The sequence below is a fragment of the Okeania sp. SIO2B3 genome (genome assembly GCF_010672525.1).
In the GTDB taxonomy this organism is placed as follows: domain Bacteria; phylum Cyanobacteriota; class Cyanobacteriia; order Cyanobacteriales; family Microcoleaceae; genus Okeania.
The window spans coordinates 327,102-442,444 of the sequence record NZ_JAAHGH010000008.1 but is presented as its reverse complement, the minus strand read 5'-3'; the positions used below and the strand labels follow the sequence as shown (position 1 = coordinate 442,444).

Below are 115,343 nucleotides of genomic sequence, written 5' to 3'. Positions count from 1 at the left end.
CAATATTTTAAGATGAAACAGTCCACTACTGTTTTTCTATCCATTCTAATTAAATCAAAATTTAAAAGTCAAAAGTTATATAAGAAGACTCCTAAAACTTTTTTTAATAGCTTTTTCTCTGGGCGATCGCTCCATGTTTTTTGTATTACTTATGTAGTGCAAAGTGGATATTCTTGCCAGAAAGATGTCGAGTGGCTGTTGTGATAGTGCAATGTTCTACTGTTGCGTATATCAAAATAGTAATGAATAGATTTTTTATTTCTGATTTATAATAAATAGAGTGATTTTTGTTGACTGACTGCTCAGAGTAGTTTGATGGGAGCGCAAGTAACTCCAAGTTCAGAATTCATAGAGGTTTGAGTTTACTATTGCGTATGTCACAATAGTAATGAATAGATTTTTTATTTCTGATTTATAATTTTTAATAAGGGGCGGGTTTACTCAGTCGTGGGTGACACCATTAACTTAACGCGGAACCCGCCCCTATCCGCAGAACCCGCCCCTACCCGATGCACCATTTTAGGCGTGTCAGTCCACTACTTTAAATTGCGCTTTTTCTTTAAATGATTTTTTGTCAATACTGCATAAAACGGGTAAAACTTGCCTTTGATAGATGGTTTAAGGCAGACAAAAATGGAACTAGATTAGGAAAACCAAGGTTTAATGGAATTGGACGTTATCGAAGCTTTTGTTATCCTCAAATCAANACGAATTGCGGAAACTCGTGCGCGGACGTGGAGGGAAGCGTTAGACTACCGCCAAGGAAGCAGCACCCTGTGAAACGTCAACCCGCCGAGGAGCTATGGCTTAGTAGGAATCCCCGCGCCTTTAGGCTTGGGAGGATGCCAAAATGACGTGACATACTCCCACACTAACCTGACGGTATAGTGTAAGCTCTCTCGTTTCACAGTCCCGGTATTCCGTCGGACAAGCGCGTGCTTTAAGAACGGGATGCCCCACCGCCCTGTGTTTTACATTCCTGGCTGCATCTTGATCGCGACACATCACAATGCCACAATGGGGACAGGAATGAATTCTCTCTGATAATTTTTTCTGAACTCTTTGTCCACAATTTGAGCAATCTTGACTTGTACCATTAGGATTCACAGCTATTGTTTTCTGTCCAGCATTTGCCTCTTTCAGAGGAGCTGCGCTAACGGCTTTGACAGCAAGAATAGACAGGAATTGACCCCCAAATCGCATCATTGATTGATTTACTCAACGGCAAATTTCCCAGGTTATCAAACATAATAACACAAGTTTTTTTCAAGACCAAAACTTGGGGATAATATTTGTAAATTAATGGGACATCTCCTCCCATTAATTTACCGCCAATTCATCTCACACCAAATCGAAGATTATGGTGTGAGGCTTCTCGACGATTTAGCTAATTACAACTGATAACTGAAATGACCCGAGGTCCTAACTATAGTGACAATTTTATAAACCCAAAAGAAAAAGACAAACCTAAAAAAACTTTTCCCTATTTATCCTTTCTTCAAGTCTAGCAAAGTTAAAAATAAAACAGCCTGCATCTAACTACAGACTGTTAAAACTTTCCTCAAAATCTTCTCTCAATTTCAGAGATAAATTTATCTAATTTTTTGCTTCATTAGTGATAGTTATAACAAGCAAAATATATAAACCAAGCATGACAAAATTATTCAACTCAGAACTAAGTAAGATTTTATCTTTTGCTATCTACATTTATATATTTTGCCATAACCTATAACTATTTAACTGTCACCTTAGCTCCTGCTTCTTCTAATTGCTTCTTAATATCTTCAGCAGCTTCCTTAGGAATACCTTCTTTAATTGGCTTAGGTGCAGATTCTACCAACTCTTTTGCTTCTTTCAGACCCAAACCTGTCAGGGCACGAACAACTTTAAGAATAGCAATTTTCTTATCTGAAGGAAACTCTTCAAGAATTGCATCAAATTCTGTCTGCTCTTCAGCTTCTTCTGCGGGAGCAGCAGGTCCTCCAACACCAGGCATACCCATAGGCATCATCATGCCACCAGCAGGAGCAGCAGCACTAACACCAAAAGCTTCCTCTATTTGTGAAACTAATTCAGATGCTTCGAGCAAAGAAAGAGACTTAAGTTGTTCTAGAATTTCGTCGGTTTTTGCAGACATTAGTAATCTCCTATTTTTTGTGAGTTTGCAGTTATTTTTTTGCTAGAACTTTGACTTTGTTATTACCTTTAATATAGTTAAATTACTGGAATTATTCTCATAATAAAACTGATAGGATATTGTCAAAAATTCATCTTGTTTGTCTTAGGCACCATCGCCTTGTTGTTCTTTTTCTGAGATTGCTTTAATAGCTCTGTTTACAGAAGCTGGAACCTCATTAATACCAGTGGCAAGCTGAGTAGGTACAGCATTGAGACCAACAGCCAACTTAGTAGCTATACTGTTGAGAGCACCAGCCACTTTAGCAAGTAACTCTTCCTTGGAAGGTAGATCGGCGATCGCTTTAACCTGGTCTTGGTCCAGCAGTCGCCCTTCCATGACACCACCCTTAAATTCTGTCTTTTTGGTGGCTTTTTGGAATTCTTGGTACGCTTTGATAGCACCGCCAATATCATCTTTCAGGAATAGGAAAGCATTAGACCCAGCCAACAACTGTTCCATAGGTTGCCAGTTGGCATCTTCTTTAACTGCTATTCCTATCAGAGTATTTTTAGCTACAGTGCAAGAGCTACCAGTAGGCAGTAGTCGTCTACGCAGGTCTGTAATTTCTGCCACGGATAGTCCGTGATAATCAATTACAAGTGCAAGCTGACTTTCACTCAAATTTTGCTTGATGTCTGCCAACATCTCTTGTTTTTGTTCTTTCGTTTTGCCCATATTTATCAGCTCCTTGACAAACCAAAAACCCTGGCGGACTATACTATCTGCCAGGGCAAAGAATTATGAATCCAAAACAAATAATTTAGTAGAGATTTTTACAAAAATCCCTTATATTTGTTTTTGAATAATTAATTCTTGAACCTCGGCAGGAAATTAAGCTATTAGCACCTGCTGTCTTCAGCTCTTTGATTTTGATTATTTTAGCTTGAATTTTATTTAATTAGCTATCAGCTTTTAGCAGCTTTTGCTTTTGGTAAAAATAGCCTGTTTCCAATCTACCGATAGCCCTGGGAGGAGTTAAAATCTACTTTCCCTTCTGGAATGCTCCGCAAACAAAGCCATCTCAAAAAAATCTGCTGAAAGCTGTTTGCGCAACATTCTGCAGGAAACGCTGACCGCTGACTGCTTCTTTAATTTTAGACTAAGCTTCTGCTTCTAATTTTAGATCCCGCAGGGCGCTAACTTCAATTTGAATTGATGGTCCCATTGTTGCTGATACAAATATACTACGCCAATAGCGACCTTTTGCGCCAGAAGGACGGTTGCGGTCAATACAATCTTGTAAAGCCTTTAAATTGATCAGTAAATCTTCTGCAGAAAAAGAAGCTTTACCAAACATAACATGAACTATACCTGTCCTGTCAGCTCTAAATTCTAACTTACCTGCCTTAAATTCGTCAATAGCTTGTGCCAGATCGACAGTTACAGTACCGCCTTTAGGGGATGGCATCAAACCTCTCGGTCCTAGTAAACGTCCTAGTTTAGCTACTTGAGGCATCACATCAGGTGTAGCGATTAACGTATCAAAATCCATCATCCCTTTGCTAATTTCTTCAATTAGCTCCTCTGAGCCAGCTAAGTCCGCTCCTGCGGCCAGAGCTTCGTTAACTTTTTCACCTTTGGCAATGACTGCAATTCGGATTGTTTGACCAGTTCCTTTAGGTAAGGCTACTGTAGTTCGTAGCTGTTGATCTGTATACTTAGGATCGATCCCTAAGCGAATATGAGCTTCTGCTGCTTCTGAAAATTTTGCTGTAGCTGTTTCTTTTAAAAGTTGAAGCGCCTCTTGAGGTTCATAAGGTCGCTCTTCTACTTTTTTTCTTAATTCTTGTAATCTACGAGAGACTTTTTTTGGCATTTTATTCTCCTGGGGTATTTAACGAAGCTCTGCTTCTCCCCCTAAATATCAATTTACTTTTGCTTCTCTTTCTACTTGAGAATGCAGATATTTTGGGACTGGATTAATTAATCAAATCAATCCGCAATAGTAATACCCATATTTCTAGCTGTGCCTGCTACAATTTTCATCGCAGCTTCAATGTCATTGGCATTGAGGTCCGGCATTTTTGTTTGGGCTATTTCTTGCAATTGAGCTTGTGTAATTGAGCCTACCTTTGTACGATTTGGTTCACTTGAACCACGTTCTACACCTGCTGCTTTTTTAATTAAGACTGCAGCAGGAGGAGTTTTCAGAACAAAAGTAAAACTACGGTCTTCATAAACCGAGATTTCTACTGGAACTACTGTACCAGCTTGGTCTGCAGTTTTGGCGTTATACTCTTTACAAAACGCCATAATATTCACACCATGCTGACCTAAAGCAGGACCTATAGGCGGAGAAGGGTTAGCCTTTCCCGCCGTAATAGCCAACTTGATCAGCGCCACGACTTTTTTTGCCATTATTTATGCTTTTCTACCTGATTAAACTCTAGTTCTACTGGCGTATCTCGTCCAAAAATGGATAATAGCGCTTTCAATTTACTTCTTTCTGGACTTACCTCAATTACATCACCCTCAAAGTCTTTGAATGGCCCTGAGAGTACTGTAATATGATCTCCTTCTGCCACTGTTACTTTGAGCATTGGCTCTTGCTCTTGAGCTCGTTTAAAGACCCTTTCTACTTCTGAAGGACTTAGTGGTAAAGGTTTAACATGACCACGACCCCTTCCGTAGCGACGCTTTTGTTCAGCCCCTACAAAGTTAATCACATGTGGGGTACTTTTGACAACCTGCCATGCTTCGTCATCAATTGTCCATTTTTTTTGTTCCTCTATCCAATTTAGCCTCATTTGTACCAATACATAGCCAGGAAAAACTTTTTCATCACTATGTTGGCGACTGCCATCTTTACGAAGCTTAATTGCGGGTGTATGAGGTATTTCTATTTTAAATATTTTATCTGCAACATCAAGAGTTTGAATACGCTGGGTTAAATTAGCCTTAACTCGTTTTTCGCAACCAGAGGCAACTTGTACTGCATACCACCGTAATTCTCCTTTTTTGAAAAACTCTCTGGAGTTTTCTTCTTCTTGGTTTGATTGCGTTGTATCTTGTGTTTCTTCTGGATATAATGTCATCCAAACACCACCCCAGCTGCCCAACTAAAGAACTCATCTACTAGATAAATGATTGTTGCCGAGAGAATAACCATTAACAATACAGCAACAGACTCACTGATGAGCTGCTCTCTACTTGGCCATACTACTTTATCTAGTTCTTCTTTTGTTTCTTTGAAAAAAGCTAGAAGCTGGAAACTTTCCTTGTTTTCTTGTACTCTAACTTCCTCTTTTTTGGCCACTATAAATTATCTCCCTAAGTTGTGACGTTCTCCCTAGTTAAGCTAGCGCTATAACGAGGGCTTCCCTCCCTCACGGAAAAGGGCTTCCTGCTTTGCTGACGCAACGCTGCGCGAACAAAAGTTCAGCTTCCTCTTCACCTGCGCAGGCTGCAACGATGAGACCCACCGCCGTTTTGTACTGTCCAGTTCTGTACTCACCTAGCTACCTTCAAGATTTTACCTTTTCACGGAAATTACTAGGACTTCACCAGTTGACCCCCAGGGTTTGAGTTATCTAGATTCTGAAGTCAGGCGCGTATTAACGCTACTCCTGATGATATTAATTATAGCATAATTGAAGTTACTTTACTGTACAGATGAGTTTTTTTGCAGGTCGCGCCCTCCCCTCTCGTTAAATCGGAGATGATAACGGCAGACCCCTCGCAACATTTAGTTGGATTTTAAATTTATTTACTTAATTTTTGGGATTTTTTACTTGATAAACTGGATTTTCAGTAATTTTTACTATTGTCGCACAAATATTGTCTGCAATTTCAGGATAATTTTGATGTCAGACACAGGAGTAACATTTGCATAGTGCATAGCAATAATTAGGAAAGCTTTGCCTCAGCAATAATTCCCTATACAAAACAAAAATATTATTGTTTGTTTGGATTGTAAGTATTAAGCGCGCCCTGGAGGACTCGAACCCCCGACATCAGGTTTTGGAGACCTGCGTTCTACCAACTGAACTAAGAGCGCATAGTTGAGGTCTTAGATTAAATCTTAATGACCTCTACTTAATCTACTATAACATAACTTTTCATCAAGTTCCAAATAATTTCTTAAACCATCTTGGAGACTATAAAGGCCGATCGAATCTTTGCTTCACACGAGTGGCCTTACCAACACGATCTCTCAAGTAGTAGAGTTTAGCTCTACGGACTTTACCTCGACGGACTAATTTTATATTAGCAATCCTAGGAGAATGAAGCAAAAATACCCTTTCTACCCCTACACCTTGGAAAACACGGCGAACTGTAATAGTTTTATTTATACCTCCATTCTGCATGGAGATTACAGTACCTTCATAGGGCTGGACCCTTTCTTTTCCTCCTTCTATAATTTTGACTCCGACTCTGACAGTGTCACCTACATAAATTTGAGGCAATTTCTTTTTCGAGCCTTGTTTGAGGTTTTCTATTTCCTCAGCTTCAATTGAGCGAATAATTTCTTGGGCTGTCATAATACTCTTTAAAACTCACAATCTATAATTATATATCAATGATTATGAGCAACGCAAGCAGCAAAAATAATTAGGGTTTGCTGAGAAAGTCTGATGAGTGAGGGTAGGAGTCAGGAGTCAGGAGAAATAGAAATTATAGAGGAAGTAGTCGGATATATTTGTCCCTTAATTTTTCTGTGCTTGTCTGCCCAAAATGCTAAAATGAATCAGCTTTTTAGACGGAAAAGTCGGCACTTTTTTTGAAAAAAAATGCTTTAGCCTTTAAATGTCAATGGTTTGATAGTTAATCAGCAAGCCCTAATTATCAAAGACTGCCCATTGCCAGTTGAATATTACTTTTGCTAGTTTGATGATTATGCTTTGGACATCTTATTCAGTATTTGAGCCCACATTCCGCACCACAAAATGTAGCAACCGAATCAGGAGTCAGGAGACAACCCACCCCTCGCCCCTCCCCCTCCCAGAAGGGGGAGACAGGAGACAGAATTTTAGAAGAAAATCATAGCTGCCGTGATTGAGTAATTAATCAAGCAAGTATTTATGCGTAAATTTTTTACTCGGAATTTGATGAACGAAAAAAGTAATTTAGATGATTTGCATAGTATAAATATCTACCAAGCTACAGATTTATATACTACTTTTAATCATACGCTCTTGAAGTTCCGAATGTGGGTTTGAATCAGGACTTACACATAACCACCACACACAGTAGGGGTTAACCGCCGTTAACCCGTACAAATGGTGTATAATTTTATTTTTTGTGTAAGTCCTGTGAGTAAAGAAAAAGCTAGCCCCGCTGGCGTAATGGTAGATAATTCTTGGTACGGGAGCAAGATTTTCCCACTGCGGTGTCTCGTGACAAAAATAATTACAATGCACAACCAATAGGAAAATTATCTCCGTTAAAAAATAAACTTTCCCCATTAAAGCTTAATCATCTTAATATTAATGTGTAGATATTGTGGAGGTAATATGTCCCAAATTTTATAGAACCCATTTGGTATCTTGATTTGAGCCATGGAGTCGTCCATGGGATAGAGGCAATAGGAGACAAAGGTGGAAAAATATTCCCAATATTTATTCATTCCCCCCCAATCCCAACGTACCTTATGGAGTGGGACTTTTCGCGGTATCAGTTAAAAGAGCTATAGGGAAAATGAATAATCAACCCCCAAATTATGGAGCTGAAACTCCCAAATCACCAGAAGAAGTCCTGAAATTAGTGATTCAAGACTTGGATAGCTTTCGTCAAAATCTGGCAAATCAGTTAAGCCAAGATATAGACAGATTGAGAATTGAGAAAGAACAGCTTAGTGAGGATGTAAGTAAATTACGAAAGCAATATGAACAGTTACAATCTCAACAGCTCGAATCTCTATCTCAGCGACAAATAGCCCAGCAACAATTATGGCTTAAACAATTAGCCCAGGTTTTGGCCAATAACTTACAAAAACAGTTAGGCCAAAAAATTAGAGATTTAACGGAGAGTGTAGATCCGGGACTACAACAAGCTGGCATTCCTGGGGGAGAGTTACCAATGACTAATCCTTCAAATAACTATTATGGGACTGCTAATGAATTTGGAGATTCTTTATCTAGTGTTCTGAGTGGAACATTTGAGGCATTAAAACAGGAGTTGGATAGTTATCAAAGTGACCTTTCTGTACAGTTAAATAGTATGCGTAGTATGGAACAGCAAGGAGAGGTCATTCTAGAAGCTTTGGTCAGTCGTCTTCAGGCACAACTGGAAAATAATAGTGTAGTTTCATCTGGAAGTTATCAAACTTCTCGATCTGAGTCTAAGAACTCAGTAAATACTGCTTCTTTAGGAAAATCAATGTTGACTACACCTCCTGTGGAGTCCCCAGAAGTATCGCCTAAGTCCAAAACTGAGTCTACTGCCAAACCTAAAAAATCTGCTTCTCAAGTTCAGGTAGGTTTGATTTTAGCTTTACTTTCAGCAGCATTGTTATCTTTATTTAATGTTTTTATTAAAGTTATCCTCAATACGCCTCCACAACCCAGTACAATTTTAGGCTTATTTCCGGTAGAAGGATCGATCGCTCCTAATGTGGGTAATTCTTTATTAATTTTATTACTACGACTAATTGTAGTTATGTTATTGATGCCCATAATTGCAACATTTCTCTATCCTGCAGTTTGGAGCGATATTGAGCGGTTGATCAAATCAAAAGATTTTTCTTTATGGTGGAAGGTGATTGGTAGTGCTTTCTTTTTGTTTTTATCTCAGGTATTGATATATATTTCTATAGGTAATATACCTACTGCTATTGCTATTACAATTTTCTTTATTTATCCAATTATTACTGTTTTAGTATCTTGGGGATTATTTGGCGATCGCCCTTCTATGGTAAGAATTTTTGCTATGGTTCTGATTGTTATAGGAGGGTTTTTAGTTCTTCCTAGTGGAGAGGGTAATTATCAACAAGGAATTTTGGCTGCTGTGGGTGCTGGAATTACTTTTTCTGGGTATGTTGTTCTCACACAAATGTCAGCAGGAAAACTTCATCCCATTCCTTTTAGTTTAGTGAACTTTGCCGGAATTTTTGTATTTTCTGCTTTAGGTTTGATGATGCCTTTACCTACAGAATGGTCGGTTAATATTAATATAGACCCTAGTGTGAATGTGTGGTCTAGTTTAATTGTTGGCGGTATTATTCTGGGGATTTTAACACTTTCTAGCTACGTATTAAATAGTTTTGCTATTAGATTTGCTGGAGCTGCAAGAGCATCTATAATTGGTACTTCTGGTCCGGCTTTAACTGCTTTATTTGCTCTTTCGGTTATTGGAGAAGTTTTATTATTCAAACAAATTTTGGGAATGTTATTGGTGATTTTTGGTGTTGCTGCGATGAGCTTTGAAAGAATGTTTGCAGCAAGGCAAAAGACAAGTTAATTTTGTAATTTTGTTTCAAAAATTCTGAAAATTACATCAGAACCAAGATAGTATTTAGGTGTTGCTGTAATGGTAATAATATTTAGGGTTTGCTGAAAAAATTTTTTGGTAAGGGTAGGAGTCACAACTTAGAACTCAGAACTCAGGAGAAATGGGAATTAATTAGAGTTTGCTGAATAAAGCTTTTTGGTAGGGTTAGAAGACAGGAGACAGGAGATAAGAATTGTTCCTCAATTTTTCTGTCCGAAGGTTTGCCTTTTATGCTAACATGCATGAGGGTTTTAGACTAAAACCAGCGCGCCCCTTGGGAATTAAATAAGGCTCAAGCCTTTACCTATCAATGGTTTTAGGATTAATCAGCAAACCCTAATTAGGAGGTAGTCGGATATATTTGTCCTTAGATTTTTCTACCCTTGTCTACCCAAAATACTAACTTTTTGAGCTGTTTAGACCGAAAAGCTGGCAATTTTTTCTACCGATAAAGGTACTTACCTTTATCTGTCAATGCATTGACAGATAAAGGTAAGTCCTATTGGGACTTATATCATGTCCGGTTAAATACTTATAAATAAATGATGGAGGAGTCAGGAGTCGTAGGGTTTGTAACTGTTGGCTAAAATCTGGTATTATCTATAAAAATCTGGGATGATCTGTTTTATGTTACTAGGACATCATACTGAACTGCACCCAAATAAACAGCAAAAAACATTACTGGCTAAACACGCAGGTGTAGCCCGTCACGCTTGGAATTGGGGATTATGGTTAACACGAAATATATTGAATCATAACCACCATAATCCAGACAGCAAACTTAAGTTTCCTACTGCCATTGACTTACATAAGCTTTTGGTAGCAATGGTTAAACCAAAAAACTGCTGGTATTATGAAGTATCTAAGTGCGCTCTTCAATATGCTTTGAGATATTTATCTGTTGCTTGGAAACGTTGCTTTAACAAAGTGTCAGCTCAACCTAAATTCAAGAAAAAAGCCAGGGATAATAGTTTTACTCTAGACGGTTCAATCACAGTAGGCTTTAATCGTATCAAACTACCTCGAATTGGATGGATTAAAACCTATGAAATACTGCCAAGCAATGTTATTCTGTCGTCTGTAACTATTAGCAAAACAGCAGATAAATGGTTTGTTAGTTTCAAGATAGAAGCCATACCTCAAATTACGGAAAAGTCTGTAGATGTAGTTGGTGTTGATTTAGGAGTAAAAACTTTAGCAACACTCTCAACAGGGGAAGTATTCGATGGTGCTAAACCTTACAAAAATTTAGAATCCAAACTATCACGATTACAATACCTAAACAGACATAAAACTAAGTTCTCCAATAACTGGAAAAAAGCGCAGCTAAAAATAGCGACGTTGCATAATAGAATAGCTAATATCAGGAAAGATACATTGCATAAACTAACAACCTATTTGGCTCTTAACCACAACCCACCCCCATCCCCTCCTGGGAGGGGAGCAAGAGGGGTGGGTGAAGACCTTAATGTATCAGGGATGATGGCAAATCACAAGCTAGCGGCAGCTATTGCTGATATGGGTTTTTATGAGTTTCGTAGGCAGTTAGAGTACAAGTGTGAGTTATTAGGTTGCTAAGTTAATCATCGTTGATAGATGGTTTCCTAGTTCTAAAACTTGCAGTAGGTGTGGAACTGTTAAAGAGTCTCTGTTTTTATCAGAGCGTGTTTTCAATTGCGAACATTGTGGTTTTAATTGCGATCGAGATTTGAATGCTAGTTTAAATCTAGCTCAGGCGGTCAGTTTGCTCCGCAACGCTAGCGCGAACGACCGTGGCAGCTTGCGGACTGGATAACGCCGACGTTCAGTCAGTTGGTTTTCCCTTCCTGGCGTTGGCAATTAATTCTGTAATCAACTGGTCAGTGTGTTGGCCGACACGAGTGGCCAAAATCAATCCAGGTTCTGGATGCTTGAGTCATCCCAATCCCACAATCAGCTCATCTGGCAACAGGCAACAGAAAGAAATAATTGATAATTTATGGATAATAATTGATTTGATTTTTGATTTTTACCGAATAATTAATAATTAATAATTAAATAATTCGCGCCTTGAAGCCTCTCCTTTTAAGGGGAAAAAAGCGGTCGTTTGCTTTTGCTTCGCAAAACTGGCGTAACGCAACGCTGACGCGTTTCGCGTCAGCGGAACGGAGTTATCTCTTCGGAGCTTCCCGTAGGGTGGGATGGCGCAATTCGGAGCGGCTCTGATAAGAGCGGGTCTCCTCGCTGTCTGACCATCGACCAAGAGAAGAAATAATATTTCCTGATATTCAATTCCGTAACGGTTAAAACCCGAGGTAATTATCAATTATCCATTATCAATTATCAATTAATGAACAGATGTCTATTTCTATCCAAAAAAATTCGGGTGGTGGTGCATAGTAATGGTAAAGGAAGCATTGGGAGTGTGGGGAGATGGGGAGATGGGGAGATGGGGAGATGGGGAGATGGGGAGATGGGGAGTGTGAGGAAATCTCGTATCCAACCGAGCAAGAGAAAGTAAACTTCAGTATTTTCTTGCCTCTGACTTGATCAGTCGGTATTGATAACACAGCCTCAGAGTAATCTCAAGCTATTATATAAAAGAATTATTATCATCATTAACTCTAGAGCAATGACCGTCAAACTACCAGGATATCAAATCAAACAAAAGCTATACGAAGGAACTCGTACCTTAGTTTATCGAGGCATTCGAGCAACAGACTCTCAAACAGTCGTGCTCAAATTTATGCGCAACGAATATCCTACTTTTAACGAACTGTTACACTTCCGCAACCAATATACTATTACCAAAAACCTCAACTTACCAGGAGTAGTCAAATCCTTAAGTTTAGAAAACTATGGCAATGGTTATGCTTTAGTCATGGAAGACAATGGGGCCATATCTCTAGACAAATATGAATCATTAGACTTAACAACTTGTTTAAAAATAGCCATTCAATTAGCAGATATATTACACAAACTATATCAAAATCGAGTTATTCATCAAGATCTTAAACCAGCAAATATATTAATTCATCCCCAGACTCAACAAGTAAAATTAATCGATTTTAGTATTGCTTCAGTGCTACCTTTTGAAACTACTGAAATTCAAAATCCCAATGTATTAGAAGGAACTCTGGCTTATATTTCCCCAGAACAAACTGGACGAATGAATAGAGCAATAGACTATCGCAGCGACTTTTATTCACTAGGTGTCACTTTTTTTGAGATGGTCAACGGAAAATTACCATTTGATACCACTGACCCCATGGAATTAATACATTGTCATTTGACGAAAACTCCTCAAATGATTGATTCCCAAATCCCGACTCCCTTAGCTAATATTATTCACAAATTGATGGCAAAAAATGCCGAAAACCGCTATCAGAATGCTTTGGGTTTAAAATATGACCTAGAAAAATGTTTGTTTCAATGGGAAAAGGAGGGAAAAATTGAGACTTTTAAGTTAGGAGAGCGGGATCTAAGCGATCGCTTCCTGATTCCTGAAAAACTGTATGGCAGGGAAAAAGAAGTTCAAACTTTACTTGATACTTTTGAGCGTGTCGCCAATCCCCCCCATACTCCTCTTAGTAAGGGAGAACAATCCCCCCCTACCCCCCTTAGTAAGGGGGGAGAAGGAAGGGTAGAAATGATGCTAGTGGCGGGATTTTCTGGGATTGGGAAAACTGCAGTGGTGAATGAAGTTCACAAACCTATTGTCAGGCAGCGCGGGTATTTTATCAAAGGAAAATTTGACCAGTTTCAGCGCAATATTCCTTTTAGTGCTTTTGTGCAAGCTTTCCGAGACTTGATGAAGCAACTTTTGAGTGAAAGTGATGCACAACTAGAGCAGTGGAAAGCTAAAATACTCAATGCTCTAGGGGAGAATGGGCAAGTTATTATCGACGTTATTCCAGAGTTAGAGAAGATTATTGGCGAACAACCAACCGTTCCTGAGTTGTCGGGAAGTGCAGCCCAAAATCGCTTTAATATGTTGTTTCAAAAATTTCTTCTGGTGTTCGCGCTCCCTAGTCATCCTTTAGTTATCTTTATTGATGACTTGCAGTGGGCAGATACGGCATCGCTGAAATTGATGCAACTATTGATGGAGGGTGGAGAAACTGGTTATTTGCTCTTGTTGGGAGCTTATCGGGACAATGAGGTATTTGCGGCTCACCCATTGATGCTCACTTTAGATGAAATTGAAAAATCAGGCGTTACTATCAATAGTATAACTCTGAGTCCTTTAAGCACAGCAGATCTCAATTGCTTGGTAGCAGATACTCTCTGTTGTCAGCTAGAAATAGCTTTGCCTTTGACTGAATTGGTGGCTCAAAAAACTAAAGGAAATCCGTTTTTTGCTACTCAGTTTCTCAAGGGATTATACGAGGATGGTTGGATTAGTTTTAATTTTGATGTGGGTTACTGGCAATGCGACATGACGCGAGTGCGGGAGTTGACTCTGACAGATGATGTGGTGGAGTTTATGGCAACTCGTCTGCACAAGTTACCAGAAAAAACTCAGTCGATTTTGAAGTTAGCCGCTTGTATTGGTAATCAGTTCGATTTGAATACATTGGCAATAATATGCGAGCAATCTTCTATGGCAGCAGCTACAACAATATGGGGAGCCTTGAAGGAGGGACTTGTATTGCCAGTCAGCGACAGTTATAAATTTTTCCAAGAGATTAACTATCAGGAGCAAGAGCAGTCTGAGAATGTATGGGTTAGCTACAAATTTTTACATGACCGCGTTCAACAGGCGGCTTATTCTCTGATTGATGGGAATCTCAAACCAGAAACACACCTCAAGATAGGTCGCCTGCTATTAAGAAATCTATCAGTATTAGAGATCGAGGAAAGAACTTTTGATGTGACAAATCAATTAAATATGGGGCGTTTTTTGATCAGCGATCGCCAGGAAAAAGATGAATTAGCTCGTTTGAATCTCATGGCTGGTCGCAAAGCAAAATCTTCAACGGCATATTTGGCTGCAATTGATTATTTGAACTTAGGAATAAAACTTCTAGAAGATGGCTGGGAACGAAAGTACGATCTGATGCTATCTCTATATCTGGAGGTTATTGAATCGGAATATATAAGTACACACTTTGAGAATTCTAAAGCCTTAGCCGATCTAGCATTAAAACAAGCAAATTCTCTTTTAGATAGATTAAGAATTCACGAATTGCAAATTCAATATTATATCGCTAAAAACGAAAGAAAGCAAGCTGTAGATTTAGGGATTTATGCGTTAAAGCTCCTCAAGATAGAACTCGACGGCATGATTCCAGAGATTGCTAATATTGAAGCCTTGGGAGATTTACCAGAGATAACAGAACCAAATCAAATCGCTGCTTTACGGATTCTGATTGCCACCGTTTCTGCAGCTGTTATTGCATCTCCAGATTTGTTAGTTCCGATTGCTTTTAAAATGGTCAATATTTGTATTCGCTTCGGTAATTCTAAACTAGCGGCTTATGCTTATGGCTTTCACGCTTGGATGCTGTGCAGTTCTTTAGGAGAAATTGAAACTGGATATCGCTTTGGGAAATTGGCAATTCACTTATTGGAAAAGTTTAATGCCAAAGAGATTAAATGTAAAGTTTATCAGCAATTCAATGTATTTGTTCGTCACCGAAAAGAACCTCTCAAGAATATGAAAGAATTAGTTGAAGCCGTTCAAAGTGGTATTGAAGTAGGTGATATAGAGTATGCTTGTTATGCAGCACAAGACTATTGTATTTTACAGTTTTTTCTTGGTCAAGAGTTAGATTTATCCCTACAAGAACAGAAAAAGTATTTAGGATTAATTCGTTACAATCAACAAGAATTTTCTTTGAATTTTACAAGTCCTTGGGTGCAGCTTGTCTCAAATTTATTAAGCCAATCTGTAGATATATGTTCTCTCATCGGCAATTTCTTTGACGAGACATTGAAAATACCTGTTTTGCAGGAAACAAACGATCATATTTCACTTTTTCCTCTTCTATTTATTAAAACTTATCTTAACTATTTATTTGGCTGTTATGAACTGGCAGTTGACAATGCTATCAGTGCCGAAAAAGTTCAAACGGGTTCTAATGGTTTTATCTATTATCCAGCTTATTTATTTTACTTTTCTTTAGCGTTATTAGCTTGTGAATCGCTGTCTACCTCCGAAAAACAACAGCTCTCGCTCGAACGCGTCAATTGCAATCAAAAACAACTGGAATGTTGGATGAATGACGCACCATTTACCTATCAGCATAAATACGACCTTGTTCAAGCCGAATATCATCGTGTTTTAGGGGAAAAACTAGAAGCAATAGAACTATACGATCGCGCCATAGCTGGAGCTAAAGCAAACGAATACATACAAGAAGAAGCCCTCGCCAACGAACTCGCAGCCAAATTTTACCTTGACTGGGGTAAAGAAAAAGTTGCTGCTGGCTATATGCAAGAAGCTTACTACTGCTATGCTAAGTGGGGAGCAAAAGCTAAAACTGATGACTTAGAAAAACGCTATCCTCAGTTGCTTCAACCCATTCTCCAGTCTACAGTTTCATCTAATAATTGGTTGGAGACCTTGTCAAATATTGCTCCTGCCAGAATATCAGTTCATTCCACTGGGACTGCCAGTTACACTTCAGGCACAAATATTAATGCTGCCCTTGATTTTGCTTCGGTGTTGAAATCTTCCCAAGCAATTTCAGATATCATTCAACTGGATGAGTTACTACGGCAGTTGACCCGGATTCTCCTGCAAACATCTGGAGGCGACCGCTGTGTTATTGTCTTACCTGATGACAATGGCAACTGGCAGGTGAGCACAATTGCAACTCTTGACACCATCGAATTATGTACCGAACCGTTAGCAGATAGCCCTAACGCACCGATCCAACTGATTAACTACGTCAAAAACACTCAAGAGGTGGTGGCGATCGATAACCTCACAACAGAACTGCCCATTATTGATGCCTATCTCACTCAACACCATCCCCAGAGTCTGGTGTGTTTACCGATTTTGCATCACGATACCATTGTCGGTGTGCTGTATCTCCAGAATCAATTCACCTGTGGAGCATTTACAAGCGACCGCATTCTTGTCCTCAATTTCCTCTGTACTCAAGCGGCTATTTCTATACAGAACTCTTCTCTTTATCAAGAATTGGAGCGTTCGCTCCAAGATGCTCAACAAAAGTCTCAGGACTTAGCAGAGATGGTAGCGCTATCTAATGGACAACAGCGGATTTTGGCATTGATTGCCCAGGGAGTTCCCTTAAATACTATTTTGGAGCAGACTGCATGGCATATTGAAAGCCAAAGTCGCCATCCAGCTTATTGTTCTTTTTTGCAACTTGATGGCGAAGGACGATTGCGTCATCTAGCAGCTCCCAGTTTACCAGAAGCTTACAATACCTTAGTCGATGGCATTAAAATTGGTCCTGAGGTCGGTTCTTGTGGTACAGCAGCTTATAGGAAGGCATCTGTCACAGTTGAAGAGATCGCCAACGATCCCCTCTGGGCTAATTTTCAGATTGCATTAAAGTATGGTTTGGGTGCTTGTACTTCTACCCCGATTTTAGGGTCTGAAGGTGAGGTACTTGCTACACTAGCTATGTATCAACCTAAGCCTGGTAAATTTACCCTCCACGACCGCAAACTGATGGAAGTTGCCACCTATCTTGCGCGCATTGCAATTGAACGCCATCAAGCAGATATAGAGCTTCAAAAACTCAATTTTCAAATTATCCAAGGGGAAAAACTGGCATCTCTAGGGAACATGATCGCCGGAGTTGCCCACGAAATTAATAACCCTCTTGGTTTCATCAGTGGCAGCATAGGCAACGGCAAAGATTATGTGCAAGATTTACTAGGACATTTAACCCTCTATCAACAGCACTATCCTGAGCCAGTTGATGCTATTCAAGACAATGCCAAAGATATCGACTTGGAATTTATAGTAGAAGATTTACCCAACTTAATGAATTCTATGCAAAGTGCAACCGTTCGGATCAAAGATATCAGCACCAGTTTACGTATCTTCTGCCGTGGTGACAAAGAACACAAAGTTAGCGCCAACCTCCATGAAAATCTTGATAGCACGCTATTGATTTTGAAATATCGCCTCAAAGCTAATGGAAATCGCCCTGAGATTAAAGTGATTCAAGATTATGGGAAATTACCTGAAATTTACTGCTTCCCAGGACAACTCAACCAAGTCTTTATGAATATCCTGGCTAATGCCATTGATGCTTTTGAGGAAGTGGATCGAATGAAAGACAAGCCTCAAACTATCACTATTCAAACGGCACTCACTCAACAAAACACAATTGAAATCCGGATTCGTGACAATGGGAAAGGGATATCATCAGATGTCAAAGAGCGAATTTTTGACCATTTGTTTACGACTAAAGGAGTAGGTAAAGGTACGGGTTTAGGTTTATCAATTTCCCGACAAATAGTAGAAGAAAAACATGGCGGAAAACTTACTTGTAATTCAGTATTAGGGGCAGGTACAGAGTTTGTAATTGCTTTACCCAGGCAATAAAATCAATCATTTTTTGTAATCAGGTGATTTGTATCTAATTTATAAGCTTTACCTGATTTAGTATCAAATGCCCAAGCTGCTATTTTCCACTGACCTTTTGGTAACAATTTACCCGAAATTGTTTGTTCCCAACCTGCATTAAGATATGCGGGATTATTAAATAGTTGAACTAAATTTTCTCTTTGAGTTTGAGCAGACATCAAAACATCAAAAATTATCCAATTATCTGCTTGATTTTTATAGGTTAAAATAATTGCATCTGCAGGTTCGTTACGCTCTGGTAAAAATGCCCAACCATTGACAAAGTACCAACTATTTAAAGGTATAATTCCATCTAATGAACCGTAAGTTTTATCTGGAGATTTTTCTGTAGCGATCGCTTTGATATTATTGCTGCTAACTAAATTAGGTTTTAACATACCTAAGTAGTTAAGTTTGTTGACTAAATCTTTAACATAATCATAACTTCCTAAAATATTTTCTTCAACACAAGATTTATTTTCAATGATATTAATGAATGACAAACAAGTTTTTCCTTCCATACGCAATTGATAGCTAGATTTAATTTCTTTCACGCTATAAGTAAACAATCGATAGTGTAAAATAATCAATCCAATTATGGCGATCGCTACTGTAACTTTATAGAACCATACTTGCGATTTTCTCGAATTGCTATGACTATAAATATGGCTAAAAACTATTGGAAATAAGTGTATAATAGCGATTATTAAATAAAGAGAAAATGTTGTATATTTTGAAGATAAAGCACTTTCTACCCCAAAGCCAACTCTACCAACGGAAGTAATTAAAGCACTAATTATTGTGTAGAAAGCAATCATTATCCAACCAATAGTTCTCTCTACAAGAGTATCATCTTTAAAGTGTTTAATTAGGTAAATAAATAAACAGCAAAATATTCCTATTTCTACTCCACCAATAAATGTCGAAGAAGTAAGAGGAGATATTTCAAAACCAGAACCCAGAGGAGAACCTAAAAAGGCTAAAAAAAACTGTAAAGTTTGCTCTGGATTCCGAAATGCTGGTATGAGACTAGGGCTAACTTCAGGCTTTTGATAATCATAAAAATAGATAACTATATTGCCGATTAAAACTGCTATCCAGCTGAAGAATAACCATTTTTGTTTCAGTAAATCTGACGTTGATTTTGCAGTAACTAATGTGAGTACAGGTAAGACAATTACCCAAGCTATCATTCCATTAGAATAGGAAAAAGTACTAATGATGCAAAGCACCATACAAATTACAAATTTATATCTAGTATTGAAGGGGGAGTAGACAACTGAAATTGCCGTAGTAATACAAGCAATCGGCATGAAAACTACTAATTGAATTCCCCAAAACCAGTTATCATATTGAATTGGAGAAAATATGAGGATATTTGCCAAGAAAGCGATGAGCGAAGTTGTGAATAAATTAGTATTTACGGTCAATCTATTGAGGCGATAAATATTAACAGAAACTAAACAAGCTAACATAAATATTACTAGCATTTCATATCTCACATCCCAGTTAGTTAAATATGCTAGTCCGAGAAATATTAGTCGTGGAAATAGCTTTCTACTTTCATTATGTTGAGCAATTAAGTCTTGCCATGATAAGGAATTTTGGGAGATTTTTATGAATAGCTGAGGCATGAGATTCCATTGGTCCCAATAAGGCATATTAACGCTGTAGGTAAGAATTAATATTCCCATTGCAACTGCCGGAAGTATGACTAAAACTATACTTATACAATGAAAAAGTTGGAAATTATACTTGAATATTTTTTTGGTAATTAGGGATTTTTTTTCTGTTGTCATTGTCAGACTTTTCCTTCTTCCTTCTTCCGTAAGCATTCAGCAGTCAGCAATCAGCAATCAGCTATTAATTCACTGCCTTTATAGCAGGAATTAGTATTGAGAAGTTTAAGGAGAATTCAAAGTATTGAAAAAACAACTAACCTTGACCTTAGCAGTGTATATTCATTATTTATGAAACAGCTAAAAGCTGAATGCGAGCTAGCTGAATACTTACCTTCTTCCTTCTTTCTTCTTCCTTCTTTCTTCTGCTATATGAATAAAATTGAATATAAATTGTTATCCAGATACTAAAAAATTCTTGTTAAACCAACTGTTTAAATTTTCAACTTTCATCTGAACTAATTTTCTCAAAGCCAATTTTTTCTCTAATAACATAATACGGTCTCTGTCTAACTTCATCGTAAATACGACCAATATATTCTCCAATAATTCCTAGAGATAACAGTTGTATTCCCCCCATAAAAAATGTTGTAGTTAAACCATAAGCCCAAGATAAAAATTCTTGCCCTAAAATAAATTTAACGTAAAGACCAATTAATCCGATAATAAAAGAGACAATTGCAGATACTAACCCTAAAATAGTTGCCATTTTCAAGGGAATTGTTGAAAAAGAAAATATCCCATCAAAAGCAAGTTTAAATAACTTAGCAACTGAAACTTTAGGCTCGCCTCGATATCGAGGACCACGCTCTACATAAACACCTATTTGTTTAAATCCGGCATAAGCTCTTAAACCACTTAAATATTTGTTCCGTTCTGGCATTTGCCGTAGAGTTAAGATAACTTTTCTATCCATTAATGAAAAGATACCTGCATCCATAGGGGTAATAATTCCTGACAACTTTCTTTGAATGTAATAAAAACTTTTAAATGCTAATCGTTTCAACAATTTTTCTTGACGATTTTTTCTAATAGCATAAACCACATCATATCCCTGTTGCCAAAGTCGTGAAAAACTAATAATTGCTTCAGGAGAATCTTGCAAATCTCCATCCATTAAAATAACTGCTTTTCCATCAGCATGATCTATTCCCGCAGACAAAGCACATTGATGACCGAAGTTTCTAGAAAAGTTAATAATTTTTACTTCTGGATTTTTCTGACTTATTTCTTTTAGCAGTTCAAAGGAAGAATCTACACTACCATCATTGATAAAAATTATTTCGCTATTACCACCAAGTCGCTGTAAAACATCTAATAACTGTCGCCATAGTTCAGGGATAATTTCTTCTTCGTTGAAGATGGGAATAACTACAGAATAATTAATATTTTTCATTGTTTTTACTCACTCCTCGCCCAAATCATACATATCTTGTTTATAATTGTCAACTAACTGAAATGACTCAGGCACTTTATAGGACAAATTTTAGTGATTTTGACGAATTTATTAACTGGTATCCAGAAGAGTCGGAATACCACTATGAATTACATAACGGAGTAGTTACTCAAATACCTAAATCTAGAGGTCAACATTCTCAAATTGCAGGTTTTTTAATCGCTGAATTGAGTTTAAAAATTAGGCATTTAGGGTTGCCTTATACCATTTTGAAAAAAGAATGTGTTCGAATAATAAGCATGAGAAAAAGATTTTACAGGAGGTCTCCCTTTGACAAAAAATAGAATTTCCTAGCTCAAAACTGGTATTGAAGCTATTCCCATACCACTCGGTCCTCCTGGGAGGGGTTAGGGGTGAGTTGACTCCTAAGAAATAGTCTAACTATTTGTAGCAAACATTCATAAAATTGATATTACTTTATTCCTAAAGAATGTATTGTCAAAACCGATAATTTATCAGGTTATGAACAAGATGTAATTGTTGTCAACCGAGATTTTATTCAGAATGAACCACGTTGGGAAAAAGAATCTACTTTAATTAATGGTCAGTCAATTAAGTTAGTAATTTAAGTTGTCAGTAGCAATTGGAGCGATGATTATGCTCTGAAACTAGATGCTTATGAAATTATGGGCATTAAACAATATTGGATTGTGGATTATTTGGGATTAGGAGGAAGAAAACTTATCGGTTATCCCAAACAGCAAACTTTTACAGTTAATACCCTAGAAAATGGAGAGTATAAATCTACTCAATTTCAGGACAAACAACTTGAGTTTGATTCAACAAAAAAGCTTTACCAGTTTCAGTATCAAATGCCCAAGCTTTAAGTTTAACTCTTCCTTGAGGTATTTCTTCAACAGTAAAAGACTTTTGCCAACCTGAATCTAAATAAGCTGAATTATCAAAATATTCCCTAACACTAGGTCTCGACATTCTCTGATTAATTAACTTCAATATTATGTCTTCTCCCTCCGCATTTTCATAAGTTAAAATCACACCATCAGCAACTTCATTTCTTTCCGGTAAAATTGCCCAACCATTAGCAACATAAGTCCGGTCGTCAATTTTATTAACTGTATCAAAATAACCATAAATTAAATCTGTTTGTGTCTCTCCAGCAATATCTTGAATATTCTTACTCGTGACTAAACCAGGTTGTAGAAAACCTAATTTATCTAAAATATTGGCTGTCTGTCTCAGAGGTTCAGGACTTCTTTTTGTCACCAAGCACTCATCTTGAGAAACAACATTTATCATTAATAGACAAGCTTTACTTTGTAATAAAATTACTCGGCGATCGCTCATCCTCTCTACAGCATTAATTGTAGTATTGATATGCAAGAACATAAAAATACTAACTAAAAAGTATGAACCATATTTCATCAACTTTTTCTGAGGCAATTTATGAATATTTAACTGCCAAAAAATAGCAAGCAGATAAACCAAAGAAACCATCAAATATAATGAAAAAGCCGTATATCTTGGAGCCAAAGATTGTCCGACACCAAAACCAACTCTACCCACAGCAGTTACAGCACCACTAATAATTCCATAAACCCCTATTATTAGCCAACCAATTAAACGATGTAACAATAAAAAATCTGTTTTAACTAACCAAAAAAACTTCCAACCTAAAAACAGCCAAAAACCAAATACCAAACCTCCAACTATTGTCGCCACAGTTAAATTTTCAAATCCTAAAGGAGCGCCTAAAAAAGCCAAAAAATAATGAATTGTCTCAACTGGGTGAGCTATAGCAGATAAAAAACTCGGATGTTTATCAGGCTTTTGATAATCATAAAAATACGCCGCTGCATTAGCAACTAAACCCAACAACCCACCGATAATTATCCAAATATTCTGAGTAAAAACTTCCTCAAATTTTCCAGAAGCCAAAATTGCCAATGCTGGAAAAACTAATACCCAAATCAACATTCCATTAGCATAAGAAAAAGTACTAACCGTACAGAGACAAAAACAAATAATAAACTTAGTTCTTAAACCCAGTTTTTTCTGGGCAATAACCAAACAACCAGTCAAACAAACAATTGGGATATAAACAACAATTTGAATTCCCCAAAGCCAATTTTCATATTGGGCAGGAGAAAAAATTAGTAAATTAGAAATTGCCAAAAGCAAAAGTTGAGTAACAAGACTAGCCCTAACAGTCAACCTATTTAAACAATAAATATTGAAAGAAACAACACAAGTCAACACAAATATCACCAACATTTCAGATCTGACATCCCAATTAGTCAAAAAAGCTAAACCGATAAAAATTAGCCTGGGAAAAAACTTTCTACTTTCATGGAATTGAGCAAATAAATCGCTAAAAGATAAATTTCCAGCATAGATTTTCTCAAACATTACAGCCAGAGGCCATTGGTCAGAAAAAGGAAAATTTACGCCATATTTGAGGATGCAAATTCCCATGAATAAAACGGGCAAAAAAATCAGACATAAAATCGGAATTTGTCGGCAGTTGAATTGTTGCATGGAGCATATTTTTTTAAATTGAAAAGTAAGTATATAGCGTTTCTCAAATTGGTAAGATACAGTTTGAGATCCCCCCTAACCCCCCTTAGTAAGGGCAGGGCTGTTTCAAAGTCTTGTAGATTAAAGATGAGCGGGAGAATGGGAGATTAAGGGATAGTGGAACAGTGAAATTTGCCAAAATTTGTCTATTTTGAGCGCCAATAAACGTCTTTAAGCTCTAAGAGAATATCTGTTTCAACGCCGCTTAAAAGCCTTCATCCCCGTGTCTCCGCTTCTCCGTGTCCCCGTGTCTATTGAAAATGAAACAGCCCTACCTTTTTAAGGGGGATGCGCGGGGGATCGTAAATGTACCTCATCTTTATGAGAAATGCTATGATAGAGATTTATAATATCATTTGGAAATATAAATTATACAGCAGATTTCAAGTATCTAAAGAAATATTTGGCACGGGAGCAAGATGCTCCCACTGCCCTGTCTTCTAATAATTCTAATGACAGCATATTTCCGACAAATGAGGTACAAGGCGCGAATGGTAAAATTATTGTAGTAACGATTAATCGTATCATAGCTAACATTTTCTAGATGATTTGCTAAATTTGTGATGGTATAATTTGTTGAGAATTGAGTAAATATTGCCATGGGATTAATATATAGGACTTACGCAGATACGCTATATATAGCGCTCAAAACTATTGGAAAATAGTTTTATACTCTATACATAGTGCCTTTGCGTAAGTCCTGATCTAGTTAAAATGTAAGCATTTCCTGCGGACTGCTGTGCAAACCGCTATTAGCGGTCAACTCTTCCTGCGGAATGCTTAAGTTAAAATCCATATTGTTAATTCAAGTTAACAATGTTATAACTATATAACAATTTTATTAAGGTAAATTTGACTGTTGACAAATAACTGAACTATAGATACAATTTATGCTTACAAAAACTATTTTTGTAGAAGCCTAAATTATGAATGAATACACAGGGATTGCTGATTACTACGATCTATTGATGACAAGTGGTTACTATAATTATGAGCAAATTGCTAATGCTATCAAAACTCTCATATCCAGGAACCAAAAAATTATTGAAATTGGAGTGGGTACTGGTTTAGTTTTGGCAAAACTCTCTGAGCTGATAGATAGTCAATGCAGTTTAGCGGGTATGGATCATACTCCTGAAATGTTAGATATAGCGAAAAAGCGACTGGGCGATCGCGTTAATCTTTTTAAGGCTGATATTCTTTCCATGTCAATTGCTGAGAAGTTTGATGTTGCTATTTCCAATGGTGGATTATGTGCCTTTGTGGATAAAGGTAGCAGTTGCGATTATTATACGCATCTGATTGATAATGAAAGTAACTTGCAAGCTCTTCAAAATATTTCTAATTGTCTAAATAATGGGGGTCTGTTTATCATCAATGTTCAAGGTGTGCACGACAATTATGACAAACATTTACCGGGAGGAATCATATACAGTCAAGAAATTGTGGAATCTACCACCCAGCAAGACTGTATCGAGAAAACTTTTTACTTTAAAAAAGACGATCGTATTTTAGCTCAACAGCGACTTATTTACAGGATTTTCCAGGGAGAGATGATTGAAAAATTATTCAATCAGGCGGGTTTTAAATTGGAGGGAAAAGATAAAAGTGGACAGCTTATTATTTACTCCAAAAAATAAAAAAATGATAACCCTGTAGAGACATTGTATGCAACATCTCTGCTCCCTAAAATAACTAATTATCGCGATCGCGTGCCTGCTTGAGCAACTCTACCACATCCTTATGACCTTCCGAATTTGCCCATACCAAAGCCGTCCACTTATTATTATCTTTAGCCTTGATATCTGCTCCTCGGTCTAACAAAGTTTGCACGATACCAGTATGACCGCTACCAGCAGCAGTCATCAGCGCAGTTAAGCCAAAATTAGTAGTAGCATTAATATCAGCACCAGCATCCAACAATAGTTCTAAAATTTCCTGATCGCCACTACCAGCAGCACCCATTAAAGGCACCCAACCATCATTATCATTATTGTTGACATCAGCGCCAGCAGCCAATAATTTTTTAACTATCTCTATATGGCCAGCTTCCACAGCAGCAATTAAAGGAGTCGAACCCTCCGAGTCTTTAGTATCGCTCTCTGTGCCTTCACTCAGCAAAGTTTCGACTTGAGAAATATCTCCGGTTTTAACTGCATCAATTAATTCTGTCATCTTAGATTTTCTCCTATAATTTTGTTTTCTAGAACGACAAGCTAGAAGTCGGGGATTTAAACCCAAGGCTTTAGGGATCTGAAAGCTTGGGTTTAAAAGCTGATAGTTAGTTAACGCACCTACCTACTAGAGCAGGATGGCAGAAATAACTGACCAGTTACAAAATCCTAAAACAATTACAAATCAATACTTTTGACTTTTAACTTTCGCATAGCGGCACTAGAGCGATCGCTCTGTTAGTCTATTAATTTTCTTGTTTTTTTTCCCGTACTATACCTGCAGCAATAGCACCAGTAACCAAGAGACCAAGAATACTTGTGGGTTCGGGGACAGATTCTACTGTCAACTCTAGTTCCGCGAAAGAAATAATCGCATCATCCTGATACAACCAGGGAATTGTATTAGTAATAGGATCTAATGAATTGATAATATCTGCAGAGGTAAACCCAAAGTCTAGCAAATCTATAGAAACTGTACCTGTAGTTCCCACCGCAGGGATACCAGGAATGCTAGGTATATTAATAGATTTTACGCCAGGAACTCCAATAGTATCTGTTGTAACTCCAGAATTAATAGGAGAGAGAGTCAAAGTTAGGAGAGCCGAGTCTAGAGGGCTGGAAACTGGAAAAAACATTAGATTGCCGTCATTTGAGAAATCAAATGACCAGTCTGTTGTTTCATCAACTCCATCGCCTGTAGGCAAACTTGGGATAACTGAATTCTGTAGAATCAGAAAATCTCCATTTTGTAGATCTCCTCCAACAACAGGAGTTGGGTTAGAAGACCCAGTAGCAGTAGCTTTTATAGAAATAGCAAGCGCTTCTTTAGGAACCCAGAAAGTCAGGGTTGTTAAAATAGCGAAAAACGGTAGGGATAAATGATTTTTTCTCAGCATATCTTCAATTTCCCAAATGAATTCCATGTTGCATATAGTATGATAATACCATAGATTTCACAGAATAAAAGCTATTACAGCACTACCTCACTATTATCGAAAGTGCTGTAATATTGAGAACTATAGACGTAAAAATGGTGGCATCATATTTCCAAATCCCAATGCACTAAAAGGAACTATTATCCATAGCTGTATTTCTGCCCTGTTATCTAGTAAAACCGGATTTAGTATTACCCCCCTATGAAAAAAATTGATATTGTCATCCTCTCAAATGGCCCGGGAGAATTAGTGACTTGGGTGCGACCTGTTGTGCAACAGTTACGACAACAGGCAAATATTGATATCCGAATTTCTGTCATTCTCTCACCTTGTCCCCATGCTACCGGAAAAGAAGCAGCGATCGCTCTTTCTTATCCAGAAATAGACCGAGTACAACCCGCAGAATATTTTTGGCGGTTTTTGCTTTGGGGAAAAACAGCGGAAAATTGGCATTGGCACCCCCAGGGAATAGTTTTATTTTTGGGAGGCGACCAATTTTTTACTGTTGCGGTAGGAAAACGCCTTGGTTATCGTACTGTTATTTATGCTGAATGGGATGCTAGATGGTGGCGCTGGATAGATAAATTTGGCGTAATGAAACCAGAAGTTGCTGCTCAAGTACCATCAAAATATGCTGAAAAATTTACAGTAGTGGGAGATTTGATGGCGGAGGTCAATTCAGTTATCAGTTATCAGTTATCAGTTATCAGTACCTCTGCAATAGGGAGGCTTGAAATGCAGAAATTTCTTTTTGACCCCCTTAAAAGGGGAGGCTTTAAACCAAGATTTTCGGTAAGCAGTAATGTAGATGTACCTAAAACTGGGGAAAATATTGTTGAGTATATTGGGTTATTGCCTGGGTCGAAACCTACTAAATTATCTTTAGGTGTACCTTTAACTTTAGCGATCGCTCAACATCTCTACAAAGTACGCCCGCAAACGAGATTTATTATTCCAGTTGCTCCGACTCTAGAATTATCTACTTTAGCTAGTTTTGCAGACTCTCGAAAAAATCCGGCCGTTCAAAAAATGGGTGGTGTTGAGGCAAAATTATTAATTCCTCCAGACTGCGAGATGGAAAATCCTAAATTGGTGACACCTACAGGTCTAGAGGTGGAATTAATAACCCGCACTCCTGCTTACGATCTACTTTCCCAATGTCGTCTTTGCTTGACCACAGTTGGTGCTAATACTGCTGAGTTGGGTGCGTTGGCAATACCGATGATTGTATTATTACCCACCCAACAACTAGATATTATGAGAGCTTGGGATGGTTTACCTGGGTTGTTAGCAAATTTACCAGGGGTAGGAGCTGCTTTTGCTGCCGGAATTAATTGGTTAGTGTTGCGCAAGGGAAAATTGTTTGCTTGGCCGAATATTTGGGCAAAACAGGAAATTGTACCGGAGTTGGTAGGGAAACTGACACCTGAAACAGTAGCAGAGTTGGTATTAGATTTTTTGAGTCATCCAGAAAAATTAGCAGAAATGCGCGATCGTCTTAGAAGTGTCAGAGGTCAACCAGGAGCGGCACAAAAGTTAGCTGAAATTGTTTTATCCTTGAAGTAATTAGCATAACCAGAATCACTTTTTTGCTAATTTTAGCTAATTTAACTTCTCTTCTCCTTTCTTCCCTCCTGACTCCTGACTCCTCCGTCGTTTATTTATAACTATTCAACCGGACATGATATTATTCCTATATTGCCTGTTGCCAGATGAGCTGTTGCCTAGATCAATAAAACTTTGTACCTCATCAACTAGAAAACTGCTGTAATAGAAGCACAGATATAGCAATGTGCGCTGGCATATTTACAAATTACAAGAACTGTCCAATAGCTAAAAGTCTTATACTATCGGTTTTTTATTCCCCTCCTGGGAGGGGGAGGGGTGAGGGGTGGGTTGCCAGATGAGCTGTTGCCAGATGAGCTGTTGCCTGCGCACAGCGCTATAATACGAAAACCCCAATTGATGTTGCCATAGTCAGCATTGCCCCAATTGCGAATAAAACTCCGACACCACCAGGATTTGTAGTTCCAACTTCCACCACGGAGAACTCGGACTTGACTATCTGCTCCAGTTACCCAAAAACTACCATCATTAGGTGCATCTTCATAGTCATCATGCCAAATATCTTTACACCATTCCCACAGGTTCCCGTGCATATCGTATAAACCAAAAGCATTGGGAGGAAAACTTCCTACATTTGTTGTTTGTTGACGATATATTCCTTGTGGTGCAGAAGCATAAGTATAATTGCTATCATAGTTAACTAACTCAGACGTTATAGTTTCTCCAAAATAAAACGGCGTAGTTGTTCCAGCGCGACAAGCATATTCCCATTGACTCTCACTCGGTAGTCTATAGATTTTCCCAGTTTTCTGGGATAGCTGTTCACAAAATGCTGTGGTGTTGTACCATGTTACAGTTTCTACTGGGCGGTTTTTTCCTTTAAAGTGAGAGGGATTTTTACCCATAATGACTTGATATTGATCTTGAGTAATGGGATATTTACTCATATGGAAAGGTTGGAGACTAACTTGATGTTGAGGAGTTTCTCTGTAAAGTCTTCTAGCTTTATCCTCTGGCGAACCCATCATAAATGTTCCCCCAGGAATAGCCACCATTTCCAAAATCACACCATTACCCAAATCTTCTGTAAAATATTCAGCTTGTTTGGGAACGCGATTAATTTCTTCACCTCTGTTATTAACTGTTATCACCTCAAATGAAAAAGTTTTCAGAGGTAATTTTGCTTGGGGAGCAATAATAGATTCTGGTTTAGTGATAGGTAAAATAATTGGTTGTTGCTTTTGTTGAGTATCAGGAGTAGAGTTATCCTCTAAGATTAGAGCGTCATAACTACAGACAACACGGAAACCCCAGTCATTGTCGCAACCGTTGGCAGAATACCTACCACGGAGAGCACTCCGACAATCCCAGGGAGAGTATTCCCAACCCCAACTGCCACCACGAAAGACTCGTACTTGACTATCTCCTCCAGTTTCCCAAGCACTGCCATCATTAGGCGCACCTTCATAGTTATCATGCCAAATATCCTGACACCACTCCCACACATTGCCGTGCATATCATATAAACCAAAAGCATTGGCAGGAAAACGTCCTACATCAGTTGTTTGTTGTAGATTTATCGGTGCATTGGCATTAATATAGTTGCCATCATAGTTAGCTAAGTCAGTAGCTAAGTCTCTAATAATACCTTCGCCAAAATAAAACGGTGTAGTTGTTCCAGCGCGACAAGCATATTCCCACTGACTCTCACTGGGAAGTCTGTAGTTTTTCCCAGTTTTTTGGGATAGCTGTTGACAGAATTCTGTAGCATTGTACCATGTTACAGTTTCTACAGGACGGTTTCCTCCTTTAAAGTGAGAGGGATTTTTTCCCATGATGGTAAAGTATTGGTTTTGAGTAATAGGATGCTTACTCATAAGGAAAGGTTTTAAAGTAACTTGATGTTGGGGACTTTCACTATCATCTCTTTCAGTTTCATTTTCCGGCGAACCCATAATAAAAGTCCCCCCAGGAATATAAACCATTTCCAAAATTACACCTCCACCCAAATCTTCAGTAAAATATTGAGCTTGTTTAGGAAAGCGGTTGATTTCTTCACCTCTGTTATTAACTGTGATCACCTCGAATGAAAAAGTTTTCAGAGGTAATTTTGGTGGTGGAGCAATAATAGGTTCAGGTTTAGTGCTAGGTAAAATAATTTTTTCTTGCTGCGGTTGAGTAATAGAAGTAGAGTTATCCTCTAAGGTTAAAGAGTTCATAGAATTACAGACAACACGGAAACCCCTTACAGGTTTAGAGTAGTAAGCAATGTCCCTGTTGCGGAAGGCACTCCGACAACTCCTAGGATTATGATACCAACTGCCACCACGGAGAACTTGTATCTCACTATATCTGCCAGTTTCCCAAGCACTGCCATCACTCGGCGCTCCATCATAGTTGTCATGCCAAATATCCTGACACCATTCCCACACATTCCCGTGCATATCGTATAAACCAAAAGCATTGGGAGGAAAACTCCCTACATCTGTTGTTTCTCTGCGATATATATCTTTCGGTGCAGAAGCATAAGTATAATTGCCATCATAGTTAACTAACTCAGACGTTATAGTTTCTCCGAAATAAAACGGTGTAGTTGTTCCTCCTCGGCAAGCATATTCCCATTGACTCTCACTCGGTAGTCTGTAGATTTTTCCTGTTTTTCGCGATAGCTGTTGACAAAACTGTATGGCATTGTACCATGTCACACCTTCTACTGGGCGGTTTCTGCCTCGAAAGTGAGAGGGATTTTTACCCATAATAATTTGATATTGGTCTTGAGTAATAGGATATTTACTCATATAGAAAGGTTGCAGAGTAACTTCATGTTGGGGACTTTCTGCATCAAATCTTTCTTCTTCACTTTCGGGCGAACCCATAATAAATGTTCCCCCAGGAATAGCAACCATTTCCAGGAACCCATCATTAATCACACTGTTACCCAAATTTTGAGTAAAATATTGAGCTTGTTTGGGAACGCGGTTAATTTCTTCGCCTCTATTATTGACTGTGATTACCTCAAATGAAAAAGTTTTCAGAGGTAATTTTGGTTGTGGAGTAATAATAGCTTCTGGTTTAGTGCCTGGTAAAATAATTCGTTGTTGCTTCTGTTGAATATTAGGAGCAGACTTATCCCCTAAAGTTAAAGGAGGAATAGTACTACAGATAATGCGGAAACCCATAATATAATTGAGAAAGTCTGGCCTCTCATTAAAGTTACGAGCAGCGGAACGGGAGTAATAAGGATAGAGATACCACGAACCACCTCGGAGTAATCGATATACTTCTTTTTTGTCATTACTATCAAGCCAAGCACTGCCATCAGTAGGGGCACCTTCATAATTATCATGCCAAATATCCTGACACCATTCCCACACATTTCCGTGCATATCATATAAACCAAAACTATTGGGGAGAAAACTCCCTACATCTGTTGTTTGTTTTCTGTATATACCTTTTGGTGCAGAAGCATAGGTGTAGTGGTTATTATAGTTAGCTAAATCAGTCGTAATAGTTTCTCCAAAATAAAACGGTGTGGTTGTACCTGCACGACAAGCATATTCCCACTGACTCTCACTCGGTAATTTGTAGGTTTTCCCTGTTTTCTCAGATAACCTTTCGCAAAATTCTGTAGCGTCATCCCATTGCACAGTTTCTACAGGGCGGTTTTTTCCTTTGAAGCGAGAAGAATTTTTACCTATAATGGCTTGATACTGCTCTTGAGTAATAGGATATTTACTCATATAAAACTGTTCCAGAGTAACTTCATGTTGAGGACTTTCTGTATTAAGTCTTCCTGTTTCATCCTCCGGAGATCCCATAATAAACGTTCCCCCAGGAATAGCCACCATTTCCAAAATCACACCATTACCCAAATCTTCTATAAAACATTGTGCTTGTTTGGGAACGCGGTTAATTTCTTCGCCTCTATTATTAACTGTGATAACCTCGAATGAAAAAGTTTTCAGAGGTAATTTTGGTTGCGGAATAATAATAGGTTCTGGTTTAGTACTTGGTAAAATAATTGGTTGTTGTTTCGGTTGAATATTAGGAGTAGAGTTACCCTGACTAGAAAGAGTTATCCCAGACTCACACACTACACGAAAACCAATAAAGATGAAGGAGCTGCCGAACCGACTGTAGTTTTTGCCTGCACTGTAGCGAGCAGCGGAACGGCAGTAATCAGGATCGTCGTCGCAGGAACCGCCCCGCTTGACGGCAGTGTCAAAAACTCCTCTTGTTAATTTTTGCCAAACCCACCCCACGGTAAGCCCTTTTCCATCATTTAATTTTTGCCAAGCACTTCCATCACTCGGTGCACCTTCATAGTTATCATGCCAAACATCCTGACACCATTCCCACACATTCCCGTGCAGATCATATAAACCAAAAGCATTGGGAGGAAAACTTCCTACATCTGTTGTTCCTTGACTATTTATTCCTTCTGGTGCAGAAGCATAAGTATAGTTAACTAAGTCAGTAGTAATAGTTTCTCCAAAGTAAAAAAGTGTAGTTGTTCCAGCGCGACAGGCATATTCCCACTGACTCTCACTCGGTAGTTTGTAGGTTTTCCTAGTTTTCTGTGATAGCTTTTGACAAAACTCTGTAGCTTTGTACCATGTTACATTTTCTACAGGGCGGTTTCCTCCCACAAAGAAAGAGGGATTTTCACCCATAATGGCTTGATACTGCTGTTGAGTAATAGGGTATTTACTCATATAAAAAGGTTGCAGAGTAACTTGATGTTGGGGACTTTCTGCATCAACTTTTCCTTCTTCACTTTCCGGCGAACCCATAATAAATGTTCCACCAGGAATAGCTACCATTTCTAAAATCACACCATTACCTAAATCTTCTGTAAAATATTCAGCTTGTTTAGGAACGCGATTAATTTCTTCACCTTTTTTATTAACTGTAATAATTTCAAATGAAAAAGTCTCTAAAGTTGGCTTTGCTTGTACAGTGTTAGGAAATTCTAATAACGCATCCTGATAACTTTGATAAACTTCGGGGGTAAAACAGACAAAAATCACCTTTTCAATAGAGCGATCGCTTTCCAAAAAATTAACAACTTGATCCACAGCTACCTTTGCTGCTAAATCAATAGGAAAACGTTTACCGCCCGTACCTATAGCAGAAAAAGCAATTGTTTTAATGCCGTATTGTTGTGCTAAAGTTAAGCAACTACGATAACATTGACCCAAAATTTCCACTTCTCTATTATTACCATCTCGCCATGTAGGTCCGGCAGTATGAATCACCCAACGTGCAGGCAAATTATAACCTTGAGTAATCTTAGCTTCACCCCACAGACAATTCAACTGAAGACATTCTGCTCTTAATTCTGGACCTGCTGCTCGGTGAATTGCAGCATCTATCTGACCATGACCGGATAAATTCCGATCAGTAGCATTGACAATGGCATCCACTTGTTGTTTAGTAATATCACCATATACAACTTCAATGCGATTTTTAATTGTTTCCACCTCAAGTAATCTTGTACCAGGAACCCTCAACAAAACACCTCCCACATCAACCTCACTCCTTCCCAACTCCCTCCTTACATTCTCAACTCCAGCAGCATCACCCCGCGCATAACCACCATACCCCTGCCCCAGCATCACTAACAAAGGTTCATATTCTCTCAAAGGTTCTGCCAAAGTTTCCATCAAAGACGACAACCTCACCAATTCCGCTTTATCATCCCGCCCATAAGCTTCCTGCAAAGACTCCGCTAACTGACGGGCAGCTAATTCCGGGCGAGTATAAGCTAAAGCAGTCCATCTTTGACCCTGCCAAATACTGGATACAGATTCCCCACCCTTAACTTGAGAATCAATATAACCTACCAAAAATTGAGATAATTCCTCCAGTCGAGACTGCCCAAACCTTTCTGTACAAAGCTGCAACAACTGATTCCGAATACCCCGATCCATTTCATACAGTTCCCTATCCACAGAATGACAAAAACTTGACAATAAAATATCTGCCACCGCATACCAAGGAATATTAAAATTCCGCTCCCTAGCAAAAAACCGTTGCCATAAACGATATAAAAGATCGGGAGTTAATGCCAAAGGAAAAGCAGCGTGTTGGGCAAATATCAGATGAGGTTCGCCGAAATATTGAGTAAAAGCAGCAATTTGATCGAGATTTTCATTGACAATTTCTACCTCCTCAATATCAGTTTTCACAACAGGCAAATTTATCCTCAATTTCCCAGAAATTAACCACTGATACATCGCCTCAAATTCTTGATAATTTAGACCGAACGTTTTCAGATTAAAACTATCATTCCCAATAGCATAAATTTCCTGTGCTGAAGTCCCGCAACACTTATGGCGAGGCAAAGGATTTAACCATGCCACTCGTTCCACTTTTTGGGATAGAAACTTGAGAAAATTCTCAGTTTTTTCAACTCTTTCTGAAACAAACCTACCCCTGGCAGCACCCCCATCACTTAAAATTAAAACTAAAATTTCTTCTTTAACCAATCCTGCTAAAAAAGTTTTCAAAGATTTCTTTTCGGAAAAATCAGGGTCAGCATAAATTCTTATTTTTGGCACATTATCAAAGTAATAAATATCAGCCTCCTGCCAATAATTAATTATTTGACGGCAGAAAGGATTAAAAGGCATCATTGACTCAGACTGGTCAATTAATAAGATAATTTTTTTGGGTTTTCCCTGACTATATTTATAGATTGGTTGTACAAAAAAACCTTGTTTAGCTATTTTTTTTACAGTAGCTTTTACATTGATATCTCTAGAAAAGTCTGTTAATTGAGGTTGAAATAATAAACGTTTTGTTCGCTGTATTTGGGCAATACTAACAGGAAAATAATCTCCATTTTTAGGACTTTTAGGAATAGCAGTGGCAACTTGAGGATTATTCAAAGTAGACGGTAATAAAATTTCTGGAAAAGTTTTAGATTCAGGAATTTGTTGAGGTGAAGCTTCTGGAAAATTTTCAGGTTCAGGAATTTGTTGAGGTGAACTTTCAGGTTGAAAATTAGGTTGAGGCAAAACTTCTGAAAAACTTTCAGGTTCAAAAGTAGATTCTGGGGAACTTTCTAAAGTAGAAGTAGATGATTTTTCTATTATTTCCTCTTTTGATTCCTTAGCTTCAGATATAGAGTTATTAGTTGCTGTTTCGATGAATTGATGAAATTCTGAAAAGATATTTTTCTGCTGAGATAATAATTCATTCAAACAATCATCAAATAATTTTTGTTCCTCACGAGACTTAGCCCAAATTGTCCGATAAAGTCTGGCAATAGCTTGTTTATCAGAAATATCTAACCCCATTTCCAGAGATGCTAATAAAGCTTGAGTTGCTAACTCGTATTGTGAAATATCGAGTTTCATTCCAGCTTCTCGGAGTCGCCAAAATAAATTAATAAATGGAGGATTTTTCATAACACAAAGGGAGAGGGAAAGAGTGGGGAAGAGGGGAAGAGGGGGAAGAGGGGAAGAGGGGGGAGAGGGGGGAGAGGGGGAAGAGGGGAAGAGGGGAGAGAGTGGGGAAGAGGGAGGTTGTTCTTAAGAATTAGTATAATAGGAATAATAGGAAAAGACAAGATAGACAAGAAGGTAAGGTAAGGTGGACAAAAAAGAAGAACAAGGAAGAATTAGAACTCATGAAGATTTAGTTATTTATCAAAAAGCGTTTAATGCAGCAATGAGAATTTTTTAGTTATCAAAAAAGTTCCCTGTTGAAGAAAGATATTCTTTGACTGACCAAATTCGTCGTTCCTCCCGTTCTGTTTGTGCTAATTTTGCAGAGGCGTGGAGAAAAAGGAGATATCAAGCAGCTTTTATTGCTAAATTAAGTGACTGTGAAGCAGAAGCGACAGAAACTCAAGTTTGGCTTGATTTTGCAGTGAAATGTCAATATCTTTCCACAGAAGAAGGACGAGAACTATATAGTACATATAATCAAATTTTAAGTGGATTAGTAAAAATGATTAATTATCCAGAAAATTGGTTAATAAGTAACAATAGATAAATAATTCAGCTTAATTTTAACATTTATAATTCTGCCAATTCACTTAATTACTTGGGATCACTAAGTTACTTATCATAAAAAAACCTATTTTTAAGTACATTTACTGTTTCGACATTAACGATTTAATTGCAAATACATAACTTCTCTCTTTTGTTAATTTTAAAGATGTTTATAAAGCATAGCCTTAAGGGTAAGATTTAAATCTAAAATCAAAAACAATAGCTGATAGCTGATAGCTGATAGCTGACGGCTGTTTGCGGAGCATTCCGGAGGAAATGCTTACAAAAAATCTTCGCGATCGCTACGACTTTTTAATAATGTACTGGCAAACGGTAATTCTGTTTCTAATTTTTCTATTATTTCTTCTGGGGGATACTCATTTAATATAGCAAACCAATCTATTAATTCGCTGGTACTTACTTTTTTCCCAGTTTCTCCTCGTTCATCTTCCATCATTTCTCGCAGTTCTAAAAATCTATCAATTGCTTTTTCTACAATTTCGCTAGGAGGATTTTTAAACCTAGCATTAATAATTTTTATTAGTTGTTCTTGACCGGGAAATTCAATGTAATGATACAAACATCTGCGGAGAAAAGCATTCGGTAAAGTTTTTTCTTGGTTGCTTGTAATAATTACAATTGGTGGAGCATCTGGATTAGCTCTTAACCAACGTCGAGGACGTAAATCTTTAATTTCAAATCGTTTTTCTTCTAAGGCTAATAATAAATCATTGGGAAAATCTATATTTGCCTTATCAATTTCGTCAATTAAGACTACAGTCCGATATTTTTTTTCTTTAAAAGCATAACCTAAAGGTCCTAATTCTAAATATTTAATCATATTATTAGGGTCAGTTTCCTGATTTTTTATCCCCAAATTTGCTAACTGTGCTGCTTGTAAACGTCCGATATAATCATAAGTATAAAAACCATCTTGTGCTTTACTAATTGACTGAACATTCCAGAGACGAAATTTCCAATTTATATCGGGATATTTTTGACTAAATTCATAAATAATGGAGTATGCAAGACGGCTTTTTCCACAACCAGGTTCTCCTTCTAATAATAAGGGACGATTTAATTTGATCGATAAATTAACTGCTTCTTTTAAAAAGTTGTCTGGATAGTAGGGATATAAATTTTGTTGTACTAAATTATTCCATTCACCCGTCGGTGGTTGGATATTTCCTTCATATTTTAGGGGTAAGTTTGCCATCTTGTTTCCCGACTAAATTGACATTGAAAAAGTTTGTACATATATTCTAGGACTAGGAGAGATTTACCATTTTTACTATATGTCAATAAATCTTTAATTGCATCATTCATTGAAGGTAAAGAAGCCTGTAAATTTATCTCAATTTGATTGATTGCTTCTCGAATATCAGTTTCAGATATAAATTCGGCAATGGGCATTTTAATCACTTGTGAAAATATTTCTGTACTGTCTTGCCAATTATTTTGACGACCACAGTCTTCTAAAAACATAATCAAAAAGTTTTTACCTGCTGGTATTTGTTTAACTAAAGGAAACCAAAATTTTTCTAATAATTCTTCTAAGCGTTTTTTGTCTAAAGTTTCTACATTTTTGAATACTAAAATAATATGCTTTTTTTGGATAAAATCTGCACTTGTTAATTGTAGTTCTGCACCTAGTTTCATCCAAATAGTTGGAATAGAAAATTCTGTTAAATCAGAAGCTAGGTCAAAACTTAACTTTTTCACTTCTGCTGCCCCATATTTAATAACTTCTATTTCAATTCTACGCATTAACCAAGCTCGACTATAGTGACAATTTCCTTGGATTAAAAAACCGCCTACTCGTCGTTTATGTTTGGCTAAATTTTGGAAAATATTGATTTGCTGCTGATGATTTAAACTTAGTAATATTCGATATAACAGAGTAGAACGATTATGAAAATCAGAGGAATTTTTTTTAGTACCTAATTCTTGAATAATTTCTGTGTCAAAATCTAAAGCTTTCCAATAAGCCACAAAAGCTGATTTATCAATCGGAATTCCTTTTTGGAAATTACTCCAAGTGCGATAAGAAATATTTTTTGCCAAAATAATATCTGATTCAATTAACTCTTCTAATTGAAAACTACTGATTATTTGATTAGCTGATTTTTTAATTTTCTGCTTAAATTGGCGATATTCAGATTTCTGAGTTTTAGGAATATAAACCGCTTCTTCATCAATTAATTCTTCTAGTTTTTCTAGAGTAATTTCATAACCCGTAATAATTGTGTCAAATATTAAATTTTTACTCGCCTCTACAAGTGCTTGACTATTTTCTCCCCTTCTCCAATTAAGTTTTTGAATTCGTTGTTTTATTTGTTGGCATTCAGATTCAGAAGCCTTCAACGTATTCTGTCGTCTAGTCATTTCAGTTATCAGCTTTTTCAGTTATCAGTTATCAGCTTTTTCAGTTATCAGTTATCAGTTATCAGTTATCAGCTTTTTCAGTAAACAGTTATTAGTTAGCCTCCTGAGTTGTAACTGGGTTAACAGTACCGACTGTTGACATCCTCCCGACACTGCTCTAGGAGACAGCGCGGGTCTCCAACCAACGTTGAGATGAAACTAGAGGCTTAAGAACTTATTTTTTGGTTGGTACTTCATAACGTTGATTTTGTCAAGTCCCGATCTGATCGGAAAACTGATCAGATTGTGACAGTGGCTGTACAAGGCTCTACAAAGGCAATGTGGTTCAAAACTTATTGCAGAGCAGCCACTACAAGTATAAATATTTTACTGAATCAAGACCAATGACACAAGCAGATTTATTGAAACTCCATCAAGGTCAGTTCAAATTAATTAAAACTCTAAATTATTGCAGTTTGCCAAAGTTGTTTTTTTCCTTAGTTTTACTGAATTGTCTTTTAGCATTAATCTGGAGTTTGCCAATAACAAGCAGATCATTTTTCACAGAAAAAAATGAAGATTTATCCCAATTTTCACCAGCAGATAAATCTTTAGATACAAACCAAGAAAGAGGAATTTTATCGTTGGGCGAACATCAGGAAAAAAGTAGGGAATTTCAAGAAAATTTGATAATTTTCAATTGGCAAAATTATCCAAATTATCCAACAAATCACTTGTCTAGAGAAATATATTTCCAATCACATCAAGAACAGGAAATAACTTTTTTTACTGGCATTATTTCTAGACAAAATTTTCCAGATACTTTGTGGAATCAGAATATTTATGGTGTTACTCAACAAATACATTCAACTACAAATATGAGATTATCAATGACTTCTACAAAATCTTTAAAAGATAAGACTTTATCAAACTATAATAATGCTAATTTGATTTCAAATCTTACCTTAGATACAACTTTTGAGCCAGTAGTAACAATGTTAGAAAAAAATCGAACCCAAGAATATTCAGATTATTTTGGAGAAGATTTTCAAGAACAATTACTCAATCCCAAAAACATCCAAGATATTTTAGTAAATCTGCACCATCAGACAGAAAAAAAATCAGCTTTGATTTCAAATCTTACCTTAGATACAACTTTTGAACCAGTAATAACAACGTTAGAAAAAAATCGAACCCAAGAATATTCAGATTATTTTGGAGAAGATTTTCAAGAACAATTACTCAACCCCAAAAACATCCAAGATATTTTAGTAAATCTGCACCATCAGACAGGAAAAAAATCAGCAGTTATCTATATTAATGTTTACCAAAACCAATTACAAATTATCTTATTGACCGAAACAGGTCAACCTATTGTCAAAACTATTCCTGAAGTAAACAGAGAAAAACTACGAAATACTACTATAATGTTTATTGGAGAAATTACCGACTTTAGGAATCGTAATACTATCAGTTATTTACCATTAGCCAAAAAATTGTATAACTGGTTAATTGCTCCAATTGCTATAGAACTAGAAAAAGCGAATATTGATACATTATTATTTAGTATTGATAGTGGTTTTCGTCTCTTACCTTTGGCAGCATTACATGATGGAAAACAATTTTTAATTGAGAAATATAATTTAAGTTTAATTCCCAGTTTTAGCTTAATTAATCACAACTATAATTCTCTAGAAAATACTCAAATTTTAGCAATGGGAGCTAGTAAATTTTCTGATCAACCAGCCTTACCAGCAGTATCAGTAGAATTAACAACAATTACACAAAAATTATGGCAAGGTAATAGTTTCCTGAATGAAGAATTTACCCGCAAAAATATAATTTATCAACGTCAAAATTATTCATATTCTATTATTCATTTAGCCACTCATGCTGAATTTATAAATGTAGATGTGAGTAAATCTTATATTCAACTATGGAACGAGAAATTAGAATTAGATCAAATACAGGAATTAGGATGGAATAATCCTGAAGTCGAACTGTTAGTATTGTCTGCTTGTCGTACTGCCGTAGGAAACCGTAACGCGGAGTTAGGTTTTGCCGGGCTAGCGATCGCTACTGGTGTTAAATCTGCTGTAGGTAGTTTTTGGTTAGTTAATGATGAAGCCACACTAGGACTAATGACAGAATTTTACTCTCATTTGAGTAATGTTCAGATTAAAGCAGAGGCATTACAAGCAGCACAGTTAGCAATGTTGAGAGGAGAAGTTGTGATAGCAGATGGTACGTTAAGGGGTTCAGGTAGTCGTGGGGAGGTGAGTTTGCCACCGGAATTGGCAAATATTCAAAATAAGAATTTTGCTCATCCTTATTATTGGGCAGGGTTTACTATGGTTGGCAGTCCTTGGTGATTGAATGGTCATTTCAGTTATCAGTTATCAGTACCTCCGGCTTTAGTCGGAGGCTTGAAATACTGAACTGAATATTCTCTTGGTCTCATGGATATGGCGCAGGTTTCGGAGCCATCCCTCGACCGCTTTTTCATCCCCTTAAAATGGCAGGGTCTATTTATTGTCGCTAGAGAAAAATTGATGGGGAGATGGGGAGATAGGGAGATGGGGAGATGGGGGGATGGAGAGATTTGTATATTTGCACAATTACAGCAATGCATGAGGATGGTGAGGTACAATTGAAGATTAATCTCTATCTTTGTAAGGCTTCTAGCCTGTGACAAGCAGGATGCTTGTGTTTGTAAGGCTTCTAGCCTGTAACAAGCAGGATGCTTGAACTGCCAAAATTACTAAATAAAATTTTGTACCTCACTAACTCCGAAATTGCTGTAAATGTATTTCTTATGAATATTCTCTGATGACAAAGAATTAGCCCTGCCTTAAAATGGGAGGCTTTGGACCTCATTTTTTGGTAAGATTTTTCCTTCTTCCTTCTTTCTTCTTCCTTCTTCCTTCAATTAGGTTTTTGTTTTGGCTGCCGAAATTTATAAACGTCCTGAATAACCTGCACCCAACTATCAGTCAAAGCCTCAATAAGGCGATCGCCTTTTTCTTTGGTCGCTACCTTGGCATCACCCAACACGCCACTACAGCTCAACTCCCGTGTTAACCAAGCAAAAGGCAACTGTCCCTCCATACTTAACATACTGTCTTCAGGCAAATCTTGAGGATATTCCGTTACTGCCTTATCCATTTTTACCGTATCCGGCAACATCGACAACATCATACTGGTTTCCCCATCTCCTGCATGAATTCCCAACTCCATTTCCTTTGCCGTAAACAACTCTTTGCTAGGGTTAGGTACACGCCAAGCAAAAAGCGGAAATAGCAAAAAATCCTCATATTTCTGGTGCAAGTCTCGCGCCACAATTTCAATAACTTGTGGTTGTCCGCCATGTGCGTTCAAAAATACCAATTTGCGAAACCCAGAACGATAGATACTTTCAGCCATTTCTGTTAATACTGCCATCAAAGTCTGGGCGGTGAGAGTAATGGTACCAGGAAAATGCCAATGTTCATTAGATTTACCGTAATATTGAGTAGGCAAAGCATAGGCAGGAATATTAGAGTCGAGTTTAGCTAGTGTTTTACCTGTAATAAAAGTAGCGATCGCCGAATCAACAATTATAGGTAAATGAAAACCATGTTGTTCAATAGAACCCACTGGTTGAATAATTACTACATTTTCCTTATTTGGCATTGTTTCAATATCTTGCCAGGTGAGATAGGGAAAAAATCTTTCTGGTGGGATGAAATTGTGCATCATAAATAATAAACGTCTCCAATAATAAAAAATAAAGTCAATTATCGCACAGAAATTATCAATTATGTTCTCCTTACTCCTTCTATTCAGTAACTTGAGAAACGCTATATATAACAGTCGAAGGAAACGTTAGGACAATTCAAAAGTTTAAAACTCAGACAAAGTAATACCAATTTTATAAATTTTTGCTACAAATATTTGGACTATTTCTAGCAGTCAATAGTCAATAGTCAGTAGTCAGTAGAAGTAGCTTTTATTATCATTTTTGGCATTGAATTAATCTATTAAGCGTAAAGGGTGCATATGACTTAAACTACTTTAGTTGACTAAACTATTCGTAGCATTCTTTTTTCACGCTTGATATAAGACTTTTCCTTCTTCCTTCTTCCTTATTTCTTCTTCCTTCTGCTAAACCAAGCTCTAAATATTCAAACACTGTTATATGCTATAAATAGTACCTAATTTGAAACTACTCATGGCTTACGAACGCGAAAAACAAATAGCAATTGAAGCTGCTCTAGCAGCAGCTAAACTCTGCGAACAAGTTCGTGGAAACATTCCCCCTGCAATGGAAAAAGGTGATAAAAGTCCTGTAACTGTTGCTGACTATGGCGCTCAAGCATTGATTTGCAAAGCCTTGGGTGAGACCTTTCCAGACGACCCAGTGGTAGGAGAAGAAGACGCCACTGAATTACAAAGTCCAGAGATGGCAGAAAATTTGACAAAAGTAACAAATTATGTAAAAGAACAGATAGCAGATGCTACTCCAGAACAGGTAGTACAGTGGATTAACCAAGGTAATGGTAAAGTCGGACCTCGTTATTGGACTTTAGACCCTATTGATGGCACAAAAGGGTTTTTACGTCAAGACCAATATGCAGTAGCTTTAGCATTGGTGGAAGCAGGAGAAGTTAAAGTAGGGGTGTTAGCTTGCCCGGCAATGCCAGTAGAAAATAATCAACCAGGGATGCTGTATGTAGCGGTGCGGGGTGAAGGAGCAGCAATGATGCCAATAGCAGGGGGTGAATTGACTCCTATTCATGTGGTGAAAGCGGGTGATACTACTAATCTCCGGTTTGTGGAAAGTGTGGAAAGTTCTCACGGTGACCAAGATCGTCAGAATGCAGTAGCTAAAGCTGCAGGTATTACTGCGCCTTCTGTACGAGTAGACTCTCAAGCAAAATATGGTATTGTGGCATCTGGGCAAGCTGCTTTATATTTACGTTTGCCTTCACCGAAGTCTCCTAACTATCGGGAGAATATTTGGGATCATGCTGCTGGAGCGATCGTTGTGGAAGAAGCTGGAGGGCGTGTTTCCGATCTTTATGGTAAACCGTTAAATTTTGCTGATGGATCGAAGATGGTTGATAACCGTGGTGTGGTTGTTAGTAATGGGATAATTCACGACCAAGTTTTAGCTGCTTTGCAAGATTGACATAGCGGTACGGGCAAGTTAGAAGTCAAAAGTTAAAAGTCAAAAGTAATCTCTGACAACTGATAACTGAAATGACTAACTTTGAGCATTTATAAATGTCCGCGCCCTATTTGAGTAATTTTAAAGATAAGAGTCTATACTGTACTTTAGGGGCGAATGGCCATTCGCCCTTACTTACCCATTGTATGACGATCGTACAGAATTATATTACTATAAAGCCAACGGACCTGATATAAGCTTGTTCAACCAGATTTGATATAACTGTATAATCGGATTTTATATTACTTATAGCAGTTTTCAAATAGATAGACTAAAGTGGCCAGAGTATTCTCCTACTGTCTGCTCCCTACTCCCTACTCCCTAAACCAAAAGAATTTTGTAGTCTACATTAAATGAAAAGCGCTGTAAATTTTGAGTCATAGAGCGATCGCCCATAGTTTTCTTCAATAACAGAACTTACGCCCCTATATATGGCGTTTTCAAGGTGAATTTGTGTAATACAAATTTGATAAATGTTTGTTACAAATGGTAGAAGTAAGAAAGAAGGAAGAGGGAAGAAGGAAGAAGGGGTAAATATTGAAAAAAAGGGAAAAACGATAGAAATAACTATCTAAAATGAACTGGAGCAGCTATTTTTAAGCATACCCTATCGATATCTACCTTTTCGTAGCATTCTTTTTTAAAATTGGTGTAAGTCCTGAATAATTAATAATTAGGACTTACTGATTAAATCTAAAAGTATTTACAGATAAAGGACAGATAAAGGTAAGTGCCTTTTTGCGGCCTTTCAAAAGTGCCTGGTATCACGTCTAAAACCCTCAAAAAGGAGCGTATTTTAGGCGCATAGTTGGGCAGAAAAATCCCAAATTGACAAAACTTAGCTCCTATCTCCTCGCTCCCGAGCCATTTCTCCCCTCCCCTCCTGGGAGGGGTTAGGGGTGGGTTGGGAGGGGGAGGGGCGAGGGGTGGGTTTTCTCCTGTCTCCTGTCTCCTGTCTCCTGTCTCCTACTCCCCACTCCCTACTCCCTCTTTTCCGGAAATGTCTAATTTACTAACCTCTGAACTGCCACTATCTTTTAACAAAGTTTCAATATTTTTTGCCATCCGAGTTTGCTGCTCCAACTGCTTTGTTGAAGAGAATAAATCACCTAATCCATTAATAATTTGTTTAAGACTTCTCCTAAATCTATCATCCCCAGTTAAATCATCTAAATCTGATGTCATTTTTTGCACATTTTGAAATGTTGCTCTAGCTGAATCTAATGTTTGTTGCAACATAATTATATTTGTAGAACTATTTAAATCACTAGAAATATCTCGTAGATTAGCAGAAGTTTCTACAGCATTTGCTGATAATATTTCTAAATTACCAATCAATTCTCCTCTTTCTAGATCGCTAACTATCGGACTTAAACTTTCCATTAACACTGCTAACTCTTCAGTCGTTTTCTCAATATTATCCAAAGTTGCTATGAGAGTAGAACGATTTGTATTAACAATTGAATTAATCTGGTCTGCTGTTAAACTAAATTTCTTCGCTACTTCCTCTACAGAATTTGCTGAAGCGATCGCTGCCTCGGAAACTTTTGCTGTAGATTCTTCCATGGCTTTAGTCACATTTGCTATGCCATTGGAAATATCATTTACTTCTCTTTCTACAGTTTTAGTCAAGCTATCCAAATCTCTCTCTACAGTATTAGTCAAACCACCTATTTCCCCTTCCAAAGTATTAGTTAAACCACCTATTTCTCCTTCTAAAGTTTGAGTTAAACCACCCACTTCTGCTCTAATAATTCCTGTTATTTCATCAACATCTTCTCTTAAATATTGACTTATACCTTGTATTTCTCCTCTAATAGTTTCTGACAAATCAGCCAGTTGTTTTGTTAGCTTAGAAGCTTCTGCAGAAGCATTAGCTGTATTTTCAGCAATTATTTTGACATTACTAAATAACTCTGGGTCACTATATAGATCAATTAAACGAATTCCTGCTCTTAATAATTGCTGTATTTCTACTCCTGCTTGCCCCTGTAAACGGTCATTATTACAGATAATTATTTCCGGACAATTAGAGGATAAAGGACTAGCAGAAATTTCTGATTCTGGTATTCTACCTCTAGGAGTAATATCTATCACTGCGGTACCAATAAATGAAGATGTATTTGCTTGAATAAACACATCACGAGGAATAATTAAATCTTCAGGTTTAATTTCTAAACTAATATCTACTCCATTTGGCCCTGGTTTAATTCCTACTACCTGTCCCACATTAATACCTCGATATCTAACTGAGGTGCCTAACTCCAGACCAGATGCACTTTCAAATTCCACTATTACCTTATAACTACGTTGGCCTAAGTTTACTCCCCTCAACCAAAGTACCAATACACCAAATAAACCTAATCCTAGTAAAGTTAATAAACCAACTGAACCTTCTCTAGCTGTTCGCGATCGCATAATTTCCCCAAAATTATCAATAAGCTATAGTTATATGTATCTGTTAAGTTTTTGCTCTAAATCTATTAATTTTTCTGGCCTTTAACTAGCTATCAGGTTGGACGCTCCAGAATGCGACCCTTGCCAGCATTTAGCTGGAGCGCTAAAAAATCAAGGGTTTAAGTTCCCCACTATAATTTGGAAAATTAGTGGTGTGCCTTTTATGGGGGTTTGGATGCCCCATTATACACGCCAGAGAAGCTGATAGCTGATAGCTGAGTGCTGAGTGCTACTTCAAACCTCTATCCAATACCTTAATCGGCCCATCTACACTACCTGTAAAAAATTGTTGTACCAAAGGGTTGTCCACTGTATCAATTTCATCCACAGTACCAACCCACTGCACTTTACCCTGATAAAGAAATACAATTCTGTCTGCTGTGCGACGAATGGTACTATGTTGATGAGTCACCATCACATAAGTGCTACAACCACCATCTACATATTGTAAATGACGTACCAAATCTTCAATTACAGTAGAAGCGATGGGGTCTAGGCCCGCAGTTGGTTCATCATACAATAATATTTCTGGGTCATCATGGGGATTTTCTGGATTAGTCATAATTGCTCTTGCAAAACTCACTCTTTTGCGCATCCCACCAGATAACTCTGCCGGATAGCGATCGCCAATATTACCCAACCCCACCATTTCTAATTTCTGCTGCACCAACTCCTGAATCTGGGAATGTGGTAACTTACTCTGTTGATATAAAAGAAAACCCACATTTTCTTCTACTGTCAACGAGTCAAACAGAGCGGCATTTTGAAAGACCATGCCAGTAGTAATTGGATCTTTCAAGTCATCCATCCATCTAACTCGTTGCTTTCCTTGGACATAAACTTCTCCAGCATCAGGAGTCAATAAACCAGCAATAATTCTGAGAACTGTAGATTTACCAGTTCCAGATGGACCAATAATTGCTAATGCTTCCCCACGATAAATTGTTAAGTCTGTTTCATCTAAAACAACATTAGACCCGAATGATTTACTAACTCCTTTCAGTTCGATTATAGGTTCATGGTTCATGGTTTACACTTAACAGTCCACAATAAAGTATTGGCCTTGAAAAAGCAGGCAGTAAGTATAGCGCTACGCGCAAGGCAACAGGCAACAGGCAACAGATTAAGTAAAAAAGGGTTTTCCTACGGAATGCTGCGCAAACAGCTTCTATTGATATCCTAAACTTAATGCGTAGCGCCATAAAAGATTTTGTTGGCAGTATAGCAAGGGGGCATCATAAAAGTCTCAAACTTTGAGATTTAGTCAGCCGCCCTAGTTAAAAAATTTGTATTATTATCTTGCTATAACCCAGGAAATTTTCCACCATGCGCACTGCCTACCAATATAAATTAAGGCCAAATAAAGAACAGTTAGCCACAATAGAAATGTGGTTAGAATTGTTGCGTCGGTAGTACAATTATCGGTTAAGTGAAAGATTCTCATGGTGGGAAGAAAACCGTTGTTCAGTTAACTCTTGCCCCAAGGTGCATGCCAATTCCTCAACTAAGAGATAATCCAGATTATTACTCTCAAAAAAAAGATTTGGTCAATACCAAAGACAAGTTTCCTGAGTACAAGCTGATTCATTCTCAGGTCCTGCAAGATTGCATAAAACGGGTAAAACTTGCTTTTGATAGATGGTTTAAAGCAGATAAAAGTGGACATAAATTAGGAAGACCAAGGTTTAAGAAAACAAGCCGTTATCGTAGTTTTACTTACCCTCAAATCAAGTTTGATTGCATAGAAGGAAATAAAATTAATTTACCCAAAATTGGCAAGGTAAAGTTAATTCAGCATCGTCCAATACCAGAAGGGTTTATAATTAAAACTGTTACGATTAGTCGTAAAGCAGATGGTTATTATGTGACTTTATCCATAGAAGACAAATCAGTTCCAGCTTTGAGTTGTAATGTTAAACCTACATTAAAAAATACTCTAGGAATCGATATGGGGCTGAAGGAATTTTTAGTCACAAGTGAAGGAGAATCTGTCCCCATACCTCAATACTATCGCTCTTCTCAGCAGCGATTAAAGACTCTACAAAAACGTTTATCTCGAAAGAAAAAAGGAAGTAAAAGATGGCTAAAGGGTGTTAAAGCTGTAGCGAAACAACATAAAAAGGTTGCCGATAAACGTAAAGATTTTCATTTCAAAACAGCCAATGAATTGTTATCAAAAGCTGATGTTATTGCCCACGTAGACGCGGAGCGGCGTGCCGGAGGCAAACTTAAACATAAAAGGGCAAGCATTGACTCATTTGAGTAAATCAATTAATGATGCGATTTGGGGGCCAATTATTGTCTATTTTAACTGTCAAAGCCGTTAGCGCAGCTCCTCCGGAGGAGGCAAATGCTGGAGGGGAAAACTATAGCAGTGAACCCCAGAAATACCAGCCAAGATTGCTCAAACTGTGGAAAAAAAGTCGATAAAGAATTATCTCAAAGAACCCATTCTTGTCCGCACTGCAGCATAGTAATAGACCGCGACTTGTTTGCGCAGCATTCCGTAGGAAATGCGGCGATAAATATAAAAAATAGGGCGGTAGGGCATTCCGTCTTTAAAGCACGCGCTTGCCCGATGCAATGGCAGGGCTACGAAACGAGAAGCCAACACTATAGCACCAGCTTAGCGTGGGAGTATGTCATTTCTGAAGCGCCATAATACTGCCAGAATATTCTTTATTGTAGATATTATTTTTTTACAAATTTGTCCTTAATCAAGCTAAGGCTAATATTGCTATGTCAACTGGTTTAGTAAAGAAAACCCTGCGCATCTTTCTCAAAAGTAATTTTTTTGTTGCAAAACGTCGTCAGACTAACTCTCAGATAATTGGCCAATGGTTTAAGTGGTTATCTCCAGGATTATTTATCAAGCGGTGGTTACTCTTGAGTGCTGCTGGTGTACTACTCACTAGCTTAGGTCTATCAATATGGACCGGAATGACTCCAATTTTTTACACCCTACGGCTACTTAAACAATTTTTGGGGTGGGTGACGACTATAGTTCCTAATTATATTTCCGGGCCAATAATTATCTTTGCTGGATTACTTTTTATCTTCTGGGGTCAAAATCGTAGTATTAATTCCATTACTCAGGTGTTAATACCAGAGGGAGAGGAAAAACTGGTGGACCGGTTACTTGCCCATCGACGATTAAATCGAGGTCCAAAGATAGTTGCTCTTGGCGGGGGTACAGGTCTTTCGACTTTGTTAAGGGGCCTCAAGGATTACAGTGCTAATATTACTGCTGTTGTGACGGTGGCAGATGATGGTGGGTCTTCTGGTAGGTTGCGCCGAGAGATAGGGGTACTACCACCAGGAGATATTCGTAATTGTTTAGCAGCTTTGGCTAATGAGGAAAAGTTATTAACTGAGTTGTTTCAGTATCGGTTTCGTGCTGGTGATGGTTTGGTGGGTCATAGTTTTGGCAATCTTTTTCTCACGGCGATGAGTGAGGTGACTGGAGATTTGGAACAGGCTGTAGCTGCTAGCTCTAAAGTTTTGGCTGTGCAAGGCCAGGTTTTACCTGCGACTCTTACTGATGTTAATTTGTGGGCAGAATTGTCTGATGGACGACGTATTGAGGGCGAGTCTAATATTACGGAAGCTAGGGGAAAAATTGTCAAAATTGGCTGTACTCCTGAACATCCTCTTGCTTTGCCCAAGGTTTTACAGGCAATAGAAGAAGCTGACTATATTATTATTGGCCCTGGTAGTTTATATACTAGCGTGATTCCTAATTTATTAGTGTCTGAAATTGCTGAGGCAATTGCTTCTAGAAATATTCCTAGTATTTATGTTTGTAATATTATGACTCAGCCTGGAGAAACTACTGGATATACTGTGGCTGACCATATTCGTGCTATTGATGTTGCTGCTGGTAAGCGACTATTTGATACTGTATTAGTTCAGGGAAAAAGTCCTTCAGCACAAGCATTAGTTCGTTATGCTCAAGAAGATTCTCATCCGGTTTTTCTTGACCGTGAAGAAGTAAGAAATTTAGGCAGGAAAATTCTTTTGACTAATGTGATGTATGAGGATGAAGAAACTGGTTTTGTTCGTCACGATTCGATGATGTTAGCACAGGTATTATTGGAGTGGTATGAGCGGATTGAATTTAATAAATAATTATGAATAAAGAAGTTTTTTTGTCACTACAAAATACTCTAGCAACTCACAATATTGGTAAAAGTTTAGGGGAAATTTTGCCTGCTGGTAGTGTAATTTTATTGGAGGGAAATTTAGGTAGTGGTAAAACTACTTTTGTTCAAGGTCTTGGTGCTGGATTGGGAATAACAGAAACAATTGATAGCCCTACTTTTACTTTGATTAATGAGTATTTTTCTGGCAGAATTCCTCTTTATCATTTTGATTTATATCGCTTAGAAAGTTCTGAGATTGAAGCTTTAAATTTGGATATTTATTGGGAGGGTTTGGAAGTACCTTTGGGTATTGTCGCTATTGAATGGGCTGAAAAGTTAGTTGATTATCCTCCTAATTTTTTGCGGGTTTGTTTGAGTTTTTCTAATGCAGGATATACTGTTGAGAAAACCCTCCGCGGGCGGCAGGCTAAATTAATTTCTATTGGTAAGGTTGATTTAGATTGGGAAAATTTAGTATAGTATTTTTACTTGGGATGTGGAAACCGAGTCCTATTAAATAGCTATGGAGGTATGGAGTAAAGAAGGAAAAACAGCATTAAATTAAATAGTCTTAAAAATCAGGATATAGGATACTCAAAACAGCACTTTATTTTGCAGGAAAAAACCTTAATCTAGTTTACATTTCATTTGAAAAGACTATATCTAAAACTTGTTGAGAGCATTCTCAAAAGCTTTAGGGATAAAGTTGATATTTAATCGTCAAAGTATGATTATATACTAAGACAAAATCCGAAGCATGAAAAGCTGTTTTTCCAATTTTTTTCAACTCTTCTGGTCTTACCCTTTTAATAAAGCTCCCGCGTAAATCGGATTTAGTATAAATTACTGTTTTAACTAGTAGGTACTTTGAGTAATGCTCACAATTATATTGTTTTTATTGATTTTGATGCTAATTTTTGGGAGCACAATTTTATTATATTTATTAATTAATATTAATATTGATTATATTGCTTATGTCTTAAGTGTATTACTCATTTGCTTTTTTTCGATAATGAGATTTACTGAACATTTATTAGCTCTACCTAAACCTAGTTCTACACAAATCAACAAAATTGAGACTTTTACTGTTATTATTCCTGCTTATCTACCAGCAGAACAACATATAATCCTTGATACAATCAAATATTTTTTATCATTAAATTTAGACTTAGAAATTATTTTACCTTACAATACTCCTCAGTCTTTACCTGTAGAAACTGAACTAAAAAAGATGCCTATTTTGGCAGTTAAAGTTCCCAATAGTAAATCTAAAGCAGAAAATATTAACTATGTTATAGACAAAATAAAAACTAAATATACTGCTATTTTCGATGCCGATCATAGACCTATAGAGACAAATTTTGCCAAGGCTTTATGGAAACTGAAAACAGATTATGACATAGTTCAAGGAAGCTGTATTCCTTTAATAAAATTTCCGATGAGTATGTTGTTAAATATAGAGTTTAATCAAATTTACAATATTCATCACCAAGCAATACAAAGATTGTGGAATTTAGCAATTTTTGGTAGTTCTAATGGTTATTTTAAAACTGAAGTATTAAAATAATTATCTTTTAGTCAGAATATGTTGACTGAAGATATTGATTTGAGTATTAGAGCTTTATTAAGAGGTAAAAAAATTACTTTTGATTCCACTATTATTAGTTACGATCAAGCTCCTTATGATATTAAAGAACTATGGAAACAAAGAACAAGATGGTCTCAGGGTTGGTTACAGGTAAGTTGGAAATATGCACTGCAAATTTGGTTTCATAATCAAAAAAAACTATCCTTTTCAACGATTGATTCAACTTCCAGGGGAAAACAATCAAGCCATTGGGAAAGCTTTTAAAGACTTAATTGATGAGGGATTTCGTCTTCCCTGTTCCCTGTTTCCTGCTATAACTCTAAAAATTAACTCGCTCCACTTCCCAAAATATACAAACTTAACAAAGTTCCACTATTCCATAAACTATGTAACAACATGGAAGATAAAAGATTACGAGACCTGGTATAAACTACTCCTAAAATTATTCCTAAAACAGCTAAAGGTAAAACTTCTGAAATATTCAAATGAGCTATGGCGAATAAAAATCCACTTGCTACAATAGCTCCCCAAACTGGCATATATTTTGTCAAAGAAGGCAACAAAAATCCTCGAAACATAATCTCCTCAAAAACTGGTGCAGCAATAGAAGCTGTGATATAAAACAGAGCTAAAGCTAATCCATCTTGCCCTTTCAAAGCAATAGGTAAAATTGGATTACTTCCACCTTGACCTTGCCATAATTGTTGATTAATTAAAGATATTAAAATTACCATTGGTAAAGCGACAAAATATCCACCTAAACCCCAGAAAAACCAACCACCTCGTAAATCAAATTTAAACCAACCTTTTGGCAGTGGAAAAAATGACTTTAATGATAGATAAAGTACCAATAAACCACCCAGAGAAAACAGAATATAACTCCCTAGAATATATCCAGCTTGTACCCGCACTCCCATTATTGCAGGTTGCCAATTTGTGAAACCTTTAAAAATTTCTAATCCTAAAGGAATCAGAATTTGTCCGACCAAGAAAAATCCAACTATAAATACTTGTAAAATTGTTTCTCCATCCCAAGTTACTTCCCAAGGCAAATTGGCATTTTTTAACAATAAAGATTCTTTACCAGAGATTAACCATTGTACTCCTAAAAATATTAGTAACCCTACTCCGAATACTAATCCCATTCCTGGCAAACCAGCAACAATTGCTAACTTCAATACAGCCTGTTGAGCTATTTCTTGTTCCTGGATTTCTAGTTGTTCTAAAACCTCTTGTCTTTCCTGTAATTTATATAATTGTTTTAAGGCACGATAACGAAACCATCCATCTAAATTTTTCTGAATTAAAGCTTCTGCATCAGGTAAAATTTTTGCTGGTTTATTCCAAATTTCACTTAAAACTTTTGCCGTTTCTCCTAAAGACAGATTTTCTATTTCTGACTCAGTTAAATTTTGCCAAATTTGCCTAGCTTCATCTATTTGATTTTTTTGTACCTGTAAAATTCCGATATTAATATCAAATTCATTAATCAGACTTTTTAACTGACTTATATTCCGGTCTAACTGTTTTACCTCTCCTAACTTTTCCACCTCTAAAGTTTGTTTTTCCAGTTGCTGTTGAGCAGACTGACGAGCATTTTTGTATTGTATTAATCCAGCTTCATAAGAATCATTACCAATCAAAGCTTCACTAGCTAAAGTAAAATTCTTACTATCCAAATCTTCAGGTTGCCATTCCGCAGCGTGCAACAATAAATTAGTCTGATATAACTCCAGACGACTTTGAATTTGTGGCTGAGTTACACTACTAAATAAAGAAAAACCAATAAATGAAATGGCTACAATAGTTAGAATACTTAAAATTAATCTTTTAATAGTCATTAATATAGCAATCCTATTTTATTTGTGTATAAAAATCTTACCCCTTTTAGGGAACAGGGAACAGGGAACAGGGAACAGGGAACAGATGGGAGTTGCAGTTTTTTTATCTACTTTTTGATTTGTCACAACTTACTTAAGATTGCTATATATCCTAATTCCTAATAATACCCCTCTAAAATTACAGATTTTAGCGTTGCACAAATGATGATTTTAATAGTTTTGTTGAATGGGCATCTTGCCCGTTCCTTTTTTAGGGAACAGGGAACAGATGGGAGTTTCAGTTTTTTATCTACTTTTTGACTTGTCACAACTTATTGCCGAAATAGAATTCTAGGCTATTGACACTCTGATCACTAAATTAAAAATTATAGTGGGAGTCCTCTTTCAATATTCTCTGATATGGCAAGGAACGAGTTGGTTAGGACTTATGAGCCTTAGACAGAGAAATGCTTTTCCCACTTTTGCCTATTGCCTGTTTCCTGTCGCCTGTTGCCTGTCGCCTGTTGCCTGTCGCCTGTTGCCTCCTATAGATATTTTCAACAGAAGTTAAGTAGCAAAAACTAAGGTAAAATCTCTCTGTTGCCAAGTTTCTAACCAACCTATAATCTAAACTATCCATGAGTACCCGTGTTATCCTTGTGCGCCATGGCCAAAGCACCTACAATGTTGAACGTCGAATTCAAGGCCGTCTTGATGTCTCAATTCTCACAGACATAGGCATAAATGCTGCCCGTCAGGTAGGTGAAGCTCTCAAAGGTCTAAAGTTTGATGCTATTTACGCCAGTCCTCTCCAAAGGGCCAAACAAACAGCAGAAATTATCCACTCCTGTTTAAGTTCACCCCCCCCATTACAAACCAAAGAAAACTTAAGGGAAGTAGATTTACCTTTGTGGGAAGGAATGTTGCGACAAGAAGTCAAGGATAAATTTGGAGAAGATTATCGTATCTGGAGTCAACTTCCCCATGAATTTTATATGGAAGTCTCAACACCAGAGGGGCAAGTTAAGCATTTTCCTGTTCTATCTTTGTTTGACCAAGCTAAACAATTTTGGCAAGAAACTTTGAGTCAAAATATTGATAAAACTATTTTGGTTGTGGCTCATAATGGGATTAATCGATGTCTTATTGCTACAGCTTTAGAAATACAACCATCTTTTTATCAATCTATACAACAGTCTAATTGTGGTATTAGTATTCTCAACTTTACTCCTCCCTATCCCTCTTTTTCTGGGGAAGATAAATCTGGAGGTTCTGTTCAGTTAGAATCTATGAATCTTACTACTCATGTTGGTGAGAAATTCCCTAAACCTAGAGAAAAACATCAAGGACCTCGGTTGTTATTGGTGCGCCACGGTGAGACAAACTGGAACCGAGATGGGAAATTTCAGGGACAAATTGATGTACCACTAAATGATAATGGTCGCCTTCAAGCTGGCCAAGCCGCTGAGTTTCTCAAAGATGTACATCTAGATTTTGCCGTGAGTAGTTCTATGTCACGTCCGAAGGAAACCGCAGAAATTATTTTGCAGCACCATCCAGATGTGGAGTTACAGTTAGATGATGGTTTATGGGAAATTAGTCACGGTCTCTGGGAGGGAAAATTTGAATCGGAAATTGAATCTGGTTTTCCTGGTCTGTTGAAGCAGTGGAAAGAATTTCCAGAAACAGTACAAATGCCAGAAGGTGAAAATTTACAGCAGGTTTGGGAACGAGCAATGATTGCTTGGCAAAAAATTATTCGGTCAGTTTCTGGTGTTGGTATTGTCGTTGCCCATGATGCGATAAATAAGGCAATTCTTTGTCAATTATTTGGTCTGGAACCTAAACATTTCTGGAATTTTAAGCAGGGAAATGGGGCAGTTAGCGTAATTGATTATCCTCAAGGGCCAGATGGACAACCTGTTTTGGAGGCCATGAATATTACTTCTCATTTATCTGGCGGTATTTTGGACAAGACTGCGGCTGGGGCGTTGTAGGGGAAGGCAGAAGGCAGAGAGCAGAGGGCAAAATCAAGGTTTCTGTAGGGTGGACAAATTTCACTTGAATTGACTATTAATTTAAAGATAATTCAATATTTACACACCCTAGTTATAGTTAACTTATAGAGCCTTTGACTCAATCATTACTTTACTTTTGTAGACCAATTTTCTGTGTATTTCTTTAAAATACTAAAGATAGTCAAATTACCACGAGTAGCGATGAAATAAGGGGGCTTCTACAAAAGAGGTTGTATTAGTAATGGGTATTAACTTATGTACAAAAATAGAAAAGCTATACCTTTCGTTTTGGGAGTAACTATTACCTTAATTTTTGCTCTAGCTGTTCATGCACAAAGTTCTTACACTGTTGGTACAGGAGGAACTAAAGGAGTTTATTATCCAGTTGGCGGAGCAATAGCAAAAATTGTTGATGAGGCTAAAGTTGGCATCCAACTAACTGTGGAATCTACGGCAGGTTCAGTTTTTAATCTTAAAGCCCTTAATTCAGGTCAACTAGATATTGCAATTGCCCAGTCTGATGTGGTCGATCAGGATTTTTTCAGCAACCAGCAGGCATCGTTGGATGATAAAAAGCTGCGAAGCGTTATGGCACTTTATCCTGAACCTTTACATCTAGTATGCAGTTCTGAATCTGGGGTTAATAGTTTCCCAGATATCAAAGGTAAACGAATTAATATTGGTAGTCCTGGATCAGGACAGCTAAATATTGTGCGTGACTTGTTGGAAGTATATGGGATAGAAGAAAGCGAATTCACTGCACAAAGTCTTCGCCCATCTGAAGCTTCTGATTCTCTTCGTGATGGCAACAGTGATTGTTTTTTCTATGCTGTTGGTATTGGTTCCGTTGCCATTCAGGACATCTTTACGACTTCTGATGTGAAAATTGTCCCTCTCAAAGATCCAGTTTTGGATCAATTAATTAAAAAGTTTCCTTACTATACTTATACTACCTTACCTGCTGGAACCTATAAGGGTCAAAATGCAGAACTGACACTCTTTGGTGTCAAGGCTCTTCTTGTCACAACCACAGAACTTAGTGAGGATATTGTTTACAATATTGTAAAGTCAATAATTGGCAAATTTGACCAGTTTAAGGGTACACATCAAGCTTTGAAAAATCTAACACCCAAAGCATTTGTCGAAGGTTTAGGTGCTCCATTACACCCAGGTGCGGTTCGTGCTTATCAAGAAGTTGGTTTCTCTTTTGAGGTAAATGATGAGATAGACATTAAGGATTTAGAGCTTGATAATGAACCTGAGCGTACTAATCAAATAGATAGTTAAAATACAATACCATTGACTCCTACTCAATTAAGTTTTAATGGACATATCTAAAAGTACATAAGCTTTTTCTCAAACTTTTTTAGGGAGGTCTATGAAAGCTCCCTAATTCTTTTTAGTAAATTGTAGATACCCTAATATAAAATCCAGTTATATAGTAATCGTCAGATTATTTCCTCTTAATACAGATGTTCTATTGAATACGGATTTAAAAATTTAATACTTCAAATCCTTTCTTTATCCGCGCCTCCTGAATCCTTAACAATTATGATAACTAATTACCAGGATTCTATATTATTCGGTTAATCGAACAGTATAAAGTTGATCAATTTGTCTCACTTGTTGGAAATATTTCCATGTTCCTCCCCGACATGAATACCTTCTGTATACAAGCGTGAATGCTTTACTTAGAGTACAATGAGGAATCGATCCACTCCATCTAACTCCTACAGATGTACCATAGTAATAAAAGTATGCACCTTCATGAAAAAAATCTACACACTTACCTTGCCTGATAGGATACCAACCTTCTACCAACCAGCTACCCCTTCGATACCTTGAGATGGCAACTGATGCTGTAGGACTTGTAGAATAGTTACATATTCTAGCAGTCTTTGCGTGAACACTTTCTGCAAAAGAACATATTAAAGCCGATGCACACGCTAGAACTAACAAACCTTTCATTATTATTTTCTCCTGTGTTTAGATCAAAATATATAACGTTAAGTTTTAACTATGCTGCACCCTGATTTTCTATGTTGCACTCTGATTTTCGATAATAAATTATTACTTTAAATAATATAACAGATATATTAAATATAACTGCTAAGATTTAGCTTTTATATATGGTAAAAACAGCTACTGACTATACTTTGCGATAGTTTGATTAACTTTGCCGGAGTTTGCTATTTAACTTTTGTCTTTTGAATTTGAAGGGGTAACTTTAGTCTTTAATGAACAGCAAACTATTTCAACAAGTCCGAATATTAGACCCAGTTTCCAATACAGACAGAATTGCTGATGTATTAATCATCGATAGTAAAATCGCAGCAGTTGAGACACAAATTTCTGAATTCCCCACTAAAACAGAAATTCAAGATTCCCACGGACTAATTTTAGGCCCTGGTTTAGTAGACTTATATTCTCATAGTGGCGAACCAGGGTTTGAGGAACGAGAAACTATAGAGTCTTTAATTCAAGCAGCTACAGCAGGGGGTTTTACCAGGTTAGCTATTTTGCCCGATACTTTTCCACCTGTAGATAATCCTGCTGGTTTGGCCAGATTACAAAATTTAGCCAAAAATTATGCTCCTACTCCCATCTTTTATTATTGGGGTGCTATTACCCAAGGTTTACAAGGGGAGCAAATGACGGAGTTGGGAGAGTTGGCAGCAACAGGAGTTGTCGGGTTTGCCGATGGTTTGTCTCTACAAAATCTTGGTTTGTTACGACGAATCTTGGAATATCTCAAACCTCTGAATAAACCTCTAGCTTTATGTTGCAATAATTCTAGGTTGGCGGGTAAAGGGGTGATGCGAGAGGGATATGATTCTATTCGCTTGGGTTTGCCTGGAGTTCCCACTATGGCTGAAACTTCTGCTTTAGCTGCTGTGTTGGAATTGGTAGATGCTATTGGTACTCCTATCCATATTATGCGGGTTTCCACTGCTCGGAGTGTGGAATTGATTAGAGTAGCTAAAAGTCGGGGTTTACCTATTACTGCTAGTACAACTTGGATGCACCTATTATTAGATACTCAGGCTATTGACGGGAAGTATACTTTAAATTCTCCCTTCCTTCCCTACGATCCAAATTTACGTTTAGAACCTCCTTTAGGAAATATTAGCGATCGCTTGGCTTTAATTGAAGGTATTAAGGATGGAGTGTTGGATGCTGTTGCTATTGACCATACTCCCTACAGTTACGAAGAAAAAACAGTCGCTTTTTCTGAAGCACCCACAGGAGTAATAGGACTAGAAATAGCATTACCTTTACTATGGCAAAATCTGGTAGAAACACAAGAATTATCAGCTTTGGACTTATGGAGAGTTTTGAGTACCAATCCAGCAAAATGTTTAGGAGTAAATTTAGGAGCTATTGTTCCTAATACTAATAAAGGAGCAGATATTACCCTATTTGCCCCTCAAAAAACTTGGCAAGTAGATAGAAAAAGCTTAAAATCTCGTTCCGCCAATACTCCTTGGTTAGAGAAACAAATTGTAGGCCGTGTCTTAACTTCGACTTTTACCGAATAATTAAGGTTTAAAGTCTCTGCTTTAAAAGAGAAAAAATCCTTTTAAGCAATTCTCTTCTCCTTGAAAAGAAGAAGTGAGGGATTTGCCACTTAATAAAGTACCAATTAGTTAGTGCAGAAAAAAGCTCGTGGCTGTCATTGCGAGGCGGTGATATTAGAATCAAGCTTAATGGGGAATAGTTAAGTTAGCCGAAGCAATCTCTAGTCTATACATTAGCTGGTAGTCTATTTTTTTGCTAGTCCCTAATTGTTAATAATTAATTATTGATTATGAATTATTAATTATTAATTGTTCCCTACTTCCTGGTTAGGAAAACAAATTCAAGGTCGTTTCCTGGAGTTGGAATTTTAAAGGATATGATTTTTATGAAGCTCTCCTAATTTAGTTGAGATTTTAGGTAATTGTAAAATCTCCTACTGAGATTACTATCATAAGTCCATATTGGAAAATCAAATATTGCCAAATTCAATCCTTTGTTGTTTGATGGTAAGTGCTTATCTCGCTTATACTCTATATATTCCGGAATAGTTTATGACAGATACAACTACTAAACTAGATACAGTTGGTACAACAGAAGCAGCATTTCTTCTAAATATTTCTACTGCTAGACTCAGGTTACTTTTGAGGCAAGGTCGTCTCAAAGGAGCCAAAAAAGTCAAACGGTTTTGGGTAATTCCTTTAAATCGTCGAGGAATGCCAGAAATTACTCCTGGTCGTCGAGGTCCTCAAGGAACTTGGAATAAAGGATTCCGTACAGGCAATACTTTTATCCATGTGCTGCGCAAAGAAATTGACTATAACCGAGACCACGGCACATCTCTTCCAGCTATTTCTGTCAAACAAGGAGGTAAAAACCATCACTGCCACCAAGTAGAAATTCTGGGAAATTGCAAAATTGTCTACCGACCTCATAAACCTAACAAGAGTCAAGCAGGTGGCGCTCGTCTGTGGATTGAGGTAGAACCTGATGTTGAAATTATTCGCAAACATTTCCGAGATACGGAACTAGACGAAAATCAACCTCAAGGTTCTGGTTAAGTTAAAGTCTGATTTTTAGTCACTACTTTATTAATCAATAGTAGTGTCGCCTTATTTAACTTTTAGGCTGGCATTACAGATTATTGTGGAAATAATTCTGAATATTTGTGGTAGTGCTAACCTTTATAATTTTCACTTGTACAATGGTAGTTCATCTATACTACCAATGGTATCCAGTGGCCAAAAGCGAAATATAGCTCGACCAATGATATTTTCATAAGGTACAAAACCCCAGCACCGACCATCGTAACTATGATTACGATTATCTCCCATTACTAAATAAGAATCTGGAGGCACTGTCACAGGTTCAGAAAGAAATCTTTTGTCAGGGGGGCAGACATCTATTCTTGTTTGTTGATGATTTACTTTTCTTGCCTCAAGTTCGGCAGGATTCAAATCTGAAGCAACATAAGTTTCTTCTACTATTTTGTCATTCACATATACTTTTCCATTTTTCAGTTCCACCCGGTCTTCTGGTACACCAACTATGCGTTTAATAAAAGCATCTTTATACTGAGTTTTCAGTTCATTTGTCGGGTTAAAAACCACAATATCTCCTCTTTGAGGTTCTCTAAATTTGTAACCCAATTTATCTATAATCAAGCGGTCGTTAATTTGTAATGTTGGTAGCATTGAACCAGAAGGAATATAACGTGCCTCAGCAACAAATTGACGAATTCCAATAGCCAAAATCACACTAAGTCCTATGGTTTTGATTGATTCAATCCATGGATTTTCTTCATTTTGCTCTTCTTTGTTTACTTGTTTTTCTTCTTTATTCATATCTATAAAATAATTAATCCAATAATTAATTGAAAAATACTTAATTTTGATTGTATACAGTATATTTCATATCAGTGAAGTACATTTGTTGCGGGCAAGATGCCTACAAAAACTTTATCATTAAATTTGTACCTCGTATACCTGCAATCTGCTGTATGTAGCATTTGAGTCACCCAGCTATTTTTTTGGATTATCTGAATATCTAAAATATAGGTTTATTAATTATCTAAGTTAATATCATTTTTGCTTGAATATTTATCAACAAGGGAGTAGGGATGATAGAGATATTTACCCTGTGTAATAGGAGTAGTTTTTTTATTACTAATTATCCGGAATTGATATAACAATTTATTAGTAAATGTTCTAGTGTTTGAATTGACAATTATAATTATATAACAATCTTATTTAAGTTGTGAGGTGTTGTAGAATATAAAAAATATTACATTGAGGTTAACATCCTAATATTATCAGGACTTAGGCGTGGACACTAAATCCATTGAGGGCGAATGCTATTCGCCCCTACATATGGCGTTTTTAAGGTGAATTTGCGTAATATCATGTTCCCCCTCCGGGGGAGCTACGCTCACGGATAATCAGTTATAAAAAAACTTTATCCCTTTTAACCTTTTCTTCCCTTCTGCCTTCAGCATAGCTGCCTTTCTTCCTCCAAAGTGTAAGTATTCAACCGAACATGATATAAGTCCTGATTATATTTCATCTGCTTTCGCATAAGCTTCTAACTTGTAAGCTTCTCAAATAAAAAATTCAAACTAATTTTTCATCATGTCCCCTACTTCTTCTTTATTAATCAGTCGTGCTCGTATTCTTCTACCTGATGGAGAATTTCTCGTCGGTGATGTGCAAATTCAAGGTGGAGAAATTATTCAGGTTGCTGCAGAAATTTCATCCTCTGAAGCTCCGGAAAACATCATAGATGCTGAAGGTTTAACCCTATTACCTGGAGTCATCGACCCCCAGGTACATTTTCGGGAACCTGGATTGGAACATAAGGAGGATTTATTTACTGCTAGTCGAGCTTGTGTCAAAGGTGGTGTTACTTCTTTTATGGAAATGCCTAATACTAAACCTTTGACTACTACTCAAACTGCATTGGACGATAAGTTACAAAGGGCAGCACAAAAATGTTTGGTTAATTTCGGTTTTTTTATTGGGGCAACGGCAGAAAATTTACCCGATTTATTAAAAGCTAATCCTACTCCTGGGATTAAAATTTTTATGGGTTCTATGCACGGACCTTTATTAGTAGATACGGAGGAAAAGTTAGAGCCAATTTTTGCGAGGGGAAAAAGATTAATAGCTGTTCATGCGGAAAATCAAGCTCGAATTGATGAAAGGAAAAAAGAATTTGCTGGAATTTCTAACCCTGCTATTCATTCACAAATTCAGGATAATGAGACTGCTTTATTGGCAACTAAGATGGCTTTAAAGTTGTCGAAAAAATATCAGCGGAGGTTACATATTTTGCATACTTCAACTGGAGATGAAGCTGAATTATTGCGTCAGGATAAACCTAGTTGGGTAACTGCTGAAGTTACGCCTCAACATTTGTTATTAAATACAAGTGCTTATGAAAAAATTGGTACTTTAGCTCAGATGAATCCTCCTTTAAAATCTGCTCGTGATAATGATGTTTTATGGCAAGCTTTGTTAGATGGGGTAATTGATTTTATTGCCACAGATCATGCACCTCATACTTTAGAAGAAAAAGCAAAAGGTTATCCAAATACTCCTTCGGGAATGCCTGGAGTGGAAACTTCTTTACCTTTAATGTTGACTCAAGCTATCCAGGGAAGATGTTCTGTTGCTCAAGTTTCTAATTGGATGTCTACTGCTGTGGCTAAAGGTTATGGCATTCCGAAAAAAGGAGCGATCGCTCCTGGTTTTGATGCAGATTTAGTATTAGTTGATTTGGATAATTATCGCCCTGTTTTAAGAGAGGAATTAATGACAAAATGTAAGTGGAGTCCATTTGAAGGATGGAGTTTAACTGGTTGGCCTGTTATTACTATTGTTGGGGGAGAAGTTGTGTTTAATCGTGGTGAATTTAATTCTGATTTTCGGGGTCAAGCTTTGAGTTTTTCAGAAATTTCCTGACTAATTTTGATGATAATTTTCTTGATTTTTTGTTATAGCGCTACGCGCAAGTCAAAGGTCATTTCAGTTATCAGTTATCAGTCAAAAGGCAAAAGGCAAAAGTCAAAAAAAATCTATGAATGAGAGTTTTCAGGAGTTGATTGTTTTGAATAGGCAGATGGTGGTTTGAGTTAAGCACCTACACAGAATTATTTACAAAAACAATGCCTATAGAGCAAGGGTTTTACCCTCGAAAATGTGTAATTAATTTTGTTTACCTGCTTAATTATTATTATTATATTTTCTCAATCTTTGTCTGTAATTTTATAATTTTGATGGTTTAAATATTCTTGAAAAATTTATTAATAGGGTTAATATCATGTCCGGTTGAATGCTTACGATTTGTTTCTTTACCTTTCGACGATGGATGTACTGAAATATACGGGGGAGTTCGCACAAACTTAGAGAGAGCCGGAACAACCATCAGGCCTTATGATTTACAAATAGCTTCAATAGCGATAGCTAATAATTTAATATTAGTAACTCATAATGTTGATGAATTTCAAAGAATTACTGAATTAAAGATAGAAGATTGGGAAGCTATTTGAAAGTTATAATCTGATATATAAAAAGTCTATAATAGTTGTTATTAAAGACCCTAATTTTCATTAACTCACCAATTCACCGCAAATTCTTTGAAAGGAGGTTATTGTGCAATGGAAAAATTAGCAAAATATAGCAATGTGCGCTGGCTTATGTACAAATGATAGGAACTGTCTAATAACTAAAAGTCTTATATTATCAGTTTTTTATTCCTCCTGTTCCCTCTCTTGGTCAGCATTCCCTCTCTTGGTGCCCTACCAGATGCGACTGTCGTCGTCGCGGGGTCTGACCGCTTGCGTCTATCGCCGACGCGGGGTCGCACCGCTGTTACCTATTGCCTGTTGCCTGCGCACAGCGCTATATCGAGAAAATGTCAAAAAAATTATTACCGATTATAGTTAATATAAACCATATTATGGAGAGATAGAAGTACAAGTTATTTTTGATGAAGAACGAGACCATTATCAACTTATAAATGTAAGTTGGCACGGCAATATACGAGTACGGACTACCAAATAATGGAACTGTGGATAACTAATTTTCAAGGGGAACTAGCAGCATTAACCGGTGCATTTTTATGGGCAGCATCCTCCGCAGCTTATAGCTTACTTGGACAAAAAATATCTCCCCTAAAATTAAATTTATTCAAAGGTTTAATAGCGATCGCCCTGATTTTTCTAACTTTAATTATTAGTAACAAACTTCAGACAGAAGTAAACCCAATTACTATTAATTTATTTATGATTAGCGGTATTCTTGGTATTGGTTTAGGAGATACTGCCTTTTTTTCTGCCCTCAAAAATATGGGTGCAAGAAGAACTCTGCTAATGGAAACTTTATCTCCTCCCATGACAGCTTTATTAGCTTTAATTTTCTTAGGAGAACAATTAACTTTTGGTGCTTGGTGTGGAATTTTCATTACAGTTGGAGGTGTAGCTTGGGTAATCTCAGAAAGAACTCCCGGTACAGCAATTAGTAATGTTAATATCAAACAAGGAATACTCTGGGCAATATTCGCGGCAATAGCTAATTCTAGTGGTGCAGTTATCTCTCGTTTTGCTTTACTTTCCTCAGATATTAATCCTTTATTAAGTACATTATTTCGTTTAATTGGAGGAACAATTATTGTTATTTTGTTGTTATTTTTTCAGAAAAAAAAGCAGGATAAATTAGAAAATTTCAACTGGTCAATTAAACTCATAGGAGCAATTTTTATTACAGCTTTTAGCAGCACTTATTTAGGTATTTGGCTACAGCAAACTTCCCTCAAATTTTCTCCCGCAGGTATTGCTCAAACTCTCTTAGCTACCAGTCCAATATTTATAATTCCCATTGCTGCTCAAATGGGAGAAAAAATAAGTATTAGGTCAGTTTTAGGAGTATTAGTTGCAGTAATAGGAGTTAGTTTACTATTCACTCTTCAGTAATTATAGTAGAAGGAAGAAGGAAGAAGGAGAAGTCTTACGTTCTCTGAGTTTTAAACTAGCGATTATTAGCCAGTGGCGTGTTAATTAGGGTTTGCTGGATAAATCTAAAAGCATTGACATATAAAGAAAAGTGCCTTTTTGGGATCTTTAAAAAGTGCGCCTGTTTCAGTCTAAAACGCTCAAAAAGTTAGTATTTTACGCTCATAGTTGGGCAGAAAAATCTTAGGACAATTCTTAATACCAATTCCCATGCATTAATGCTATACTTGAGTAACAATTCAGTTATTAAGTAATTAACACAAGTCTAATAACTTTTTTGCTAATTTTAGCTAAGTTAATGTTAATTATTCTTATGTTTACTTCTCCCTCACTCTCCTACTCAATAAAATGTAGAAAAGTTTTTGAGAAATGGTATTACTCCTATCTCCTCGCTCATTCTCATTTCTCCTGTCTCCTGTCTCCTACCCCTACTAAAAGACTTTTTCAGCAAACCCTAATTATTAATTATTAATTATTAATTATTGAATACTCCCTGTTCCCTGTAAAAAAAAACCACCAAATAAGAGATAAATCTCATTTGGTGGCTACACAATAAGGAGTAACTATGGAAAGGAAACTTTTAGTTTAATCTCTTAGCATCGATAGTTAGAGGTAGTTTTTCTGGTTGGTCTTTCGGAATAGATAATTCCCAACCATTTGTTAAAGTTAAAACTTTAATATCTCCATCAATTTTTTGTGAAACAACTTCTTCTTCCAAATCTTTTTTAGCAACATAAACTTCTAAATTTCCTGCTGCATTATTTCGTAAGATTACTTTCATTAATTTTCCTCTACAACTTCTATTTCATTTTTACGACAACCGATAATCATTCCTTTTTTAATAAAATGTACGGAATAAATATAAAATTTTTGTAAGAAGGTGCCTATGCCACAAATATAACCGACCTCTCCCCCTTCCAAAAGAATGTCACCTCGATTTTTTCCAGGGAAAGTACCATCATTACGAATTATTTTGCGAACTTTTACTTTTTGTTCCAATTCAAATACTGGTGGTCCATCTAATTCGATCGCCTCATCTAATTTCATGTAGCTGCCTCCCTAATACTGAGCTAAATATTATCTTTTCTGTGGCGGGTTTAATACCCGAGCGTCATTTCAGTTATCAGTTATCAGTTATCAGTCAACGGGGGTGCTTAAAATTGTTTGGGGTTATCAGACACGAAGTGGCGTGTTGAAGACCATCCCCCATGCAATTTTCCCTTCTGCCTTCTGCTTTCTGCCTTCTGCCTTCTGCCTTCTTCAAGACATATCAATTATTGGAAAAAAAGTAGCTATGGCTTCTTTGTCTAGGATAGTATAAAGTTACATTCAAGCAAAATCTAAAAGTATTTATCATTATTAAACATTGGTTTATCAATGAGAAAGCTTTTATTTAGATAAACTTTATAATTCATCTTTTAACTAATTGGTCGATCATAGCAGAAAGTACTGCTATCGTAAGACTCATGCCAATCAAAAATTTGTTGCAGTTGTTGGAGAGAAATCATGCCAAACTTCCAGAGAATCATTGGTAGAGGTCCACAAGAAGCTTCACTGTGTTTCCTTGCTACAGAAATAGCTGCGGCAGAAATAGCTAATTCTTCCTGCAAAAAATTAAGAAATAGAGTTGTTTTGCGATCGCCTTCCATAGTTATTATCCTTAAGTATTAAACTAATAGGTAATAGACAAGGAAAACAACTCCATATCTATTACCAATGAAAATTGTTCATTAAATCAATGGTTGTATTTAGGAAAAACTTCCATTTGCCAACATCTTTCTAACCAGTCCACTAACTCTTTGCGAGGAGCAACAAATTGCTTAACAATGCTGTGGACAAGAATAGCATCGGTTAAATTATTAATTTCTACTAATAACTCACCGCTAGTAGGACACCAACTATTAATCATTAGTTCTTGTAAGCGCTGATGAACGAACCAACGATCGATTTGAGAAAGATTCACAACTGTAATCAAGTCTTGAGGGTTAGGATTATGATTGCTATACATCGTTGTCATTCCTTAGTGTTGCAGATAAAGGTTTGCAATTGTTTGTTCTAGTTGCTCAATTCTGTCAAGTAAAGCGCGAGTTACGGTAGCTTGTGTATCTGGTAACCGTCCATGTTCAAGAGGTCCAACTCGTTCGCCAGATTTAGAAACAATTCGACCAGGTATACCGACAACGGTGCATTCAGAAGGAACGTCATTCAATACAATTGAACCAGCACCTATGCGGACATTATCTCCGATATTGATATTACCTAGTACTTTAGCACCAGCACCAACTACAACATTTTTGCCAATAGTGGGATGGCGTTTACCAATTTCTTTTCCCGTACCACCAAGGGTGACACCTTGATAAATTAAAGAATATTCTCCAATGATTGCAGTTTCACCAATAACTACTCCCATGCCATGATCGATAAATACTCCCTGTCCAATTGTTGCCCCAGGATGAATTTCAATTCCTGTTAAAAACCGTCCAAGATGGGAAATTAAACGTGGAATTAGAGAAATGCTCTGAAGATGTAACCAATGAGCGAGACGATGTAGTACTAGAGCGTGCAAACCAGGATAGCAACATAAGACTTCAACCCAGTTGCGTGCTGCGGGGTCTCGCTCAAAGATCATTCTAAAATCTGTTAAGATTGTATCTAGCTCTGGGAAGGTAAAATATTTATACCAAAACCTATGACGACGAGAGGAAGAAAGGTCTCTACCTGATTCTAGTGGTAGATTTTGTTGAGCAGTTTCAGTATTAGCTTTGAGTTTGAATTGAGACCTAAAGTTACCTTGGCTTTTTTTGGAATTAGAAGTGTTAGTTTTATTAGGTAATGTACAAGTATTTCTAGTTAGTAAGGTGGTCATGGGTTAAATAGGGGGTTCCGTGTTTGACAAGGACGTTTGCTTTTCAATTTTTATATCAAGTGCCTTGTAAACTACTAACCAATATTTAACGGTCAATCTTTATTAAATATATTAGTCTGGTACTCAACAGACTGAAAATGACCGTACATAGATGTTTGAAATATATTTTGGGGTATAGGTGCTAGTATTTTTTGTAGCGTGTACGAGTATTTAATGAATAATGTACTAGCATTTTTGTACTCAAGGTTGATGCTTGTGTGTCAGCAGGTTTGAAGTTTTTAAGGGGGGTTGATGCTGAAATTGAAACTTGTACTCAACTTATAGTTTAACTCATAATTCTGGTGAAAAGATTAAAAAAAAGATTAAAAATTATCTACTTAATTCTGAAAAAACTGCTAAATTTTTTACAAAAGCTAACAAGTTGCATTTTTATTTTTAGCTACAGAAAATTGAAAATATTTCTCAGGACAAAGCATTGAAACTTACTTACATTAATCCTGAAAAACTGCTAAATTTTTTACAAAAGCTAATAAAGTTGTATTTAGTATTTGGCCAAATAAAAATGTTAAGGAAATTGGTCATATTTCTCAGGATTTTGTTAATGTAGATTACTCTAAAGTGCAGTTGTATTAAATCTGGATGATTAGTAACGAAAAGCTTTATTCCTGACAACTTTACTCCTTTTTTTCTGCATTCTCTCTGTCAATCTTGAAAATCATTGTCAAACTTTAAAGAATAATTAAGATAAATCTAGCCTACTTGCCAAAAATTGATACATTGTATACAGTAAGAAAAGGTTGAGTTGAATAAGGGGTGTATGAGTACAGGACTATTGAGGCAAAAGTTAGGGTTAAAAAAGCAGTTAAATTATTGATATATATAGGTTTTATAACGAGTACATAAAACTCCGTACCATTACCCCATAAATACTTGTACCCCACTTAAAAAATACAAGTACCTATACCCCAATAAAAAAATTAGATACTTCGATTTGATTTGAATTATTAGATGATACAAATCTGAGTACAAAACTAATGATCGTAATCAATACTAATGGGGGTTGTTGAAAGTAGCAGTTTAAAGGCCACTGATATAAAAACTATAACGCCGGACACCTATAACCGCAGACGGAAAATAACCGTCCCAGGAAACAAAGTGTATCGACGCGAGTAATCCGTCACCCACGGCGACAGCTACCCAACAATAGTGGAAACTTAGATGTTACAGCCAACAGAACTATCTTCCCAACCAACAGTAGACAGCTTCGCAAAAACCACGAAAAGCACGGAAAAGAAATCCGGAGGCTGCGTGTCAAAGGGTTGCGGAACTACTACCGAACAGCAACTTCCCGCCAGTATTCAAGAGCGCGTTGCTAACCATCCTTGCTACAGTCAAGAAGCGCATCACCATTATGCGAGGATGCACGCTCCAGTTGCACCAGCTTGCAACATTCAATGTAATTTTTGTAACCGTAAATACGACTGCGCCAACGAAAGTCGTCCCGGTGTAGTTAGCGAACTGCTAACTCCTGAAGAAGCAGCTCATAAAGCTCTAGTAATTGCAGGTAAAATTCCCCAAATGACTGTTATGGGAATTGCCGGACCAGGAGACCCATTAGCGAACCCAGAGAAAACATTCCGCACTTTTGAGCTTGTAGCTGAGAAAGCACCAGATATCAAGCTTTGCTTGTCAACCAATGGTCTAGCTTTACCCGATCATATAGATCGACTCAAAGCACTCAACATTGACCACGTTACTTTAACGATTAATATGGTTGACCCTGAAATCGGGGTAAAGATTTATCCTTGGGTTCATTATCGCCGGAAACGTTACAGAGGAATTGAAGGGGTAAAAATTCTGCATCAAAGGCAAATGGAATCCCTAGACTTACTCAGAGAAGCTGATATTCTCTGCAAAGTTAACTCAGTAATGATTCCTGGCATCAATGATGAGCATTTAGAAGAAGTAAATAAAATTGTTCGTTCTAAGGGTGCATTCATTCACAATATTATGCCTCTGATTTCTTCACCAGAGCACGGCACTTACTTTGGCCTAAATGGTCAGCGTGGCCCAACTACTGAAGAATTAAAAACATTGCAAGACAAATGTGATGTAGGTGGCATGAAAATGATGCGCCACTGCCGTCAATGTCGTGCAGATGCAGTTGGTCTGTTAGGTGAAGACCGCAGTAAGGAATTCACAAAAGAAGCAATCATGGAGATGACTCCAGAATATGACTTGGAAAAGCGTAAAGAATTCCATGCTGGCATTGAAGGTTTCCGCAATAAATTAGCAACAGCTAAAGCAGAAACTCAGGTAAAAGAAGCAGTTGCTGAAGCTGGTCCTCCTATACTGTTAGCAGTAGCAAGTAAGGGTAATGGATTAGTTAATCAACACTTCGGTCATGCTAAAGAGTTTATGATTTATGAAGTTGATGGTGTGAAAGCTAGATTTATTGCTCACCGCAAAGTTGACCACTATTGCTTAGGTGGTTATGGTGAAGAAGGCAGTTTGGAGAATATCATCAAAGCAATTTCTGATTGCAAAGCTGTGCTGGTTTCTAAAATTGGTGAGAGTCCTAAAGAAAAGGTACTTGATGCAGGAATAGATGTAGTAGAGAGCTATGATGTAATTGAAACAGTTGCTTTAGATTTCTACAAGCAATTCATACAACTACTACAACCTGCATAGGTAAACGGAATTCAGAATTCAGTAGGGGCGAATGCCATTCGCCCGTACAGAAGTTAGAAGTTAGAAGTTATAGGCTAAAAACTTTAGTTTCAGGCAATTATTTGACATTAGCTTACAGCAGATTTCAGGTAAATGAGGTACACATAAGAATGGTAAAGTTTTCCAGTGCGGGCATCTTGCACGCAATAACATCTTGCACGCAATAACATCTTGCCCGCGACTGGTGTACCTTACTAATATGAAATACGCTGTAAAACTCAAGCAATGGAAGATGTTTCCTTCTTCTTTCTTCCCTCTTCCTTCTGCAGCTTAAAACTCAAGCAATGGAAGATGTTTCCTTCTTCCTTCTTCCTTCAACATCTCTACAACAATCACCTCAAGTATTTAGTCAGCTATGCAACAAAACATTTATCTCGATAACAATGCTACTACCAAAGTAGATGATGCAGTGCTAGCGGAAATGCTGCCTTACCTGAGTCAGTTTTATGGTAACCCCTCTAGTATGCACACTTTTGGCGGACAAGTTGGTAAAGCTGTGAGAAAAGCGCGATCGCAAGTTGCAGCTTTATTAGGTGCCCAGGATACAGAAATTATCTTTACCAGTTGTGGTACTGAGGGTGATAATGCAGCAATTCGAGCTGCTCTCACTGCCCAACCAAATAAACGGCATATTATTACTACTCAGGTAGAACACCCAGCAGTTTTGAATCTGTGCAAGCATTTGGAAAAGCAGGGTTATACCGTTACTTATCTGTCAGTAGATAGCCAAGGAATGATAGATTTACTTGAGCTGGAAGCTGCTATTACAGGTGATACTGCCTTAGTCTCGGTTATGTACGCCAATAATGAAACAGGCGTGATTTTCCCCATAGAAAAAATAGGGCAGATAGCTAAGGAATATGGTGCGCTATTTCATGTTGATGCGGTGCAGGTAGCAGGGAAAATTCCCCTGGATATGAAGAATAGCACTGTAGATATGCTGGCTATTTCTGGTCACAAATTGCACGCACCCAAGGGTATTGCTGCTTTGTATGTACGTCGTGGTACTCGGTTCCGTCCGTTATTAATTGGCGGACATCAGGAACGCGGTCGCCGTGCTGGTACGGAAAATGTGCCTGGTATTATTGCTCTGGGTAAAGCTTGTGAATTGGCACAGGAGCATTTAGCACATATCGACCGGGAACGGGAACTGCGCGATTATTTGGAGAACGGTATTCTTGCTGCTATTTCTGATTGTGCTGTTAATGGTCATCCTATTGAAAGGTTGCCTAATACTACTAATATTGGCTTCAAATTTATTGAGGGAGAAGCAATATTGCTGCATTTGAACCATTATGGTATCTGTGCTTCTTCTGGTTCTGCTTGTACTTCTGGGTCTTTGGAACCATCTCATGTTTTGCGGGCAATGGGTCTGCCGTACACAATTTTGCATGGCTCAATTCGTTTCTCTTTATCACGTTACACAACCCGCCAAGAGGTTGAGGAAGTGTTAGCAGTGATGCCTACTATTGTGGAGCGTCTCCGGGCTTTATCACCCTTTAAAAATGACCAAGCTAATTGGTTGCAAGAGCGACAAGAGGCAACTGTACAATCCTAAAATTTACAATATTTTAAGGATTGCTACACTTTTATTTACGCTACAAAAATGTAGCAAAAATAACAGAAAAACTCTGTTGATTCCGCAACAATCATTGTATAGCTTAAAGAGGGGTATATCTCACGCTAATAACTCACAAAATTGTAGCAGTATTAACAGAAAAAATCTTCCTTAACCTAGAACATAAATAATATAGTTTCTAGGGGTGGTGAGTAACTTTAAATATTGATTACTTGAGGAAAAAAATTAAGGAAAAAAGGGTTGCTTGAATATAAAAAATGTGCAATACTAATAATATCAAGTTTTACCCACCTCCTAAAAATAATAAATTATTGCTCTACAAACTGAGTAGTAATCTTCAAGAAAAAGCGCAACTTTCATCAGTAAAACTTAGGGTGTTCTAAACAATAAGGGCTATGTGGGAATATACTGAAAAAGTAATGGACTTGTTCTATAACCCCCAAAATCAAGGAACCATTACAGACCAGAAAGAAGGGGAAAAGGTAGTTAGCGGTGAGGTAGGAAGTATAGCGTGTGGAGATGCTCTCAGCCTACACCTCAAAGTTAATGAAGCCTCCGGCGAAATCTTAGATGCAAAATTTCAAACCTTTGGCTGTGCTAGTGCGATCGCTTCATCTTCTGCTCTGACAGCAATGCTCAAAGGCAAAACCATAGACGAAGCCATGAAGATTAAAAACCAGGATATCGCGGGATACCTGGGAGGGCTGCCAGAAGAAAAAATGCACTGTTCGGTTATGGGAGAGGAAGCATTAGAAGCAGCAATATTTAAGTACAAAGGTATTGAAGTAGAAGTTCACGAAGAAGACCACGAAGGAGCATTAGTTTGTAGCTGTTTCGCGATTACCGAAAACAAGATTAAGCGAGTAATTCGGGAAAACAACCTCAAAACAGCGGAAGAAGTAACAAACTATGTGAAGGCAGGTGGTGGTTGTGGTTCTTGTCTGGCAGATATTGACGATCTAATCGCATCGGTTTACGAAACGCCAGAACCTACAGCAAAACACATTCCTACAACTACAAAACCAGCCAGCAAACTAACAAATCTACAAAAAATTACATTAATTCAACAAGTATTAGAACAAGAAGTGAGACCTGTTCTCGCGGAAGATGGAGGAGATGTTGAGCTGTTCGATGTAGATGGCGATCGCGTGCTAGTCACACTAAAAGGAGCCTGTGGTTCTTGCAGTAGTGCAATGGCGACACTAAAAGGAGCGATCGAAGCTACATTAAAAGAACGAGTAAGCGAAAGTCTTATAGTAGAAGAAGCGTAAAACAGTTAGCAGTTAGCAGCTATCAAGGTTCAACGTTTGAAATAAATTAACTGTTGACTGATGATGAGTAAAACTTAAAATCATGCTAACTACAGCGACAAATAACAAATAACAACGGGTGCATTAATGACAAATATATACACGCAGGTTATGCCTGCTCAAGCTTTAGGGCGAGCGCCTCCGGGCACTCAATGTTGCTGCTAAATACACACTGTTCTTACACGAACAAAATTAATATATGAATGCGATCTGTAAAACCAAAAGCCCTAGAAAACAGCAGCTATATATCAAACACAAACTCTAAGGAAACTTTTACAGAATCAAAATCACATTCATTCAAATTCAAGTCAAACATACTAACAAAAAGGAGAAATCTATCATGCGTCAGATTGCATTTTACGGAAAAGGCGGTATCGGTAAGTCCACTACTTCTCAGAACACTCTAGCTGCAATGGCTAACCGTCACGGTCAGAGAATCATGATCGTAGGTTGTGACCCTAAAGCTGACTCAACTCGTTTAATCTTAAACGCTAAAGCTCAAACTACTGTACTTCACGTTGCTGCAGAGCGCGGTGCAGTTGAAGACGTAGAACTAGACGAAGTATTGAAAGATGGTTTTGCTGGAATCCGTTGCGTAGAGTCTGGTGGTCCTGAGCCTGGAGTTGGTTGTGCAGGTCGTGGTATTATCACTGCTATCAACTTCCTAGAAGAAGAAGGCGCTTATGCAGATCTAGATTTCGTAAGCTACGACGTACTAGGTGACGTTGTTTGCGGTGGATTTGCAATGCCTATCCGTGAAAACAAAGCTCAAGAAATCTACATCGTATGTTCCGGTGAAATGATGGCAATGTACGCTGCTAACAACATCGCTCGTGGTGTTCTTAAGTATGCTCATGCTGGTGGTGTACGTTTAGGTGGTTTAATCTGCAACAGCCGTAAAGTTGACCGTGAAGTTGAGTTAATCGAGAACTTAGCAGCTCGTTTGAACACTCAAATGATTCACTTCGTACCTCGTGACAACGTTGTACAACGCGCTGAAATTCGTCGTATGACTGTTGAACAATACTCTCCAGAAGATAACCAAGCTCAAGAGTATGATACATTAGCTCAGAAGATCATCAACAACGACAAACTAACTATTCCTACTCCTCTAGAAATGGATGAATTAGAAGAGTTGTTAATTGAGTTCGGTCTATTAGGTGACGAAGACGATCGTCAGAAGCAAATTGCAGCACAAGATGCAGCTTTAGCAGCAGAAAAGAAAGCTTAAGTAAGCTGAAAATATTTTAGCACAAAAGTGGGGGTGTGCAGAGCGCACCCCATCTCAAGACACAAGTAGTAGTGAGTCTTGTATTAATTAATTTGTAGGGGCAGGTTTTGCAGACAGTAAAAAAGCACCTGCCCCCGCTAATACAAAACTCAAACACTAAATCAAATATCCGAAAGGAGATATGTAACATGACATCTGAAAAAATCGAACAGAACAAACAGTTAATTCAAGAAGTCTTAGATGCTTATCCAGAGAAAGCTGCTAAGAGACGGAAAAAGCACCTCAACGTTCTAGAAGAAGGATCTGACTGTGGCGTTAAGTCCAATGTTAAATCAGTTCCTGGTGTAATGACAACTCGTGGTTGTGCATTTGCTGGAGCAAAAGGGGTTGTTTGGGGTCCTGTTAAGGACATGGTTCACATCAGTCACGGTCCTGTTGGTTGTGGTTACTACTCCTGGGCAGGTCGTCGTAACTACTACAACGGTGTAACTGGTGTTGATACCTTCGGTACAATGCAATTCACTTCCGATTTCCAAGAAAGAGACATCGTTTTTGGTGGAGACAAGAAACTCGCCAAAATTATGAACGAAATCGAAGATTTATTCCCTCTAAATGCTGGTATCACAATTGAATCTGAGTGCCCAGTAGGTCTAATTGGAGATGACATCGAAGCAGTAGCTAAGAAAGCTGCTAAAGAACTCAACAAGCCAGTTGTACCAGTACGTTGCGAAGGTTTCCGTGGTGTTTCTCAGTCATTAGGTCACCACATTGCTAACGACACAGTACGTGACTGGGTATATGAGCCATCTGCCAAGATCACTAACGAAGATATCGGCTTTGAAACTACTCCTTATGACGTATCCTTAATCGCTGATTACAACATCGGTGGTGACGGTTGGAGTTCTCGTCTATTATTAGATGAAATCGGTTTAAGAGTAGTTAGCCAAGCAACAGGTGATGGTACTTACAACGAAGTATTCATGGCTCCTAGAGTGAACCTCAACCTCATTCACTGCTACAGATCCATGAACTACATCTGCCGTTACATGGAAGAGGAGTATGGTATACCCTGGACTGAATTCAACTTCTTTGGTCCTACTCAAATTGCTAAGTCTCTACGGAAGATTGCTTCTTACTTCGACGATACAATCAAAGAAAACACAGAGAAAGTAATTGCTCGCTACCAAGAACAAGCTGATGCAATAATTGCTAAGTATCGTCCTCGTTTAGAAGGCAAGAAAGTAATGATGATGGTTGGTGGTTTACGTCCACGTCACGTTATTCCAGCTTTCGACGATTTAGGAATGGAAGTTATCGGTACTGGTTATGAGTTCGGTCACGGTGATGACTACAAGCGTACTGCTGAATATGCTCAAGAAGGTACTCTAATCTATGATGACGTTAGTGGATATGAGTTCGAGGAATTCGCTAAGAAATTAAAGCCCGACTTAATTGCTTCTGGTATTAAAGAGAAGTATGTATTCCAGAAGATGGGTATGCCATTCCGTCAAATGCACTCTTGGGATTATTCTGGTCCTTATCACGGTTATGACGGATTCGCTATCTTCGCTCGTGACATGGATCTAGCTCTCAACAGCCCAACTTGGAACCTAATCAAGGCTCCTTGGAAGCAAGCTAGCTAATAGAAGTCAGAAGTTGTAGGGGCGAATGGCATTCGCCCTCACTCGATTTGCTTTTGGCTTTGAAGATAAATTTGGTTAGGTAATGGGGTGATGCCATCACTACAGCAACCCCAATATACAAACAAAAGATTTGACTAGGAACTGGGAGTGAGAAGTTGTAGAAGTTCTTCTTCCTTCTTCCTTCTTCCCTCTTCCTTCCGAACAATACCATAGAGGAATAAACACCATGAGTCAGAATGTAGACAAAATCAAAGATCACTTTCAACTTTTCCAAGAACCAGAATACCAAGAAATGTTCGAGCGGAAGAGAGAATTTGAAGGCGGTCCTTCCAAGGAAGAAATAAAAAAAGTTAGTGAGTGGACAAAGACTTGGGAATATCGCGAAAAGAACTTTGCTCGTGAAGCTCTAACTATCAACCCTGCTAAAGCTTGTCAGCCTTTAGGTGCTATCTTTGCAGCAGCAGGTTTTGAAGGAACTCTACCTTTTGTACATGGTTCTCAAGGATGTGTTGCTTACTTCCGTTCTCACTTAACTCGTAACTACAAAGAGCCATTCCAAGCAGTTTCCTCTTCTATGACTGAAGATGCTGCGGTATTTGGTGGTCTCAAGAACATGACTGATGGTTTGGCAAACTCTTATGCTTTGTACAAGCCAAAAATGATTGCTCTTTGTACTACTTGCATGGCAGAGGTAATTGGAGATGACTTAGGTTCATTCATCACTACCTCCAAGCAGCAAGGTGCAGTTCCTGAAGATTTCCCAGTTCCTTTTGCTCACACTCCTAGCTTTGTTGGTTCTCATATCACAGGCTATGACAATATGCTCAAGGGTATTCTGGTAGCTCTAACTGAAGGTAAGAAGGCAGAAACCGATAATGGTAAAATCAACTTCATCCCTGGTTTTGACCCTTACATTGGTAACATCCGGGATTTGAAGGACATTCTATCTTTAATGGATGTTCCTAGCACTATTTTAGCTGACAATGCTGAGAGCTTTGATTCTCCTAACTTGGGTGAATTCAAGATGTACAATGGTGGTACAACTCTAGAAGAAGGTGCTGATTCTATCAATGCTAAGGCTACTATCTCCTTCCAGAAATATTCCACTCCTAAGACTCTAGAGTACCTAGAAGAAAAAGGCGGTCAAACTACAGCTACATATCGTCCTATTGGTATCCGTGGTACTGATGAGTTCTTAATGGCGTTGTCTGAATTGACTGGTAAGGCTATTCCTGAAGAGCTAGAAATTGAGCGTGGTCGTGCAGTTGATGCTATTACTGACTCTCAAGCTTGGTTACACGGCAAGCGCATCGCTATCTACGGCGATCCTGACCATGTATTGGGCTTGTTGAACTTCACTCTAGAGTTAGGTATGCAGCCAGTTCACGTTGTTGTGACTAATGGTAACGTTGCTGGTTTTGAAGAAGAAGCTAAGGAATTGTTAGCTAATGATCCTAACGGTCAAGAAGCTACTGTTTGGATCGGTAAGGACTTATGGCACCTACGTTCACTGTTGGATACTGAGCCAGTTGATTTGTTGATTGGTAACTCTTATGGTAAGTTCCTCCAACGTGATACTGGTACTCCATTAGTACGTATCGGCTATCCTATCTTCGATCGCCACCACCAGCACCGTTATTCTATCTTAGGATATAAGGGCGCATTCAATCTACTCAACTGGATCGTTAATACTATCCTCGATGAGTTAGACCGTGGTAGCATGGAATTAGGTGTTAACGATACATCTTTTGACTTGATTCGTTAATCCATATTAACCATATAGTTTTTGTAGGGGCAAATGGCAGTTTGCCCCTACAATTGGTTTGACAGATCATTAGGGGTAAGTTATGATAGACCTTCTATATTAAAAAGCATTAAAAAGCTATTTGAACGTCATAGAGAACGAAGTCCTCTTACAGAAGGTGTGATTAATCAATATGGGCAATGGAGTACGAGCAAGACCCAAAAGACATTCTAGATATTTCTCAAGAACACACAATAGTTTGTAGTGAAGAATTAGGTAATAAATATAAAGACTTAAACTTAGCAGAATTACTACTTAAATCCGAACAAGAAATTAAAGCCTTAGCTAAAATGAAACCAACTGTATACACAGCCTAAACTACCACCGAAGATTGGTAGGTTGGGTTAAGCGCTAGCGCAACCCAAAAACAAGTTCGACACTTACCGAAAAATTGGGTTTAAAGCCTCGCCCATAAGCGGGCGACTTTTTATTTGCAAGTAAATTGAATATATGCTACAGTACTAACAGTTGCCGGGGGGCACGCCTCCTCCGGAGGAGCTACGCTAACGGAAACTCGTGCGCGGACGTGGAGGCAAGCATAAGACTACTGTCAAAGTAGCAGCAGCCTAAGAAGCGTCAACCCGCCGAAGAGCTACGGCTCAGTAGGAATCTCCGTGCCTTTAGGCCGGAGAGGATGTCAAAAACATTATCTTGATATACTCACTATATAAAATCATCAATAATAAAAATTTGTTCTTCTTAAGCAGCCATCTTGTAGGGTGCGTTAATGAAATGTAACGCACCGCCATCCCAACAAATATTTCGGTGCGTTACGCTTTCGGTGCGGAATGCTGCGCAAACGCTAACTATCCCCAACAAATATTTCGGTGCGTTACGCTTTGCTAAAACACCCTACTGGACTGACACTATCCCCAACAAATATTTCGGTACGTTACGCTTTCGGTACAAAATGCTGCGCAAACGGTAATACACCCTACCGAACTCACCTCATCTGTACATCCGTGCCATAATCTGTGTGAGCGCAACTCAACCTAAAAAATGATAACTTCTATACAAAACTAATAATAAAAATTTGTAATCATAATATTAAATACTATATCCCCGCTCCAAAGTAGTACATAAAAATAGAGAATTAATAACATGGCTATGATGACCCCAGGCAAAGTTGCCGAACTGATGAATGAGCCAGGTTGCGAACACAACCACAAACACAAAAACGGAGATAAAAAACAAAAAGGCTGTCAACAACAAGCAACTCCTGGAGCAGCTCAGGGAGGTTGCGCTTTTGATGGAGCTAGTATTGCCCTAGTCCCTATTACAGATGCAGCTCACTTAGTTCATGGGCCTCTTGGTTGTTCTGGTAACTCCTGGGGAACTCGTGGTAGTCTTTCCTCTGAAGCTCATCTCTACAAAATGGGTTTCACCACTGACATGGGTGAAAATGACATTATCATGGGTGGTGAGAAAAAATTACTTAAGGCGATCGCCGAACTCAAAAAACGCTACCAACCTCCAGCGGTATTTGTCTACGCTACTTGCGTGACTTCCTTAATTGGAGATGACTTGGAAACAGTTTGTAAAGTCGCTACCAAAAAATTAGAACTTCCGGTCATTCCCGTCAACTCCCCTGGTTTCATCGGTAGTAAAAATTTAGGCAACCGAGTTAGTGCTGAAGCATTATTAGACCATGTAGTTGGTACTTCCGAACCAGAATTTACCACACCCTACGATATTAACCTCATCGGCGAATATAATATTGCGGGTGAAATGTGGGCAATGCTACCCCTGTTTGAAAAACTTGGCATTAGGGTATTGTCAAAAATCACCGGAGATGCTACCTACAAAGAAATTTGTTACGCCCACCGTGCCAAACTCAACGTGATGATCTGCTCCAAAGCTATGATCAATATGGCACGGAAAATGGAGGAGAAATACGGCATTCCTTACATTGAAGAATCTTTTTATGGTGTTGCTGATATTAACAACTGCCTCAGAAATATTGCTGCCAAAATTGGTGATGCTGACCTGCAAGAACGCACGGAAAAACTCATTGCCGAAGAAACAGCAGTTCTCCAAGAAATATTAGAACCCTATCGTCAACGTTTGAAAGGTAAAAGAGTTGTACTTTACACGGGTGGGGTTAAAAGTTGGTCTATTATTTCGGCGGCTCAAGATTTAGGGATGGATGTGGTCGCCACTAGCACTAAGAAAAGTACTGAAGAAGACAAAGCAAAAATCAAAGAATTATTGGGCAAAGATGGTATTTTGTTAGAAAAGGGGAATGCTGAAATTCTGCTGAAAGTCATTGCTGACACAAAAGCTGATATGCTCATCGCAGGAGGTCGTAACCAATATACCGCCCTCAAAGCGAGAATTCCGTTTTTGCACATTAACCAAGAACGTCATCATCCTTATGCTGGATATCATGGCACGATCGAAATGGCAAAGGAATTAGATGAAGCACTCCATAGTCCAGTTTGGGAACAAGTGCGACAACCTGTACCTTGGTTAGAAGAATGTCAGATAGATGATGTTTTGGCAGTAGAAACTTTACCAAGTCTGACTAATATTCCCCCTGCAACAGTCAATTTTCCGAAAAAATCATTATCCACAAATCCTCTGAAACTCAGTCAACCTTTGGGTGCTGCTTTAGCTTACTTGGGAATTAAGGGGATGATGCCACTGTTCCACGGAACTCAAGGTTGTACTGCTTTTGCCAAGGTATTGTTGGTTAATCACTTCCAGGAAGCTGTACCTTTATCTACTACTGCTATGAGTGAAGTGACAACTATTTTGGGAGGGGAGGATAACGTTGATAAGGCGCTTTTGACTCAGGTGGAAAAGTCAAAACCAGAAGTTATTGGTTTGTTGACTACTGGTTTAACGGAAACCAGGGGCGATGATATAGAGCGTATTCTCAAGAAATTTAGGGAAGACCATCCAGAGTTAGATGAATTGCCTATATTAAATGTTTCTAGTCCAGATTATAAGGGGTCCGCTCAGGATGGTTTTGCTGCTACGGTAGAACGTATAGTAGCTTATGATTATGGCGAACCTATTCCCACAGAAGCTAAAAAACCTTTCATTACAATTTTAGCAGGTTCTTGTCTTGCCCCTGGAGATGTGCAGGAAGTCAAAGATATTGTAGAAGGTTTTGGCTTAATTCCCATAGTTGTACCGGACTTATCTCAATCTTTGGACGGACATTTAATTGATGATATTTATAGTTCCACCAGTTCTGGCGGTACTACAGTAGAGGAGTTGCGTAATTTACGTCATTCAGCTTTCACTTTTGCTATTGGGGAAAGTTTGCGGAATGCTGCTCAGATATTAGAAGAAAAATTTGGCACTCAATATCAAGTGTTCCCTCGGTTGACAGGTTTGGGTGCTGTAGACAGTTTCATCTTAAAATTGTCTCAACTAATTGTTTCTCGTACTGACCCCCACTTAGATAAAGGTTGTGAAGTGCCTGCAAAATACCAACGCCAACGTCGGCAGTTACAAGATGCGATGCTGGATACCCACTTCTATTTTGGTCATAAGCAGATTTCTATTGCTCTGGAACCAGATTTACTTTGGGCAACAAGTTGGTTTTTACGAGAAATGGGAGCAGATATTAAAGCTGCCGTAACAACTACGCGATCGCCTTTATTGGAAAAGCTGCCCACAGAGAATGTGATAATTGGTGACTTGGGAGACTTGGAAGAAGTAGCATCAGGTTCAGATTTGTTGATTACCAACTCTCATGGTAAGCTAATATCTGAGAAATTAGGTATCGAGCTATATCGGATGGGAATGCCAATTCACGATCGCCTCGGTAATGGTCAACGTTGTTATGTGGGTTATCGTGGTACAATGAATTTATTATTTGACATTGGTAATATTTTCTTAGAGCAAGAAGAATCGAAAATTCATACCAATGATTATTCATTATTGTCAATAAGTTAGGAGTCAGGAGTCAGAAGTCAACCCACCCCTCGCCCCTCCCCCTCCCAACCCACCCCTAACCCCTCCCAGGAGGGGAAGGGAAGTCAGGAGAAATGGCAATTATAGAGGAAGTAGTTGGAAGAATATTCCCTTGATTTTTCTGTAATTATTCTGCTCAAAATGCTAAATTTTTGAACCTAAGCAACCTAAAAACTCAGACTTTTTGATACCTAAAAAAGCTAGAAGTTCTATCTGTAAAAGCTTTGATTATTAATCGGCAAGCTCTACATTACAGCGGTTTTCATTTCAGTAGACCACAGTAGGGGCGAATGGCATTTGCTAACGCAAAGCTCCGCTAACGCCCTTACAAGGTTTTCGTTATGACCATGTGGTTTATCAATCTGAAAAGCGCTGTATAAATAAAAAATAACAATAAACCGGGTTTTTGAACCTGATAATTAATATCACCAAATTTCAGAGAAAAACCAGGTTTATGAAGCGCTTCAAAACAAGTTTGTTATCAAGAACTAATGGTGATTTACTATTAGTTTTTGCTACATACAACAAGGAGGAAAACAACGATGAAAGTTGCATTTGCAACAAGTGATTTTGTTCATATAGATGGTCATTTTGGTTCTTCTAAACAAATGGCTTTATATGAAGTTGATGACAAAGGATACGAAACTCTAGAGCCACTTGTTTTTAGTGGTAATCTCAATCAAGATGCTAGCAAACAAGAAAAACTAGATAAACTACACGCTAAAGTTGAAGCTTTGCTCGACTGTACAATAGTTTATGTACTAGAAATTGGTGGTCCAGCAGCAGGTCGTTTAATCAACAAAAAAGTGACCCCTATGAAATCCAAATCTCCAGAAGACAAAATTACCGATCTTCTGGACAGATTAGTAGAAACATTAAAAGGTAGTCCTCCCCCCTGGCTCAGAAAAGCTTTACAAAAAACTTCTGAATCTGACTTAGAAGCTGTACTTGAAGAGGTGTAAAACTATGACTGTTCAAACAGAAACAACAACAACAACAACTGACATTTATTCCGCTCCTTTTATTAAGGAATTAATTAGAGCAGTTCAAGCTCAAGATTCTTATGGAGTATATAAGTCTTGGTCTCCTGAATTAATTATCAAGCCTTATATTGTTAGTAAGCAAGAAAAACGCCAAATTTCCACAGAAGAAGAAGTTAATCCGATGACTTTAGCTCGGATTAAATTATTCTACAATGCAATAGCAACTTGCATTGAATTAGAAACCAATCAAATTATGCAAGTAGTTATTAGTATCAACCATGAAGGATTTGGTTGGGCACTTGTATTTTGTGGTCGTCTTTTGGTAGTTTCTAGAACTTTACGGGATGCTCAACGTTTTGGGTTTACTTCTCTGGAAAAATTAGAAGATGAAGGAGAAAAAATGGCTCAAGCAGGGATTGAATTGGTGAAAAAATATAAGGAAGTTTGTAAACTCTAAGCAGTAATTTTTTCTGAAAATTCAGAGGGGTTAAGTTAGATTATATTTTGTAAATATCTAACAACCTCTCTCCCCAAAATAAGAGTATTTTTTTTTGCGCAAAAATATTAAAAAAAATTGAAAGTAGACGCAAAAAAAAGATTTGTGCCTATAATACAAAATAGAAATAGCTACTACTGAATTAATTTAGGGTTCATCATAATGAAGACATTAACAGATTTCCAAAAGCTCGTAGATGCAGAAGACTTCCTCAGCTTTTTTGACATTCCCTACGACCAAACAGCAGTCAACGTAAATCGCCTCCATATATTAAAAATGTTTTCTGGAGCAATTGCAGAAGTTGACGGAAAAACAGGACTAGCAGAAGCTGAAAAATTGACAGCATATAAAACAGCATTAGAGTCAGCTTATCAAACTTTCTTAACATCTAGCGCTCAAGAACAAAAAGTATTTCCAGTATTTCAACAAGAACATAAAGATGTAGTTAAATTAACAGAAATTACTGCTGAGTAAGGAGCAAAAAAATTTGTTCGACCTCACACCCAAAGAATTAGAACGTTATAGTCGCCAAATGATGCTTCCAGGTTTTGGTGAAGAAGCACAACAACGACTCAAATCAACTACAGCAGTAGTAAATGGAGTTGGTGGGTTGGGTGGCACAGTAGCACTGTATTTAGCAGTAGCAGGTGTCGGGAAGCTGATTTTAGTCCGAGGTGGGGAACTACGACTTGATGACATGAATCGTCAAATCTTGATGACAGATGATTGGGTGGGTAAGCTGCGAGTAGACAAAGCTAAAGAAACTCTATCTGCCATTAACCCAGATGTTGAAATTGAAGCTGTACCTGAATATGTCACTGCTGAAAATGCAGACACATTAGTACAGTCAGCAGATATTGCTCTCGACTGCGCTCACAACTTTGACGAACGGAATTTACTGAATGCTGCCTGTGTACGTTGGCGCAAACCAATGGTGGAAGCTGCTATGAATAGCATGGAAGCTTATTTAACTACCATAGTTCCTGGTAAAACTCCCTGTTTGTCTTGTCTATTCCCAGAAAAGCCAGAATGGGACCGACGTGGGTTTGGAGTCTTGGGTGTAGTTTCTGGAACACTAGCTTGTCTAGCAGCTTCAGAAGCAATCAAACAAATTACAGGATTTAGTAAACCCCTGTGGTCACAACTGCTGACAATGGATTTGGATGCCATGGAATTCTCTAAACTTCGCCCTTACCATGACCCAGACTGTCCAGTTTGTGGTTCCCTCAGCAGAGAATTAAAAGCTGACTCATAGGAAAAGGTAAAAAATTAACCACAGAAGTTATCACTGCGAACAGTTTATAGTTAAATCTTTGGTTTAGCCTATAAATAGGAAATTCTGAGAAAAGGTGATATTTATACAATATGCTTTCGCGCTGAAACTGAAACTGAAATTTCAAAACTCAGGGTGCAATTCTTCTACTAGCTTATTCTCAGACAGTTCTGTAAAGCGCGATCGCACCGTTCCAGTAATTTCCTAAGTCCATTGCTGAGGCCAGACAACAGGCGGATGTCGCCTATCTGGGTAATTATCGGTAAGTCTAAATTATTTTTCTTCAAAATTATGACTATAAGTTTAACAGAAAAAGCAGCTTCTCAACTTACCAAGTTCCTGAAGGAATCAAATCAAGGCATCCGCATTTCTGTTGTGGATGGTGGTTGCAGTGGTTATGAGTATGCCTTAAATATTGCCAATGCTCCCAAAGCAGATGACTTGCTGCTACACAAAGATAACTTGCAGATTTTTATTGACCCAAAAAGTGCGCCTTTACTAGAAGGAGTTGTAGTTGACTACATTGAGGGTTTAACTGAAAGCGGCTTAAAGTTTATTAATCCCAACGCCACAGAAACTTGTAGTTGCGGAAAGTCTTTCCAAGCAGGAGGATGCACCCCAACAGGAGTACCTTGTAGTTAACTAGCTATCAGCTATCAGCTATCAGCTAAAATCGGCGTGTTTCAGTCCTCCACTATATTTGAAAAAGACCGTGGTGTGGGTTGATGGAGGTAGTACACAACCATCATACGCCTTGAAAGCTAATGGCTGACCGCTGACTGCTGACTGCTATTTTAACAAAGTCTTTTGAGACGAAAGAACAACTAAAAAAAGGAGGATCTTAATTAATGGCTACTTATAAAGTACAGCTAATCAAAGGCAAGAAAAAACAACCCCCAGAAATCGATGTTACTATCGAAGTTGATGATGATCAATATATCCTTGATGTGGTAGAAGAAGAATATTCCGATCTAGAATTTCCTTCTTCTTGTCGCGCCGGGTCTTGCTCTAGCTGTGCTGCAAGAATAGTAGAAGGAAAAGTCGATCAAGAGGATCAAAACTTCTTAGATGACGAGCAGGAAGAAAAAGGGTGGATATTATTATGTGTTGCCAAACCAAAATCTGATTGCGTTATCAAAACTCACCAAGAAGCTTATTTGGTGTAATACCACTGTTCATTAATTGATAATTGATAATGGATAATTGATAATTATCTCTGGTTAAAACCGTTACGGAATTGAATATCAGGAAATATTATTTCTTCTCTTGGTCTATTGGATATGGCGAGGAGACTTCGCCATCCCACCCTTCGGGAAGTTCCGCTAACGACTGCTTTTTTCTCCTTAAAAGGGGAAGCTTTAAACCAGAATTATTTAATTATTAATAATTAATAATTAATTATTCGGTAAATTATCTGATATTTTGCCCTCCTGTAGTTTTTATTTAAGATTATAGGAGGGTAATTTATATGCAGCAGAGAGTCGGGAGTCGGGAATAAAAATAATTTTTCTTGCCTATAATTTTATTTACCGAAAAATTGTGGTTTAAAGCCTCCCCTTTTAAGGGGATAATAAAGAAAAATTTTCATTATTAGTCAATCCTCTTCTTTCAAGGAGAGGTAATTATTCATTATTCATTATTCATTATTCATTGTTGAAAGGACTTATACAAAAGACGAAATTATACACCCTTTGTAGTGGTTAACAGCGGTGTAGGGGTTGACGGCCGTTAACCCCTACCATAAGAGCGCTAATTTTCATGTCTATATCCACATCTGAATTGATTTACTCCGACAAAATTAACAAAAAACCTCTACAATATTAACAATTTTGATGAAAATTAAAAATTGGAGTAATAGGTATGAAAAAAAATCGGATTCTGGTCTTAATTTGTATGGCAATACTTTCTTGTTTATTAACAATTAGTTGTAGCCAAACTAGGGATAATTCATCTTCTGAGTCTACCGCCTCAACAATAAATTTAACAGTTTCAGCAGCAACTAGCCTCAAAGATGCAATGGAAGAAATTAAACCTATTTATGAACAAAAAAATACCAATACTTCTTTAACTTTAAACTTATCTTCTTCCGGTTCTCTGCGACAACAAATTGAACAAGGAGCGCCAGTAGATTTATTTATCTCCGCATCTCCTTCCCATATTAATATTTTGCAAGAAAAAGGTTTAATAATAGAAGAAAGCCGTCGCGAACTCCTGAAAAATCAAATGGTGTTAATAGTTCCTAAAGAAAATACCGCTGCAGTTAACACATTTCAAGACTTAACAAAAGACACTATTAAAAACATATCTATTGGCGAACCAGAAAGCTCTCCCGCAGGAAAATATGCCCAAGAAGTCCTAACCTCTTTAGGTATTTATGAGACTGTTGAACCCAAAATAGTTTTTGCTAAAAATGTGCGTCAAGTCCTTAATTATGTCGCCACAGGAAATGTTGATGCTGGCATTGTTTATCGCACAGATACTAACGCTTCAAACGCAGTAAAAATTGTTGCTAATGCACCTGATGATTCTCATACACCAGTAGTTTATCCCATTGCAGTAATTAAAGATAGTAAAAATATTGAAGTGGCTAAACAATTAGAAGAATTTATGTTTACTCCAGAGGCAAAAACTGTGTTTGAAAAATATGGTTTTATGACACTAAACAAAAATTATTAGAAGAAGGAGTCAGGAGACAGGAGACAGGAGACAGAATTTTAACCGAAAGTCGAGCTGTATTTCGCACAGCATTATCAGTAGATGATGCCACCTGAGCGCGAGGTCGTGGTTGGGCACTTTCGGTTGCTTTAATTGCTCTCCCTTACTACCAGAAAACCAACCCAGTATTTGCAAGCACATCCCGATATACTATTGCTGAAGTCCTTGCCGATCGCCTAGATTGCTGATATAGTGCTACGCGCAAGTCAGAAGTCAGAAGTAATCAGGTTTTTCCTTTAACGAGGTACACAACAGCTTAATAAATTTCGCTAATTATATCATAATTTTGAGCGTTGGTAATAAATAAATTTTTATCTAGGAACCTTTGAAGGAAAGTTCCTATTTTTTTCCCTCAAGAAATCAAATATTTCTCTATCTTGTAGTCAACAAAACAGTTTATGACAGGAAAAAAGATAGAAAATATAAAAATATAAAGTAATTATGGATAGCCACTTATATCATGTCCGGTTGAACAAAAATAAATGACGGAGTCCTCAGGAGTCAACCCACCCCTAACCCCGACCGTGGAGGGGAGAAGAGAAGGAGAAAGTTTTTTGATCACTAATTTCCGGACATGATATTAGACATCTCTAGAAAAGATTCTGGGCGTTGCTGATTCTGGGTATGATGCAAGCCCCCCTAGCCCCCCAATGCGCGGGGGGAATAAAATTCTAAAAGTCCCCCTTGATTAATCCCCCTCCCGTCCCCCGCAGGATCGGGGGAAAGCCAGAGGATGCTGCGCTTTTTGTTGAATGGGGATGCGCGGGGGCGAAGGCGAGAACCAAACAATCGCGTATTCATACTTCAATTCAGCAACGCCAGATTCTGAAACCTTTATATTACCCTGATAAAATTACTATTTTTGGAGAGGTGTATTAAAGTTCTGAAACAGAATAACCTCAACTTCAGATTGTCTTTCCTAGTTCCCAACCATTATTTTATCTACCACGAAATAATTAACCTAAAACCTAAAACCTAAAACCTTCTTCAGCATTAACAATGAACTTTGACCTATTTCCTGCTTGGATTTCTTTTAAAACTGCAGCAGTCACTACAGTTATTACCTTTTTCCTCGGTATAGCAGCAGCACGTTGGATGCTCGGATATCGCGGTAAAGGCAAAGGTATAATTGACGCCATTTTCACATCTCCTCTAGTATTACCCCCAACCGTAACAGGTTTTTTATTACTATTATTATTTGGTAGAAACGGCCCCCTTGGTCAACTACTCTCATCCATGGGGATAACATTGATTTTCACTTGGCCTGCCACTGTAATTGCAGCCACCGTTGTCTCATTCCCCCTGATGTACAGAACATCACTAGCAGCTTTTACTCAAATTGATACCAGTCTCCTTGCTTGTGCTAGAACTTTAGGTGCTTCGGAATGGACTGTATTTTGGCGAATTTTGTTACCCTTGGCAAAACCAGGAATTATTGCCGGGACATTATTAGCTTTTGCCCGGTCGCTCGGTGAATTTGGCGCTACTTTAATGTTGGCAGGTAGCATTCCTGGGAAAACAGAAACTATTCCGATAGCTATTTTCTTCGCTTCCGAAAGTGGGAATATGAATGAAGCGTTTGCCTGGGTGTTAGTAATTTTAGCCATATCTTTAGGAGTAATAACTGGTGTCAACTATTGGTCAGAATCTAAAATTAAAAAACGTAGAGCAAAAAAAACAGAAAAGCAAATTATAGATGTGCGTTCTGTACCCGTAGTCAAAACACAACCCTTGAGACTAAACTCCCGCACAAACTCACAAAGTCTATTAGTAGATATCCAGAAAAAATTGCCTGGGTTTCTCTTGGATGTTTGTTTCAATGCTAATAACAAACCATTGGGGTTATTAGGAGGGTCTGGTGCTGGTAAAAGTATGATTTTACGTTGCGTTGCTGGTTTAGAAACTCCCACAAGAGGACGAATTGTTTTAAATGGGCGAGTATTATTTGATTCGCAACAGAAAATTAATTTGCCCAGTCGCGATCGCCGTATTGGTTATCTATTTCAAAATTATGCTCTCTTCCCCCACATGACTGTGGCGCAAAATATTGCTTTTGGTTTGCCCAAAGGTCTATCATCCACAGAAATTAAACAACAAGTGGAAGCTTATCTATCCGCAGTGCAGTTACCAGGATATGGCAAACGATATCCAGGAGAACTTTCTGGGGGTCAGCAACAACGGGTAGCTTTAGCACGAGCATTAGCAAGTCAACCCGATGCTTTGTTGTTAGATGAAGCCTTTTCCGCATTAGATACCCACCTACGCCATCAGATTGAAACATTGGTTATTGCCACCCTAGAAAATTATCAAGGGGTGACTTTATTAGTAACTCACAACCTAGAGGAAGCTTACCGTATTTGTCAAAATCTTTTGGTTGTCGATGACGGAGTTATTCTGACTCACGGCCTCAAACATGACATTTTTGAATATTCTACCAGTGTAAGAGTTGCTCAGTTAACTGGTTGTAAGAATTTTTCTCAAGCAGTAATAATTGACAACCGAAAAATAGAAGCTATTGAGTGGGGATGCAGTCTTGATATCATCGAACCTATTCCAGAATCTTTTTCTTATGTTGGCATTCGTGCTCACCAGATTACTTTTAGTGAGGAGTCAAACAAACCTAATACTTTTCCTTGTTGGTTAGCAGCTATTAGTGAAACTCAACATCGAGTCACTTTGTACTTAAAATTATATCAACCTGCAAAAAATGCCTTTGACTACCATCTACAAGCAGAAGTATTTAAGGAAAAATGGCGTGAAATTAAAAATCGTTCTTTTCCTTGGCAGGTTTGTCTTCAACCCTCGCGTTTGTTGTTACTAGAAGGAACTATCACAGAAAGAAGAAGGAAGAAGGAAGAAGGAAGAAGCTGGAAGGAAGAAGGTGGAAGGAGAAAGGTTAATTATTGATATTCTCAGGAAGAAGGAGGAAGGAAGAAGGAAGAAGGAAGAAGGTTAATTATTGATATTCGGCGTTGGTAATTTGAGGTATGATATCATGTCCGGATAAAAGCTTTATAGAACTCCGTGACCTTTACCCGATGAAAAAACTTTCTCCTTCTATTCCTCTTTCTTCCCTCCTGATATCATGTTCGGACGGGTCAGTTATAAATAAAATTTTAGAACTGACAGTACCGAATAAATACTTAAATTATCTTGAAATACTTAAATTATCTTGATTTTTCTCCTTTCTTCCCTCCTGACTCCTGAGGACTGACTCCTGACTCCTCGCTCAGTTATTTATAAGTATTCAACCGAACATGATATGACTCCTGACTCCTGACTCCTCAGTAATTAAGATCAATATCATACACGCGCTTTACCAACGCCTGATATCAAGTCTCATTAATTAGCCATAATAAATTAGCTATTAGGACTTACGCAGATACGCTATATATACTGGTCAAAACTATTGTCCAATAGTTACTATACCCTATAAATAGTGCCTTTGCGTAAGTCCTGAGCTATCTTTAATCATCAGTCATCTTTAGATGACTTCTGCTTTGATCCTAGAAATTTATTTCTTGGCGGATGACATGGCTTTATCTTTTAGGGAGAGGTAATTATCAATTATCAATTATCCATTATTAAACCTTCTGCCTTCTTCAAGATGGTGGCAACGTTCGAGATAACAACAAACAGCTCGATCGCCCTCACCATATTCTAAGCATTCTTGAAATAGAGCTGCCGCTTCTAGAAACAACCCCTGATGATATAACAAAACTGCCCTTTCAAACTTCTCTTTCGTCGCGATTTTGACATTTCGTAATTCTAGCTGATCGGCAGAAAAAACTTCAAATAAACTAACCGCTTTAGCTTTTCCTTTAGCTCTCACCTTGTCAATAAATCTGAGGTCGTATGCCAAAGAATTATTTAAATTTTGCCAAGTTTTATCAGTAATTAAAAGTGAAACTCCATAAGTTTTTGTTAACCCTTCCACTCGCGAGGAGAGATTCACCGCATCCCCGATAACAGTTCCATCCATACGTCCAAACCCGCCCACAGTGCCTAAAATCAACCTGCCCGTATGCAAACCAATACCAATACGCAAGGGTAATAAATTATTTTGTTGTCGATATGAATTGTATATTTTCAACTCCTCCAGCATGGCGATCGCTCCTCGCAGTGCATCATCAGCAGAATTAGGAAATAAAGCCATAATCGCATCACCAATATATTTATCAATAAACCCACCATGAGCTTGAATTTGAGGTTCCATATAACCAAGATATTCGTTAATAAAAGCAAAGTTTTCTGCTGGGGTCATCTTTTCGGAGATAGTAGTAAAATCCCGAATATCGGAGAATAAGACCGTCATTTCCTGCTCCACTTGGTCTCCGAGTTTCACATCCACGATGCTATTTTTGTCTAAAAAGCTGAGAAACTGAGCTGGCACAAAACGCTGATAAGCCTGGTTTAATTTTGTAATATTATTATATAGTCGGGCATTTTCTAATGAAATTGCTGCTTGACTAGCAATAGTTCGTAACAGTGCCATGCGTTCTTTAGTAAAAGCTCCAGTAGTCAGGTTATTTTCTAGGTAAATAATACCCTGGAGTTTACCTTGATTGATTAAAGGAGTGCAGGCAATAGACTGACATTGATATTGTTGAATGTAGGCATCATCGGTAAAATTCCCTTCACGAGTAGCATTGTTCAAAACAATAGTTTTAGAAATCCGAGCAACGTAATACACAATTTTTGATGCCACCATTTTAAATTCAGATAGAGGAATAGACTGCAATAGCGAAACTTCCTCTGAGTCTTCTTCCTTAGTTGCTTCAATAAACAAACCTTCCCCATGAGCCAAAATTAATATTCCTCGTTGCGCTCCTGCATTTTCAATGAGAATATCCATTAAAGTTGCCAGCAATTTTTCCAAAACAATCTCACTAGAAATGGCAGTCGTAGATTTAATCACTGTAGCTAAATCTAAAAATTCAGTATCATTAGAACTGCTTGTACCCTGCTCCCATGTTGTATCAGACCTTTTGCTCTTGGAAATTTTTAACAATTGAGGATAGTTTTTTTCTAAGTGCTTGACTTTTGCTACTGCTCCCCATTGACTGTAGCAGTAATGTGCTTCCATCATGTAAACGGAAGCAATTCTTTCCTGCTGTCGGTCAAGATAAAATTTTGCTGCTAGTTCATTTGCCAGAGCTTCTTCTTGAATATACTCATTAGTCCTAGCTCCTGATATCGCCTTGTCATATAGCTCAATTGCTTCTGCCTTTTTTCCTAAAATTCGGCATTTTTCCGCCTCCACCAAATCTACTTTATGTTGATAATTCATTGGAGCATACTTTGCCCATTGCTGTTGCAGTTCCCTTTGATTTTCTGCCACTCGTTCCATCACATTTGGCATCTCGTTTTTGGCTTGACTCAAACTTGCTAAAGCAATCAAAGAGTCATAAAAATAAAATACTGGTTGAGTCACCATTCCTAGAGAAGTAACAACATACCTCTTTGTTTGTGCCACATAGTTTTGAAGAGATTCAATTTCTTCAAACAGATAACACAGCACCATCTTATATAAGTAAAAAATTGCTAACCCCAAAAAATCATTACCAGACTCCATTTGATGTATAAATTCGGCTTCTTGGTCTGCATTTCCAGATAAAATAGTTGGATATTTAGCAATTCCGAGTAAATTTAATGTTGACTGCCAACAACTGCGACACCAATTAGCTGCTACTAATTGATTCAATTGTACTAACCCATTAAAATAAGTATGAGATATTTTTTCCAAGGCGGCCAAAGGTTGATTAGACCAAAAAGATTGTAAACAAGAGGCATGAGCATTGTAGCCACCATATTCCAACTTTCCTACTTCTAAACCTATTCCATAACCTTCTTGCAAGGGAGAGACCGTTTCTTTGATGTGAGACTTACGATGTATAAGATAGAACATCACAATATTTATGATCAATGGCCTTACCCTTTTTAAATCTAGTTTTGAGACTACCTTTAGTGCTAGTTGACCAAACTTTACCCCAACATCAATATCTTGTAAGACATTACAAGCAAGAATACCATAGAAAGCATAAGCAAAAGCGGAAGCCTCAGTATTTCCATATTGAATAGATAGTTTAACTGACAAAGAAGTCAATAATGCATATAACAGAGATCCAGAAATGTAGGTAGATGAGATCATGCTATTGGCCATCTCCGCAATGGTAATTTTTTCTCTATTCTCCATCATTGGCAGATCAACCAAATCTTCTATTTCTCGATCGCCAACTAATAGGTAAACTTCGGAAACTGACTCTTTAATATAATCCTGTGTAGGTTTTTCGGGAAAAGTAACACCTAATTGCTGCAAAAATTGTTTGGCAATAGCAGTTGCTTCTACTAGGAGACTTCGGGTCTTATATGCTTGTATTCTAATTTGGTAAACATTCTTTTGTTCTGGTAAAGAGCGGGTATTGGCAATGACTATCTCAATTAGCTCTTCCATAACCTCAAATTCACCACGCAGAAAAGCCAATTCCGCTGCTAATTCATAGAGTTCTAAAGTCAGATCGTATTTTTGCGACCAACCATTTTCTGCCAACAAGGTCAACCCAATATTGGCATATTCACGACCTGCTTCGTAAGCATTGGCATCTTTAGCTTTGCGACAAGCAAGTAAGTTGAGTTGAGCTAATTCATCTCCCTCGGTTTGTTGGGTAATTAAAGCTGTTCCATAGTTTAGTTGGTTGACGAGTTCAAAAATATGTTCTTCTTTGGTTTCTGGGGATATCTTTTGTAACAGTACTTGTCCGATCTGATAATGAGTCTGGTTTTTTTGGTCATCAGGAATTAGAGCATAAGCAGCTTGTTGAATGCGGTCGTGACTGAATTTAAAAGATTGAATCAGAAGATTTTCATCTAATTCGGACTGGGGTAAAATTAAGTTGCGGTCAAGAGAAATTTTTAATAATTCAAAAGTTTCTTGGGCAGATTTTTTTCCTACCCAAGTGATAGTTTTTAAGTCAAATTCTGCTCCCAAACAAGCAGCAAGAGATAAAATTTCTTGGCTTGGTTTGGGTAATTTTTGCAGTTTACCAACCATAAATTCCACAACATTATCTGTTAAGCCCCTAGCCTTTATTACTTCTATATTCCATTCCCAAACCCTTGATTTATGATTAAATTTTAGTAATTCTTCGCTATATAATCCCTGTAAAAATTCATTTACAAAGAAAGGATTTCCTCCTGTTTTTTCCCTAACCAACCAGGCTAAGTCACAAACTTTTTCTGGATTTTGCTTCAAGGTATCACCAATTAGACAGGCAATTTGATATACAGGTAATTTTTGCAACTTAATTTTGTTAATTCCAGCCTGATTTTGCTTCAACTTTTTCAGAGAAATAGCCAAAGGATGACTTGCCAAAACTTCATTATCCCGGTAAGCTCCTAAGAGTAAAAGATATTTAGTTGCTCCTGATATTAATAGCCGTTCAATCAATGTCAAAGTTGCTAAATCTGCCCATTGTAAGTCATCAATGAATAGAGTTAATGGATGCTCATAATCACAGAAACAACTAATAAAGTCACCAAAAACAAGGTTGAAACGATTTTGTGCTTCATTGCCTCCTAATACGGTAACAGGAGGTTGTTTACCGATAATTAATTCTACTTCGGGAATAACATCAATGATTATTTGTCCGTTATTTCCTAATGCCTGCAATAATTTTTCTCGCCATACCTGCAACGTAGCTTTACTTTCTCCCAATAATTGCTCAATCAACCCGCGAAAAGCTGCCACAATTGCTGAATAAGGAATGTTGCGTTGAAATTGGTCAAATTTGCCGGAGATAAAATAACCCCGACGTTCGGTTATCGGTTTGAAAAGTTCCTGCACCAGGGATGATTTACCAATACCAGAATAACCGCTCACTAACATCAATTCTACTTTTCCTGTTTCCACAACTCTCTTAAATGTTTTCAGTAAAGTTGGTATTTCTTTTTCCCTACCATAAAGTTTTTGGGGAATTTGGAAGCGATCAGAAATATCCTGTTGACCTAGTGTGAAGAAATTAATATTTCCTGTTTCTTTTAGTTGTCGGCGACATTCTTCTAAATCTGCTTTTAACCCATCAGCACTTTGGTAACGATCCTCGGCATTTTTGGCCATTAATTTCATCACAATATCTGCAATTATTAGGGGTATTTTTATCTGGTTAGGTTTTTCTTGACTAATAATTGCTGGTGGATTTTTCGCCAGATGACAATGTATTAATTCCAAAGCATCGGAACTTTCAAAAGGCAGTTTTCCCGACAGCATTTCATAAAATGTTACCCCCAGAGAATAAAAATCTGTACGATAATCTAATCCTCTATTCATTCTACCTGTTTGTTCTGGGGAAATATAACCTAGAGTACCTTCTAAAACGTTAGGATTTTTTAGGGTAGGATTTTCCCTACTTAGTTGGGTAGCAATGCCAAAGTCGATTATTTTTAGTTCTTTAGTTTCGGGATTAAAAACGATATTAGCGGGATTAATATCTTTGTGAATAATATGTAGCTTGTGTATTTCTCCCAAACTCTCTGTAATGGCGATCGCCAGAAATAAAAATTCTTCAACAGAAAGCTCTTGGTGTTCTTCAAGCCATTGTTTGAGGGAAATTCCGCCAAAGTCTTCTAAAGCGATCGCATAACTTCTTTGATATTCTTCCAAGCTATATGCTTTAATAATACTTGGAGAGTCTAACTGGCAAGTAAGATGATATTCTTGTTTGTAACGTCTAATTTGCTCAGTGGTGGGATATTCTTCGTTGAGGAATTTGAGGATGACTGATTGGTTATTATCAAGTTTTTGGGCGCGATACACTTGAGAGTTTGTACCCTCATAGATTTGAATCAAATCTGCATATCCAGCAAGGACTACCATAATAATAAAGTGGAAAAAAAATTAAGTACTTTATTCATTTTATCTCAGTCATGATATAATTATTTTTGATCTAGATTTAATCAGGACTTAGTTATTCAATAATGAATAATGAATAATGAATAATGAATAATTACCTCTCCTTGAAAAGAAGAGGATTGACAAAGAGATGAAAATTTTTTTTTATTATCCCCTTAAAAGGGGAGGCTTTAAACCACAATTTTTCGGTAAAGCTTTTATCTAAAACTAAAAGCAATAGCTGATAGCTGACGGCTGTTAGCTCCGCATTCCGCAGGAAATGCTTACATTTTAACTAGCTATCAGCTTTTTCGTTCCAGAATGCTCCGCAAACAGTATTTAGCTGTCGCGCTCTCAAATTCAAGGGTTTACAGCGCTTTTGCTCATTGATAAACCACATCTTCACAAGCAAAATTTTGTAGGGACGTTCCATGGAAAGTCACTACTGTGGTCTACCGTGTAGGAAAACCGCTGTCAACCCTAAGACAGGGAAATGTTTTTCCCACTGTTGTTTGTTGCCTATTGCCTATTGCCTATTGCCTGCTATTGTGGTCTACCGTGTAGGAAAACCGCTGTAAGTCCCCCACGCTTATTTGAAAAAGCGCATGGTGCGCTTTTTATGGGGGTTTGAGTCCCCCATTATACACGCAACTAGAAGCTGATCGCTGATAACGTAGTTCCCACCATAGGAGGCTAGCTGAGTGCTGAGTGCTACTTCAACTGACAAGTGAGCTGAGGGAATACTTTGCATCAATTTTCTTAACTTTTCTACCTTCATGCTAAATTTAAACGACTTTTGAAAATTACTATTTTATAGTCTCAAATTCAGGAAATATTTTCAGTTTTGCTTAATATTTTTGTTTTACTTAATGTTTTTGATTACATCAAAAATCTTTAAATTTTTGTAGTTTTTTTTACAAAAAATAATAAATAAATCTCTATTAATTATAGATGCTTTAAGAGATTTTTTGTTCCCACTAAATCTAACTAAATAGGGGGATATAACAAAAAAAAAGCTTTAAATAGTCTTTTCTGACCTTGTAAAAATCCCTTTAAAGAAACTTTAGTATCCAGAATAACTGGATTAAATATTTATATTTGTATAGAATATCTTTAACAATCAGCAATAAATATTTACCTAAATATTGATATATTAGTAATCAATTTAACTAAACTCTAAGGTAGAAAAATTATATGCTCTGAATACTAATATAAGCATTTCATATATATATTTAAGCTAGTAATAATTAATGGACCAAAATTTAAGTTGCTAGATCAGAACTAGCTTCACATTTACAGGTTGCGAGCCAAAAAGCTACAAATAATTCTCAACCTGAAAGTGGAGTCAGAAATATTAGCATTGCATCAAAATTCAACCAGGAGTCACAAAAAAACAATGGAAGCTAATCAAGTTCTAAATCAATCTGATTATGAGAATTACCAGATAAATCAGATGGTAGCATCCTTCATTGAAAAAAATCACGATTTACAAAACTTAACTAGCCACGGTCAGGAAATAGCAGAACGTCGCTTACTAGAAGCAATACTGCGGAAAACCCTCAAAGAACTATCTGATATCAAATTTGCTATAGATCAAGCAGCGATCGTTGCCATTACAGACCAAAGAGGTATTATTCAATATGTGAATGATAAAGTTTATGAAATATCTCAATATTCTAGAGAAGAGTTAATTGGAAAAAGTCATCGTCTGCTTAACTCTAAATATCATCCCCCAAAGTTTTTTAAAGATTTGTGGTCTACTATTAGCTCTGGTCGTGTGTGGAGAGGGGAAATTAAAAATCAGGCTAAAGATGGTAGCTATTATTGGGTTAATACAACTATCGTACCTTTTTTAAACGACCTCGGACAACCTTATCAATACTTAGCCATTAGATTTGACATCACCGAACGCAAGCGAGTAGAAGAAGCACTACAAGAAAGTCAAAAATGCAACCATAGTCTTCTCCATGCTATTCCCGACTTAATGTTACGCCTTGACTCAAAAGGAGTTTTTCTCGACTTCTACCCATCAAAAGATGATGAAAATGCCCCCAAAGCATCAGAAGTACTCGGGAAAACTATAGAAGAAATATTTCCCCAAGATTTAGCTATTTGGACTCGACACTATTTAAAGCTTACTCTCAGCACTGATAAAGTGCAAGCAGCAGAATATTCTACTATTATTAATTATAACCTCTATCATTATGAAGCTCGTTATGTCAAAAGTGATAAAGATGAAGTCCTAGCAATTATTCGTGATATCACAGAACGAAAACAAGGAGAAATTGCACTACGAGAATCAGAAAAACGCGAACGAGAAAGAGCATTGCAATTAGAAAAAGCTTTAAAAGAATTGCAAAAGACTCAAGCTCAATTAGTACAAGCAGAAAAAATGTCTGGTCTAGGTCAAATGGTTGCTGGTATTGCCCATGAAATTAATAATCCAATTAGCTTTATATACGGCAATCTTCTTCATACAAATAACTACATTAGAGACTTACTACATTTACTGCATTTGTATCGACAAAACTATCAAGATCCAATTCCAGAAATTCAAGATTTTGCCGAAGAGTGTGAAGCAGATTTCTTGATTGAAGATTTGCCTAAAATGGTCAATTCAATGAATATAGGAGCTAATAGAATTAGAGAGTTAGTTTTATCTTTACGAAATTTCTCTCGCTTAGATGAAGCAGAGATGAAAAAAGTAGATATTCACTCTGGTATAGATAGCACTTTATTAATTTTACAACATCGTCTCAAAGCTACAGAAAAAAGACCAGATATAACTTTAGTTAAAGACTATGGAAATTTACCCAAGATTGAGTGTTATGCTAGTCAGTTAAATCAAGTATTTATGAATATTATTGCTAATGCCATAGATGCTTTTGAAGAACAAGAAGAACCAGGAATTATTACCATCAAAACAGAAATATCTCAAAAATCAGAACCAGGAATAAATCAAGATTTTGTTAAAATTTCCCTTTCTGATAATGGGCATGGTATTAACGAATCTGTTCAAAATCGCATTTTTGACCCGTTTTTTACAACCAAACCAGTGGGCAAGGGTACAGGTCTAGGACTATCAATTTCTCACCAAATTGTTGTCGAAAAACATAAGGGAGAACTGAGATGTATATCTAACCAAAATGAAGGTACATTATTTGAAATATTAATTCCAGTTAAGGCCGGAAATTGAAGAAGGTGTTCAACAATTAATAATTAATAATTAATAATTACCTCTCCTTGAAAAGGAGAGGATTTAAACCTTAATTATTCGGTAACTGTTAGGTCGTAGGTGTTATATCCGCCTCGTAGTTGGGCTTTAGCCCTCATATATGCATATATAGCAATGAGCGCTGGTATATTTACAAATTGCAGGAGGGGCCAAATAGCTAAAAGTCCTATATTATCAGTTTTTTTATTCCCCTCCTGGGAGGGGTTAGGGGTGGGTTGCCTGTTGCCTGCGCACAGCGCTATAAGTATTGCAAGGGCTAGAGCAAAAATACAAATAAAAACTTTATTATTACTATAAGTAATTAGGGTTTGCTGATTAAATCTAAAGTAAGTATTTCCTGCGGACTGCTGCGCAAACAGTTCTTAGCTTTTTAATAAATCAAGCAAGCATTCGTTTAACTTATATTACATTTTTAATCAGAGAATAAACCACGAGAACGATAAGTTTGGGTTCAATTCATACAACTCTGTGGCGGGAAATGTAAGTGTTTTTCAAGAGCTGATAACGCAGTTTCTCTGTAAGAAACTAGCTGACTCTGAATGCTGTTTGCGCAGCAGTCTGCAGGAAATGCTTACGTTTATAGGTATATTTATCTAGCAATAATTGCAAATATTTTCTAATAAATAAATACACAAAAAAAGCCATAATCAAATATTACAAAAAACCTGAAAAAAGTATAAAAAAATACTTTTTTACTAGAGTAAATAGCTATTATATAAAAAGATGGAACAAAGCAAACAAAACAAAACATTCAGTCTATTAATTTAAGGAGAAGAACCGATGGCAACATTAACAGCTTTAACTAAAGGTGGTACAGCTTGGACTCCTCAGTATGTCGAATCTATTGACATGAATAAGTGCCTAGGTTGTGGTCGTTGCTTTAAAGTTTGTCATAGAAATGTTCTAGAACTTAGACCCCTCAACGAACATGGAGAGTTTGTAGACGATGATGATGATGATGATGAAGTATTACGGAAAGTTATGACTATTGCTAATGCAGATGACTGTATCGGATGTGAAGCTTGCGCTAACATTTGTGGTAAGAAATGCTTCACTCATGCTGCTGCAGCTGTATGAGTTAGGAAGAATATCAACTCAGAAATATTAATATAGAAGTTTGTGGAGTATCAGCTTCAGGTGTATTAGTGAAATTATTCACCCAAAGTCTGAACTCCCTGACTTTTTTTGTGCAACTTTACTCTACAATGAATAGATGTTTAAGGTAGAAATGCTACGCAAATAACTGAGTAAGAAACACTTGATTACAGTCAAAAATTTACCCCTAATATCAGATCCGGTTGAATACTTATTATATAGTTGGGAGATATAGGGAGATGGGAAAATGTGGATAGAATGATAAACATATACTGTATAACCTGATTCTATATAAAAAGTTTCAGTCCTCAACAATGTCCTAACGTAATTCAGAAAAAGCTTGCTCTACAAAATACCACTACCATAGAAAATGGTATGGGTCAAGCTACTTAAATAAAACAGACATTACAGCGCTTTTCATATTGATGACCTTACGTCACAATCACGCGCCCAGTAGGGACGTTCCATGGAACGTCCCTACTGTGGTCTACTGTGCAGGAAAACTGCTGTAAGCATAGTGTGATTCTCCGCTATCTACCAGCATTCTACTTATATCAACAAGATTAAGTATCTACACATCTAAAGATGCGGAAGTCATTTTAGTGATTCTAACTATCACAGAATAAACTGTTAGTTATTTGACAGGAAAAGATTTTACAAAAAAGTAATATGTTGTTATTAGCAGTACAGTAGTGTCAAATAAAAATGAGACGGATAAATCCCTTATTTTTCAGGATTATATCAAGGTATAAGTGTCTCAATCTTAACTGGAATGACTATAACTATATATCTGGTAAGACAAACGTATGTCTTTTTTTCTCTTTATGGCCAGATTCACTGTTAAGAATACAAGCTTAAGTTAAATCCGGTTCTTCATGCTTTCTATAGAACTTCTATAGAAAGAAGTTTCTAGCGTAGCAGACTACAAGAGGTAAACTTTTGTCTGAATCTGGAGTCGTAGCTTATCTTCTCAATTTAGAGGGTGTCAAAAAGCGGATTATATATAGTGCAGCTAAGTTGCATTAAGTTGTTAAACTGAGGTAGCTGTTATGCCTGCTAAAGATTTTCTTAGTTCAATGCAAAAGAAAAGATTGCAAAAAGCCTTACAAGAAGGTAATTGCTCTCATTTCCGAGAACGAGTATTGATGTTACTTCTATTAAATGACGGAAAAACTTATTCAGAAATTTCTGCATTTATAGGTTGTTCTTATAGAACAGTTGCTTATTGGTGTGTACATGGAGACCCAGATCGATTAGATAGTTTACGAGATCGGCGAGAGCATGGTAACTTTCGCAAAGCTACAGATGAGTACATTCAGTTATTAATAGAAGTCAGCAAAAAATCTCCTCATCAATTCGGTTATGAATCTCAAAACTGGAGTGGAGAACGTTTAGCAAATTACCTGGCTCAAAAAACAGGAATAAAACTTAGTGGTACTCAAGTTAGGAGAATTCTTAAACAAAAAAATATTTACCTTCCAAGAGGTAGATTACAAGTTGGTCATCAAGTAAATACTACAAAAAACAAACTAGAATGTTAGGAATTTATCTAAATTTTGACAAGATGAATAGTTAATTTATGGGATTAAATGCGGACAAATAGAACTTAAAAATATTTGTTTGGCATTTATCCTTAATTTTTTTTATTATAAATTAGCAACAAAATAATAATTATAGTTATTAACTATTGCAAGTTAAATGTATAACTATAAAAATCCTATAATTACTCAATTATAAAAAATAAAAATAATATTAATTTGCTCATTATGAACATTTAATCTAAAAAATTTATGAAATATTAAATCTTATTATTAAAGCGTCAATATAAGCTCAAGTGAAAATACTTAAATCAACAACAAATAAAAGATTTGATATCTTCACTCCATGTATAGTTAGTTATATAGCAATCAGGACATCAATATGATTAATCAGTTAAATGAACTTACAAGATGAAGAGTAGTATAACTAACGAAAAACTGCTCAAAAGCAATCACAGGGGCGTGTTATGACTCATAAAATCACTGAAAACTGCACCTCATGTGCCACCTGTATACCCCAAATGCAGTGCCCAACAGGTGCAATAATTATAGAAGATGAACAATACTCAATTAATCCCGATCTATGTAATAGCTGTGAGGGTTATTACGAAGAACCTCAATGTGTAATTCACTGTTCTATTAGTAGTCCTGTTCCCACTAAAGCCAAAAAAGGTAGATATAAAGCTGAGACAAGAACACCCACAAGCTCTAATTTATTTCCCAATGGCAAGCATAGTCCTTTTGCTTCTTCGATCGCGGTCTGGGAAGCTTGCAACATTCTGACGCAAAGAGAATCATTACCTTGGACAGTGAATGCAGAAGGTAAACTGATTTATCAGCGTTCTATTAAACAAGGTCAGGGTTCAATCAGTTTCAGCATCAAAGATGTGGAGTATTCATCTAAAATTATAAATGATGGTGCCATCAAAGTCACAGATATACCAGCAATGGATATCAGAGCAGCTTGTCTCCACCTAATTTATGCTGCTCATGCAGCAGTTCTTGATAAACCATGGGAGCAAGAATTTGCGATCGATGACCAACAAATTGAAAGATACTTAGGGTTAGAAAAACGCAAAGATTTATCGAAAGCAACTAAACTGAGTTTAATTAAAAACTTAGCTCAACAACCTTGTAACATTACTACTACTATTGATTGGCCTCAGCAGGGCAGAATTAATGCGTTCTCATTACCAGAAAGTCAATTATGGCATATCTTAGACATCCAACATCACTTTTCTGAAGATTCTACAGGATGTAAACATCTTGTTGGTCTTACCTTTAGAGTTAAAGCTGGTCTTTGGGCTAAGTATTTCCTTAATAGAGAAGATTGCAAGCAGGGCAAAGCATTTTATCAATACGGCATTTTGCCTCAGTCTATATTAACTACAGTAATGAGTATTTGGCAGCAACATGAAGGTACTGCTCGAATGCTGTTATGGTTATTATTTAAAACCAAAATGGGTAGGGAACAACGGTTAACTGTACCGACCCTAATGCGAGTAGCTTATGGCGAACAAAAAGTCATACGAGCATCATCTTCTAGGGATGATCGAAAACGACTAATTAGAACTTTTGAAAGCGATTTGGAAGTTCTCAATCATTATGGACTTAAACCCGAATTTGACCCCGAAACTTACCCCCAAGAAATTCAGCCAATGTGGGCAAAGTTAGCTGCCTTGCCTGATGATGGTGAAGAAGCTTTAGATTTCTGGATTGATGATGGTAGTAAAAATACAAGATTAACAGATAGCGGGCCCAGAGGTAAGTGGAATATGTTATTAAATGCTCGTATCCTCTGGTTTAAATTGCCCGAAGAATGGGATAAACACTTAGCAGATTTTGAAAAACAAAAGCTACGTTATTCTAATAAACGCAAAAGAACGAAAAAGCTGGCTGCGATCTGTGGGGAACAAATTATGACTGCTAGAAAAAATCAGCAGTTAAGTCAGAGACAGTTGGCAACTATGCTTGGAAAAAGTCAAAGTTGGATTAGAGATATTGAAAGTGGACGCTTTCAAGTCAAAGGTGAAGACCAAACGCTATTACAGAATGTTTTAGGTTTGGGAGGGTAATCGTTAATTGAATGCCATAATTGAATTAAATAGGGGGGCAGTCCGCATCATTAAAATCCCAAGGTGCAATTGCTCCCTATCTTCTACTGCAATTTTAAAATTTGGTAGTGGCTTACAAATAGTGATATTTGCTCAAATTAGTTCTCCATAACTTTGTTGACTTGAATCAATTCAATAATTTCCCATTCATCTCCAATTTTTTCAACTATGTATAGTTCTTCGAGTTTTCTAAGAGACTCTTTTACTTCTCCTATAGACAATGAGGAATATCCTTTTTTGTTTAGCTCTAGATTTAAGCTGGCAAAAATGTTTTCAAAATCTAAATTCCAGAATACTCTTGACAGTTATCAGAGTCAATAAGATACATCCCCCATAAGACTTTGGATGTATTTTCATCAATATCTATTTGGCTTGCTGTGTAGAGCTGCTTGACAAGAATCAAGAATCCAAGAACAATAACCCAAGGCATTGTAACTGAACCTGCTATCGTGATAATAGTTCCAGCAATATACTCAAACAAATCCTCTACATTAAACCTGATGATATATTTTACCTAAATGGAGCAAGAAGGCCCACACCATAACGCTAGTTTGGTGTTGGGATGAATTGCGACCAACAAAAAAATAATGCAGATCGCCAAAAGTTCTGCTATATAATGGTAAGATTAAAGCATGATTATTAGAGAAGCCAAGCTATTAAACGGGTCTAAGGCACAATATCAAGCCTTAGAACAGGCGATCAGAACTGCTCAATTCATTAGAAACAAAGCAGTTAGATTATGGCGCGACGAGCCAGATGTAAATAAAGCTCGTCTATCTGTGCTGTGTAAAGAACTGGCAACGGAGTTTCCTTTTGCTCAAAAGTTGAACTCAATGGCGCGTCAAGCATCAGCACAGAGAGCTTGGAATTCAATCTCTAGCTTCTATCGTCGCTGTAGAGAAGGAGCCAAAAACAAAGGTTATCCTCAATTCAAAAAGCATTCTCGCTCAGTTGAGTATAAAACCTCTGGATGGAAACTATCAAAAGATTGTTTAACTATTAATTTCACCGATGGTTTTCAAGCAGGTAAGTTCTCTCTATTCTGTAATCATCAAACCAGAGAGGACTTATTTAGACTGAAAATCAATAGGGTAAGAGTTGTCAGAAGAGCTGATGGTTATTATGCTCAATTCTGCTTTGACGCTCACCGCAAAGAAACAGGGAACTATACCGGGAATGTTGTAGGCATTGATTTAGGTCTGACTTATTTCTATAAAGACCAAAACGACAATGCTGCAATTTATCCCAAGTATTTAAGACAGGCTGAAAAACGAATCAAGAAACTACAGCGACAACTCTCAAGAAAATTTGTTAAAGGTAAAAAACCTCAATCAAACAACTATCACAAAGCCAGGATGAGACTGGGGAAGTGCCATCTGAAGGTGACAAGACAGCGTAAAGACTGGGCAGTAAAGTTAGCCCGGTGCGTAGTTCACTCTAATGATGTGATTGTCTATGAAGACCTCAAGATACAAAACATGGTCAAGAACCATCATTTGGCTAAGTCTATTTCTGATGCAAGTTGGTATCAATTCACTCAATGGTTAGATTATTTTGGGAAAGTTTGGGATAAGACAGTAATTGCTGTGGCCCCGAATTATACATCCCAAGACTGTTCAAGTTGTGGTCATCGAGTGAAGAAATCTCTCAGTACTAGAACTCATCAATGTCCTAAATGCAAGATTGAAATATGTCGGGATACAAATGCGGCATGGAACATTTTAAATAAAGGGATGAAGATTCTAGATGTGGAGTGTAATCAGATCAAAGGTACTGAAGGGCATTCAGGAACCTCCGAGTATTCGGGAACGCTTGAGGAGACTACCACCTCTGCTGTAGATGGGCAACCGGAAATAGTAAGTGGTGTCGGTGAATCAAGAATCACAGATGTGTGAGAATCCCGCGCTGTAATTTTTAATTCAGCGCCGGGAGTATGTCAATGAACGGCTTTTAGCTTCTCCAATTGATGTTATATTAACTGCTTCATTAAAATTAGAAGTTTCTGAATACTCGATTCCATGACTAATAATTTGGAACAATTCTGAAGTATTAGTGCTTGAAATAAATTTGTAATTGCAATTTAGTTGATCGAAAAGAATCTTTTCTAATTCCTGTTTGACTTTATTCATCCTTTAATTACCTCTTAGAAACCAGACTATTCAACCTCGTATCCTTGTATAAGAGTAGAAGCATATCGCTTTAACTCTGAGACTCCTGCTTCGTCTAAATCACCAACCGGAGTAAATATAATATTGTTGTAAATCATATTGTCTTCACCATGATACTTTTGTTCATATTGTCTAGAGTAAATAATTAGTAGCATTAATATTGTCCAATTAACCATTTCAAGTTCTAAGGAACCAGCTCTATAAAGGCTTACAAGTTTTTCGTCAAAAAACCAAACATATTCTATGATGGAACTATAGTTTCTTGGTATTTCTGTTGCTTTAATTGCTCTGTAATATTTCTTTTTTAGTTTTTTATGTGAGTATAGTGCCTCTGATTCATCAACACTTTTCATAGCAAAATATATATCTTCTATGTCTTTTGTTGAAGACTGAAATATTTCCTGCAAAAAAAATGGATTGTCTGTCAAAGTTTCTTCAGCTGATTTAAATATATCTTCTTCAAAAATGTCGTCAAGCCAATTTAATTCAATGGGGAAGAAATACTGTAAAAATTTATCAAAGTAATAAGCATACCATTCATGTTCTACATGATTAATTTCCTTGACACCTTCGTTGTACAACTCAATGTAATAAACCCTATGAGCTAGTTCGTGAAATAGAGTGTTAAAAAAAATCTTAGAAGATTTAAATGCTAGGGATGTCAAAAGCATCCCCATTCTATTTTTATATCCAAAATTTGATTCAAGATTAAAAATAGCTCCCCTACAGTTCTGTCTTTCTTTAGTATGAACAAACAGTTCTATATTGAACCCGACGTCAAGTATCCACATAAGATTAGAGAATAGATACTCTGGCTGATCATTTAAATGTTCAAAATATTTGAATACTCGCTCATACATTTCCCTGGATTTCTTGTAATAATATAGAAACGTTTCCCTTTTATAGTCATCGTCTGATTGGGCATCTATAAATTCATCTATTTCATTAAGAGATAGTTGGGATAGCCTCTGTAATAACTCTCTATTTTCTGTAAAGTAATCATTTGTAAAAATATTAATATTACAAATTAAAAAGCTTTCTACAGAAAAATTTTCATCTTTAGCATGAAGTGATGAAATAAGTTCTTGCTGTTCGGCAAGTAATTCATCACGTTTATTTCTAAGATGTAAAATTTCTTCTTCAGTTTTCGATTTCTCAGATTTTTCTATAGGAGCGTCAAAATCTTTTGGTTGATTTTTTGATAAACCTGTTTCAGACATTCTTTGACTCTTCAGTTTGATTGTGTCTTATCCATTAAGCAGAACTCTAACTGTAATTGTATTGTATGGCATATCAGTAATTCATGTAAGAAAGCCATTTATTTGACAATTAACGGAAGCCAGAAGTCAGAATTTAAATTTAATATGCCTATTTAAGCGAACTTGATATAATTTTTCAAACATCAATCACTTAATGCCTTGGCCAAAGCATGGATAAACAATCAATATCAACAGGCTTAATTACAGGACTAGCAGCTACTCTATTTTTCAGCATTAGCTTTAGCCTCCTAGAATATACAATCAAATCAAGTATTATATTTGGCGTAATAGGAGGTATTTCTGCTGGTTTATTAGGGTATTGGTTACAAATAGAATCAATACCAGAAATTCCAGAAAAAGCAGATGCTGAACCTGTAGATTCTCCAAAAGAATCAAAACCACCTAAACCACCTAAACTACCTAAAATATGGCCAAAAAAACCTAGAGAACGTAGCGGTGTTTCTATCTTAAGTTGGTTTTTCAGGTCAAGTCAAGTTTCTTCAAGAAGATATCAGAAACCTCGAAAAAAATACTAATCTCTAACTTATAATGTTTTTGTTTCTTTCTAAATTACTCCCTTTATTTATTTATCCTTTGGGATTATCTTGCCTGCTAATGCTGATAGCTTTTATTTTATTGTGGTGGTATCCTAAATGGTCAGCATTAGTAATTTTTTTGGCATTTACAGTAACATTTACGTTTAGTAATTCGTGGGTTTCTCAAGGGCTGATTAAATCTTTAGAATGGCAAAATTTACCGCCGAAAGAATTACCATCAGCAGAAGCAATTGTTGTTTTAGGTGGTGGAATTAAACCTGCAAATTCACCCCGACCTTGGGTAGATTTTAGTGAAGCAGGCGATCGCATTTTACATGGAATAAGATTATATCAGCAGGGTAAAGCACCTTTAATTATATTAAGTGGGGGTAGAGTTGATTGGAAAGATGGAGGGAACCCTGAGTCTGGAGATATGGCAGAAATTGCTGAAACTATGGGAGTACCAAAAACAGCAATTTTACAAGATACTGACTCTCTCAATACTTATCAAAATGCTGTTAATGTTAAACAAATTTTAGAGAAAAATGAAATTAAAGGCAATGTTTTGTTAGTAACTTCAGCACTGCATACTCCACGTTCTATGTTGGTCTTCAAAAAACAGAAAATATCAGTAATTCCTGCACCAACAGATTTTTTAGTTACCGAAAGAGACTTACAGGAAAAACAAGATAGTTGGCAAGGAATTCTCTTAAATATTATTCCTGATGCTGCAAATTTACAAAATTCTACTAAAGCTTTAAAAGAATATATAGGTATAATAGTATATGGTCTGCGAGGCTGGTTATAATATTTTTTTAGTAGTCATATCATGTCCGGATAATTAGTGATGAAAAAATTTTCCCCTTCATTTCCTTTTCTTCCTTATTCTTCTTCCCTTCTGACTCCTGACTCCTATCTCGTTATTTATAACTATTCAACCGGACATAATATCAGTCGTTAGGATAGAACAAGGATTTAATCTATAGCAATATTATCTGAATTGCGAGATATTATGATTTTTTGTCGTTAGGATAGAACAAGGATTTAATCTATAGCAATATTATCTGAATTACAGAAAAATTTTGGTTTAAAGCCTCCCCTTTTAAGGGGATAATAAAGAAAAATTTTCCTTTGAATCAATCCTCTTCTTTTCAAGGAGAGGTAATTATTAATTATTAATTATTAATTATTAATTGTTGAAGAGATATTATGATTTTTTAGGGAATAGTCAACAGAGAAAAATCTTGCTGAATACTAGATAAAAATACTATATAGCAATCCTAAATCATTTGTGATAATTTTATTGCTTCAGTGTTTCTAATTCCCTATTCCCTATTCCCTATTCCCTAGAATCTACAGTATCTCACAACTCAAATAAGATTGCTATATAAACTTAATAAATAGGAATTACTATCAATGCCTCCAGAATTAAGAAGCATCTTTCCAGAAGCAAATTCACCTGCTACAGAAATCTTTCAAATTTATCAAACTACTCAGGAATTTTATCAAGAAGTCAAATATAGAGAAGATTTTCAAAATTATTGTCAGTGGTATTATGAGATGGCTGAAAAACACCAAAAAGAACTACAAAAAATGCAGAGTGATATTAATATTTTTGGTTTTTTCTTGCAATTAATTCACCCTAAAGTCAAAAAATAGGAAAATAAATGGGGACAATGCCCCATAAATCCTATTCAGTATTCACTTTAGGTTATTCTATAGCAGTCGAAACAAAGGGCGCGGACATATCAAAAGCTTAAAACTCAGACAACGCCAGATTTTTCCTTCTTCCTTCTTCCTTCTTCCTTCTTTCTTCTGCTATATAAGTTCTAATTCCTCTTCCTTAAGATGAACTTTAAATTTTTCTGTAAATTTGACAAGAATTGGTAGATTAGCGCTAACTGGTCTGCCTTTCCATTCATTGACAATACCAATCACTTCTCCTTCCTGATTTTTCAGATCAAATGGCTGTCCTTTATGTTCAGGATGAATATAAACAATAACAGAGGTATTAACGCGAACATGATCGCCTACTTTCATATATTAAAACCTTATACTATCATCTCCTAGAAATTTAACTAATGTAGCTCTATGAAATTACACTAGCTTTAAGAATCTCCCTATTCTTTCATAAAACCAACCCTAAAGTCACGTCAATTTAATAAGGACTCTCCCCTACTGCCTACTGCCTACTCCCTCTACCCATACAATAACTAATCAGCCGGATTACATATCATATCAAATCCTGGGAAATTGGAGATACAAAAAATCTTTAATCGTCATAACTACTAAATTTTTGTGATTCTCTCTACTCCTGACCCCTGAGGACTGACTCCTAAAGACTTAAGCATTCTATAACTGTTTAACCGGATTATATATCAGCGATAAGTCCAAAATTAAAAATTAAGAATCTGGAGAAACAGGAACTTCCGAAGGCTCAGGTATTATTGGACTTTCCCAAGATGCAGGAGCATCATTAGGTGAGCGAAAATTTTCCCAATTCCGCCACACCGCTACGACTGCCCCTACAAACAATATCAACAATAAACCAACCATAAACATCCAGGGCTTTAACCCTGAAGAACTTGGCATAGCCTCCACCTCAGAATTAGGGTCAGAGTCGAGGTCAACTTCAGATTTCAGCTGCGACACTTCATTATCATCATCACTATAAAGAAGTGCTTTAGAAGCCTCAGATAATTCTGGCATTACTTCCTTTTCCAAAGGTTTTGCTGTAGGATTATTCAATAAAACCAACTGTTCTGGAGAAAGGCGATAGTGGGCAAGCACCACTGAAGTATTATCATGACCATTTTTCTGATTCGCCAACTCAATCAGATACTCAACCGCCTGCTTAAGAGAAAATTCACCTCGAAAAATCTTGGGAGTATACTCAGTCCAAGACTTCTCAACCCAATCATTATCACTCAGGCCATCCGAGCATAATAGCAATAGGCCCTCTTCTTCAATCAAAAATCTTTGAATAGTTGGCCGAATAAACTCCCCATCCCTCGTACCAAGAGCCTGAGTCAGGGCACCCGCATCACGACGTTGCAATGCTTGCCAATACAGACAATGACCAAGACGCGTCTCTCTAGAAGCCACATCATCATCCACAGTCAACAATTGACAACTATTTTTAGTTAGCCAATAAGCACGACTATCTCCCAAATTAGCTATATACAATTCATGGGCATTATTCGGATTTGATTGTGGAGAAAATTTTACCTGTTGAGGCAACTGTAGCGCCATAACTAATGTTGTGCCCATACGTTGTCGGGACTCTCTTCCTTGTTCATTATTCTCAGTGGCAATCATGTTATTGACTACCCGAATAATTTCCTCAAGTTGTTTCATTACCAAATCTGGTGATGTTAAATCCTGTTGTTGGGCTACTTCTGTCAACAGATTTTGAACTAATCTTTTAATGGACTGTACTGCTAATTGACTAGCTACCTCTCCGCCATCATGGCCACCTACCCCATCACAAATCATTGCTAAATGAGGGACTAACTGCTTACTAACTAAATCTTGTTCCGTTGGATAACAACAATCTTCATTATGGAGACGCACAGGCCCAGTATCCGTAGACCCTAATATTTCCGCATTTAATGGTAATTGTGCCGCCTGTTCCAATAGAAGTTGGTTCAATTTAGGGGCGATCGCCTCTAGAGATTCCCCAATATCCCCAATCATCTGACAAATTTCTTGTAATGGCTGTTGGATATGAGGATGAGCAGTAGGAATCAAATTAGACCAAAAAATCCTTAAATCTCTATGTTTAGTGTTCCGGTTTTGTAAGTCCAACTCTAACAGTCGTAACCGCCAACCTTCGACCCTTAAACTATTTGTCAAAAGACTGAAAGCCATGCGCTCTTTTGATAAAGGTTTCCATAACTGCATCATTTGCCATAACCAGTAAACTTGACGTACAGGAGTTGCTATAGGCCAAGCCTCTACAAAAGCAGGAAACAACTGACCTTGAGAGTCTAGAGGGACGTTGTCTAACAACAGAATATCGGTAGGATAAGCTTCTTCTCCATATTGATAAAAACCATATACCCCTGGTGTATGGAGTTTATAGGGATATAAATGTAAATATGGCGTTATATTATCTGGTAACTCCTCATACATAAAAGGAGGTTGAGCAGGTTTAGTATCCAGCCAAACTTGTGGAGCTACAACATAGTAGCGATCGCCCAGTAACTCCCCAACAGGAATCTCCACTCCGGCATCAACCGCCCATAAATAGCGATAGATTAGGTGAGTTTGGCAAGCTTCGCACTCTTGGCGACCCCAGGAATTGGCCGGATGAGGGCAGTTAATATTTGGGCAATGAATTAGTGGGGTAGAAGACATTTTATTAAGTCAAGAGTTAAAATAAAAATTTAAAAAGGCAGAAGGCAGAAGGCAGAAGGGAAAATTCCATGGGGATTCAAAAAACAATTTTAAGCACCGTGTAGACGATGGAGTATTAAACCCGCCACAGAAAAAATAAAAAAAATATACTAAAAATATTAATTTGAGAATTTCTATAAGGAATTGTTTTTTTCGGTGTTGATGAATAATTTAGGAGGGTTCCAAACTGACTTTCTTTGTGTCAAGACGCAAAGATATGTTGAGATAGAAGTTATCTTCATAAATTTCAGAATAAACTAATTATATACTTGACAATTTGTCAAGAAATAATTTTAGGTAGTAATGACACCAAATTACAGTAATTTTACTGAAAAATCTGTCATAAATTTAAAGAAGCGGTCAGCACTCAGCAATCAGCACTCAGCTTTGATCATTTTTTTAACCTGCGAGAAGGGGATTTCAACCCCTCCTAAACCATCTGGCGCAATACTTGCCGGGGATTTTTACCCAGATCTGCAAAAAGCTGTTAACTGTAGTTCCTCCCAAGGAGGCTAGCTGTTTGTGGAGCATTCCGGTACGGAAATGTTAAAAGCTGATAGCGAGTTAACCTCACCACTCCCATTTATCCATGCTATTAAATCCAACGATATTTTGGTTACTGGCTGGGGCAATTCTTTGTTTTTTAGAACTCCTCGTACCCACAGCCTTTGTTGAATTCATGATGGGACTAAGTGCCTTTATTGTGGCAGGAGTGTCCCTCTTAATTCCTAGTATTAGCGTACAAGTGGCCTTGTGGATGATTTTTTCTGTGGCTTCTATTCTTGGCTTCCGTCGCCTGTTGCCCAATCATACCGTGGCGACTATTGCTGATGCTCAGGAGGCAGAAACTTTAACAGAAATATTACCGGGCCAGCCTGGTCGAGTAATTTATGAAGGTAATTCTTGGCGGGCAAAATGTGACGATGAAAGTAGCACGATCGCTGCTAATGAAAAAGTTATTGTCGTTAGACGTGAAGGTAATACTTTATTTGTATTGCCAGAAAACCTATTAAATTCTTCAGTTTATCTTCCTAACCAAAGTCAATTGAAATAATAACTAATTAGATAATTAGGAGATTAAAAATGGAACAGTTTTTTTTATTAGTCTTTTTAGCTTTAGGTGGTTCAGGTTTAGCCGGAAGTGTCAAAGTTATTAATCAAGGAAATGAAGCTTTAGTAGAAACTTTAGGTAAATATAATGGCAGAAAATTAGATGCTGGTTTGAAATTTGTTATCCCATTTTTAGATAGAATCTCTTATCAAGAAACAATTCGAGAAAAAGTATTAGATATTCCACCTCAGCCATGTATTACTAGAGATAACGTAGCAATTAGTGTAGATGCTGTGGTTTATTGGCGGATTATGGATTTGGAAAAAGCCTACTACAAAGTAGAAAATCTCAAATCTGCAATGACTAATCTAGTTCTAACTCAAATTCGGGCAGAAATGGGTAAATTAGAATTAGACCAAACCTTTACAGCTCGCACGGAAATTAATGAAGTTCTTCTCAGAGAATTAGACATAGCTACTGACCCTTGGGGAGTGAAAGTAACTAGGGTAGAATTACGAGATATTAGCCCTTCAAAAGCAGTGCAAGATTCTATGGAATTACAGATGACTGCGGAGCGACAAAAACGGGCAGCAATTTTAACTTCAGAAGGGGAAAGAGATTCTGCAATTAACTCTGCCAGAGGTAAAGCCGAATCACAAGTCCTTGATGCCGAAGCTCGTCAAAAAGCAACTATTTTAGAAGCAGAAGCACAACAAAAAGCAATTGTACTTAAAGCTCAAGCCGAACGTCAATCTCAAGTATTAAGAGCTTCTGCAACTTCTGAAGCATTAGCAATTATTGCCAAAATTCTCCATAAAGACCCCAATGCTAAAGAAGCACTCCAATTTTTATTGGCTCAAAATTATTTGGATATGGGTCAGAAAATTGGTAGTAGT

General features: G+C 37.3%; 90 protein-coding genes, 1 tRNA gene, 2 pseudogenes and 1 other annotated feature (1 of these 94 only partly in view). Of the genes and pseudogenes, 56 read left to right on the top strand and 37 right to left on the bottom strand.

What is annotated here, in order from left to right; all coding sequences use genetic code 11:
• Positions 1 to 12: 12 nt before the first annotated feature.
• Positions 13 to 204, top strand: a complete 192-nt coding sequence (locus F6K15_RS11060; RefSeq protein ID WP_293060690.1) for a hypothetical protein — start codon at positions 13 to 15, stop codon at positions 202 to 204.
• A 624-nt stretch (positions 205 to 828) separates the two neighbouring features.
• Here the strand turns inward: F6K15_RS11060 and F6K15_RS11050 are convergent.
• The 9 genes from F6K15_RS11050 to rplS all read right to left on the bottom strand — a co-directional run bounded on the left by F6K15_RS11050 (position 829) and on the right by rplS (position 6,660).
• Entirely contained in the window at positions 829 to 1,206 is a 378-nt protein-coding gene (locus F6K15_RS11050) for a zinc ribbon domain-containing protein (RefSeq protein WP_293060688.1), read from the bottom strand.
• A 526-nt stretch (positions 1,207 to 1,732) separates the two neighbouring features.
• Positions 1,733 to 2,137, bottom strand: a complete 405-nt coding sequence (rplL, locus tag F6K15_RS11045; protein ID WP_293060686.1) for a 50S ribosomal protein L7/L12 — start codon at positions 2,135 to 2,137, stop codon at positions 1,733 to 1,735.
• Between the two features lie 144 nt (positions 2,138 to 2,281).
• Positions 2,282 to 2,854 carry a 50S ribosomal protein L10 gene (rplJ, locus tag F6K15_RS11040; protein WP_293060684.1) on the bottom strand — a complete coding sequence of 191 codons (573 nt, stop codon included), beginning with the start codon at positions 2,852 to 2,854 and terminating at the stop codon, positions 2,282 to 2,284.
• Between the two features lie 13 nt (positions 2,855 to 2,867).
• Positions 2,868 to 3,056 (bottom strand) — a sequence feature (ribosomal protein L10 leader region).
• A gap of 222 nt (positions 3,057 to 3,278) precedes the next feature.
• On the bottom strand, positions 3,279 to 3,995 hold the full coding sequence (rplA, locus tag F6K15_RS11035) for a 50S ribosomal protein L1 (RefSeq protein WP_293060682.1): 717 nt from the start codon (positions 3,993 to 3,995) through the stop codon (positions 3,279 to 3,281).
• Positions 3,996 to 4,111: 116 nt separating this feature from the next.
• Positions 4,112 to 4,537, bottom strand: coding sequence for a 50S ribosomal protein L11 (gene rplK, locus F6K15_RS11030; RefSeq protein ID WP_293060681.1), 426 nt, complete (start codon positions 4,535 to 4,537; stop codon positions 4,112 to 4,114).
• A complete protein-coding gene (gene nusG / locus F6K15_RS11025; protein WP_293060679.1) occupies positions 4,537 to 5,214 on the bottom strand; it encodes a transcription termination/antitermination protein NusG in 678 nt (225 codons plus the stop codon). Before nusG ends, rplK begins: the two co-directional genes overlap by 1 nt.
• Positions 5,211 to 5,435 carry a preprotein translocase subunit SecE gene (gene secE, locus F6K15_RS11020; protein ID WP_124146810.1) on the bottom strand — a complete coding sequence of 75 codons (225 nt, stop codon included), beginning with the start codon at positions 5,433 to 5,435 and terminating at the stop codon, positions 5,211 to 5,213. Before secE ends, nusG begins: the two co-directional genes overlap by 4 nt.
• A gap of 668 nt (positions 5,436 to 6,103) precedes the next feature.
• A tRNA-Trp gene (locus F6K15_RS11015) sits at positions 6,104 to 6,176 on the bottom strand.
• A 100-nt stretch (positions 6,177 to 6,276) separates the two neighbouring features.
• Positions 6,277 to 6,660 (bottom strand): 50S ribosomal protein L19, encoded by a 384-nt coding sequence (gene rplS / locus F6K15_RS11010; protein ID WP_293060676.1) that lies wholly within the window; start codon positions 6,658 to 6,660, stop codon positions 6,277 to 6,279.
• 1,156 nt (positions 6,661 to 7,816) lie between these two features.
• Here rplS and F6K15_RS11005 point away from each other — a divergent pair.
• Positions 7,817 to 9,577 (top strand): EamA family transporter, encoded by a 1,761-nt coding sequence (locus tag F6K15_RS11005; protein ID WP_293060674.1) that lies wholly within the window; start codon positions 7,817 to 7,819, stop codon positions 9,575 to 9,577.
• Here F6K15_RS11005 and F6K15_RS11000 read toward each other — a convergent pair.
• Positions 9,574 to 9,702 (bottom strand): hypothetical protein, encoded by a 129-nt coding sequence (locus F6K15_RS11000; protein WP_293060672.1) that lies wholly within the window; start codon positions 9,700 to 9,702, stop codon positions 9,574 to 9,576. The genes F6K15_RS11005 and F6K15_RS11000 overlap by 4 nt on opposite strands.
• A gap of 532 nt (positions 9,703 to 10,234) precedes the next feature.
• Here F6K15_RS11000 and F6K15_RS10995 point away from each other — a divergent pair.
• The 5 genes from F6K15_RS10995 to F6K15_RS10975 all read left to right on the top strand — a co-directional run bounded on the left by F6K15_RS10995 (position 10,235) and on the right by F6K15_RS10975 (position 18,119).
• The gene (locus tag F6K15_RS10995) at positions 10,235 to 11,185 is read left to right on the top strand and encodes an RNA-guided endonuclease TnpB family protein (protein ID WP_293060671.1); all 951 of its coding nucleotides are present in this window, start codon (positions 10,235 to 10,237) and stop codon (positions 11,183 to 11,185) included.
• A gap of 4 nt (positions 11,186 to 11,189) precedes the next feature.
• Positions 11,190 to 11,402, top strand: a complete 213-nt coding sequence (locus F6K15_RS10990) for a zinc ribbon domain-containing protein (RefSeq protein WP_363267757.1) — start codon at positions 11,190 to 11,192, stop codon at positions 11,400 to 11,402.
• Positions 11,380 to 11,637, top strand: a complete 258-nt coding sequence (locus tag F6K15_RS10985) for a hypothetical protein (RefSeq protein ID WP_293060670.1) — start codon at positions 11,380 to 11,382, stop codon at positions 11,635 to 11,637. The genes F6K15_RS10990 and F6K15_RS10985 overlap by 23 nt, the downstream gene beginning before the upstream one ends.
• Positions 11,638 to 11,936: 299 nt before the next feature.
• Positions 11,937 to 12,107, top strand: a complete 171-nt coding sequence (locus F6K15_RS10980; RefSeq protein ID WP_293060668.1) for a hypothetical protein — start codon at positions 11,937 to 11,939, stop codon at positions 12,105 to 12,107.
• 111 nt (positions 12,108 to 12,218) lie between these two features.
• The gene (locus F6K15_RS10975) at positions 12,219 to 18,119 is read left to right on the top strand and encodes an AAA family ATPase (protein ID WP_293060666.1); all 5,901 of its coding nucleotides are present in this window, start codon (positions 12,219 to 12,221) and stop codon (positions 18,117 to 18,119) included.
• Positions 18,120 to 18,121: 2 nt separating this feature from the next.
• Here the strand turns inward: F6K15_RS10975 and F6K15_RS10970 are convergent, their stop codons facing one another.
• On the bottom strand, positions 18,122 to 19,975 hold the full coding sequence (locus tag F6K15_RS10970; RefSeq protein WP_293060664.1) for a hypothetical protein: 1,854 nt from the start codon (positions 19,973 to 19,975) through the stop codon (positions 18,122 to 18,124).
• A 286-nt stretch (positions 19,976 to 20,261) separates the two neighbouring features.
• A complete protein-coding gene (locus F6K15_RS10965) occupies positions 20,262 to 21,215 on the bottom strand; it encodes a glycosyltransferase family 2 protein (protein ID WP_293060663.1) in 954 nt (317 codons plus the stop codon).
• A 62-nt stretch (positions 21,216 to 21,277) separates the two neighbouring features.
• Here F6K15_RS10965 and F6K15_RS10960 point away from each other — a divergent pair, with 62 nt between their 5' ends.
• Together F6K15_RS10960 and F6K15_RS10955 are read left to right on the top strand one after the other, a co-directional pair.
• Positions 21,278 to 21,559, top strand: coding sequence for a Uma2 family endonuclease (locus F6K15_RS10960; RefSeq protein ID WP_293060662.1), 282 nt, complete (start codon positions 21,278 to 21,280; stop codon positions 21,557 to 21,559).
• Positions 21,560 to 21,901: 342 nt separating this feature from the next.
• The gene (locus tag F6K15_RS10955) at positions 21,902 to 22,102 is read left to right on the top strand and encodes a Uma2 family endonuclease (RefSeq protein WP_293060660.1); all 201 of its coding nucleotides are present in this window, start codon (positions 21,902 to 21,904) and stop codon (positions 22,100 to 22,102) included.
• Here F6K15_RS10955 and F6K15_RS10950 read toward each other — a convergent pair.
• From F6K15_RS10950 to F6K15_RS39055, 3 genes and pseudogenes are all read right to left on the bottom strand, one after another.
• On the bottom strand, positions 22,020 to 23,771 hold the full coding sequence (locus F6K15_RS10950) for a hypothetical protein (RefSeq protein WP_293060658.1): 1,752 nt from the start codon (positions 23,769 to 23,771) through the stop codon (positions 22,020 to 22,022). The two genes, F6K15_RS10955 and F6K15_RS10950, sit on opposite strands and share 83 nt — an antisense overlap.
• A 408-nt stretch (positions 23,772 to 24,179) precedes the next feature.
• Complete coding sequence (locus tag F6K15_RS10945) at positions 24,180 to 24,338, bottom strand: hypothetical protein (RefSeq protein WP_293060852.1); 159 nt, start codon at positions 24,336 to 24,338, stop codon at positions 24,180 to 24,182.
• A pseudogene (locus F6K15_RS39055) lies at positions 24,274 to 24,422 on the bottom strand (IS701 family transposase); the annotation flags it as partial. The gene F6K15_RS10945 and the pseudogene F6K15_RS39055, both read right to left, overlap by 65 nt.
• A gap of 314 nt (positions 24,423 to 24,736) precedes the next feature.
• On the opposite strand from F6K15_RS39055, the gene F6K15_RS10940 reads away from it, so the two are divergent.
• Positions 24,737 to 25,450 carry a class I SAM-dependent methyltransferase gene (locus F6K15_RS10940; RefSeq protein WP_293060656.1) on the top strand — a complete coding sequence of 238 codons (714 nt, stop codon included), beginning with the start codon at positions 24,737 to 24,739 and terminating at the stop codon, positions 25,448 to 25,450.
• A gap of 55 nt (positions 25,451 to 25,505) precedes the next feature.
• Here F6K15_RS10940 and F6K15_RS10935 read toward each other — a convergent pair whose 3' ends face one another.
• Together F6K15_RS10935 and F6K15_RS10930 are read right to left on the bottom strand one after the other, a co-directional pair.
• Complete coding sequence (locus tag F6K15_RS10935; protein WP_293060654.1) at positions 25,506 to 25,985, bottom strand: ankyrin repeat domain-containing protein; 480 nt, start codon at positions 25,983 to 25,985, stop codon at positions 25,506 to 25,508.
• A gap of 244 nt (positions 25,986 to 26,229) precedes the next feature.
• The gene (locus F6K15_RS10930; protein WP_293060653.1) at positions 26,230 to 26,907 is read right to left on the bottom strand and encodes a PEP-CTERM sorting domain-containing protein; all 678 of its coding nucleotides are present in this window, start codon (positions 26,905 to 26,907) and stop codon (positions 26,230 to 26,232) included.
• A gap of 213 nt (positions 26,908 to 27,120) precedes the next feature.
• On the opposite strand from F6K15_RS10930, the gene F6K15_RS10925 reads away from it, so the two are divergent.
• Positions 27,121 to 28,485, top strand: coding sequence for a lipid-A-disaccharide synthase (locus F6K15_RS10925; RefSeq protein WP_293060651.1), 1,365 nt, complete (start codon positions 27,121 to 27,123; stop codon positions 28,483 to 28,485).
• Positions 28,486 to 28,766: 281 nt separating this feature from the next.
• Here the strand turns inward: F6K15_RS10925 and F6K15_RS10920 are convergent, their stop codons facing one another.
• Positions 28,767 to 35,900 carry an SUMF1/EgtB/PvdO family nonheme iron enzyme gene (locus F6K15_RS10920; protein ID WP_293060649.1) on the bottom strand — a complete coding sequence of 2,378 codons (7,134 nt, stop codon included), beginning with the start codon at positions 35,898 to 35,900 and terminating at the stop codon, positions 28,767 to 28,769.
• A 289-nt stretch (positions 35,901 to 36,189) separates the two neighbouring features.
• Here F6K15_RS10920 and F6K15_RS10915 point away from each other — a divergent pair.
• Positions 36,190 to 36,489 (top strand): annotated as a pseudogene (locus tag F6K15_RS10915) (four helix bundle protein); the annotation flags it as partial.
• Positions 36,490 to 36,768: 279 nt separating this feature from the next.
• On the opposite strand, the gene F6K15_RS10910 reads toward F6K15_RS10915, so the two are convergent.
• Positions 36,769 to 37,704, bottom strand: a complete 936-nt coding sequence (locus F6K15_RS10910) for a MoxR family ATPase (protein ID WP_293060647.1) — start codon at positions 37,702 to 37,704, stop codon at positions 36,769 to 36,771.
• A complete protein-coding gene (locus F6K15_RS10905; protein WP_293060645.1) occupies positions 37,686 to 38,873 on the bottom strand; it encodes a hypothetical protein in 1,188 nt (395 codons plus the stop codon). Before F6K15_RS10905 ends, F6K15_RS10910 begins: the two co-directional genes overlap by 19 nt.
• A 383-nt stretch (positions 38,874 to 39,256) precedes the next feature.
• On the opposite strand from F6K15_RS10905, the gene F6K15_RS10900 reads away from it, so the two are divergent.
• Complete coding sequence (locus F6K15_RS10900; RefSeq protein WP_293060643.1) at positions 39,257 to 41,224, top strand: CHAT domain-containing protein; 1,968 nt, start codon at positions 39,257 to 39,259, stop codon at positions 41,222 to 41,224.
• 553 nt (positions 41,225 to 41,777) lie between these two features.
• On the opposite strand, the gene F6K15_RS10895 is transcribed toward F6K15_RS10900, so the two are convergent.
• On the bottom strand, positions 41,778 to 42,587 hold the full coding sequence (locus F6K15_RS10895; RefSeq protein ID WP_293060841.1) for a creatininase family protein: 810 nt from the start codon (positions 42,585 to 42,587) through the stop codon (positions 41,778 to 41,780).
• 475 nt (positions 42,588 to 43,062) lie between these two features.
• Between F6K15_RS10895 and F6K15_RS10890 the strand changes: the two genes are divergently transcribed.
• Complete coding sequence (locus F6K15_RS10890) at positions 43,063 to 44,022, top strand: 3'(2'),5'-bisphosphate nucleotidase (RefSeq protein WP_293060641.1); 960 nt, start codon at positions 43,063 to 43,065, stop codon at positions 44,020 to 44,022.
• A 1,005-nt stretch (positions 44,023 to 45,027) separates the two neighbouring features.
• On the opposite strand, the gene F6K15_RS10885 is transcribed toward F6K15_RS10890, so the two are convergent.
• Both F6K15_RS10885 and F6K15_RS10880 read right to left on the bottom strand, forming a co-directional pair.
• Entirely contained in the window at positions 45,028 to 46,479 is a 1,452-nt protein-coding gene (locus tag F6K15_RS10885) for an MlaD family protein (RefSeq protein ID WP_293060640.1), read from the bottom strand.
• Between the two features lie 268 nt (positions 46,480 to 46,747).
• Positions 46,748 to 47,545: an ABC transporter ATP-binding protein gene (locus F6K15_RS10880; protein WP_293060639.1), complete on the bottom strand. Its 798-nt coding sequence runs from the start codon at positions 47,543 to 47,545 to the stop codon at positions 46,748 to 46,750.
• 299 nt (positions 47,546 to 47,844) lie between these two features.
• On the opposite strand from F6K15_RS10880, the gene F6K15_RS38275 reads away from it, so the two are divergent.
• From F6K15_RS38275 to F6K15_RS10855, 8 genes are all read left to right on the top strand, one after another.
• On the top strand, positions 47,845 to 47,931 hold the full coding sequence (locus tag F6K15_RS38275) for a helix-turn-helix domain-containing protein (protein WP_363267755.1): 87 nt from the start codon (positions 47,845 to 47,847) through the stop codon (positions 47,929 to 47,931).
• A 16-nt stretch (positions 47,932 to 47,947) separates the two neighbouring features.
• Entirely contained in the window at positions 47,948 to 48,784 is an 837-nt protein-coding gene (locus F6K15_RS38270) for a transposase (RefSeq protein ID WP_363267707.1), read from the top strand.
• Positions 48,785 to 48,792: 8 nt separating this feature from the next.
• The gene (locus F6K15_RS38265; RefSeq protein WP_363267766.1) at positions 48,793 to 48,948 is read left to right on the top strand and encodes a hypothetical protein; all 156 of its coding nucleotides are present in this window, start codon (positions 48,793 to 48,795) and stop codon (positions 48,946 to 48,948) included.
• Positions 48,893 to 49,180 carry a zinc ribbon domain-containing protein gene (locus F6K15_RS38260; protein ID WP_363267753.1) on the top strand — a complete coding sequence of 96 codons (288 nt, stop codon included), beginning with the start codon at positions 48,893 to 48,895 and terminating at the stop codon, positions 49,178 to 49,180. The genes F6K15_RS38265 and F6K15_RS38260 overlap by 56 nt, the downstream gene beginning before the upstream one ends.
• A gap of 77 nt (positions 49,181 to 49,257) precedes the next feature.
• Positions 49,258 to 50,646 carry a uridine diphosphate-N-acetylglucosamine-binding protein YvcK gene (yvcK, locus tag F6K15_RS10870; RefSeq protein ID WP_293060638.1) on the top strand — a complete coding sequence of 463 codons (1,389 nt, stop codon included), beginning with the start codon at positions 49,258 to 49,260 and terminating at the stop codon, positions 50,644 to 50,646.
• Between the two features lie 2 nt (positions 50,647 to 50,648).
• A complete protein-coding gene (tsaE, locus tag F6K15_RS10865) occupies positions 50,649 to 51,140 on the top strand; it encodes a tRNA (adenosine(37)-N6)-threonylcarbamoyltransferase complex ATPase subunit type 1 TsaE (RefSeq protein ID WP_293060637.1) in 492 nt (163 codons plus the stop codon).
• Between the two features lie 532 nt (positions 51,141 to 51,672).
• Complete coding sequence (locus tag F6K15_RS10860; protein ID WP_293060635.1) at positions 51,673 to 52,227, top strand: glycosyltransferase; 555 nt, start codon at positions 51,673 to 51,675, stop codon at positions 52,225 to 52,227.
• Positions 52,228 to 52,245: 18 nt separating this feature from the next.
• Positions 52,246 to 52,512 carry a glycosyltransferase family 2 protein gene (locus F6K15_RS10855; RefSeq protein ID WP_293060633.1) on the top strand — a complete coding sequence of 89 codons (267 nt, stop codon included), beginning with the start codon at positions 52,246 to 52,248 and terminating at the stop codon, positions 52,510 to 52,512.
• A gap of 62 nt (positions 52,513 to 52,574) precedes the next feature.
• Here the strand turns inward: F6K15_RS10855 and F6K15_RS10850 are convergent, their stop codons facing one another.
• On the bottom strand, positions 52,575 to 54,089 hold the full coding sequence (locus F6K15_RS10850; RefSeq protein WP_293060631.1) for a CPBP family intramembrane glutamic endopeptidase: 1,515 nt from the start codon (positions 54,087 to 54,089) through the stop codon (positions 52,575 to 52,577).
• Between the two features lie 617 nt (positions 54,090 to 54,706).
• Between F6K15_RS10850 and F6K15_RS10845 the strand changes: the two genes are divergently transcribed.
• Both F6K15_RS10845 and F6K15_RS10840 read left to right on the top strand, forming a co-directional pair.
• Positions 54,707 to 56,065 carry a histidine phosphatase family protein gene (locus tag F6K15_RS10845; RefSeq protein ID WP_293060629.1) on the top strand — a complete coding sequence of 453 codons (1,359 nt, stop codon included), beginning with the start codon at positions 54,707 to 54,709 and terminating at the stop codon, positions 56,063 to 56,065.
• Between the two features lie 276 nt (positions 56,066 to 56,341).
• Complete coding sequence (locus F6K15_RS10840) at positions 56,342 to 57,373, top strand: TAXI family TRAP transporter solute-binding subunit (RefSeq protein WP_293060627.1); 1,032 nt, start codon at positions 56,342 to 56,344, stop codon at positions 57,371 to 57,373.
• Between the two features lie 291 nt (positions 57,374 to 57,664).
• Here the strand turns inward: F6K15_RS10840 and F6K15_RS10835 are convergent, their stop codons facing one another.
• The gene (locus tag F6K15_RS10835; protein WP_293060625.1) at positions 57,665 to 58,054 is read right to left on the bottom strand and encodes a DUF1036 domain-containing protein; all 390 of its coding nucleotides are present in this window, start codon (positions 58,052 to 58,054) and stop codon (positions 57,665 to 57,667) included.
• A 269-nt stretch (positions 58,055 to 58,323) separates the two neighbouring features.
• Here F6K15_RS10835 and F6K15_RS10830 point away from each other — a divergent pair, with 269 nt between their 5' ends.
• On the top strand, positions 58,324 to 59,625 hold the full coding sequence (locus F6K15_RS10830) for a dihydroorotase (protein WP_293060623.1): 1,302 nt from the start codon (positions 58,324 to 58,326) through the stop codon (positions 59,623 to 59,625).
• Between the two features lie 531 nt (positions 59,626 to 60,156).
• Positions 60,157 to 60,663, top strand: coding sequence for a DNA-binding protein (locus F6K15_RS10825; protein ID WP_293060622.1), 507 nt, complete (start codon positions 60,157 to 60,159; stop codon positions 60,661 to 60,663).
• A gap of 132 nt (positions 60,664 to 60,795) precedes the next feature.
• Here the strand turns inward: F6K15_RS10825 and lepB are convergent, their stop codons facing one another.
• The gene (lepB, locus tag F6K15_RS10820; RefSeq protein ID WP_293060620.1) at positions 60,796 to 61,446 is read right to left on the bottom strand and encodes a signal peptidase I; all 651 of its coding nucleotides are present in this window, start codon (positions 61,444 to 61,446) and stop codon (positions 60,796 to 60,798) included.
• A 783-nt stretch (positions 61,447 to 62,229) separates the two neighbouring features.
• On the opposite strand from lepB, the gene F6K15_RS10815 reads away from it, so the two are divergent.
• From F6K15_RS10815 to F6K15_RS10805, 4 genes are all read left to right on the top strand, one after another.
• Positions 62,230 to 63,561, top strand: a complete 1,332-nt coding sequence (locus tag F6K15_RS10815; protein ID WP_293060619.1) for a dihydroorotase — start codon at positions 62,230 to 62,232, stop codon at positions 63,559 to 63,561.
• Positions 63,562 to 63,890: 329 nt separating this feature from the next.
• A complete protein-coding gene (locus F6K15_RS10810) occupies positions 63,891 to 64,148 on the top strand; it encodes a virulence-associated protein (RefSeq protein WP_293060617.1) in 258 nt (85 codons plus the stop codon).
• A gap of 418 nt (positions 64,149 to 64,566) precedes the next feature.
• Positions 64,567 to 64,662 carry an element excision factor XisI family protein gene (locus F6K15_RS38255; RefSeq protein WP_363267751.1) on the top strand — a complete coding sequence of 32 codons (96 nt, stop codon included), beginning with the start codon at positions 64,567 to 64,569 and terminating at the stop codon, positions 64,660 to 64,662.
• On the top strand, positions 64,662 to 65,570 hold the full coding sequence (locus F6K15_RS10805) for a DMT family transporter (protein WP_293060615.1): 909 nt from the start codon (positions 64,662 to 64,664) through the stop codon (positions 65,568 to 65,570). The genes F6K15_RS38255 and F6K15_RS10805 overlap by 1 nt, the downstream gene beginning before the upstream one ends.
• Before the next feature lie 619 nt (positions 65,571 to 66,189).
• Here the strand turns inward: F6K15_RS10805 and nifT are convergent.
• From nifT to cysE, 5 genes are all read right to left on the bottom strand, one after another.
• Positions 66,190 to 66,390 (bottom strand): putative nitrogen fixation protein NifT, encoded by a 201-nt coding sequence (gene nifT / locus F6K15_RS10800; RefSeq protein WP_124143216.1) that lies wholly within the window; start codon positions 66,388 to 66,390, stop codon positions 66,190 to 66,192.
• The gene (locus tag F6K15_RS10795) at positions 66,390 to 66,656 is read right to left on the bottom strand and encodes a nitrogen fixation protein NifZ (protein WP_293060611.1); all 267 of its coding nucleotides are present in this window, start codon (positions 66,654 to 66,656) and stop codon (positions 66,390 to 66,392) included. Before F6K15_RS10795 ends, nifT begins: the two co-directional genes overlap by 1 nt.
• Before the next feature lie 371 nt (positions 66,657 to 67,027).
• The gene (locus F6K15_RS10790) at positions 67,028 to 67,258 is read right to left on the bottom strand and encodes a DUF2949 domain-containing protein (RefSeq protein ID WP_293060609.1); all 231 of its coding nucleotides are present in this window, start codon (positions 67,256 to 67,258) and stop codon (positions 67,028 to 67,030) included.
• A gap of 86 nt (positions 67,259 to 67,344) precedes the next feature.
• Positions 67,345 to 67,617 (bottom strand): Asr1405/Asl0597 family protein, encoded by a 273-nt coding sequence (locus F6K15_RS10785; protein WP_293060607.1) that lies wholly within the window; start codon positions 67,615 to 67,617, stop codon positions 67,345 to 67,347.
• Positions 67,618 to 67,629: 12 nt separating this feature from the next.
• Positions 67,630 to 68,238, bottom strand: coding sequence for a serine O-acetyltransferase (cysE, locus tag F6K15_RS10780; RefSeq protein WP_293060839.1), 609 nt, complete (start codon positions 68,236 to 68,238; stop codon positions 67,630 to 67,632).
• A gap of 1,545 nt (positions 68,239 to 69,783) precedes the next feature.
• Here cysE and nifB point away from each other — a divergent pair.
• The 5 genes from nifB (at position 69,784) to nifD (ending at position 76,968) form a co-directional block, all read left to right on the top strand.
• On the top strand, positions 69,784 to 71,166 hold the full coding sequence (gene nifB / locus F6K15_RS10775) for a nitrogenase cofactor biosynthesis protein NifB (protein ID WP_363267700.1): 1,383 nt from the start codon (positions 69,784 to 69,786) through the stop codon (positions 71,164 to 71,166).
• A gap of 394 nt (positions 71,167 to 71,560) precedes the next feature.
• Positions 71,561 to 72,763, top strand: coding sequence for a cysteine desulfurase NifS (gene nifS, locus F6K15_RS10770; protein ID WP_293060603.1), 1,203 nt, complete (start codon positions 71,561 to 71,563; stop codon positions 72,761 to 72,763).
• Between the two features lie 416 nt (positions 72,764 to 73,179).
• Entirely contained in the window at positions 73,180 to 74,055 is an 876-nt protein-coding gene (nifU, locus tag F6K15_RS10765; protein WP_293060601.1) for a Fe-S cluster assembly protein NifU, read from the top strand.
• 379 nt (positions 74,056 to 74,434) lie between these two features.
• Complete coding sequence (gene nifH, locus F6K15_RS10760; RefSeq protein ID WP_293060599.1) at positions 74,435 to 75,325, top strand: nitrogenase iron protein; 891 nt, start codon at positions 74,435 to 74,437, stop codon at positions 75,323 to 75,325.
• Between the two features lie 188 nt (positions 75,326 to 75,513).
• Entirely contained in the window at positions 75,514 to 76,968 is a 1,455-nt protein-coding gene (gene nifD, locus F6K15_RS10755) for a nitrogenase molybdenum-iron protein alpha chain (protein ID WP_293060597.1), read from the top strand.
• On the opposite strand, the gene F6K15_RS10750 is transcribed toward nifD, so the two are convergent.
• Positions 76,961 to 77,179, bottom strand: coding sequence for a hypothetical protein (locus F6K15_RS10750; protein WP_293060595.1), 219 nt, complete (start codon positions 77,177 to 77,179; stop codon positions 76,961 to 76,963). The two genes, nifD and F6K15_RS10750, sit on opposite strands and share 8 nt — an antisense overlap.
• Before the next feature lie 15 nt (positions 77,180 to 77,194).
• Between F6K15_RS10750 and nifK the strand changes: the two genes are divergently transcribed.
• The 11 genes from nifK (at position 77,195) to modB (ending at position 91,073) form a co-directional block, all read left to right on the top strand.
• Complete coding sequence (nifK, locus tag F6K15_RS10745) at positions 77,195 to 78,733, top strand: nitrogenase molybdenum-iron protein subunit beta (RefSeq protein WP_293060593.1); 1,539 nt, start codon at positions 77,195 to 77,197, stop codon at positions 78,731 to 78,733.
• A 179-nt stretch (positions 78,734 to 78,912) separates the two neighbouring features.
• Positions 78,913 to 79,089 carry a hypothetical protein gene (locus tag F6K15_RS10740; RefSeq protein ID WP_293060591.1) on the top strand — a complete coding sequence of 59 codons (177 nt, stop codon included), beginning with the start codon at positions 78,913 to 78,915 and terminating at the stop codon, positions 79,087 to 79,089.
• 784 nt (positions 79,090 to 79,873) lie between these two features.
• Positions 79,874 to 82,681 (top strand): bifunctional nitrogenase iron-molybdenum cofactor biosynthesis protein NifEN, encoded by a 2,808-nt coding sequence (locus tag F6K15_RS10735; RefSeq protein WP_293060589.1) that lies wholly within the window; start codon positions 79,874 to 79,876, stop codon positions 82,679 to 82,681.
• A gap of 560 nt (positions 82,682 to 83,241) precedes the next feature.
• Positions 83,242 to 83,661, top strand: a complete 420-nt coding sequence (gene nifX / locus F6K15_RS10730; RefSeq protein ID WP_293060587.1) for a nitrogen fixation protein NifX — start codon at positions 83,242 to 83,244, stop codon at positions 83,659 to 83,661.
• 4 nt (positions 83,662 to 83,665) lie between these two features.
• Positions 83,666 to 84,139: a NifX-associated nitrogen fixation protein gene (locus F6K15_RS10725; protein WP_293060585.1), complete on the top strand. Its 474-nt coding sequence runs from the start codon at positions 83,666 to 83,668 to the stop codon at positions 84,137 to 84,139.
• A 201-nt stretch (positions 84,140 to 84,340) separates the two neighbouring features.
• Complete coding sequence (gene nifW, locus F6K15_RS10720; RefSeq protein ID WP_293060583.1) at positions 84,341 to 84,652, top strand: nitrogenase-stabilizing/protective protein NifW; 312 nt, start codon at positions 84,341 to 84,343, stop codon at positions 84,650 to 84,652.
• A gap of 13 nt (positions 84,653 to 84,665) precedes the next feature.
• Positions 84,666 to 85,433, top strand: a complete 768-nt coding sequence (locus F6K15_RS10715; RefSeq protein WP_293060581.1) for a HesA/MoeB/ThiF family protein — start codon at positions 84,666 to 84,668, stop codon at positions 85,431 to 85,433.
• Between the two features lie 309 nt (positions 85,434 to 85,742).
• Positions 85,743 to 86,093: an iron-sulfur cluster assembly accessory protein gene (locus F6K15_RS10710; RefSeq protein WP_293060579.1), complete on the top strand. Its 351-nt coding sequence runs from the start codon at positions 85,743 to 85,745 to the stop codon at positions 86,091 to 86,093.
• 206 nt (positions 86,094 to 86,299) lie between these two features.
• A complete protein-coding gene (locus F6K15_RS10705; RefSeq protein WP_293060577.1) occupies positions 86,300 to 86,617 on the top strand; it encodes a 2Fe-2S iron-sulfur cluster-binding protein in 318 nt (105 codons plus the stop codon).
• A gap of 694 nt (positions 86,618 to 87,311) precedes the next feature.
• Positions 87,312 to 88,127, top strand: coding sequence for a molybdate ABC transporter substrate-binding protein (modA, locus tag F6K15_RS10700; protein ID WP_293060575.1), 816 nt, complete (start codon positions 87,312 to 87,314; stop codon positions 88,125 to 88,127).
• Positions 88,128 to 89,165: 1,038 nt separating this feature from the next.
• Complete coding sequence (gene modB / locus F6K15_RS10695) at positions 89,166 to 91,073, top strand: molybdate ABC transporter permease subunit (RefSeq protein ID WP_293060573.1); 1,908 nt, start codon at positions 89,166 to 89,168, stop codon at positions 91,071 to 91,073.
• 667 nt (positions 91,074 to 91,740) lie between these two features.
• On the opposite strand, the gene F6K15_RS10690 is transcribed toward modB, so the two are convergent.
• The gene (locus tag F6K15_RS10690; protein ID WP_293060571.1) at positions 91,741 to 97,038 is read right to left on the bottom strand and encodes an AAA family ATPase; all 5,298 of its coding nucleotides are present in this window, start codon (positions 97,036 to 97,038) and stop codon (positions 91,741 to 91,743) included.
• A gap of 1,315 nt (positions 97,039 to 98,353) precedes the next feature.
• Here F6K15_RS10690 and F6K15_RS10685 point away from each other — a divergent pair.
• From F6K15_RS10685 to F6K15_RS10670, 4 genes are all read left to right on the top strand, one after another.
• A complete protein-coding gene (locus tag F6K15_RS10685; protein WP_293060569.1) occupies positions 98,354 to 100,249 on the top strand; it encodes a PAS domain S-box protein in 1,896 nt (631 codons plus the stop codon).
• Between the two features lie 819 nt (positions 100,250 to 101,068).
• On the top strand, positions 101,069 to 101,365 hold the full coding sequence (gene fdxB / locus F6K15_RS10680; protein WP_293060567.1) for a ferredoxin III, nif-specific: 297 nt from the start codon (positions 101,069 to 101,071) through the stop codon (positions 101,363 to 101,365).
• 1,067 nt (positions 101,366 to 102,432) lie between these two features.
• Complete coding sequence (locus tag F6K15_RS10675) at positions 102,433 to 102,924, top strand: helix-turn-helix domain-containing protein (protein WP_293060565.1); 492 nt, start codon at positions 102,433 to 102,435, stop codon at positions 102,922 to 102,924.
• Between the two features lie 518 nt (positions 102,925 to 103,442).
• Positions 103,443 to 104,996 (top strand): helix-turn-helix domain-containing protein, encoded by a 1,554-nt coding sequence (locus tag F6K15_RS10670; RefSeq protein ID WP_363267692.1) that lies wholly within the window; start codon positions 103,443 to 103,445, stop codon positions 104,994 to 104,996.
• 137 nt (positions 104,997 to 105,133) lie between these two features.
• On the opposite strand, the gene F6K15_RS10665 is transcribed toward F6K15_RS10670, so the two are convergent.
• Positions 105,134 to 105,256, bottom strand: a complete 123-nt coding sequence (locus tag F6K15_RS10665) for a hypothetical protein (protein ID WP_293060561.1) — start codon at positions 105,254 to 105,256, stop codon at positions 105,134 to 105,136.
• 411 nt (positions 105,257 to 105,667) lie between these two features.
• Between F6K15_RS10665 and F6K15_RS10660 the strand changes: the two genes are divergently transcribed.
• Positions 105,668 to 106,930, top strand: coding sequence for a transposase (locus F6K15_RS10660; protein ID WP_293060559.1), 1,263 nt, complete (start codon positions 105,668 to 105,670; stop codon positions 106,928 to 106,930).
• Between the two features lie 260 nt (positions 106,931 to 107,190).
• On the opposite strand, the gene F6K15_RS10655 is transcribed toward F6K15_RS10660, so the two are convergent.
• Complete coding sequence (locus F6K15_RS10655) at positions 107,191 to 108,423, bottom strand: hypothetical protein (RefSeq protein ID WP_293060557.1); 1,233 nt, start codon at positions 108,421 to 108,423, stop codon at positions 107,191 to 107,193.
• Between the two features lie 209 nt (positions 108,424 to 108,632).
• Between F6K15_RS10655 and F6K15_RS10650 the strand changes: the two genes are divergently transcribed.
• The 3 genes from F6K15_RS10650 (at position 108,633) to F6K15_RS10640 (ending at position 110,657) form a co-directional block, all read left to right on the top strand.
• The gene (locus tag F6K15_RS10650) at positions 108,633 to 108,998 is read left to right on the top strand and encodes a hypothetical protein (protein ID WP_293060555.1); all 366 of its coding nucleotides are present in this window, start codon (positions 108,633 to 108,635) and stop codon (positions 108,996 to 108,998) included.
• 13 nt (positions 108,999 to 109,011) lie between these two features.
• Positions 109,012 to 109,806, top strand: a complete 795-nt coding sequence (locus F6K15_RS10645) for a YdcF family protein (protein WP_293060553.1) — start codon at positions 109,012 to 109,014, stop codon at positions 109,804 to 109,806.
• Between the two features lie 608 nt (positions 109,807 to 110,414).
• Positions 110,415 to 110,657, top strand: a complete 243-nt coding sequence (locus F6K15_RS10640; RefSeq protein WP_293060551.1) for a hypothetical protein — start codon at positions 110,415 to 110,417, stop codon at positions 110,655 to 110,657.
• Between the two features lie 159 nt (positions 110,658 to 110,816).
• Here the strand turns inward: F6K15_RS10640 and F6K15_RS10635 are convergent, their stop codons facing one another.
• Together F6K15_RS10635 and F6K15_RS10630 are read right to left on the bottom strand one after the other, a co-directional pair.
• Positions 110,817 to 111,038 (bottom strand): ferredoxin-thioredoxin reductase variable chain, encoded by a 222-nt coding sequence (locus tag F6K15_RS10635; RefSeq protein ID WP_293060549.1) that lies wholly within the window; start codon positions 111,036 to 111,038, stop codon positions 110,817 to 110,819.
• Positions 111,039 to 111,401: 363 nt separating this feature from the next.
• A complete protein-coding gene (locus tag F6K15_RS10630; protein ID WP_293060547.1) occupies positions 111,402 to 113,357 on the bottom strand; it encodes a PP2C family serine/threonine-protein phosphatase in 1,956 nt (651 codons plus the stop codon).
• 628 nt (positions 113,358 to 113,985) lie between these two features.
• Between F6K15_RS10630 and F6K15_RS10625 the strand changes: the two genes are divergently transcribed.
• Both F6K15_RS10625 and F6K15_RS10620 read left to right on the top strand, forming a co-directional pair.
• Positions 113,986 to 114,450, top strand: a complete 465-nt coding sequence (locus tag F6K15_RS10625) for an NfeD family protein (RefSeq protein WP_293060545.1) — start codon at positions 113,986 to 113,988, stop codon at positions 114,448 to 114,450.
• Between the two features lie 29 nt (positions 114,451 to 114,479).
• Positions 114,480 to 115,343, top strand: partial view of an SPFH domain-containing protein gene (locus tag F6K15_RS10620; protein ID WP_293060543.1) — the 5' portion only. Its footprint extends 102 nt past the window's final position; the window shows 864 of its 966 coding nt (coding positions 1-864); the start codon lies at positions 114,480 to 114,482; its stop codon lies off the right edge, out of view.

Coding starts and splice junctions, on each gene's coding strand:
- F6K15_RS10660 (WP_293060559.1), top strand. CDS start 105,668: ATGATTATTAGAGAAGCCAAGCTATTAAACGGGTCTAAGGCACAATAT.
- modA (WP_293060575.1), top strand. CDS start 87,312: ATGAAAAAAAATCGGATTCTGGTCTTAATTTGTATGGCAATACTTTCT.
- tsaE (WP_293060637.1), top strand. CDS start 50,649: ATGAATAAAGAAGTTTTTTTGTCACTACAAAATACTCTAGCAACTCAC.
- F6K15_RS10940 (WP_293060656.1), top strand. CDS start 24,737: ATGAATGAATACACAGGGATTGCTGATTACTACGATCTATTGATGACA.
- F6K15_RS10895 (WP_293060841.1), bottom strand. CDS start 42,587: ATGCACAATTTCATCCCACCAGAAAGATTTTTTCCCTATCTCACCTGG.
- F6K15_RS11050 (WP_293060688.1), bottom strand. CDS start 1,206: ATGATGCGATTTGGGGGTCAATTCCTGTCTATTCTTGCTGTCAAAGCC.
- F6K15_RS10710 (WP_293060579.1), top strand. CDS start 85,743: ATGACTATAAGTTTAACAGAAAAAGCAGCTTCTCAACTTACCAAGTTC.
- F6K15_RS11060 (WP_293060690.1), top strand. CDS start 13: ATGAAACAGTCCACTACTGTTTTTCTATCCATTCTAATTAAATCAAAA.
- F6K15_RS38275 (WP_363267755.1), top strand. CDS start 47,845: ATGCGCACTGCCTACCAATATAAATTAAGGCCAAATAAAGAACAGTTA.
- F6K15_RS10935 (WP_293060654.1), bottom strand. CDS start 25,985: ATGACAGAATTAATTGATGCAGTTAAAACCGGAGATATTTCTCAAGTC.
- F6K15_RS10955 (WP_293060660.1), top strand. CDS start 21,902: ATGGGCATTAAACAATATTGGATTGTGGATTATTTGGGATTAGGAGGA.
- F6K15_RS10805 (WP_293060615.1), top strand. CDS start 64,662: ATGGAACTGTGGATAACTAATTTTCAAGGGGAACTAGCAGCATTAACC.
- F6K15_RS10835 (WP_293060625.1), bottom strand. CDS start 58,054: ATGAAAGGTTTGTTAGTTCTAGCGTGTGCATCGGCTTTAATATGTTCT.
- F6K15_RS10850 (WP_293060631.1), bottom strand. CDS start 54,089: ATGACTATTAAAAGATTAATTTTAAGTATTCTAACTATTGTAGCCATT.
- F6K15_RS10950 (WP_293060658.1), bottom strand. CDS start 23,771: ATGCAACAATTCAACTGCCGACAAATTCCGATTTTATGTCTGATTTTT.
- F6K15_RS10930 (WP_293060653.1), bottom strand. CDS start 26,907: ATGGAATTCATTTGGGAAATTGAAGATATGCTGAGAAAAAATCATTTA.
- nifU (WP_293060601.1), top strand. CDS start 73,180: ATGTGGGAATATACTGAAAAAGTAATGGACTTGTTCTATAACCCCCAA.
- nifS (WP_293060603.1), top strand. CDS start 71,561: ATGCAACAAAACATTTATCTCGATAACAATGCTACTACCAAAGTAGAT.
- F6K15_RS10640 (WP_293060551.1), top strand. CDS start 110,415: ATGCCTCCAGAATTAAGAAGCATCTTTCCAGAAGCAAATTCACCTGCT.
- F6K15_RS10855 (WP_293060633.1), top strand. CDS start 52,246: ATGTTGACTGAAGATATTGATTTGAGTATTAGAGCTTTATTAAGAGGT.
- F6K15_RS10740 (WP_293060591.1), top strand. CDS start 78,913: ATGGAGTACGAGCAAGACCCAAAAGACATTCTAGATATTTCTCAAGAA.
- F6K15_RS10670 (WP_363267692.1), top strand. CDS start 103,443: ATGCAGTGCCCAACAGGTGCAATAATTATAGAAGATGAACAATACTCA.
- F6K15_RS11005 (WP_293060674.1), top strand. CDS start 7,817: ATGAATAATCAACCCCCAAATTATGGAGCTGAAACTCCCAAATCACCA.
- F6K15_RS10995 (WP_293060671.1), top strand. CDS start 10,235: ATGTTACTAGGACATCATACTGAACTGCACCCAAATAAACAGCAAAAA.
- F6K15_RS38265 (WP_363267766.1), top strand. CDS start 48,793: ATGATGCGATTTGGGGGCCAATTATTGTCTATTTTAACTGTCAAAGCC.
- F6K15_RS10690 (WP_293060571.1), bottom strand. CDS start 97,038: ATGGTAGTCCTTGCTGGATATGCAGATTTGATTCAAATCTATGAGGGT.
- F6K15_RS10675 (WP_293060565.1), top strand. CDS start 102,433: ATGCCTGCTAAAGATTTTCTTAGTTCAATGCAAAAGAAAAGATTGCAA.
- F6K15_RS10975 (WP_293060666.1), top strand. CDS start 12,219: ATGACCGTCAAACTACCAGGATATCAAATCAAACAAAAGCTATACGAA.
- F6K15_RS10750 (WP_293060595.1), bottom strand. CDS start 77,179: ATGGTATTGTTCGGAAGGAAGAGGGAAGAAGGAAGAAGGAAGAAGAAC.
- fdxB (WP_293060567.1), top strand. CDS start 101,069: ATGGCAACATTAACAGCTTTAACTAAAGGTGGTACAGCTTGGACTCCT.
- F6K15_RS10815 (WP_293060619.1), top strand. CDS start 62,230: ATGTCCCCTACTTCTTCTTTATTAATCAGTCGTGCTCGTATTCTTCTA.
- F6K15_RS10965 (WP_293060663.1), bottom strand. CDS start 21,215: ATGAAAAATATTAATTATTCTGTAGTTATTCCCATCTTCAACGAAGAA.
- F6K15_RS10860 (WP_293060635.1), top strand. CDS start 51,673: ATGAGATTTACTGAACATTTATTAGCTCTACCTAAACCTAGTTCTACA.
- nusG (WP_293060679.1), bottom strand. CDS start 5,214: ATGACATTATATCCAGAAGAAACACAAGATACAACGCAATCAAACCAA.
- F6K15_RS10830 (WP_293060623.1), top strand. CDS start 58,324: ATGAACAGCAAACTATTTCAACAAGTCCGAATATTAGACCCAGTTTCC.
- nifH (WP_293060599.1), top strand. CDS start 74,435: ATGCGTCAGATTGCATTTTACGGAAAAGGCGGTATCGGTAAGTCCACT.
- nifK (WP_293060593.1), top strand. CDS start 77,195: ATGAGTCAGAATGTAGACAAAATCAAAGATCACTTTCAACTTTTCCAA.
- nifX (WP_293060587.1), top strand. CDS start 83,242: ATGAAAGTTGCATTTGCAACAAGTGATTTTGTTCATATAGATGGTCAT.
- F6K15_RS10825 (WP_293060622.1), top strand. CDS start 60,157: ATGACAGATACAACTACTAAACTAGATACAGTTGGTACAACAGAAGCA.
- rplL (WP_293060686.1), bottom strand. CDS start 2,137: ATGTCTGCAAAAACCGACGAAATTCTAGAACAACTTAAGTCTCTTTCT.
- F6K15_RS10630 (WP_293060547.1), bottom strand. CDS start 113,357: ATGTCTTCTACCCCACTAATTCATTGCCCAAATATTAACTGCCCTCAT.
- rplS (WP_293060676.1), bottom strand. CDS start 6,660: ATGACAGCCCAAGAAATTATTCGCTCAATTGAAGCTGAGGAAATAGAA.
- rplJ (WP_293060684.1), bottom strand. CDS start 2,854: ATGGGCAAAACGAAAGAACAAAAACAAGAGATGTTGGCAGACATCAAG.
- F6K15_RS10655 (WP_293060557.1), bottom strand. CDS start 108,423: ATGTCTGAAACAGGTTTATCAAAAAATCAACCAAAAGATTTTGACGCT.
- F6K15_RS10970 (WP_293060664.1), bottom strand. CDS start 19,975: ATGCTTACGGAAGAAGGAAGAAGGAAAAGTCTGACAATGACAACAGAA.
- nifD (WP_293060597.1), top strand. CDS start 75,514: ATGACATCTGAAAAAATCGAACAGAACAAACAGTTAATTCAAGAAGTC.
- F6K15_RS10920 (WP_293060649.1), bottom strand. CDS start 35,900: ATGAAAAATCCTCCATTTATTAATTTATTTTGGCGACTCCGAGAAGCT.
- F6K15_RS10890 (WP_293060641.1), top strand. CDS start 43,063: ATGGCTTACGAACGCGAAAAACAAATAGCAATTGAAGCTGCTCTAGCA.
- F6K15_RS10645 (WP_293060553.1), top strand. CDS start 109,012: ATGTTTTTGTTTCTTTCTAAATTACTCCCTTTATTTATTTATCCTTTG.
- F6K15_RS10840 (WP_293060627.1), top strand. CDS start 56,342: ATGTACAAAAATAGAAAAGCTATACCTTTCGTTTTGGGAGTAACTATT.
- F6K15_RS10635 (WP_293060549.1), bottom strand. CDS start 111,038: ATGAAAGTAGGCGATCATGTTCGCGTTAATACCTCTGTTATTGTTTAT.
- nifT (WP_124143216.1), bottom strand. CDS start 66,390: ATGAAAGTAATCTTACGAAATAATGCAGCAGGAAATTTAGAAGTTTAT.
- F6K15_RS10905 (WP_293060645.1), bottom strand. CDS start 38,873: ATGACTAGACGACAGAATACGTTGAAGGCTTCTGAATCTGAATGCCAA.
- F6K15_RS10960 (WP_293060662.1), top strand. CDS start 21,278: ATGACTCAGGCACTTTATAGGACAAATTTTAGTGATTTTGACGAATTT.
- yvcK (WP_293060638.1), top strand. CDS start 49,258: ATGTCAACTGGTTTAGTAAAGAAAACCCTGCGCATCTTTCTCAAAAGT.
- F6K15_RS10790 (WP_293060609.1), bottom strand. CDS start 67,258: ATGGAAGGCGATCGCAAAACAACTCTATTTCTTAATTTTTTGCAGGAA.
- F6K15_RS10845 (WP_293060629.1), top strand. CDS start 54,707: ATGAGTACCCGTGTTATCCTTGTGCGCCATGGCCAAAGCACCTACAAT.
- nifW (WP_293060583.1), top strand. CDS start 84,341: ATGAAGACATTAACAGATTTCCAAAAGCTCGTAGATGCAGAAGACTTC.
- F6K15_RS10885 (WP_293060640.1), bottom strand. CDS start 46,479: ATGCGATCGCGAACAGCTAGAGAAGGTTCAGTTGGTTTATTAACTTTA.
- cysE (WP_293060839.1), bottom strand. CDS start 68,238: ATGATCTTTGAGCGAGACCCCGCAGCACGCAACTGGGTTGAAGTCTTA.
- F6K15_RS10785 (WP_293060607.1), bottom strand. CDS start 67,617: ATGTATAGCAATCATAATCCTAACCCTCAAGACTTGATTACAGTTGTG.
- F6K15_RS10725 (WP_293060585.1), top strand. CDS start 83,666: ATGACTGTTCAAACAGAAACAACAACAACAACAACTGACATTTATTCC.
- F6K15_RS10925 (WP_293060651.1), top strand. CDS start 27,121: ATGAAAAAAATTGATATTGTCATCCTCTCAAATGGCCCGGGAGAATTA.
- F6K15_RS10900 (WP_293060643.1), top strand. CDS start 39,257: ATGACACAAGCAGATTTATTGAAACTCCATCAAGGTCAGTTCAAATTA.
- rplA (WP_293060682.1), bottom strand. CDS start 3,995: ATGCCAAAAAAAGTCTCTCGTAGATTACAAGAATTAAGAAAAAAAGTA.
- F6K15_RS10980 (WP_293060668.1), top strand. CDS start 11,937: ATGAACAGATGTCTATTTCTATCCAAAAAAATTCGGGTGGTGGTGCAT.
- F6K15_RS10650 (WP_293060555.1), top strand. CDS start 108,633: ATGGATAAACAATCAATATCAACAGGCTTAATTACAGGACTAGCAGCT.
- F6K15_RS10880 (WP_293060639.1), bottom strand. CDS start 47,545: ATGAACCATGAACCTATAATCGAACTGAAAGGAGTTAGTAAATCATTC.
- F6K15_RS10910 (WP_293060647.1), bottom strand. CDS start 37,704: ATGGCAAACTTACCCCTAAAATATGAAGGAAATATCCAACCACCGACG.
- F6K15_RS10735 (WP_293060589.1), top strand. CDS start 79,874: ATGGCTATGATGACCCCAGGCAAAGTTGCCGAACTGATGAATGAGCCA.
- modB (WP_293060573.1), top strand. CDS start 89,166: ATGAACTTTGACCTATTTCCTGCTTGGATTTCTTTTAAAACTGCAGCA.
- F6K15_RS10625 (WP_293060545.1), top strand. CDS start 113,986: ATGCTATTAAATCCAACGATATTTTGGTTACTGGCTGGGGCAATTCTT.
- rplK (WP_293060681.1), bottom strand. CDS start 4,537: ATGGCAAAAAAAGTCGTGGCGCTGATCAAGTTGGCTATTACGGCGGGA.
- F6K15_RS10795 (WP_293060611.1), bottom strand. CDS start 66,656: ATGAAATTAGATGAGGCGATCGAATTAGATGGACCACCAGTATTTGAA.
- F6K15_RS10945 (WP_293060852.1), bottom strand. CDS start 24,338: ATGATACGATTAATCGTTACTACAATAATTTTACCATTCGCGCCTTGT.
- lepB (WP_293060620.1), bottom strand. CDS start 61,446: ATGAATAAAGAAGAAAAACAAGTAAACAAAGAAGAGCAAAATGAAGAA.
- F6K15_RS10705 (WP_293060577.1), top strand. CDS start 86,300: ATGGCTACTTATAAAGTACAGCTAATCAAAGGCAAGAAAAAACAACCC.